The organism is Bacteroidota bacterium, from assembly GCA_018698135.1.
In the GTDB taxonomy this organism is placed as follows: domain Bacteria; phylum Bacteroidota; class Bacteroidia; order CAILMK01; family JAAYUY01; genus JABINZ01.
Map to the genome: position 1 here is coordinate 1 of JABINZ010000010.1, position 96562 is coordinate 96562.

68 protein-coding genes, 1 tRNA gene and 1 other RNA gene are annotated in these 96562 nt (G+C 34.5%); 28 read left to right on the forward strand and 42 right to left on the reverse strand.

Going from position 1 to position 96562, the window contains the following annotated elements:
* Window positions 1-21: 21 nt before the first annotated feature.
* The 4 genes from truB to HOG71_00635 are packed head-to-tail and all read right to left on the reverse strand — an operon-like array spanning window position 22 to window position 2710.
* Window positions 22-714, reverse strand: a complete 693-nt coding sequence (gene truB, locus HOG71_00620; GenBank protein MBT5989334.1) for a tRNA pseudouridine(55) synthase TruB — start codon at window positions 712-714, stop codon at window positions 22-24.
* Window positions 715-748: 34 nt separating this feature from the next.
* Window positions 749-1537 (reverse strand): undecaprenyl-diphosphate phosphatase, encoded by a 789-nt coding sequence (locus tag HOG71_00625; protein ID MBT5989335.1) that lies wholly within the window; start codon window positions 1535-1537, stop codon window positions 749-751.
* Between the two features lie 19 nt (window positions 1538-1556).
* Entirely contained in the window at window positions 1557-1832 is a 276-nt protein-coding gene (locus HOG71_00630) for a DUF3098 domain-containing protein (protein ID MBT5989336.1), read from the reverse strand.
* 17 nt (window positions 1833-1849) lie between these two features.
* A complete protein-coding gene (locus HOG71_00635; GenBank protein ID MBT5989337.1) occupies window positions 1850-2710 on the reverse strand; it encodes a cell division protein FtsX in 861 nt (286 codons plus the stop codon).
* A 174-nt stretch (window positions 2711-2884) separates the two neighbouring features.
* Between HOG71_00635 and HOG71_00640 the strand changes: the two genes are divergently transcribed.
* The 4 genes from HOG71_00640 to lptC are packed head-to-tail and all read left to right on the forward strand — an operon-like array spanning window position 2885 to window position 6870.
* On the forward strand, window positions 2885-3610 hold the full coding sequence (locus HOG71_00640; protein MBT5989338.1) for a type III pantothenate kinase: 726 nt from the start codon (window positions 2885-2887) through the stop codon (window positions 3608-3610).
* On the forward strand, window positions 3603-4901 hold the full coding sequence (locus HOG71_00645) for a hypothetical protein (protein MBT5989339.1): 1299 nt from the start codon (window positions 3603-3605) through the stop codon (window positions 4899-4901). The genes HOG71_00640 and HOG71_00645 overlap by 8 nt, the downstream gene beginning before the upstream one ends.
* Window positions 4902-4903: 2 nt before the next feature.
* Window positions 4904-6322 (forward strand): tetratricopeptide repeat protein, encoded by a 1419-nt coding sequence (locus HOG71_00650; protein ID MBT5989340.1) that lies wholly within the window; start codon window positions 4904-4906, stop codon window positions 6320-6322.
* The gene (gene lptC, locus HOG71_00655) at window positions 6322-6870 is read left to right on the forward strand and encodes an LPS export ABC transporter periplasmic protein LptC (protein MBT5989341.1); all 549 of its coding nucleotides are present in this window, start codon (window positions 6322-6324) and stop codon (window positions 6868-6870) included. Before HOG71_00650 ends, lptC begins: the two co-directional genes overlap by 1 nt.
* 1 nt (window position 6871) lies before the next feature.
* Here lptC and fsa read toward each other — a convergent pair whose 3' ends face one another.
* The 8 genes from fsa to HOG71_00695 all read right to left on the reverse strand — a co-directional run bounded on the left by fsa (window position 6872) and on the right by HOG71_00695 (window position 15629).
* Window positions 6872-7528, reverse strand: a complete 657-nt coding sequence (gene fsa, locus HOG71_00660; GenBank protein ID MBT5989342.1) for a fructose-6-phosphate aldolase — start codon at window positions 7526-7528, stop codon at window positions 6872-6874.
* Between the two features lie 23 nt (window positions 7529-7551).
* An RNA gene (gene ffs / locus HOG71_00665) (signal recognition particle sRNA small type) lies at window positions 7552-7650 on the reverse strand.
* Between the two features lie 46 nt (window positions 7651-7696).
* Window positions 7697-8935, reverse strand: a complete 1239-nt coding sequence (locus HOG71_00670; protein MBT5989343.1) for an OmpA family protein — start codon at window positions 8933-8935, stop codon at window positions 7697-7699.
* Window positions 8936-8938: 3 nt separating this feature from the next.
* Complete coding sequence (locus HOG71_00675) at window positions 8939-9907, reverse strand: PorP/SprF family type IX secretion system membrane protein (GenBank protein MBT5989344.1); 969 nt, start codon at window positions 9905-9907, stop codon at window positions 8939-8941.
* A complete protein-coding gene (locus HOG71_00680; protein MBT5989345.1) occupies window positions 9904-12732 on the reverse strand; it encodes an HYR domain-containing protein in 2829 nt (942 codons plus the stop codon). The genes HOG71_00675 and HOG71_00680 overlap by 4 nt, the downstream gene beginning before the upstream one ends.
* 103 nt (window positions 12733-12835) lie before the next feature.
* Complete coding sequence (locus HOG71_00685; GenBank protein MBT5989346.1) at window positions 12836-14092, reverse strand: ABC transporter permease; 1257 nt, start codon at window positions 14090-14092, stop codon at window positions 12836-12838.
* Window positions 14085-15014: an ABC transporter ATP-binding protein gene (locus HOG71_00690; protein MBT5989347.1), complete on the reverse strand. Its 930-nt coding sequence runs from the start codon at window positions 15012-15014 to the stop codon at window positions 14085-14087. The genes HOG71_00685 and HOG71_00690 overlap by 8 nt, the downstream gene beginning before the upstream one ends.
* Before the next feature lie 24 nt (window positions 15015-15038).
* Window positions 15039-15629 carry a thymidine kinase gene (locus HOG71_00695; protein MBT5989348.1) on the reverse strand — a complete coding sequence of 197 codons (591 nt, stop codon included), beginning with the start codon at window positions 15627-15629 and terminating at the stop codon, window positions 15039-15041.
* Window positions 15630-15847: 218 nt separating this feature from the next.
* Here HOG71_00695 and HOG71_00700 point away from each other — a divergent pair, with 218 nt between their 5' ends.
* Window positions 15848-16741: a hypothetical protein gene (locus HOG71_00700; protein ID MBT5989349.1), complete on the forward strand. Its 894-nt coding sequence runs from the start codon at window positions 15848-15850 to the stop codon at window positions 16739-16741.
* Here the strand turns inward: HOG71_00700 and rodA are convergent.
* From rodA to purH, 6 genes are read right to left on the reverse strand one after another with little or no spacing between them, the layout of a single operon-like run.
* On the reverse strand, window positions 16738-17997 hold the full coding sequence (gene rodA, locus HOG71_00705; GenBank protein ID MBT5989350.1) for a rod shape-determining protein RodA: 1260 nt from the start codon (window positions 17995-17997) through the stop codon (window positions 16738-16740). The two genes, HOG71_00700 and rodA, sit on opposite strands and share 4 nt — an antisense overlap.
* Window positions 17984-19915: a penicillin-binding protein 2 gene (gene mrdA / locus HOG71_00710; protein ID MBT5989351.1), complete on the reverse strand. Its 1932-nt coding sequence runs from the start codon at window positions 19913-19915 to the stop codon at window positions 17984-17986. Before mrdA ends, rodA begins: the two co-directional genes overlap by 14 nt.
* Window positions 19912-20433 carry a rod shape-determining protein MreD gene (mreD, locus tag HOG71_00715; protein MBT5989352.1) on the reverse strand — a complete coding sequence of 174 codons (522 nt, stop codon included), beginning with the start codon at window positions 20431-20433 and terminating at the stop codon, window positions 19912-19914. The genes mrdA and mreD overlap by 4 nt, the downstream gene beginning before the upstream one ends.
* Window positions 20430-21251 carry a rod shape-determining protein MreC gene (gene mreC, locus HOG71_00720; GenBank protein MBT5989353.1) on the reverse strand — a complete coding sequence of 274 codons (822 nt, stop codon included), beginning with the start codon at window positions 21249-21251 and terminating at the stop codon, window positions 20430-20432. Before mreC ends, mreD begins: the two co-directional genes overlap by 4 nt.
* A 46-nt stretch (window positions 21252-21297) precedes the next feature.
* Window positions 21298-22320, reverse strand: coding sequence for a rod shape-determining protein (locus HOG71_00725; protein ID MBT5989354.1), 1023 nt, complete (start codon window positions 22318-22320; stop codon window positions 21298-21300).
* A 5-nt stretch (window positions 22321-22325) separates the two neighbouring features.
* The gene (purH, locus tag HOG71_00730) at window positions 22326-23840 is read right to left on the reverse strand and encodes a bifunctional phosphoribosylaminoimidazolecarboxamide formyltransferase/IMP cyclohydrolase (GenBank protein MBT5989355.1); all 1515 of its coding nucleotides are present in this window, start codon (window positions 23838-23840) and stop codon (window positions 22326-22328) included.
* A gap of 282 nt (window positions 23841-24122) precedes the next feature.
* Here purH and HOG71_00735 point away from each other — a divergent pair, with 282 nt between their 5' ends.
* The gene (locus HOG71_00735) at window positions 24123-29693 is read left to right on the forward strand and encodes a T9SS type B sorting domain-containing protein (protein ID MBT5989356.1); all 5571 of its coding nucleotides are present in this window, start codon (window positions 24123-24125) and stop codon (window positions 29691-29693) included.
* A gap of 121 nt (window positions 29694-29814) precedes the next feature.
* Here HOG71_00735 and HOG71_00740 read toward each other — a convergent pair whose 3' ends face one another.
* The 3 genes from HOG71_00740 to HOG71_00750 all read right to left on the reverse strand — a co-directional run bounded on the left by HOG71_00740 (window position 29815) and on the right by HOG71_00750 (window position 33404).
* Window positions 29815-32280 (reverse strand): N-6 DNA methylase, encoded by a 2466-nt coding sequence (locus HOG71_00740; GenBank protein MBT5989357.1) that lies wholly within the window; start codon window positions 32278-32280, stop codon window positions 29815-29817.
* Window position 32281: 1 nt separating this feature from the next.
* The gene (locus HOG71_00745; GenBank protein MBT5989358.1) at window positions 32282-32605 is read right to left on the reverse strand and encodes a helix-turn-helix transcriptional regulator; all 324 of its coding nucleotides are present in this window, start codon (window positions 32603-32605) and stop codon (window positions 32282-32284) included.
* Window positions 32606-32900: 295 nt separating this feature from the next.
* The gene (locus HOG71_00750) at window positions 32901-33404 is read right to left on the reverse strand and encodes an energy transducer TonB (protein MBT5989359.1); all 504 of its coding nucleotides are present in this window, start codon (window positions 33402-33404) and stop codon (window positions 32901-32903) included.
* 111 nt (window positions 33405-33515) lie between these two features.
* Between HOG71_00750 and HOG71_00755 the strand changes: the two genes are divergently transcribed.
* Window positions 33516-33860 carry a TfoX/Sxy family protein gene (locus HOG71_00755; protein ID MBT5989360.1) on the forward strand — a complete coding sequence of 115 codons (345 nt, stop codon included), beginning with the start codon at window positions 33516-33518 and terminating at the stop codon, window positions 33858-33860.
* A gap of 53 nt (window positions 33861-33913) precedes the next feature.
* Window positions 33914-34264, forward strand: coding sequence for a hypothetical protein (locus HOG71_00760; GenBank protein ID MBT5989361.1), 351 nt, complete (start codon window positions 33914-33916; stop codon window positions 34262-34264).
* A 29-nt stretch (window positions 34265-34293) separates the two neighbouring features.
* On the opposite strand, the gene HOG71_00765 is transcribed toward HOG71_00760, so the two are convergent.
* The 5 genes from HOG71_00765 to HOG71_00785 all read right to left on the reverse strand — a co-directional run bounded on the left by HOG71_00765 (window position 34294) and on the right by HOG71_00785 (window position 41650).
* A complete protein-coding gene (locus HOG71_00765; protein MBT5989362.1) occupies window positions 34294-35124 on the reverse strand; it encodes an energy transducer TonB in 831 nt (276 codons plus the stop codon).
* Between the two features lie 42 nt (window positions 35125-35166).
* Complete coding sequence (locus HOG71_00770; GenBank protein MBT5989363.1) at window positions 35167-35583, reverse strand: biopolymer transporter ExbD; 417 nt, start codon at window positions 35581-35583, stop codon at window positions 35167-35169.
* Between the two features lie 2 nt (window positions 35584-35585).
* The gene (locus tag HOG71_00775) at window positions 35586-36278 is read right to left on the reverse strand and encodes a MotA/TolQ/ExbB proton channel family protein (protein MBT5989364.1); all 693 of its coding nucleotides are present in this window, start codon (window positions 36276-36278) and stop codon (window positions 35586-35588) included.
* Window position 36279: 1 nt separating this feature from the next.
* A complete protein-coding gene (locus tag HOG71_00780) occupies window positions 36280-37272 on the reverse strand; it encodes an HU-CCDC81 and SPOR domain-containing protein (protein ID MBT5989365.1) in 993 nt (330 codons plus the stop codon).
* A gap of 136 nt (window positions 37273-37408) precedes the next feature.
* Window positions 37409-41650 carry a PKD domain-containing protein gene (locus tag HOG71_00785; protein ID MBT5989366.1) on the reverse strand — a complete coding sequence of 1414 codons (4242 nt, stop codon included), beginning with the start codon at window positions 41648-41650 and terminating at the stop codon, window positions 37409-37411.
* 204 nt (window positions 41651-41854) lie between these two features.
* Between HOG71_00785 and serS the strand changes: the two genes are divergently transcribed.
* From serS to HOG71_00805, 4 genes are all read left to right on the forward strand, one after another.
* Complete coding sequence (serS, locus tag HOG71_00790; GenBank protein MBT5989367.1) at window positions 41855-43123, forward strand: serine--tRNA ligase; 1269 nt, start codon at window positions 41855-41857, stop codon at window positions 43121-43123.
* An 83-nt stretch (window positions 43124-43206) separates the two neighbouring features.
* The gene (locus HOG71_00795; protein MBT5989368.1) at window positions 43207-45117 is read left to right on the forward strand and encodes a RecQ family ATP-dependent DNA helicase; all 1911 of its coding nucleotides are present in this window, start codon (window positions 43207-43209) and stop codon (window positions 45115-45117) included.
* A complete protein-coding gene (locus HOG71_00800) occupies window positions 45114-46196 on the forward strand; it encodes a glycosyltransferase (protein ID MBT5989369.1) in 1083 nt (360 codons plus the stop codon). The genes HOG71_00795 and HOG71_00800 overlap by 4 nt, the downstream gene beginning before the upstream one ends.
* Window positions 46177-47301 (forward strand): glycosyltransferase family 1 protein, encoded by a 1125-nt coding sequence (locus HOG71_00805; GenBank protein ID MBT5989370.1) that lies wholly within the window; start codon window positions 46177-46179, stop codon window positions 47299-47301. The genes HOG71_00800 and HOG71_00805 overlap by 20 nt, the downstream gene beginning before the upstream one ends.
* Here the strand turns inward: HOG71_00805 and HOG71_00810 are convergent.
* Window positions 47298-47975 (reverse strand): ATP-binding cassette domain-containing protein, encoded by a 678-nt coding sequence (locus tag HOG71_00810; GenBank protein MBT5989371.1) that lies wholly within the window; start codon window positions 47973-47975, stop codon window positions 47298-47300. The genes HOG71_00805 and HOG71_00810 overlap by 4 nt on opposite strands.
* 286 nt (window positions 47976-48261) lie before the next feature.
* Here HOG71_00810 and HOG71_00815 point away from each other — a divergent pair, with 286 nt between their 5' ends.
* The 8 genes from HOG71_00815 (at window position 48262) to HOG71_00850 (ending at window position 57858) form a co-directional block, all read left to right on the forward strand.
* On the forward strand, window positions 48262-50043 hold the full coding sequence (locus tag HOG71_00815) for a tetratricopeptide repeat protein (protein ID MBT5989372.1): 1782 nt from the start codon (window positions 48262-48264) through the stop codon (window positions 50041-50043).
* 30 nt (window positions 50044-50073) lie between these two features.
* Window positions 50074-51030 (forward strand): hypothetical protein, encoded by a 957-nt coding sequence (locus HOG71_00820; protein MBT5989373.1) that lies wholly within the window; start codon window positions 50074-50076, stop codon window positions 51028-51030.
* Window positions 51031-51106: 76 nt separating this feature from the next.
* Entirely contained in the window at window positions 51107-53134 is a 2028-nt protein-coding gene (locus HOG71_00825) for a hypothetical protein (protein MBT5989374.1), read from the forward strand.
* Window positions 53135-53228: 94 nt separating this feature from the next.
* Window positions 53229-53768 carry a DUF4199 domain-containing protein gene (locus tag HOG71_00830; protein MBT5989375.1) on the forward strand — a complete coding sequence of 180 codons (540 nt, stop codon included), beginning with the start codon at window positions 53229-53231 and terminating at the stop codon, window positions 53766-53768.
* Between the two features lie 7 nt (window positions 53769-53775).
* The gene (locus HOG71_00835) at window positions 53776-54735 is read left to right on the forward strand and encodes a glycosyltransferase family 2 protein (GenBank protein MBT5989376.1); all 960 of its coding nucleotides are present in this window, start codon (window positions 53776-53778) and stop codon (window positions 54733-54735) included.
* A gap of 1 nt (window position 54736) precedes the next feature.
* Window positions 54737-55213, forward strand: coding sequence for a hypothetical protein (locus HOG71_00840; protein ID MBT5989377.1), 477 nt, complete (start codon window positions 54737-54739; stop codon window positions 55211-55213).
* Window positions 55214-55288: 75 nt separating this feature from the next.
* Window positions 55289-55360: transfer RNA gene (locus HOG71_00845), tRNA-Thr, on the forward strand.
* Window positions 55361-55404: 44 nt separating this feature from the next.
* Complete coding sequence (locus HOG71_00850) at window positions 55405-57858, forward strand: DUF3380 domain-containing protein (protein MBT5989378.1); 2454 nt, start codon at window positions 55405-55407, stop codon at window positions 57856-57858.
* A gap of 9 nt (window positions 57859-57867) precedes the next feature.
* On the opposite strand, the gene HOG71_00855 is transcribed toward HOG71_00850, so the two are convergent.
* From HOG71_00855 to HOG71_00920, 14 genes are all read right to left on the reverse strand, one after another.
* A complete protein-coding gene (locus HOG71_00855; GenBank protein ID MBT5989379.1) occupies window positions 57868-59469 on the reverse strand; it encodes a T9SS type A sorting domain-containing protein in 1602 nt (533 codons plus the stop codon).
* Between the two features lie 74 nt (window positions 59470-59543).
* Window positions 59544-70628: a PKD domain-containing protein gene (locus HOG71_00860; GenBank protein ID MBT5989380.1), complete on the reverse strand. Its 11085-nt coding sequence runs from the start codon at window positions 70626-70628 to the stop codon at window positions 59544-59546.
* A gap of 228 nt (window positions 70629-70856) precedes the next feature.
* A complete protein-coding gene (locus tag HOG71_00865; GenBank protein MBT5989381.1) occupies window positions 70857-71420 on the reverse strand; it encodes an SIS domain-containing protein in 564 nt (187 codons plus the stop codon).
* 4 nt (window positions 71421-71424) lie between these two features.
* A complete protein-coding gene (locus HOG71_00870; protein MBT5989382.1) occupies window positions 71425-72954 on the reverse strand; it encodes an adenylyltransferase/cytidyltransferase family protein in 1530 nt (509 codons plus the stop codon).
* Entirely contained in the window at window positions 72935-73798 is an 864-nt protein-coding gene (locus HOG71_00875) for an FkbM family methyltransferase (protein ID MBT5989383.1), read from the reverse strand. The genes HOG71_00870 and HOG71_00875 overlap by 20 nt, the downstream gene beginning before the upstream one ends.
* Window positions 73799-73802: 4 nt before the next feature.
* Window positions 73803-74789, reverse strand: coding sequence for an SDR family oxidoreductase (locus HOG71_00880; GenBank protein MBT5989384.1), 987 nt, complete (start codon window positions 74787-74789; stop codon window positions 73803-73805).
* Complete coding sequence (locus HOG71_00885) at window positions 74786-75889, reverse strand: DegT/DnrJ/EryC1/StrS family aminotransferase (GenBank protein MBT5989385.1); 1104 nt, start codon at window positions 75887-75889, stop codon at window positions 74786-74788. Before HOG71_00885 ends, HOG71_00880 begins: the two co-directional genes overlap by 4 nt.
* A gap of 9 nt (window positions 75890-75898) precedes the next feature.
* Entirely contained in the window at window positions 75899-76678 is a 780-nt protein-coding gene (locus tag HOG71_00890) for a class I SAM-dependent methyltransferase (protein ID MBT5989386.1), read from the reverse strand.
* Window positions 76679-76685: 7 nt separating this feature from the next.
* Window positions 76686-77675, reverse strand: coding sequence for an SDR family oxidoreductase (locus HOG71_00895; GenBank protein MBT5989387.1), 990 nt, complete (start codon window positions 77673-77675; stop codon window positions 76686-76688).
* A 58-nt stretch (window positions 77676-77733) separates the two neighbouring features.
* Window positions 77734-78447: a WbqC family protein gene (locus tag HOG71_00900; GenBank protein MBT5989388.1), complete on the reverse strand. Its 714-nt coding sequence runs from the start codon at window positions 78445-78447 to the stop codon at window positions 77734-77736.
* A gap of 1 nt (window position 78448) precedes the next feature.
* Window positions 78449-79438 (reverse strand): sulfotransferase, encoded by a 990-nt coding sequence (locus tag HOG71_00905; protein MBT5989389.1) that lies wholly within the window; start codon window positions 79436-79438, stop codon window positions 78449-78451.
* Window positions 79435-80688 (reverse strand): hypothetical protein, encoded by a 1254-nt coding sequence (locus HOG71_00910; protein ID MBT5989390.1) that lies wholly within the window; start codon window positions 80686-80688, stop codon window positions 79435-79437. The genes HOG71_00905 and HOG71_00910 overlap by 4 nt, the downstream gene beginning before the upstream one ends.
* A gap of 3 nt (window positions 80689-80691) precedes the next feature.
* Window positions 80692-81669 (reverse strand): sulfotransferase, encoded by a 978-nt coding sequence (locus HOG71_00915; GenBank protein ID MBT5989391.1) that lies wholly within the window; start codon window positions 81667-81669, stop codon window positions 80692-80694.
* A complete protein-coding gene (locus HOG71_00920; GenBank protein ID MBT5989392.1) occupies window positions 81654-83168 on the reverse strand; it encodes a hypothetical protein in 1515 nt (504 codons plus the stop codon). The genes HOG71_00915 and HOG71_00920 overlap by 16 nt, the downstream gene beginning before the upstream one ends.
* A gap of 385 nt (window positions 83169-83553) precedes the next feature.
* Here HOG71_00920 and HOG71_00925 point away from each other — a divergent pair, with 385 nt between their 5' ends.
* The 6 genes from HOG71_00925 (at window position 83554) to HOG71_00950 (ending at window position 91466) form a co-directional block, all read left to right on the forward strand.
* Complete coding sequence (locus HOG71_00925; protein MBT5989393.1) at window positions 83554-86727, forward strand: SusC/RagA family TonB-linked outer membrane protein; 3174 nt, start codon at window positions 83554-83556, stop codon at window positions 86725-86727.
* Between the two features lie 27 nt (window positions 86728-86754).
* On the forward strand, window positions 86755-88206 hold the full coding sequence (locus HOG71_00930; GenBank protein ID MBT5989394.1) for a SusD/RagB family nutrient-binding outer membrane lipoprotein: 1452 nt from the start codon (window positions 86755-86757) through the stop codon (window positions 88204-88206).
* A 26-nt stretch (window positions 88207-88232) separates the two neighbouring features.
* Entirely contained in the window at window positions 88233-88970 is a 738-nt protein-coding gene (locus HOG71_00935; GenBank protein MBT5989395.1) for a DUF5012 domain-containing protein, read from the forward strand.
* A gap of 11 nt (window positions 88971-88981) precedes the next feature.
* Entirely contained in the window at window positions 88982-89437 is a 456-nt protein-coding gene (locus HOG71_00940) for a hypothetical protein (GenBank protein MBT5989396.1), read from the forward strand.
* Between the two features lie 303 nt (window positions 89438-89740).
* The gene (locus HOG71_00945; protein ID MBT5989397.1) at window positions 89741-90082 is read left to right on the forward strand and encodes a hypothetical protein; all 342 of its coding nucleotides are present in this window, start codon (window positions 89741-89743) and stop codon (window positions 90080-90082) included.
* 160 nt (window positions 90083-90242) lie between these two features.
* A complete protein-coding gene (locus HOG71_00950; GenBank protein MBT5989398.1) occupies window positions 90243-91466 on the forward strand; it encodes a pyridoxal phosphate-dependent aminotransferase in 1224 nt (407 codons plus the stop codon).
* Window positions 91467-91495: 29 nt separating this feature from the next.
* Here the strand turns inward: HOG71_00950 and HOG71_00955 are convergent, their stop codons facing one another.
* Complete coding sequence (locus tag HOG71_00955; GenBank protein MBT5989399.1) at window positions 91496-92764, reverse strand: FtsX-like permease family protein; 1269 nt, start codon at window positions 92762-92764, stop codon at window positions 91496-91498.
* Window positions 92765-92917: 153 nt separating this feature from the next.
* Here HOG71_00955 and queA point away from each other — a divergent pair, with 153 nt between their 5' ends.
* Together queA and rpsA are read left to right on the forward strand one after the other, a co-directional pair.
* Window positions 92918-93979, forward strand: coding sequence for a tRNA preQ1(34) S-adenosylmethionine ribosyltransferase-isomerase QueA (queA, locus tag HOG71_00960; protein MBT5989400.1), 1062 nt, complete (start codon window positions 92918-92920; stop codon window positions 93977-93979).
* 123 nt (window positions 93980-94102) lie between these two features.
* A complete protein-coding gene (gene rpsA / locus HOG71_00965) occupies window positions 94103-96403 on the forward strand; it encodes a 30S ribosomal protein S1 (GenBank protein ID MBT5989401.1) in 2301 nt (766 codons plus the stop codon).
* The last annotated feature ends 159 nt before the right edge of the window (window positions 96404-96562 follow it).

Below are 96562 nucleotides of genomic sequence, written 5' to 3' on the forward strand. Positions count from 1 at the left end.
ATATTTTTCTAAATACTCTCATTATAATATCACCTCTTGAGCAGCTGCAATTTTTACCTCAAATTCTTGAATCGAAAGTGCATCGCTTACAGCATAATCTCCTATAAAAGTACGCCTTAATTCTGTTAAATAAGCCCCATTTTGTAGAGCTCGTCCAAAATCATAAGCAAGCGAACGAATATAAGTTCCCTTACTACATTTTACCCTAAATCTTACTTTAGGCAAACTAACATCCAATATATCAAAAGAATAAATCTCTACCTTTCGTGATTTAATCTCCACCTTTTCACCTTTTCTAGCTTTTTTATATAGGCGTTCGCCACCAACTTTCAATGCTGAATAAATTGGAGGAATTTGTTCAATTTCGCCAATAAAACTCTTTCGGGCAGTTTCTATATCCTCTATTTTTATTTTGCTATAATCAAAGGATTCTGACACCTCTGTTTCAGCATCATAAGAAGGTGTTATTCCACCAAGCGTAATTACTCCTTCGTATGTTTTTTCTTGTCCTTGATATTGTTCAATTTGCTTGGTCATTTTCCCCGTACACAGTATCACCAAACCAGTGGCCATAGGATCTAAAGTTCCGGCATGTCCTATCTTTTTTATACGTACAATGCGTTTAAGCATGCGTATAATGGTAAAACTACTAATACCTTGTTGTTTATCAATTAGAATGACTTCTCCAGCTGAAAAGTCAATAAGGTTGGATATGCTGTTTTTAGCTAACAAATTCTTGAGGCGAAATTTAGATTAACCCAAATAGGATTGCGATAAGTCCAATGACCAAACAGTAAGCGGCAAAATAAATAAGTTTACCCTTTTTGACAATGCCAATCATCAATTTGCAGGCAACTAGTCCTGATGCAAATGCCGCAATAAAACCTACTAATAGTGCCATTGGATCGATACCAGCACCAGAAGTTAATTCCCCACTAAACATTTCCAAAAGGTTTTTACCAATGATAGGTATCAAAACCATGAGAAAAGAAAACTTAGTAATTTTCTCCTTATCGATGCCTGCTAATAAACCAGTTGCAATGGTAGCTCCTGATCTTGATATTCCAGGAATTACAGCCGCTGCTTGAGCCAGTCCAATTAAAAGGGCTTTAGGATAATTAATATCTTTCGTTGTTTTGGGTGCATAATATGTAATAGCCAACAGACCAGCAGTTACTAACAAGAAAATACCAACCAAAAGGACATTCCCTTCAAAAAATGGTTTTAACTGATCTTCTAAAAATAGGCCTACCAATATAGCAGGAATCATGGAAAGAATAATCTTAGTGGTATAATCAGTTTCTGAATTCCATTTGAATTTGAATAATCCTTTAAAAATATCGATAAGATCTTTACGAAATACAACAATAGTACTTAAAACAGTAGCTCCATGTACAACTATTGTGAACGTCAAACTTCTTTCAGCATCAACACCCATTAATGCTTTACCCAATTCTATATGTCCACTACTACTAACGGGGAGAAATTCAGTAAGTCCTTGAACGAGACCTAAAATAAGAGCTTGTATCCAATCCACGATAATCCTTTAAGGCCAACTACTCTTGCTCTGAGTTGCTTTTGGGTTTCTTTAAAATTGCATAGAATTCAAAAACAAATCCTGATATCACGATGATTACCGGCAAACTCGTATTTCCAAAACTAAAAATATCATCTTTACCAGCCATTAGTATGTATCCAATCACCATTATCAGAACTCCAATTGCCATTAAAATATAGTTTTCTTTTCCTAACGCAAAAGTCTCTTTAGCTTGTTTAGGTGCTGCTTCCTGCTGAGGAACTTTTTCAACTTTTTTACCTTTAGCCTTAGCCATTTTATTTATTTTATTGTTTAATATAAATCGTCCAATTTCGTTCGCAAATATTTGCGAACAGAATAATAACTGCTGATGAATGTAAGAAATACTCCCAATACCAATAATGAGCCAGAAAGGATCAAATTATTAATCAGATTCCCCATTATTGTAAATGGAAGCCAATTCGAAAATGCATAAATAAATCCTGCCAACATTAAATTGGCAATAACACCTCCTATAAAGCCATAAGTAACAGCTTTGTATATAAATGGTTTACGAATAAAACCTTTAGTGCCACCAACAAGCTGCATGCTTTTGATTAAAAATCGTTTTGAATACAGTGTTAATCTGATCGTATTATTTATCAGAATTAATGCTATAAGAAAAAATATGGTTGTAAAACCCAATATAGCCAATCCGCCAATTCGAACATATTTGTCAATATTTTCAAGAATTACTTTCTGATAGGACACTTCCTTGACAAATGGAAAAATCTCGATATTTTCTTTAAAAATGCTCAGGCTATCTACCTGTGCATAATTTGCATGAACATGAACATCAAGTGAAGCTGGAAAAGGATTAAAACCCAAAACTTCGTGTGCATCTTCACCCAATTCTTCAGTCATTAATATTTTAGCTGCCTCTTTATCAACATAATTTGTGGCTTTAACGAAGGTTTCATTATCCAACATATTTTGTAATCGAAGAATGTCTGCTTCCTTGGCATCATCAATAAAAAAAACATTAACCTGTAAGTTCTCTTTCAAATAATCTTTCAGTTGGTCGGCATAAAAAACCAACATGCCAAACAATCCAATTAGAAACAAAACAAGAGTAATGCTCACCAGAGGTGAAAAGTAGGATGCTCTTTTCCTTTTTACTTTCTTTTCTGCCACAAATTGCTTTTTATTATTTATAAATAGATGACCCTTTGATAATATGCTTCAAATTTAACACTTAATTTATATTAACGTTGAAAAGCTCAGGCATAAACATTGGGTATAAAAAATTGGCAAAGTATTTTCATGTTCATTATGCTTTATTTAATATTGTGTATTGATTAATAGCCAATGAACCTTATTTTAGATTTTGGGAATACATTTTTGAAAGTAGCTCTTTTCGAAGACGATCAAATTCAATTCTTTGAACGTATCTCAATAACTGAAACAGAAATTATTATTAATAGACTAAAATCGAAGGAATTTGAAAACTGTATCATCTCGACTGTGGTTCAACTTGATACAGAAATCCTGGATTTTCTGCTTAAAAAATCAATAAACTTAATTGAATTTAGCTCCAAAACGCCTGTCCCTATTACTAATCTATACCAAACACCAAACACACTTGGAAAAGATCGATTAGGCTTAGCTGTTGCTGCTTACACAAAATACACTAATGAAAATGTTTTGGTTATTGATGCAGGTAGTTGCATAACTGTTGACCTTGTAAGTGAAAATGGAGAATACTTAGGTGGATCAATTCACCCTGGTTTGGAAATGCGATATAAAGCCTTGAATCAATTTACAGATCAGCTTCCAAAAATTGAATTTGAAGAGAACTACTTTGCATTAATTGGCACCAATACAGAAACTTCCATCAGAAGTGGTGTTCAAACTGCAATTATTCATGAAATAGAAGGCACAATTAATGCCTATAAAAAAGATTATAAGTCATTGAAAATTATTGTATGTGGGGGGAACGCTAATTATTTGGCTACTAATCTTAAAAACAGCATTTTTGCGGATGAAAAATTTTTGCTCCATGGGCTCAATCAAATACTATTATTTAATGTATAGAAAAACAGTTTTACTTTTCAGCATGCTTGTAGCAATCGCTTTTGCTGTTGAAGCCCAAAATTTCAAACACCCCTATTCTCATTACGGAATAGGAATTCTTGAAGATAATTATTTTGCAGAAAACGCTGGGATGGCAGGTTTTTCACTCACTCAGAAAAGTAATAAATCCTTTTCTCCTTCGAATCCGGCATCATACTCCCATTTGATTCTAACAACTTTTGATGTAGCAATGAAGGGTCGCATATATGATCTTGCCCAAGGTGATGTAGGTTATAAAGGAAATTTAATTTCTTTTGGATATTTTGCTTTGGGTTTCCCTATTAATTATAAACAAGGTTGGGGTGCAAGTTTTGGACTTCTTCCTGTTAGCCGAATAGGTTACAACACTGTTATTGATGAATTGATTATGCCCGATTCATTGCAAAAATCTGAGGTTTTTGATAAAAGCGGTGGTTTTAACAAGGCCTATATTGGTTCTTCTATTACTTTATTCAAAAAACTTAGTTTAGGAGCTAACTTCTACTATTTATTTGGAAATACACAACTTTATCATTCCTTGTTTTTTGTAGAAAACAGCGATTACTTTGGAATAACCACAGAGCACAACACCTTTTATGGTGCTGCAGGATTTGATTTTGGCGCACAATTTCATACAAATTTATTCAATGAAGTAAAGCTTGGCTTGGGAGTAACGTACTCTCTTCCTGTTTCGTTGAAAGTTGTTCAGGAAAATAGTTTCGTAACTTTCCTCAATAACATCAGTTCTGTCACTTATAAAGACACTTTATTTCAAACGAGTAATGACTTAGCTAATAAAGAAATACCTCAAAAATTTGCAGCAGGATTTTCACTTTATAAAGAGAATAAATGGCAGGCAGGTTTGGAATACCAATACGAAGAATGGTCTAAATTCTTGCACAATGACGCCACTATAACATTATCAAATTACCAACAATTTACCTTAGGTGCAGAGTATATACCAGGCAAATCAGATGATCCTTTATACTATAAACGAATCAGTTACCGATTTGGCATTAAATATGCGTTTTCATATATGAATGTTCCACAAAATTTAGATATAAGCCCTGTAAGTTATTACAATCCAGTTAAATCGGGGATTGCATTCGGAGCTGAATTTCCTGTAAGCAGAAGCAGTTCAGCTATCAATACAGGAATTGAAATTGGAAAAATTGGAATTTTAGAAGATGACATAATTAGAGAACTATACGTCAATATGTACCTTGGATTTAGGTTAAATGACAGATGGTTTAATAAAAGAAAAATAGATTAAAAATGAAAATCAACATGAATTTAGCAGGTTTATTAATGTCAATAGTATTGGCAGGAGGAATAATGGGCTGCAGTGCTAAAACAACACCAACCGTCTCAGAATTACCAGAAGTTGTAGAAACAAGAATGCAAGAAGTTGTGAAGGATCTCGAAAAAGAAGAAGGTTCTTTGTTATCTGGAGATGAAGAATTAGCATGTAAATACGGCTCAGATAGTGCTAAAACTATTGAAAAGCAATCTTTGTATTATGAATATTATAAGCAAGATAATTTCAAAGATGCTTACCCTCATTGGCAGTATCTTCCAGCAAATGCACCATGCTATAGCAAAGGTATTTATGTGAATGGAGCTGACATGTTGAGTCAATTCATTAAGGACGAAAAAAACAAAGAACGTAAAGAAATACTAATTGACTCTTTATTAGCACTTCATGATCAACGCATAGTATATTATAATGAAGAAGCATTTGTTTTAGGCAAAAAAGGTAGCGATCTTTTTAAATTCAGAACAAAAGCATATGATGAAGCATTTTCTATTTTAAAGAAATCGGTTGAAATTGGAAAAGATCAATCCGAAAAAACAGTATTGTATTATTGGGCATATTCGGCTTCTTTTATGATGAAAAATGCAAAAATAACTGAGGACGAATTAATCAAAGTCTTTTTAACAATTATTGAAATTATCAATGTTAATGATCCAAGTGGTACTGACAAAGGGTGGCAGTCAATCTATTCCAATACCATTTCGCTTTTAGGTGATTATCTTAAATGTGGAACTCTGGTAAATAATTTCAAAAATCAGTTTATAAATAATAAGGATAATCTTGTTATGCTCAAGCAATTCCAAAGCACTTTGGAGGCGAGAAAATGTATTGACAATGACACCTATGTTGCAATTTCTGAATCAATTTACAGCATGGAACCCATTGCAAAAGCTGCTAATAATCTGGGCATTATTTTTAATAATAAGCAGCAATATGATAAAGCTATTCATTATTTTGAAGAAGCAATGAATAAGGAGAAAGATAATGTTTTGAAGGCTAAATATGCATTATCTGTAGCAGATGTTTATGGAGTGAAAGGGAATTACCCCAGTGCTCGCTCGTTTGCTCAAAAATCAGCAGCCTTTAATCCAAACGATGGAACACCCTACATGTTTATTGGTAATTTATACACTAAAAGTGCTAAAAACTGTGGAAATTCTACTTTTGAGGTAAAAGCTGTTTATTGGGCCGCAGTCGACCAATATATAATTGCAAAATCAAAAGGTACTGAAAATGCAGGATCTCAGATCATAAGTTTAACTGCAAGATTTCCTACCAAAGAAGACGCATTTTATCAGGATCCACCCGTTAAAGAAGGTAATACATATACAATTGGTTGCTGGATAAACGTATCCACAACAGCACGATTTGTTCAATAATGCAAGTTTATAAAGCGATTTTAATAAGTTTAATTGCTAGCACACTCATTTTTCAAGCTTGTCAGGAAAAAAGCATGGAAGATGTTGATATTATTACCAAGGAGCGAAATATCCCAAATGAGACCGCCATTGATATTGAATTTATCTTCAGTGATTCCGGCATAGTAAAAGCAAAAATAGTATCTCCATTATTAGAACAATTCAGGGGCGAAAAACCTTACTCAGAAATGAGAAACGGGCTTGAAGCTACTTTTTATGACCCATCTGGCAGAGCAAATGCATTTCTTACTTCAAAATATGGTAAGCGAATAACCAATGAAAAGCTGATCGAGTTAAAAGACAGTGTTGTTGTCGTTAATATTAATGGAGACACACTTAATACCGAGGAATTATTTTGGGATGAACGAAAAGATATCGTTTATTCTAACCGATCGGTTAGAGTAAAAACTGAAGATGAAATTATATACAGCAATGGTTTCGAATCAGATCCGACCTTTAGCTATTATAAGTTTTATCAAATAACCGGTACAATAAGTTTGGCTGAATAATTTATTCCTGAGATTTGTTGTAATCTTTCAGGAAGTTCTCTAATCCAATATCAGTTAAAGGGTGGTTTAATAGTTTTAAAATACTATCTGGAGGACATGTAACTACATCAGCACCCAGTTCAGCACATTGAACAATATGCATCGGGCTTCGGATGGAAGCAGCTAAAATCTCCGTTTTGTAGGCTTGAATATTAAAAATATGCACCAACTGGTCAATTAATTGGATTCCGTCACGACTAATATCATCTAAACGACCAAGGAAAGGTGAAATATAAGTAGCTCCTGCCTTTGCAGCAAGTATAGCCTGACCAGCTGAGAATACCAGTGTACAGTTTGTTTTGATACCTTTGGATGCAAGAATTTTGATAACCTTCAATCCTTCTTTAATCATCGGCACTTTAACGACAATGTTGGGAGCAATATTTGCCAAAACTTCAGCCTCCTTCAACATTGTTTCCATATCAGTAGCAATTACCTCAGCACTAACATCGCCTTCGACTATTTCGCAAATTGCTTTATAATGATTTAAAATATTATCCTGTCCTTTAATCCCCTCCTTCGCCATCAGACTAGGATTAGTAGTTACTCCATCCAGAATTCCAAGATCGTTGACTTCTCGAATAGCGTCCAAGTTTGCTGTATCTACAAAAAATTTCATATTGTTAATTTAGGGGATATAAAAAATGGTAAGCAACCTGTATCGCACCGCTCAACCTATTCAAGCTTGCTGCCTTCCGACCCTGGGCATGTAAGAGGGAGCTGGTCGTACAGGGCTTACCACTGCAAAGGTAGATAAATATCTTTTTGGAATGAAGTATTTTGTGGATTACATATACTTAAAATTGATAATGACTTTTCGAAAACTTTTTTGGATATTTTCGTCATCATCAAACTTCATGGCTTCTTTATTACCCAGCGTTTGTTGCTTAATTCTATCATCGTCAATCCCATAGATTTGCAGATAATCACTTACTGAATTTGCTCTCATTTCAGCTAAATTTAAATTATCCAACTCATTACCAATTTTACAGGTATAACCCGACAAATCAACATGTAAGTTTTCATTTTCACTCATCAACTTCACAATTTGATCAAGAATGGTTTTTGAACTACCACTAATCATATAAGAATTTAATCCAAAATAAACTGTTTGCGGTTGAGGAAGTAGAGATTCCAACTCTTCTTTTGTAATAATATGCGTATAAAAAATATCACTGTGATCAGCATCTCTATTTGATGAAAAATAAGCGTCTCCATTTCTAATCATAAAATAGGCATCAAAGCCTTTGGAATTAATAGGTTTGCCCAAATTCTTTGCGGGGCGCCAACTATTCCATTTTTTGCCTCTTTTTGTAGACATGAAAATATCAGCTCCGCCTTTACCCCCTCGGCCTGAGGACGTAAAATAAATTGTTTGTAAATCATCTGTAATAAAAGGCGATATTTCAAATCCAGAGCTATTAATAGCACCACCAACATTAATAGGTTTTTGCCATTTTCCATTCGTGTCTTTAATGGCAATGTAAATATCTTCCTGACCTTTGCTACGTTCCAATTCGGCTGAGATCAAGAGAACTTCTCCATCCGGATGCATATAAAAGCCATAATATTTTCCGCTAATAAATAAGTTGGGTATTTCCATCTTAACAGGTTGTTCGTCACTATCAATTTGCCAAGAAGAAATCCCATATTCCATAAAATTACCTGAAGTGTAAACATTTAATAGGTATAAGGTTTTACCATCTCTGCTTTGCCCAACAATAGCATTGTTGTTTTTATTGTTTAACAAAGGGAAATCATTTATTGACGCTGTCCAGTTATCAGTTCCTATTCCTTGACTAAACCAGATATCTTGTCCAGCCAATTTCCCACCTACATTCAAAGGATGGAAAGTCCTGGTATAATACAAACTTTTCCCATCCATACTTAGAAAGGGGAAGCCTTCTTCAGCCTCTGAATTAATATGACTATTGAGCTTTTCGGGTTCTGAGAATTGAATTTGCTTTTGCCCCTTTGAACCAAAGAAACAAAAAATCAAGATATAGATGATAGCAATCTTCTTCATAATTTAAAAAACCAATCCCATTAAAATTTCATGACTACCGGAATTATAATTTATCAATGCATTTGTATTCAAATCAAATGAATAAGCAAACCGCATATTTCGATAATTCATTCCTCCAAATAAAGCAATAGCACTATTAAAGCGGTAAATAATACCTCCCCAATATTTATTATTATAATCCACTGATGTCGATAAATCAAATGAAAGAGGGACGTCAGCAGTATATCGCATCAAAAATCCAGGCTTAAAACTATAAGGTCCATTACTCAAAATATGGTATTGAGCATGCAAAATATGATGGGTTTTTAATTCAATTGCAGAACTGTTGGAAACAAACCAAATTTGGTTTTTATAAATCTGATTAGCGGAATAACCTATGTAAAAATTATCAGCATAAAACAATAAGCCTGCATTAATATTCAAAAAACTATTTGATAAGTTTTGCCCTACAAAATCTTGAAATGTTTGATCATTGGCTTCAATTAAAGTCAAATTATCTGAAGAAAAATTATAGGTTAATAAACCTGCGGTTATTCCACCCGATAAGTTATATTTTTTTCCGATTTGCATATGTAAAGCATATGATATCCCTGTTGAGAAACGCCTTATTTGACCAAAGTTTTCATTTTGAATATTGGCGCCAATTCCTTGTCGTATTTTTTTTGATTTACGCTTATAAAGGCTTTCGTATTTTGAAGGATCAGCTATCCTTATAGACATAGGTTCATAGGATTTAGGGGGCTTTTCTCCTAGTAACGAATGCGCATTCAAATAATAAACCGCTGGTGCATTTGTAAAACCTGCCCATTGTTTTCTGTAATTTAAATTGACATATACCTGATTGGTTTGTCCGGCAAAGGCTGGATTGATACTAAATGGATCGACCTGATACTGATTAAGCAACATAACTTGCTGACTATATGACGAATAGCCCATAGCAAGAAATAATAATATAATAATTCGCTTTATCATCTGATTATTGTCACTGTTCCACTCAATGGCTTTTGACCATCATTTAAATCTACAATATAAAAATAGCTTCCCGTAGGAAGATCGCGATCGTTCAATGTTCCATTCCATGCTTTAGTGTAGCCAACAGAACTAAATATTTTATCACCCCAGGAATTGAAAATACTTACCTCACAGGTAGGATACATCCTGATACCTTTCAGTTCCCAATTTTCATTTTTCAGCATTCCGTCTGAATTTCCAGGAGTAAATGCTGTCGGGATTAAAACTTCAAATAATACTTGAATAAAAATTGAATCTGCTGCAATACATCCATTCTTAGAAGTAGCATTCACAATAAATGTTGTACTCGCTGATGGTGATGCAAATGGTGCATGTGAATAAGGATCATCTAGAAAACTAATAGGTGTCCAATCAAAATCCAATGAATCATTTGTATGCACATACAGATAAATACCATCTCCATAATAGATAGTTGTATCTGCACTCAATGCTATTTTAGGTTTTGGATGAACCTGAATTTCTAAGGAACAAACTGCTGAATTTCCAGCTAAATCGGTTGCTTGAAAAATATTATAGGTTGACCCAACTGGAAATATCGAGCCTGTGGAGAAACCACTCAATTGTGTCAAAGTTGAAGATGAACAATTATCACTATACACAGGCAGATTAAAATCAACAATGCTATCGCACGATTCGATTTTTGCAGGACATTGGATAATCGGTTTTTCATCATCTTTTACAGTTACCTTAAATGAACATGAAGACTTATTTCCTGAAGGATCAGCAACTTCATAACGAACAATTGTTTCACCAATTGGAAATGGATTGCCAGTTGGCAAGCCTGCTGTCAAAGTGAGCGTTAAATTATTGCAATTATCTTCAACTAGTGGCAGATCATACTCAAATACAGCTTCACATAATCCACTATCTGCTGTGATTATGGTATCAGCTCGACAATCTATTTGCGGAATCTCTATATCGTTTACAGTAATATTAAAACGACAGCTATCTGTATTTCCTGACACATCTGACACAACATATACCTCCTCAGTAGTACCAACCGGAAACAGTGATCCTGGACTCAATCCTTTAACCAATTTTATTGTAGCTCCCAAACAATTATCAGTTCCTATCGGTGGAATAAAAGTGATGGTATCTCCACAAAGATTTGATTTATTTACTGTAGTAATATCCGATAAACAAGAAATAACAGGATTAATTGAATCTTTAACAATAACATTGAATGAACAGCTTGTTGATTCAGCGGCATCATCTATTGCCGTATAGGTGACCACATTCGTTCCTATGGAAAAAGTATCTCCTGAATGGAAATTACTATAAAATGTATCGACATGACAGTTGTCGGTTGCAAAAGGTTCTGCCCAATTTACAATTGCTTCACAAGCAGAAAGTCCTGAATAGGTTGTTATTGATGTTGGACAATTAGAAATGACAGGCTTTGTATTGTCATGAAAACTAACAATTACAGTATCGTAACCGGCACAACCAGCAAGGCTAATTACCTCTCCAACTATCGAGTCTTTCACTCCTGTAATGTGTGTGTAGCTTTTGCTATTTGCTAATAAGAGTGTTTGGTCAGTTTTAAGCCAATTTACTGAATCGGATGCGCGACCTGCAATGTACAGAATTACTACCCCCATGCAAGTATCTACATCTGGCCCTAAGTTAAAAAAGGGAATATATAAATCCTCCTGACTTTCAAAAGAGCCAATGTCTGCAATTCCATTGAAGTTACGTGACAATAATCTTTGATCGGTGCTTAAACTGCTGAAAGGATCACCATTATCCAAGGCTGGACTTCCACATAATAATTTATGTGTCATGGTTGAACCTCCATAATAGCCAAGATTTCCCACTAATGGATTAATACGGCTAGTGGAGTTTCCAACAATATCACCTGTAGATCCTTGCAATCCAGAACTATCGCTATTCCCAATTAAATTATACCCATTGCTATTCATATAGCAACGAGATGATAGTCCTCGATAAATATCATTTCCATAAAACTTTGAACAGTTATTGAGCGCAATTATTGAGCTTGAGAAAACTGTAATGACCGTATCCTGATAATTAAGGAAAGTGTTTGCAAAACCACCTCCTTTATCCGAAGCATAATTAAATACAATGGTGCTACTGATAATTTCGGCAATAGGAACAACTGATGAAATGGATTTATTATTGATTCCACCACCAATAGAAGCACTGTTATAGGAGATTGTTGAATTTTGAATTTTTATCAATCCACCGGAATTGAATATTGCCCCACCTGCCGAATCGGCTGAATTGTAAGAAAAAGTGCTTTCATTAATAAAAACAGTACCTGTATTAAATATTGCTCCACCTTCGGCAAGTGCATGATTATTTGCAAAGTAACATCTATTCACTGTTAAGGTACCTGCATTTCGTATTGCACCTCCCTGATTAGATCCAGTCGATTTTCCATCTCGAATGGTCAAATCTTCCAACTGAAGATTGAAACCAGATGAAACAACAAAAATGCTTTGAGAATAACGACCACTTATACTTAATTTATCTGCACCAAGTCCTTGGATTGATAAATGTTTATTTCCAATGTTAATAAAACCACTTGTTAGCACAATACTATCATTGGCTAGCGAATTGTGAAAATTAATGACATCGCCACTGCTTGCCGCTGAAATTGCTGCTCGTAAAGAACCTGATCCTGAATCAGAATTTGAAGTAACGGTGATAGTAGTTGCAAAGGAATTCAATACAACACACCACATAAAAAAGAGGAGACTAAATAGTCTGTATTTATATAATGAGCTAGTAGAGAGTTCCATATTCAGACTAAATCAAACGCCTTTCATTTAAGTTATTTGGAAATATTGTGATAATAAGATCAAAAATAGGGATAATCAACTGATACTAGATTAAAGTTAATTACTATTTATAAAACATCCATTTCCACAAATCCTTATAGGTAATTTTACTTCCATGCAATAAAATACCCACTCGATATATCTTACCGGCAATCCATACTGTGAAAATAAAGGTGGCTATTAACAAGGCTATTGAAATCACTATTTGATAGGGCGGAACCTGGAATGGAATCCTTGCAATCATTATTATTGGTGATGTAAAAGGTATAATTGACATCCATACTGCTACAGGACTATGAGGAGCACGAATAACTGCCTGCATGGCAACAATGGCAATAATCAAAGGAATGGTAATTGGCAACATAAATTGTTGCATATCAGATTGATTATCAACAGCTGCTGCTATGGCACCCAATAAAGAACTGTATAATAGATATCCACCAATAAAATACACCAGAAACATGGAGAGAATTAATGGAAAATTTAAAGTGGCTATTCCACTAATAAAACTATCCATTCCGGCTTGTGCATTTTGAACACCTAAATCTGGCAACTTCATTCCAATAAATGTAATTCCTATTATGAGTAAAACCCATAAAAAGAATTGTGTTAAACCTACTAAGGCCACCCCAATTATTTTACCCATCATTAATTCAAAGGGCTTAACAGATGAAACTATTATTTCTACTATTCTGTTTTGCTTTTCTTCGTGAATACCTCGCATAACCAGGCTACCATAGATAAATACGAACATATAAATTAGAAATCCAGCGATAGTTGATACAGCCATCGATTGATCGGTATTATCTCTTTCGCTACCAGCCGGACCAACCTTTTCATGATTTATGCTGATGTTTGGATCGAGTTGCATTATTACTTCCTTTTCCAAACCCAGTTTAACAATACGTTCATCTTTTATTCGTGTCGCCAAATCATGTTTCAACTTCCCTTCAACAAAATTTGCACTGTTTTTACTTGACGACAATTTAAAAGTGGCCGGACTATTAATATCAAATTCAGGAATTACCAACAAATGGAAATCCTTCTGCTCCTTCATAAGCTCTAAAATTTGATCTTCTGCCCCACTTTCAGCATATGAGAATTTAATGTCATCACCATCCTGAAAATAATTATCAAATAAACCCGAATAATCAATAATTGTGACTTGCTGTTTTTCATATCCCGGATTCATTGACATATAAACCGAAAAACCAATTAGCCCTGCATATAAAACAGGTAACAAAAAGGTTAAAATCCAAAATGTTCTTTTTCTTACTCGAATGGAATACTCCCTGTTAATTATATATTTAAACTTATTCATCGATTTTTCTATTGACGAGTGAAATAAAAATATCATTCATGGATGGTATGATTTCATTTACTGAATATATTTGTCCATATTCCATCCATAGGGGCATCACATCATTAACATGAACATTTTCAAGCAGTTTAAATCGAATTTTTGATTTACCCCATTCATCAACTTCATTGGTTTCAATTGACTTCCAATACTGATTTTCTCGAATAATATCATTGGAAAAATTTCCGTCATAAATCAGTTCAAAAATATTTTGGCTATAATTTTCTCTAATTTCCCGTTTATTGCCATCAAGCACTTTATTGGCCTGATCGATCATACTAACAGAATCACAAAGTTCTTCAACAGATTCCATGCGATGAGTTGACAGCATGAATGTTGTCCCCTGATCTCTTAATTCTCTGATCTTTGACTTTACCAATTCAACATTTACAGGGTCAAAACCCGTAAAGGGTTCATCGAGAATAACGAAATCAGGATCATGCATAATGGCAATGATAAACTGTAATTTCTGTTGCATTCCTTTGGACAACTGCTCCACTTTTTTATTCCACCAATTGTAGATATCAAATTCTTTTAAATAGGCTTTGATTTTATCTTTAGCAGCCGCACCTGTCATTCCTTTAAGTGCTGCTAAATAAATCATATGCTCTCCAACTTTCATTTTGGCATAAAGCCCTCTTTCTTCAGGTAAATAGCCAATTCTTTCAACAAAATCTCTCCTCATTTTTTGTCCGTTAAAAATGATTTCACCTTTATCGAGAGAGATGATTTGATTAATTATTCGAATGAGGGTTGTTTTTCCCGCACCATTGGGCCCTAATAAACCATATATTTTGTTTTTAGGAATTTCTAATGAAATGTCGTTTAAAACCAAATGACTTCCATAGGATTTAGAAACTGACTTAACTTCAAGTACATTCATGAAAAAATTGTATTTATTTATTCTTTATTCCGTTTCTTCAGCTATTGTTTTCTTATGAAAACAATGCCTGCAAAGAGGTTCATAGTTATCCTTCTCACCAATCAAAATCCGCGATTTATCTTTTGACAAACGATAAGAATGCGTTGCCAAACTACCACAATCCATACAAATTGCATGCAGCTTAGTTACATATTCAGACACGGTTAAAAGTGCCGGCATAGGGCCAAATGGTTTTCCATTTGAATCCATATCTAAACCAGCCACAATCACTCTTTTCCCTTTAAGTGCTAAGTATTGCAAAACATCTACAATCGCTTCGTTGAAAAATTGTACTTCATCAACACCAATTACATCTGCATCATCATAATATTCTACAATTTCAATAGGACGATCAACAATAATAGAGGCTATGGCATTGGCATCATGTGAAACAACTTCATTCGCACTGTAGCGGTTATCAACTTTGGGTTTGAAAATAGAAACTTTGAAATTTGCAATTTTAGCCCTCTTCAACCTGCGAATTAATTCCTCAGTTTTGCCACTGAACATGGGTCCGGCAATTACTTCTATCCATCCTTTATTAAGGTGCCTATTTAGCAAGGGTTCGATGAACATTTTTTATAAATGAATTAAACAGGATTTTTTTCGTGTGCTAAATTTAGTAAGAGAAAACTTATGTTAGGTGATTAATGTAAAATAAACTGCTGCTACTAATTCTTTCCTTATCTGTTATTTTGCTTTTAACGCAATATCCTTAATTATCAACAGTTAGTTAAGAAAAGCTTTAAGCACAAGGGTATTATATTTCTATTTTTGAATAAAATTTTACAGACGTGAATATCATAGAACAAATTCAAATCACTCTTGATGAGATCAATACATTGTTTGAACAAATCAAGAAGCAGCCTGATCAGGTAAAATCTATTGAAATAGATTTGCTTAAATATAAAATTGTTCAACTATATGATACTGCTATTAGCTTACCAGCTCATTTAGATACACTTCAGAATCAGAAAGTTGATGTTCCTGCAATTTCATTCGTAAAGGAACAACAAGCTTCTGAAAAAGATGATAATAAAGAAGAAATTCAGACAAAAGAAATAGAAGTTGAAGTTAACAAAGTTCAAGAGAATGCTCAAGCAATAGAACCTGAAGTAAAGGCACGTGAGATTCAGATTGAAGATAAATTGGAAGAAGCTGAAATTACCATAGATAAAACCGAAGAAATACCAGCGGTTACTGAAAAGCACACAGAGAAAACAAATGAAGTAGTTGAGGACACAAAACAAGAAGAAGTAGAAGAATTAATCGTTGAAAAGAAAGAATTAAAACAAGAATTCAAAGCTGATCTTTTTGAAGATGCTCAAGAGCAGATTAAGAAAAAAACTGTACATGAAAAGTTCGCTACTAAAGAAACTTCCATTAATGAGCAAATTGCGAATTCAAAATCAACTGGTTCGGTTGGTGAAAACATGCAAAAAGGAAAAATCACAGATATCAAATCAGCTATCTCACTTAATTTGAAGCTAAGTATTATTAAAGATCTGTATTTGGGTGATCAGAAAGAGTATAAGAAAATGATCGATTTTTTCGGTAAATGCAAAAACTATTCTGAAGCAAAAATGTTTTTAACAAACGAAAAAGACAACCGGAAACATTGGGCTAATAAGCCAGAACTAGTCGATACGCTTATGGACTTGATAAATAGAAGATTTCGTTTAGACTAATTGAAGTAATGCCGGTATTCTAATTCCAGCTTCAGAAATACACCTATCATCAATGTAAATCCCAAAAGGGATGAACCTCCGTAACTAATAAAAGGAAGCGGAATGCCAATCACAGGAAATAAACCCAAAGTCATTCCTATATTCACCGCAAAGTGAAGAAAAATTATGGATAGAACGCCATAACCAAAAATGCGGGTATACCTGAACTTTTGTTTTTCCGAGATATATAATATCCTTAATATCAACCCAATAAACAATACTAATAAGCCAACACTTCCAAAAAATCCATATTCTTCACCGATGGTGCAAAAAATAAAATCCGTTTTTTGTTCAGGAATAAAGTTAAACTTTGTTTGCGTTCCATTTAAAAACCCCTTCCCCGTTACACCACCAGAACCTATGGCAATAAGGGATTGGTGGACATTGTATCCCGATCCCTGCAAATCAACCTCTTTGTGCAATAAAACATTTATTCTTGACTGCTGATGAGGTTGCAATACTTTTTCGAAAATATGATCGACACTAAACATAAATGCAGAAACAATTACTATAGCAGCTAAGCTGATAAAAACTGCTCGCAGACGATTAGTAGTAAAATAAATGAATATAATAGCAACCAGAACCAATACCCCTATGATGAAGAGAAAATTAACAAGCAATACCAACACAAATAATATGGCAAAAAGAATGGGGGTAAACAGGAATAAACTGGGTAATCCTTGTCGGTATAAAACTAAAAATAGGGAAGAAAAAACAATGGCTGATCCAAAATCATTTTGCAGAACAATAAGCCCCATTGGAAGACCAATTATTAAAAATGCTATAGCAAAATGCTTGAATTTTGCCACATTAATATCAGTCGTATCAATAAATCGGGCAAGTGCCAATACGGTTCCAAATTTGGCCAACTCAGAAGGTTGCAAGCTAAATCCCCCAAAAATTATCCAGGATTTTGAACCAGCAACCTCTTTCCCAATAATTAATGTAGCCAATAATAACAATAGGGTAAAAGCATAAATGGGATAAGAAAAATTGATGAAAAAACGAATATCCAATATCAAGATGATAATGAACATGAGAATACTAATTCCAAACCATATGATTTGTTTTCCAACACTCGAGCTAAAATCAATTACTTTTTCCTGGCCATCACTATATTCAGCAGAATAAATATTGAAAATTCCAATTATTATTAAAGCCAATACCAGTGTTGAAATTAGCCATTCAAAGTTTTTACTATAGCTATTCTCCTGCATCTTTATTGGTTTCAGTTATTGTTGTTTCTGTTTCTATATCACCATTTATAATTTCTTCAATATCTTCTTCATCTAAATCTTTATTTTTAATAATAATTGGATGATAGACACCTTTAACCATAATATCCTGTATCCATTTAGTTTTTTCGTTTTGTTTTCCCTGACTTAAATAATGCTCGGTTACCAAAAAACAGATTGGAGCAGCCCAATGTGCACCCTGTCCAGCATTTTCAATGACCACAGCTATAGCAATCTTTGGATTATTCTTTGGAGCAAAAGAAATAAAAACGGAATGGTCATCTCCGTGTGGATTTTGAGCTGTACCAGTTTTGCCACATATTTGATACTCTTTGAAATAGGGGCCATAACGTATGGCTGTACCAATATTCGGAACATCAGCCATAGCATCTATTATTGTTTTATAGTTTGCCGAATCAATATCAATAAGATGTTTGTCATAAATTTTTCGATAATACTTTCCATTATCGACATATGTTTTAACAATATGAGGAGTGTAATAATAACCCCTATTTGCTACCGCAGCACTAAAATTAGCCAATTGCAATGGCGTTAAACTTATTTCTGCCTGACCAATAGCAAGAGACAAAATATTGGTAGACTTCCAACGGTTTTCTCCATAAATATTATCATAACGTTTTGTTGAAGGAAGTATTCCTTTTGCCTCATTAAACAAGTCGATGCCGAGCTTTTTCCCCATACCAAATTCCAACACATCTGTTTTCCAGTTATCATAGCCTTCATAAATAGTAGCAAATTTGTTTAAGTCGATAACATTTCTGAAAACATGGCAATAATAGGCATTACACGATTGGGTTAATGATTGCTGTAAATTTAATGGAGATGAGTGATTGTGGCATCCTATACGCAAATTGCCAATAATATAACCTCCGGGACATCCATAAGCAGTAGATGGTGAAATCACACCTTCTTTCAAACCAATTAAGGCCATTGCTACTTTAAATGTTGAACCTGGCGGATACATGGCCGTAATTGCTCTATTGAATAATGGTTTATCAGGATCAGATACCAAAGAATTGTAGTTTGCAGATCTTTCACGACCATACAACATGGAAGGATCATAGGCTGGACTGCTGACAATGGCCAATATTTCTCCAGTTTCAGGTTCAATGGCCACTACACTTCCCTTCTTTCCTTTTAACAATAATTCTGCATAGAGTTGTAGTTCAAGATTTAAACTACTTATTAGATTCTTTCCAATCACAGCAGGACGATCTAATTCACCATTCAAATAACTGCCCTGTTCTGTATTGTATACATCCATCAAGACATATTTCTCGCCATATACACCTCTCAGATCTTTTTCATAAACCTTTTCTAAACCACTTTTCCCAATGTTATGTCCTTGTTTGTAATAGTTTTCAGAGGCGTCAATATCTTCACGATTAACCTCACCGATATAACCTAAAACATGGGCAGCTGTATTATGTGGATATTTTCTAATCGACTGTGGTTGAACAAAAAAACCCTTGAATTCGTAAAATCGTTCCTGTAACACACCATAAGTCTTTAGCGGAATATTGCTTATAAAAACAGTTGGTTTATGGTAAAATTGTTTTGCTTTTACTAGTCTTTCTTGGTAATCCTTTTTCGTAATTTCTAATATCCTGCACAATTCAGTTTCATCATCTAATTTAAGTTGGGCTGGTACTATCATTAAATCATAAATGGCTTCATTTGAAACTAGAATCTTACCATTTCTATCATAAATTAAACCTCGCGGTGGCTTAATAATCTTACGTGAAAGAACATTATTCTCAGCAAACTGTTTATACTTTTCGGTAAATACTTGCAAAATGATCAAGCGTGAAAAAAATACAACACCTACAAAAACTATAAAAAAAATGATTACCCGATGTCTTGATTTATGTACGTTCATTGTTCATCGCTTGATTTAAGAAAAAACAGCAATTCATATATCAAAACAAAAACGATGGAGATGAGTATGGTGAGTAAAATTTTAAGCAAAGTAAATCCAAAATCCCTGAAACTAAAAATCTCTAACATATACAAGGCAAGATGATGAATGGATATCATTGTTAATGAATAGATGATATACGGTCTTACACCAAACCCTCTGATATGAGGCTCGATAATGGCATCAGGATCAGAATCAGAAACAAATTGCCCAACAAGCAATGGTCGTAAAAATCCAACTAAAGTTGAAGCTGCAGCATGTATCCCATATGTATTTGAAAAAACATCAATAACTAATCCCAGCAAAAAAGCCAGTATGATCAGTGATGTTTTGGGAATACTTACTGGTAGGAGCAATATGAAATAAATGTAAATGTATGGATGAACAATTTCGAATAAGTGTATATTATTCAATACAAAAATCTGTAGAACAACCAGAAAAAGGAAATGAACAATATATATGATTATTTTTCTGATCATTTTTCAAGATCCTCCAAGTCTTGTTGTTCTACTACATTTACTTTTTCCACAACATAAACCATTCGTAAATTCTTAATATTTGTATTCAGTTTTAGATAAATGTTATAAAAACTACCTCCACTTTCCAACTCATAGCTCAGCACTGTTCCTATGGGTGTGTTTTCAGGGAAAAAATTAGAATAGGGCCCTACAACTACTTTTTGACCAACTTCAATAGCAATATGACTGGGAATATCTTTTAATACTAATCGATCAACAAATCTTCCATCCCAGGTAACTGAACCTATTTCTCCATTTTCAACTATTCGGGCATTTACTCTGAAATCACTCGATAAAACCGATATGGCTAAAGAATAATTAGGTGAAACATGCTTGATTATTCCTGCAATTCCCTCATCACTTACAACCCCCATCCGCGTGTTTGCACCTTTATTTTCACCAATATCTATAGTTAGATAATTATTTCTATTGTCGATAGAATTATTAACAACATACGCAGGTACCAAATTATAACTCAAATGCTTAATTGAGTCTTGATAAATGCTGTCCGATTTTACTTTTCTATAGGTTGTATAAAGCTCAGCTTTAATTCGGGCATTTTCAAGAAGCAAACTATCATTCATACTTTTCAGATGAAAATACTTTGTTGTTGATTCGACCTTTGAATAGGCGATACCATTAAGTTCCTGAAGAGAATTAAAAAAAACTGATTTATGATACTGCAGATTGGATATAATCAGAGATAAGGCTATTGCTTCAAGCAATATAAATAGTAATGGATATTGAAATCGTTTTAGAAAAAGGAATAATCTAAGCATTTAAAATAATGGTATTGCTGCGTAAGTTTTAAATTCAATTCCAAAATTAAGAAATAAGAAACTTAAACTTATTTATATTTTTCAACGCAATACCGGTGCCTCTTGCTACAGCCCTAAGAGGATCTTCTGCAACATGAACAGGGAGTTTATTCTTTTCTGATATTCGCTTTGCCAAGCCTCGTAATAGAGCACCACCACCAGTTAAATATAAACCTGTTTGATAAATATCACCTGATAATTCAGGTGGTGTCATTTCCAAAACTCTGAGTATGGCTTCTTCCACTTTTGTGATTGATTTATCGAGTGTTTGCGCTATCTCGCTGTAACCAATAGAAACCTGCTTTGGAATTCCTGTCATCAAGTCACGACCATTGACTAAATAGTTTTCTGGCGGATTATCTAACTCAGTTAAGGCTGCACCAACTTCAATTTTAATTCTTTCAGCGGAGCGTTCACCAATCAACACATTGTGTTCGCGTCTCATATATTCAATGATGTCTGAATTAAACTCATCACCAGCAATACGAATAGATTGGTCACAAACAATTCCTCCCAAAGCAATCACGGCAATTTCAGTAGTACCACCTCCAATATCAATAATCATATTGCCAATTGGCTCTTCCACATCTATTCCAATTCCTATGGCTGCAGCCATGGGCTCATGAATAAGCTTAACCTCTTTACAACCAGCTTTTTCTGCAGAATCTTTAACTGCTCTTTTTTCCACTTCTGTTATTCCAGATGGGATGCAAATAACCATTCTTAAGTGTGGAGAAAACAACGTACGCTTGCGTTTTACCATAAGGATTAATCCTCTAAGCATTTGCTCAGCAGCATGAAAATCGGCAATTACTCCATCTTTTAGCGGACGAATTGTCTTTACATTTTCGTGTGTTTTTCCATGCATTTGCATGGCTTGAGTTCCTATGGCAATTACTTTTTTCGTTTGATTATCTATGGCAATAATCGAAGGCTCTTCAACAGCTATTTCATCATTGTAAATAATGATGGTGTTTGCAGTACCAAGGTCAATGGCTAAATCTTGGACAAATAAGTTCATTACTCCCATAAAAATCAATGTTTAAAATGTCTTATACCTGTAAATACCATGGCCAATCCATGTTCATTACAATAATCGATGGAGTCTTGATCGCGAACCGATCCTCCGGGTTGAATAACAGCTGTTATACCTGCTTCATGAGCAGTTTGCACAGAATCTGAAAATGGGAAAAAAGCATCAGAGGCCAACACGGCTCCTTCAAGATTAAAACCATATCTCATTGCTTTTTCAATTGCCTGCTTCAATCCATCAATACGAGATGGTTGTCCCATGCCTGCCCCAATTAATTGTTTGTTTTTAACGATTGCCAGCGCATTCGATTTCAAATGCTTGACAATTTTATTTGCGAATAATAAATCTTCAACTTGCTCTTTTGTTGGCTTAACATTAGTTGCAGTCTTTAATTCTTCCGCTTTTTCGATATGATCATCTCTATCCTGTGTCAATAACCCAAACAAAGATGTTTTAATTTCTTCTTTTGGAAAATCACAACTATTCAATTGCAGGATAATTCTGTTTTTCTTCGACTTGAGTAAATCTAAAGCATCTGCTTGATAACCTGGCGCTAAGACAACTTCAAAGAAAATTTTATTCATTTCTTCTGCTACCTCCTTGGTAATAATTCCCTTGGTAACAATAATGCCCCCAAAAGCAGATACCGAGTCACCAGCAAGTGCATCCTTCCAGGCATCCACCAAATTGCTCCGACTAGCTAATCCACAAGGATTCAGATGTTTGAAAATAGCAATAGTTTTATCGTCAAAATCATTGATCAAGCGCATCGCACTATCGATGTCTAATAAGTTATTATAGGATAATTGCTTGCCATGGTGCTGAAAAATTGCATCTTCCAAATCGCCATAAAAGTGTGCAGTTTGATGTGGATTTTCTCCATATCTCAATTTATTAGCACTTCCAAAACTTTTCTTTAACGACTCATTCGTATCATTTGAGAAATAATTAAAGATGTCGGTATCGTATCCCGAACTCACACTAAATGCCTGACTGGCCAATAATTTCCTGTCATCTAAATCTGAATACCCTTTCTTTTTCGACAGAATATCCAATATAAATGAATACTGCTCTTTTGAAGGAACAATCAATACATCATTGAAATTCTTTGCAGCAGCTCGGATCAAGGAAATGCCACCAATATCAATTTTTTCAATTACGTCCTTTTCAGCTGCACCTGATTGAACTGTTTCCGAAAAGGGATATAAATCAACAATCACTAAATCAATGGTGTCAATTCCATACGATTCTCTTTCCTTCTGATCATTTCCATCCTCTTTTCTGGATAATATTCCTCCAAAAATCACAGGATGCAATGTTTTAACTCGACCTCCAAAAATGGATGGATAGTTCGTTAAATCCTCTACCTGAATTGCATCAAAGCCTTTATCTGTTATATATTTGAAAGTACCTCCTGTCGATATTATTTTGACATTCAACTTCTTAAGCTCTTCCAATATGGGTAATAATCCATCTTTATTGAAAACGCTGATAAGTGCAGTTTTGATTAATTTCACGAGTTGATGTTATTTTCATTGTTATTCAGAGGAGCAAAGGTATTAAAAAATACAAGGTAATTAACTGATATATTATTAATTAAACATGCTTTTTAGCAGTATGAAAGCATCATTTTAGTCAGACCTAAAAAGCAAAATTCATTGAAAATAAAAATATCAATTTCGCGCTGTTTTTTCAATGAATATAACATTTTTAAATATTAAGGAAATGATTATATCAACTTTTACGTAAATTTACATGTTAAAATTAAATAAGATAATATATCGAAAAAAAAATTACACATGTTGCTGATTAAAAAATTTGTGTTTTTGAGTGTTCTCAGTCTATTAGTATGCACTTTAGCAGCACAAAAGCACACAAACCAATGGTATTTTGGATACCAGGCATCCTTAAATTTTAATAGCGGTACTCCCCAACCTCAAACCAATAGTGCTATGAATGCATGGGGAGGTTGTTCCAGTATAGCCGATTCGAATGGAGAATTATTGTTTTACACCAATGGCTCTACTGTTTATGATCATTCGCATAATGTGATGTTAAACGGAAATGGCTTAATGGGTACATCTACCTATTATAATTATGGACAATCAGTCATTATTGTTCCCCGACCCGGAAACCCTAATGTTTATTATATTTTTTCTATTAGTCGCAATAATTCTAATTACAATGATGCAATAAGATATTCAACTATAAATACCACACTGAACAGTGGAAAAGGAAGCGTTATTTATAGAAACTCATTATTGTTGGAAAAAACATTGGATGCTAAAATAACGGCAACTCAACATGCAAATGGTATTGATTATTGGGTCATAGTACATGAAACAAATTCAAATAAATTTTATTCTTTCTTGGTTTCCAGTGCAGGGGTTAATTCATCTCCAATAACTTCATTTACAGGACGATCAGTTTTTTTTCCATACAACTACAATTGGTGGAACGGGAATTTAAAAGCTTCACCTGATGGAACAAAAATAGCATCAACTTATCATCATTATTACATGTATAGTAGTGATTCTACAGCTTGTGAATTGTATGATTTCAATAATTCAACCGGAAAATTATCCAATGCAAAAGAACTCTATCTCGACAATTTCAACTATTATTGGTACACAAGCTCTGCAGCTATTGAATTTTCACCCGATGGATCAAAAATTTATTTAACAGATCATCCTAGTTATTGGGTTGCCTATCAATTTGATATTTACCAATTTGAAGTGAATGCAGGAACAGCGCAAGACATTAACAATACGAAAGAAAAGGTTGCAACTTCTTACAAAGGCAATTATTGGTATTGGTATTCTGGAGCCATGCAGCTGGCATCGGATGGAAAAATATACATCAACAGATATAACAGCTCCTATGTGGCTGCTATAAATGCACCCAATCAAAAAGGCATCGGATGCTGTTTTGAAGATTCTGCAGTGGGACTTGCAGGCAAAAATTCTTACAATGGTTTACCTCTATTTGTAACTTCTTGGCTCTACAAACGAGTTTTTGAATTTGACGATGTATGTGTCAATGATTCAGCTCATTTTACCATAGTGAATGAGAGTTGTCTTGATTCAGTTTATTGGAATTTTGATGATCCTAATTCAGGTGTTGATAGTATTTCAACTGATTTTGCACCAGCTCATTTGTTTAGTAGTTCAGGTATTTATGATGTTAGTCTGACTACCTATAGAATGGGCACTGAGAACACAACACCTTATGAAATAAATGTCTTTGATAATCCAGAAGTGAGTTTATTTGTGGACGACACAACACAATGTTATACTGATAATCATTTTGTTTTCTCAGACAGTTCAACAATTGCCTCTGGCACAATCATCAATAAATATTGGGATTTTGGAGATGGTGTCAGTTTTAATGAATTGATTTCCGATACCAACCATAGTTATGCCTTCACTGATACATTTGATGTGAAATTAGTGGCAACAAGCAATAAGGGTTGTAAAGATTCGATGATACAAGCGGTATTTGTCAATCCTGAACCCAATCCTGGTTTTAGCATTGACGACTCAGTGCATTGTTTGCATGGGAATATGTTTGAATTCACGAACACAAGCACTATTGCCTATGGAAATTTATTTTACAACTGGACATATGGAGATACTGGAAGTTCTCAGTTAATTGACACCAGTTATCGATATTATAGTCATGATACATTTTTGGTTACACTGATTGTTAATTCAGAAATGAATTGTGCCGATACTTTCTCAAAATACACTTATGTGCATCCGTCTCCGGTTGCTTTTTTCTATGCAAACGATAGCTCACAATGTTTAGCTCAAAATGAGTTTATTTTTGATGATAGTTCAACTATTTACAACGATACACTAACCTATTTTTGGGATTTTGATGATGGCACCTTTGCTAATAAAGCCGACACATCTCATATTTATATTCAAGATGGGAGTTTTGATGTAAAACTGGTCGTTGGATCAAGCTTGGGTTGTGCTGATTCTATGATACAAAAAATGCACGTTAGGCCTGATCCTCAACCTGATTTTGTTATCAATGATTCTGCTCAATGTTATCTAGGGAATTTGTTTGCTTTTAGCAATACCTCAAGTATCAATACAGGAAGTATGACTTATTATTGGGACTTTGGTGATAATAGCACTTCCACACAAAAAGATCCTTCACATTATTATTCCACACATGACACATTTACTGTAAAGTTGATTTGTATTTCTGATTATGGATGCAGCGATTCCATTTCAAAAACAATAATTGTGCATCCCATGCCAATTAGTAACTTTAGTATCAATGACAGCATTCAATGCCTGAATGAAAATAATTTCAACTTTAGCAATAATTCATCTATTAGCTCGGGCTCACTAAACTTTTATTGGTCTTTAGGAAATGGATATACGACCACAACTACATCTATTAGTAATTATAGCTATTTGGCTGAAAACAGCTATACAGTTCAATTAATTGCTACTTCAGCAAACAACTGTGTGGATACTATAGAAAAACACCTTGATGTTTATCCCTCTCCAAAATCAGCCTATAGCATCGACAATAATAAGCAATGTGAACGTTGGAATCGTTTTAATTTCACCAATCAATCCAGCATCAACTCTGGAAGTAATTCCTACATTTGGGATTTTGGCGATCTTACAAATTCATTTGTCATAAATCCAACTAAAGTATATAGCACTGACGACACTTTTTCGATTATGCTTCTGGCTATTTCCAATCTGGGATGTCGAGATTCTGTTTACCAATCAGCAGTAGTTTTTCCAAATCCAATTGCCAAATTTCAAATTAATGATAGCACACAGTGCTTTGATGGAAACAACTTCATTTTCTACAACAATTCGAACATCAATTCAGGAAGTATGACCTACTTTTGGGATTTTGGCGATAGTATTACATCTACCTTGACAACTCCAAGTCATACTTACTTAACAGCAGATACATTCAATGTAGTATTAGTGGCCAATTCAGATCAGAACTGTTTTGATACCATCAGCAAACAAACACTGATTCATGTTCATCCAATGCCGGAAGCATCTTTTAATGTTGCTGACAGCATGCAATGTTTGAGTGGGAATAATTTCATATTTACCAATTCATCTACGCTCAGTAGTGGTATTTTAAGTTATATGTGGTTATTTGATGATAACGATAGCTCAATGATCGAAAATCCAATCCATTCTTATGCAGCTCATGATAGTTTCTTTGTTAAAATGTATGCTATAAGCGATTGGGATTGCAGGGATTCTGCTTATCAAATGGTCATTACACATCCTCAACCAGAAGTTAATTTCAATACTAATGATAGCTCACAGTGTTTAAGCGGCAACTTATTTACATTCAATGATCAATCTACAATTGCTTCAGGAAGCTTGACCTCGCTGAATTTTTACGCTTCGAATGGAATTTCTCATAGTGGAAGCTCATTTAGTCAATCCTTCAAAATAGCCGACACATTCCAAATTAAACTTCTTGCCACTTCATCCTTAGGATGTATTGATTCCATCATAAAAGAAGTTTACGTGAGACCAATGCCTATTACTGACTTTTCCATCAATGATAGTTCTCAATGCCTTACAGGAAACCTGCTTGATTTTAAGGATTTAACTAGCATTTCATCAGGAAGCATTACCAATTGGTATTGGGAAACAGGCGATACACACACATATTCGATTCAAAACCCTAGTCATTCATACACTTACTACGACACATTTAGTGCATTTTTAAAAGCAACATCAGGGTTTAATTGTAGCGATTCCTCAATTGAAATAGTTTATATTCATCCTATGCCCGTTGCCAAATTTGGCGTTTTGGATGAGGCTCAATGTTTAAATGAAAATCAATTTGAGTTTATTGATAGTTCTGAGCTCGTGTACGGTTCAATTGATAAATATACTTGGTATACTGGTGATAGCAATCTATTTAGCAGTCAGGATTTGAGCCATACGTATAGCTATCACGACACTTTCGAAGTCTGGCATTATATTGAAACCGCCTTTGGATGTATGGATTCTATTTCTTCATTTGTTTATGTACATCCAGTTCCAGAAGCTTTATTTGCTGTTAATGATAGTCTTCAGTGTTTGGATGGAAATACATTTGAAATAATAAACCAAAGCCAAATTGATTGGGGTCAATCCACTTATTTCTGGACATTTGGAGATAATGAAACGGACACCCTATTTGAACCAGTTCATACTTATCTGGATCACAGTAGTTATATCATTAAACTTTTAGTTACTTCTTCCTTGAATTGTAAAGATTCATCTGCTTATCCTATTGTTGTGCATCCAATGCCTGTTGCCGATTTCCATTTCTCACAAATTTGTCTTGAACAAAATACTTTTTTCACGGATACATCAAGGATAGAAAATCCAGATGTGCTTAGTCAATGGGCTTGGGATTTTGGAACAGGCGACAATTCAAGTAGTCAACATCCAACTTATATGTTCACTACATCCGGAACAAAAAGTGTTACACTATTAATTACAACAGACAAAGGCTGTGTTGATGACACCAGCAGAAATGTTATCGTTGAAGAACATGTCAACAATAACTATGTTATACGTGCTACAGTAACAGAAGATGAAACTATTTTAGTTGAATGGACGCAAGTATCAGTTGGAGTTCCCATGAGCTATATTTTGCAGCGATCAATTGATGGAGTAAATTTCAGCAATCTAATTACGGTTGATAATCAAACTTTCAGTTATGAAGATGATCAGGTTGATGTTCATCAACTCAACTATTTCTATCGAATCATTGTTGAAGACAGTTGTCATTATCAAAGTGCATATTCCAATTATGGACGAAACATATTATTAACTGTTAACGATGATGAAGAGTTCCCCATTCTCACTTGGAATGCATATGAACAATGGCCTATGGGCGTATCAGAATATGTTGCAGAAATATATGATGATCCCAGCCTTGAATTTGAAGAGCTTGGTCGGGTATCAGAACCGAATCTTGAATTTGAGGATAGCGAAACAGAGAAAGATCAGGAAAATTATTGTTATCGTATTACCGCACATAGTGCCTCGAATATTGATCTAATCAGCCAATCGAATATTGTATGTATTCCCACAACACTTTATGCTTTTATGCCTAATGCGTTTAGCCCAAATGGAGATGGAGTAAATGATGTTTTTAAAGTGAAAGCCAAAAATGTGATGGAATACCAAATCAGTATTTTCGATCGATGGGGTGAGCTTGTTTTCACATCCGATGATTTCCATAAATCATGGAATGGTGAATTCAAAGGACAATTATGTCCTATTGGCACCTATGTGTTTATCATGCAAGCAAATGGCAGCAACGGACAGAATAAGAGCGTGAAAGGCACATTGCAATTGATACGATAAATGCGATTCAGATGATCTCTTCTAATTTTAAAAAGATAAATGATAATTTTCAAAGTTCAAATGGAAATTTGGGCTATAGTGGGACTTTCTATAGTATATGGATGCAAAGAAATGGCATGTTTTATAATGAAGCTGAATAAGGTAAAGATTTAATAAAACTCTCCATATATTCCCAATCAGGGTTACCATTTTTGTCAGCAGGCAAAGAGATTTTCTCTTTCTTTAGTCTTGAATCGCTTATTTCTCGAGCAAAATTGTATTTTGGCTTTAGTGATTCTATAATAGGTTTAAGAAATGTTGCTAAATACTGATTTAATTTAATCTTTTTGTCATTTGGATAAATAACAGTGCAATGGTCTGAAATTACGAAGTCATAAGTATGATAAAAAACATAGCCAACACTTCCACTATTGTTAAGTGTTAAACAATTATTATATACAGTCATCTTCTCAGGAGGTGTTATATAATTGTCAATCCCATTATTCAATTTAGTAGATGATACATAAGCAACATCACCAGATATTTGGTCTAAAGTCGTAAGACGTTTTCCTCGATTAAATTTAAATACTTCAGGAAAAGAATATTCTTTCCATTTAGTTATATCTAAATCAAAATTTGATGTTTTAGAAACAGGTTCTTTATTAATGCTATCAACTAAAATTTCTAGTAATGATATTTCATCTATTTCTTTATTTAATAGGTCAAATTTAAATTTCAAAGAAAAAATCAAGTGTTGTTTAATGCTTATAATAAATGAGTTTTTCGAGACATGAGAGTAATCTGTTTTAGAATGAGCTTGTATTATCCACTCATCTTTTGATGAAATTTTAGTTTTTAATAATTTATAATTGTCCTGGTATTTGACTGGATTTTGTAATTTTTTCAATAAATCTTTTTTGATAGCATTCCACTTATTTAGAACATCTGTCCTGCCTCTATTTTTAGATAAAACAAAGCCATCATCATCCATATTGAAAAATACAACTTCTTTATTATTATGTGGAGAATTAGTTTCAAAAATCGCAATTGCAGTATGTGTTGAAGCATTAGGCTGAAAAAGTTCACTAGGAGTATTTATTACATATTTTAAGGAATGCTTTGATAAAATTCTTTTTCTAATTACATCCTCCTTGAAATAAGTTGACAGCGGAGCAATTATTATCCCATATCTACTAACATTATCTAATAAACTTTCTAGGAATTGTATTTCCTTTTTTGTTGGATTTTCTTTGGTGTCTCTTCCTCCGTATGGGGGATTTATGAATCCAATTGATGGGAAAATACCCTCTTTTTTCAACTCAGAAAGCACTGTTTTTGCATATCCAGTGAAGGAATCTATATTGTAAATTCGTGATTTCCCATCACCTCTGAAAAGCATATTCGAAATTGCAAGAGAATACATTGTAGTACTTTTCTCAAAGCCAATCAACTGGTTTTCTTTCAGAGTTTTAATTTTCGCTTGCTTATTTGCAATATTAGAATCTTCGATTTCAGATATTAGTTTATTCATCCCTGAAATTAAAAATGTCCCAGTACCACAACAACTATCAAAAACCACATCATTGGTTTTTATATCAATAAGCTCAGTAAATAGTTTTGTGATATGACTTGGTGTTAAAACTATGCCTTTTTTAACATTGGCGATACCTGCATAGCGTAAAAATTCCTCATAGAATTTTCCAATTATATCGTAATTTGTTTTTTTATTAAATAATGGGATTACATTATCTTCTAATTCTTTCAGAATATCCTTTAAAATATCAGAAGATAACAAATCATGGTCTGTATTTATAAATGCCAATTCGTTGATTAGCACACTGATTTTATCATTGTCAATTCCTTCAGCAGTTAAAATATCAAGAATAATATTAGGTATGTTTCGTATTATCGTTTGAGCAGCCCAATTGCTATAACTCCTTTTAAAATCATTTACAACATTATCTCTATCGTATAAACAAATCATCAGAGCACTCAAAAGAATTGGTCTTTTCTGAGAATCCAATGTTCTTAGCATTCTGTTTATCTCTCCTGATGAAATAGATATGTTTTTTGAAATACTTTCAATATCAATATTCTCGAAGAAGGCTAGATAATCATCTTCATTGAGTAACTCATTAGTTTCAATATTTTTAATTTCATCATCAAAAATTATGTAAGTGCTTATCAGATGATTATATTCATCATTAATATCGCCAGATGTAGCAATGCCAACAATTGACCAATTTGCAAAATAATCTTTAAGAGTAGCTTTTTTATTCAATAAACTTGAAGACAAGAAAAATGATAAATAATGCTTAACCCCATCAACAGCATACCCAATAGGGTTGTCTCCCCTCTTCGAAGCATGGTCTTTAATTGAATCCTTATTTTCAACTAGTATTAAAATCCTTTTTGCTTCACTTATGTAAATTAAATCAGGCTCTCCCCTCTGTCCCGTATTTTTCTTGCTTGATGTATCAAGAACTTCCTGAACATAATTATTTTCACTTTTCTTTGTAGTCCACTTCTTACTAAAAGTTTTATTTGAAGCTATATAATTAAATAATTCAATATCTAATTGTGCTTCATTTTTTCTAATCTTTGCCATACTATAAATCTAATTTACCTTGTTTGGCATTAACACCTTGTAAATATTTGACAGTATTCTCTGCAACAATAAAAGTCTTTTCAGAACATCCATTTATGTAAGCTTCTTTCGCAAATTTATCTCCGAAAAACAATTCTTTCATCAGAGTTATGTCAGTATCAAATAATTCTGCAAGTTTCTCCAATTTAGACCGAGTAAAAAGGTCTTTATTATTCTCAATCCGACTAATTTTAGTCATATTAATTCCTAACTTTGCTCCTAAATCTGTTTGAGTCCATCCTCTTTTTTCTCTTTCTTTTTTTATAAAATATCCAAAACTTGTCATTTTTCAGCTTTATGAATTTTTGCTTGACCTCAAAACATCAAAAATACACAATTGTGTTGTCAAACTAAAATTTTTTATCAACTTTTCATCTGTTGGCAAAAAAACTCTTTTGAAAATTTTCGATGCCTATCTGCTCGTAGTATTTTAAGATATGTTTTTTGTGAGTGAGCTTGCAAGCTTCAATCAGCAAAAACATGACTTGTAGTATAAAGCATGATTCGAGTTACTACCCTTAATAACATTTTATGATTATTGTCCTCTTGAAAGACATTGACAGAAAATGTGTGACTATAAATTAATCTAGTGAAAATCGAATCGGATAATTTATAAAAACTCGTTGTGTAACACCTCTTTGTTTTCCGGGCTTCCAAGCAGGCATCAATTTCACTAATCTGAGCACTTCAGCATCAAAACCAGGGGTTAAACTTTTAATAATTTTGGCATTTGAAATGCTTCCATCTTTCTCGACAATAAAATTCACTACGACTAAGCCTTGAATTCCATTCTCTTTTTCAAGTTGAGGATAGATTAGATTTTTACTAATGAAACTTTGTATTGAATCCATCCCACCAACAAACTCAGGCTGATCTTCAACTACATAATATATAGCATCATCTCTGTTCAATTCATCTTCAGGAATAGGGATATTTATGACTTCGATATCAAAGTCTTCGATGATATTGGTTTCTATATCAGGAACTTCTTTTTTGGTTTTGCTGCTGTCAATTGTTTGGGAAAAAGTTAACTGCACCAGAAAAAGCAAAAGTAAAATGGTCAGAAAATACAGTTTTGAATGCATAGTTTTTTCTGCAATTTATAAATTTTTTAGAATTATAGTTATACTGATTTGTCCAATGCAACTTTTTACGTTTTTTGGATATTGATTATCTTTGAACAAATACGAATAAGTATGGCATATGATGAACTATTGGCTGGAAGACTAAAACTGGCTCTCGATAAAAAAGGAACTGATTACACAGAAAAGAAAATGTTTGGAGGTGTGGCTTACATGGTTGATGACAAAATGTGTGTTGGCATTGTTAACAACAATATTATGGCACGTATTGATCCTGAAATACAAGAGCAAGCATTAAAAAAGCCAGGATGTAAGGTGATGGATTTTACGAATCGTCCGATGAAAGGTTTTGTCTATATTGATGAGAATGGATATGAAAAAGACAATGACTTGGACTACTGGGTTGGGTTAGCACTTGAATTTAATCCGAAAGCAAAGGTAGGCAAGAAAAAGAAGTGATTTCAAGGTATGTTTCTTGCTTTCAAATGGCTTCAAAAAAAAAGATACTTTTAATGAAGCAGGAAAAACAAAACCGCAAAGCATTCTTCAAACAATTAGGTTTAGTAGCCGGTGGTGCTATTACCTCCTCTTTCACAACTGATTCAAAAAAAACAATTAGTTTTTCAGAATTTACGCAAGAACAAAAAGATTTTCTGAAGGAATATGCCCTTTGGCTGGATGACTTTAATGGTTTTGTGGAAACTCAAAAAACGGATGTAAATAATTTGGCAAACAACAAAAAATTGATGGAATTAGCTGAGCAAGCTGAAAGGAATAGAATAGAGTTGGAAGGTTATATGAAAAATGAACGCTTTGCTATTTATTACCAGACCATTAGCATGAAGGTGAAAAAAGCTATCTAAATTTAACTCAGCTTTTGAAAACTACTAAACTATTTCAATTTAAAGTCAAAAGTGATGGTTCCATACTGCTCTTCAGCTCCTTCAGGATCAGCCGTAAAGCGAGCTTGCTTGGCTGATGCAATGGCTTTCTGAACCAATGGTCCAACTGTGATTCCTCCTCCTTTACTTAAAGCTTTTGCACCGATCACATATCCTTTTTTATTGACTGTAATCTCAATAATAACGCGAGCTACTTTTTGTGTATTGTCCTCAATAGCAGGAGGTGGTTTAACAACTCCTCTGCCAGTTAGAAGAATATTACCATAACCTTTTTCAGATCCACCCACTCCTAAATTTGTCGAATTAGGACTTCCATTTGGGTTTCCCTGATTCCCTTCCTTTTCGCCATTACCTTTTCCTGATTTTTTATCACTCTTTGAAAACTCATACTTAGGATTGGATTTTCTTTCTGGCTCTTTTTCCTCCACTTTTGTTTCTTCCGTGGCTTTTTCTGTCTTGGTTTCTGTTTTTGTTTCAACAGGATTTTCTTTTTTTTCTTCCTTTTTTTCAGGTATAACCACTTCGCTTTCAGTTTCTGTCGCAACTTCAGTTTCTGAAGCTTCTGGAACTGCTTCACTACTTGAAGGTGTGGGCGTTGATGGTTGAATTATAGGTTGTTCGGGTAGAGATGCACCGGGGGAACCATATTCCAGTTCGCCAAGCATAACTTCTATTCCACCTTCTTCAGGTAAAGGCAGTATTGTTTTAAATCCAAATAACATAAAAATAGCAAACAAAATCGAAAAGAAAACGGTGGTTCCAATTGTAGCACTTACTCTATCTTTCTTTTTAGTGCCATCATCTTCATATGATCTTTTCATGGCTTTGTTCTTTATTTAGTTAATAACTCCAAAAGAGCTAATTTATTTTGGATCAGTGGCTAAAATCACTTTTGCCCCTAATTGTTTTCCTAATATCATTACTTTCACAACCTCTTGAGTTGCCACACTTCCATCGACATTAATAACAACCGAACCTCTCGAATCTTCGGTTACTGTTGCATCAGCTGGAGGCAATAGCCTATCAATTTCAGCATTCAGCTGATCATATGAATATTGAGTACTTCCAATGTAATATTCAAGGTTGGTTGTGATACTTACACTTACCGGATCAACTTGCTTTTCAACCACATTTTTTGCTTTTGGTAAATGCAGATTTAAAGCATTTAATGTCACAAAGCTGGATGTAAGCATAAAAAAGATAAGCAACAGAAAAATAATGTCGGTTAATGACGACATGCTAAATTCCGCTTTAATTTCTGTATTTCTTTTAATGGCCATGACTATATGGGTTCGTGTAACACATCAATAAATTCAACGGCAGTAGCTTCCATTTTAAACACCACTTTCTTGATCATAGAAGATAGGATGTTATACCCAATGAAGGCTAAAATCCCAACTGCTAAACCAGAAGCAGTTGTAACCATTGCTTCGTAAATACCACCGGATAATGCTTGAGGATCAATATTATTGCCTCCTGCCTTTGACAGTTTGTAAAAAGCCTCTATCATTCCAGTAACAGTTCCTAAAAATCCAATCATAGGGGCTGCACCAGATATAGTTCCCAAGGTAGCTAAACGTTTTTCTAATTTAAATACCTCCAGATTTGCCACGTTTTCAACAGAAGTAGAAATATCCTTTAATGGATTCCCAATCCTTGAAATACCTTTTTCCATCATACGAGCCACAGGACTATCTTTGGTCATACAAATAGATCGCGCTCCTTCGATATTTCCGCCTATCACCAAATCTCTGATTTTGTTCATGAAATTATCATCAATTTTTGTAGAACGCTGAATAACCAAGTAGCGTTCAATAAAAATATAGATACCAATGATACCTAACAAAATAATCGGAATCATGATCCATCCACCTTTAATCAGGAGTTCAATGACACGAAGTTTATCAACAGTTTGTTCTGCTGCAGCCACTGCTTCTGTAGCTACTAAATCGGTTTGCAAAAGAATTGTTCTCATTTTACTGTTTTAAAATCCAGGCTGCTGAATTTTCGTTTTGATTTATAGTTTGTAAATATTTTAATGCTTCATTTGATACTTCAAAGCGATCATAACTCACTCTGATGTAACCGTTATTACCTTCAAGCACTTCACTTCGTGGATAATTCTTATTGATTAATACATCCTGAAATGATTCTGCATTCTGAGAATCTTTGAATGATCCTCCAATAATATAATATAACGGACCAAGTACTACTTCTGGTATAATGGCTTCTTCAGCTACTTCATTTACTATTTCTTCCGTAGTTTCAATTTCTGCAATTACTTCATTTGTTTTAATATCTTCTATTGTTTTTGTATCAAACTTCTCAATTACTTCTGACTTTTTAAAAATATTGAATCCACTTTCTTGTCCCGTAAATGGCTCTTTCAATAAAAACAATGCCCATAAAGCTACCAGAATCGGCAAATAAGCAGTAACCGCATAAAAAACAATTTTCCGATTCTTCTTATTTGAATTTCCGTTAATCCTCTCTAATTTCTTTTCTGGAGATAAATCCTGAAGAAGATCTGTCTGTAAAACAATTCTTCTGCGATTTACAGCTTCTATTGGAATGGCTTGTAAACCAAATGATTCTTTTAGAAAATTGATTGAATTGTAAGGTTTGAATATTATTTTTTGATCGCTATTCAAGGTCAATTCCCCAATTTTGTTTAAGCGAATACTTTGGCCTTGCTGTAACTTATCATTCCATGATTTTACAATCAATTCAATGTTTTCATTCGCCTGATCAAAACTTATTCCTTCAATATTGGCAACATGATGCGATAGCAATGCATCATTACTAACCAGGCTGGAATTAAAAGCAATTTGTTTTGTAGGTGGACTGATGATTTGCTTTTGTTCATCTAATTCTGCTGAAACGAAATTGGCAATAAATGCTCCGAATGATGGAACGATCACACAATTGTGATCATATAATAGGTTGGCTATGTAATTATCGAGTACCAATGTAGCTAATTCTCCTTTTCTAAAAACTGATTTGCAAATTTCTGAAATATCCCTAACTAATAAGCGAACTTAAGCTTTTTTTTTCAACAAAAATGAATTAAAAGTTAGATGCAAAACAGGCATATTTTCCATAGATTTATTTCCTGAGGAGGGTAATGGTTCCTGCCAAATCTATATAATTGCTTTTTAGAATAAAATAATACGTTCCATCAGCAACTTCAACTCCGTCAACAGTTCCATCCCAATAAATATCTTCGTTTTCCGCATAGAATAATAACTGCCCCCAACGGTTATAAATAAAGACTTCATAATAATCACAATTGAAATTCAACCCTTCAATTATAAACTTATCGTTCAGATTATCATGATTGGGTGTCATGATATTTGGCCAGATAATTTCATTGGGTTGATAGCGGTTTACTGATATTTTCTGCACAATAGAATCTGTACAAATTTCATTTTGATTGATGATAAATGTAACTTGATAATCTCCTGCCTCAGCATATTCATGCACTATATTTTCATTAGTCGAAGAATCACCATCCCCAAAACTCCAATGATAATTCTTAGCACCTTGCGAATAGCTGGTAAATTTGGCCAGAGGAGAACAGCTATCATAATCTACCAAAAAATCGATTTTTGGCGGAACATGAATAACAATTTGTTGGTATGCTGTATCTGAACATGGAGGATCATTCACGATCAGTTGAACCATATATTGCCTGGAAGTATCCAAATAAATTCCGACTGTATCAAATTGGTGTGAGAAAAACCAGTTCGTATCTGAACCTGAATTTCCATCGCCATAATCCCATAAATAATTTCCGCTTTTCGATGAGAAATTACGGATATCCACTTTGTTTGTACATGTATCCCAATGTAAATCAAATTTGGCTTTTGCCAAATGTAAAATATCAAGTGTATCCAATAAAGTGTCACGACAGTTTTGAGGTGATATTGCAATTAACTGAATAAAATATTTTCCAGAACTATCATATTTTATGAGGGTAGAATCAACCGCATTTCCTGTTTTTCCATTTCCAAAATCCCAATTATAGGTTTGAGCAAAGTCACTCTGATTGTAAAAATTAACTTCAGGAGAGCACTGCTCATGTTTAAAATTAAAATTGGCTTTCGGCAATTCAGGTAAAATGAAAGTTTTATAAACAGTATCTAAGCACAATGTTCCTAAATTGGCAATTAGCATAATACGATAAGTGTCAGCAACCGAATATGCATGATTGTATACTGTATCAACAAATGACAGATCACTTCCATCACCAAAATCCCAATAGCTTGCTTTGTAAGCATATTGAGATGGATTGAAAAAGTTTACCAGAAAACGACAACTATCAATTTCCAGAATAGCATCTGCTGCTGGTGTAATAATTTTAAAGGATTTGATTAGTGTGTCGGCACAAACTGTATTGGGCATGGCAATTAAATAAACAGCATAGGAATCGACACTGCCGTAAATATGATTATGCAATGAATCTGCATTGTAGGACGAATCCTGATCTCCATAAACCCATAAATAATGTGCACTGTACATAGAATTATTCACAAATTTAGCTTCACCCTGGCAGGTATCTATCTCAAAATCAAAATCAACTTTGGGAAGTGCAGAAACATGAATCATTTTCTGTGTGATATGTTGACAAACAGTTCCTGAATCTACATATAGCGTGACATTATAATAGCCCGTATCTGAAAACACATGTTGAGGTGTTTGCAGTTTACTGGAATTAATCAAACTTGATGTGTCCCCAAAATCCCAGGAGTAAAATTGTCCATATTGACTTATTCCCTGAAACTCGAATTCATTTACACAATCCAATGTTTTGGACTTAAAATCTGAATTTGACTGATTGTAAACATAAATTTCTTTAGAAAATGTATCATGCAAATCACATGAATTTATGTTGGCTGCATATAGAGTAACAAGGTAGGTACCTGTATCACTATACTGAAATTTAGGCTGAAATAAAGATGATGTATCATCAGTTCGGCCTGCTATACCAAAATCCCAAAAGTAGGTTCTGCCTCCTTGGGTCAAATTTATTATTGAGGTAGAGTCTGCCAAACAGAATATAGTATCCAAATCAAATTCAGCTTCCAAATCAGGAATATCCAAATCAATTTTGAAAATGGCATTATTACAATTGGTACTATTATTTGTTGATGAATGAGCATTACTTGGAAAGGTTGGGAAATCATTTGAATGGCCACCACAACTAGCACAAACAGATTGATATACGATCCCATTTTTGTCAAAACGACTCGTACCTCCATCTACATGATCAGTACTGGCATAGCCACCAAAATACGTAGCATAAAGCAAACTTTGGATATCTCGTGAAAATACGATTAGGTAAAAATCAGATCCATCCGTAGTTTTTTGAAATGCATCCTGGGTATGTGTGAGTCTATACATATTAGTACTCAATACCCGACTGCTAATATTTGTATTCCCTCCCCAACCTGAAAAATATACTCGCTCACAATAATCCACCAGAAATGCAGATGGAGACAGATCAGGATAAACACCACCTGTACCAAACACTGTGGAATAGATCAGGGAATCTAATCCTGGATTCAACTTTGAGATAAACTGTTTTCCTTTTGGTTCTGAATAAGTCACATTTTTAACCGGAAAGAAATCACTCTTTGTTTGCCCTGTTACATACACATTATCATTCAGATCAGTTTGCACAAAATAAACCTGATCGTATTTATTGGTTCCAAAATAAGTGGCTGCTTTTTTTTGCTTTAAATCTCCACTCATATGATAAATAAATCCATCAGCAGTACCGCCCTGAAAAGATGTCTGATACTTTCCTGTTGAAACTGGCAAGTTATTACTTTCTGTTCCACCACATACATAAACATCTCCAACACTATTTAAAGCAATTCCATAACCAGCATCATCTAATGTTCCTCCTAAAAATGTACTGGCAAGAACAGTATTTATCTTACTATTAAACTTAACCACACACGCATCTTGTCCTCCCCCACCAAATGTAGTTTGCATAGCTCCTGATGTGTAAGGAAAATCCGCAGACTTGGTTGTTGTAATTATATAAATATTATTGCTTGAATCTACAATCACCTCTCCCCTATAGCTATCTCCATAATTAAAACCAAGATTACTCTCATTATCCTTATTGGTTATGGGTAATATATAATATCCATTTAAGGCATCTGAGCTTGATCCACCGTGATAGGATGAAGCCAGCAGGGTGTCACCATTAATAGACAACTTAGCGACAAAAATATCGAAACTGTCGTTGTAAGTATCATCTGCATATGTATTTCCAATTGGAAAATCAGAAGATGATGTATTGCCAAAAACCACTAGGTTGTAATTGTGATCAACCACTAAACTATGAGGATCTTCATTTCCTTTACCGCCTAAATAAGTAGCATAAACAAGGCCTGTTCCATCAGGAAGATATTTTAAAATTCCAATATCTCTGGCAACACCAGACCCTGCAACTGTGCTTGCATGCCCTCCTTTAAAGCTTGTTTGATAGGCACCCAGCGTATAAGGAAAGTTCGGACCAAATACAGTTCCAGCAGAATAGGCATATCCTGAGTCATCGTATGTAGCTGTATAGCCAAAATTATCAGAATAAGAACCACTATAGGAAGCAAAAATAATTTTAGGATCAATAACTATTGGCAAATTAATATCAAATCCTTCTGGAAAGGAAAAACCAAGTACATTACTATTTAAGTCAAACTTACATGCAATAGGAATTTTCTGATCTGAATTCAATTGATAGACTTCTGGAATCGTTTCCATTATTTCAACAATGGATGTTTTTATTCTTAATTGATCCTTAATGATCTTAATTTTATCCTGACCTGTATATTTTATCCTTATTTCATCGGGATCACCAATATCTGAAACGAAGAAAGTATATTTAATATGATCAGCTTCTCCCTGAATTTCAAGATCTATTCCTTCGTAAATATCTTTAATTCGAATCCTGCAAAAGCCGTTTACATTGGAGGCCCATTTACTTTTATCATTTCCCAAATAATAATTATAGTGATAGGAAATTGGCTGAGATTGAATAATTTCAGGATTGGGATTTGCGCCTAGAAATTTCATTTCAACAGCATGAAAGTGTAATTCATCCAGGTTATGATGGTGATGTTGTTCATCTACTTCATCCGAATTGTAAAACAAATAGGTTAGACTGCTATTCCCAACATAGATTTTTCCACCTGAAATATCAGCTCTGTAAAGAATATGTTCGTCCCATTGATTCTTGTTTTCAATAAAATGAATGGCATCCTGCGCCAGTGCTTGTGCAGAAGTTATTGTCAGGAGCAAAACAACAAAGAGATATAGACGAATTTTCTCAGACATTTATTGATTAAACATGATTAACAAACTTACAAAAATCAAAACAGAAGAAAGTATTAAATATACACCACTATCATTGATTTTATTGACATCGCTACATTTTCATTAGTGTCGTTCAAGGAGATGATGTAACCTTTTAATCAATGCTAAATTGCTAATTTATTTCTGAATGAATAATTATAACTTTGCATTTCAAAAAAATATGCCATGCTGACTATTTCACAACTTGAGGAAAACACATCTGAGGTCATTCGACTTTTAGCTATTAAAAACATTGATGCAGAATCAAAAATTAAAGAAATACTTGCCTTAGATCAAGCAAGAAAATCTACCCAAAAAGAAAACAATGAGGTGCAGTCGGAATTAAATTCCTTGGCTAAAGAAATTGGTGTTTTGTTCAGAAACAAAGAAGTGGAAAAAGCAAATGAACTGAAACTTAAAACCTCCAGTTTAAAAGAAACTGCAAAAAAACTGCAAGATGACCAGTTGGCTATTCAAGATAAAATTCACAGTCTTATTATAGAATTACCAAATATCCCACATAATTCAGTGAAAGCAGGTTTGAATGAGGATGACAATGAATTATTAGAACAGCATGGTGAAGTTTTCGAGACAGATGCACTTCCACATTGGGAGATTGCCACAAAAGCCGGTATTATTGATTTTGAAACAGGGAACAAATTAACTGGTGCTGGTTTTCCAGTTTACATTGGAAAAGGAGCAAAATTGCAAAGAGCGCTGATTAGTTATTTCTTAGACAAAGCATCTGAACAAGGATTTACTGAAATTCAGGCTCCCATAATGGTGAATGAGGAATCTGCATATGGAACCGGCCAGTTGCCCGATAAAGATGGGCAGATGTATTTTGTAAATGAAGACAAATTGTATTTAATTCCAACCGCAGAAGTTCCTCTGACAAATATTTACCGTGATTCAATAGTAGCTCAAGATGATTTACCCATCAAACTAACGGGTTACACACCTTGTTTTCGGAGAGAAGCTGGTTCGTATGGTAAAAATGTAAGAGGACTTAATCGTTTACACCAATTTGATAAAGTAGAAATTGTTCAAATCACAAAACCTGAACTTTCCTATCAAACATTAGATGAAATGGTTAGTTATGTTGGAAGTCTGATTAAAGAACTGGAATTGCCCTACCGGATAATGAGACTTTGTGGTAAGGATTTAAGCTTTACAGCTGCCCTGACTTTTGATTTTGAGGTTTATTCTGCCGCTCAAAAAAGATGGCTGGAAGTAAGTTCAGTATCAAACTTTGAAAGTTTTCAGGCTTCCCGATTGAAACTCAGATATAAAGATGAGAATAATAAAAACCAATTGGCACATACCCTTAACGGAAGTGCACTTGCTTTACCACGAATACTCGCTGCCATTTTAGAAAATAATCAGGAAGGAAATCACATCAATATTCCTAAAGTATTGGTTAAATACACAGGTTTCGATAAAATCGAATTGTAGGAATTAATTCTTTTTCTTTTAAATGGCCTTAAATTAGACGTTTGATTCAATTAAACGAATGCCATTATTAAGCTACAATCAGCATGATTGAACAGCTTCATCAGCTATTGAAAAAATACTGGGGTTTTGATAAATTTCGAGACCTTCAGCAGGAAATTATAGTTTCTGCAATCACCAATAACGATACCTTGGCATTGTTACCTACAGGTGGTGGAAAATCTATTTGCTATCAGCTGCCAGCAATTTATATGAATAAACTTTGTTTGGTCATATCCCCTTTAATTGCATTGATGAAAGATCAGGTTCAAAATCTGGAAAAAAGAGGAATTCCAGCAGCAGCAATATATTCGGGGATGAGTTTCAATGAAGTTGACAGGATACTTGATCATGCAGTTTTTGGCAAATACCGATTGTTGTATGTTTCACCAGAACGATTGGAAACAGACATTTTTAAAGCACGTTTGGAGAAACTCCCATTAAGCATGATAGCCGTTGATGAAGCTCATTGTATTTCTGAATGGGGTTATGATTTCAGACCATCCTATTTAAAAATTGCCAAATTAAAGCCTTGGTTTCCAAACATCCCCTTTCTGGCATTAACAGCTACAGCTACTAAAGAGGTTCAGCTTGATATCATAGAAAAATTAGAATTTAAAAATCCACAGCATTTTCAAAAAAGTTTTGAAAGGGAAAATCTAATTTATGCCTGTGTATATGATGAGGCAAAACTTAAAAAAATTGCCGACATCTTAAACAATGTGAAAGGATCAGGTATCGTTTATGTACGAACCCGGAAGCATGCAAAAGAAATTGCTGATTTTTTAGTCATGCAGAAAATAAGTGCCGATTATTATCATGCTGGACTTGATCCAAAGTCGCGCAATCAAAAGCAGGAAGATTGGATGAAAAACACATTCCGCATTATGGTAGCAACCAATGCCTTTGGAATGGGAATCGACAAAGCAAATGTTCGAGTGGTTATTCACGTAGATTTACCTGACAGTTTAGAAGCTTATTATCAGGAAGCTGGACGAGCAGGACGAGATTTGAAGAAATCTTTTGCTATTGCCATTGTTGATTCAAATGATAAAACAGCATTAGCTCAGCGCATTGAAAAAAAATTTCCTGAGAAGAAAGATATTCAAAAAGTCTATGATATTTTATGCAATTACTACCAAATACCAATTGGTAATGGTGAATTCATGGAATTTGACTTTGATATGAATGTGTTTTGTAAAACATACAATCTTGATTTACTAAAAACCTATAATGCCATAAAAAGCTTGCAACAAGAAGGCATTATTCAGTTGTCAGAGAATAGTGTGCTCATTTCAAAATTCATGTTTATTCCATCACATACTGAGCTATATGATTTTCAATTGAGAAATCCAAAGTTTGAGCCAATAATCAAAACGCTGCTCAGGTCCTATAGTGGTTTATACGACAACTATACTCGTATTAGTGAAGGTGAATTGGCATCAAGGCTAAATTCCAGTAAAGAAACGATCATTAAATACCTCAGTTATTTTAAAAAACTGGGAATTGCAGATTATATCCCTGCACGAAATAAACCGCAATTAGTATTTCTTATTGATAGAACAGACAAAAATAATTTTCCATTTGATTATACAAATTGGCAAAAAAGGAAGAAAATTGCTGAGAAGAAAATTGAAGCTATTCAGGAATATGGATATGAGTCTGGCAGGTGTAGAAGTAAAATGTTGTTGAATTATTTTGGTGAGAAAATTAAGAATAATTGCGGCCATTGCGATTATTGTTTGAAAGTAAAAGACTCAGGCTTAACTGCTGCTGAATTTGATAAAATATATTCCAGTCTGTTAGCGTTAATTAAAAATAAAAAAATAAAATCAACAGAAATTTCAGCTGAATTTCCTACTATTCAAAAAGAAAAAGTTATTTATGCAGTACGCTGGTTAATTGATCAGGGTAAAATTACAGAAGATTCTAACTTTTATTTGCAAATCAAAGAATGAAAAGAATTATTCTCACCGTTAGCAACGATATTTCTTATGATCAGCGCATGCATAGAATTTGTGAATCGCTTGCAAATAATGGATTTTCTGTATTATTAGTAGGTCGAAAACGAAAACATTCCATTCCATTACAAACTGATTCTTTTAGCAAAAAACGATTAAGATGTTTGTTTAATTCAGGGCCACTATTTTATGCTGAATATAATGTGCGCTTGTTTATTTTTCTATTGTTCCAGCCTTTTGACATTTTGTGTGCTATAGATCTCGACACCCTCCTTCCGAATCTATTTACTGCCAAATTAAAACGAAAGAAATGCCTCTATGATGCCCATGAATTCTATACAGAAGTTCCTGAACTAATTGGACGGAGTTTTACCAAAAAGATTTGGGAAAAAATTGCTGGTTATGGCATTCCTAAAATGACTGCTAGCTACACAGTAAATGATTCACTGGCTGCAATTTTATCAAATCAATACCATCAGGAGTTTAAGGTCGTTAGAAATGTTCCTATTTTAGTTCATCATGAAAAATCGAAAGTGAGGAAAGAGAAATTTGTTCTTTATCAAGGAGCAATCAATAAAGGGCGAGGTCTGGAAGAACTAGTTCTGGCAATGAAAAATTTAAGCATTAATCTTGTGCTTATTGGGGAAGGTGATTTAACAAAAAAAATAAAGCAGTTAATTGCTGATCACAATCTAGAAAATCAAGTAAGTATGAAAGGTTTTGTAGAAGCAAAGAAACTAAGAGAATATACCAGCAATGCATATATTGGATACAATCTGCTCGATCAACATAGTAAAAGCTATTACTATTCTTTGTCCAATAAATTTTTTGATTACATCCATGCAGGCATACCTTCCCTCTCAAATAATTTTCCAGAGTACAAGCGCGTAAACGAAAAATTTAAAGTTACTTTGCTATGCGATTTAAAAGTTGAAGATATCGTCAAATCCATAAATCTTCTTCTGAGCAATCAAAAGCTTTATGATGAACTTGAAAGCAATTGTTTGAAAGCGCAAATAGAATTTAATTGGCAAAACGAAGAAAAAAGACTCCTTGATGTCTACCAAAACATCTAATTTACATTTAAATATAGTTTCATTCGACATACCATTTCCAGCTAATTATGGAGGTGTAATTGATGTATACTATAAAATGAAGGCACTTAAGGAAAAAGGTGTTAAAATCCATTTGCATGCTTTTCAATATGGGAGAGAAAGTTGTCGAGAGCTAGAAAGTATTTGTGAAGAAGTTTCTTATTATTCCAGAAAAAGATTCGGAAACCTTTTCAATTTAAAACTACCCTATATCGTTAAAACAAGGAAATCGGCTCAACTCTTGAAAAATCTTCAGAAAAACGATTTTCCAATTTTATTTGAAGGGCTTCATTGTGCCTATTATGCAAATCATGATAGTCTCAAGCACAGGAATAGAATGGTTAGAATGCATAATATTGAATACTTATATTATATGCATTTAGCAAAGGTTGAAAAAAACATTTTCAAGCAATTGTATTTTAAAATTGAAGCAATCCGGCTTAAAAATTTTCAACAAATACTAAGCAACGTAAATCATATAGCTGCCATTTCTCCATCCGATCAAATTATTCTGAACCTAAAACATCAAAACAGTTTTTATCTACCTGTTTTTCATCCCAACGAAAAACTAAGCTCTACTATAGGCAAGGGAGAATATATATTGTATCACGGTAATTTAGGAGTGGGAGAAAATAATGAGGCAGCCATTTATTTGATTGAAAATGTATTTGACAAAATCGAATATCCTTGTATAATTGCAGGTTCAAATCCATCCAGAAAGCTCATTGATTTAGTAAAAGATCAGTCACATATAAAATTGATCAATCCTGAATTGGATGAGATTTATGACCTTATTAAAAATGCCCAGATAAACATACTTCCTACCTTTCAAGATACAGGTATAAAACTAAAACTGCTAAATGCCTTATATTTAGGAAGATATTGCTTGGTTAACAGCAAGATGGTTAAAGATACTGGTCTGGATCATTTATGTATTATTGCCTCTGATGATAGTGAATTTGTTGCACAGATTCATGATTATTTTAATCTGGATTTCACGATTAGTCAGCAAGAAACAAGACAGCAGCATTTGCAAACTTTGTTTTCAAACAATCACAATATCGATAAGCTTATTGATAAAATTTAGGTGATTGTTGTTTCCTGTATCTGCCCATCTTCAAGTTTTAATATTTTAGATGGAAAGCGCTCCATTAATTTATAATTGTGGGTAGCCATAAATACAGTTGATCCACTTTTAACTATATCAAATAATAAAGCCAATATTTCATTTGATGTATCAGGATCCAGATTTCCTGTAGGTTCATCCGCCAAAATAATTTTAGGATCATTCAATAGTGCACGAGCAATGGCCACACGCTGCTGCTCTCCCCCTGATAGTTCAAAAGGCATTTTAAAATCTTTTGTATTTAAACCCACTTGTCTCAATACCTCTTTGATTCTCTTGGCAATCAAATCATCTGATTTCCAGCCAGTGGCTTTTAAAACAAACTTTAAATTATCAAAAACACTTCTATCCATTAATAACTGGAAGTCCTGAAAAACAATACCCAGTTTTCGTCTTAAAAAAGGTACATCTTTCTTTTTTAATTTATTAAGATCGAAACCTGCTACTGTACCTTCTCCTTTCGACAAAAACAAATCTCCATATAGAGCTCGCATCAGTGTACTTTTACCACTTCCGGTTTTACCAATCAGATAGACAAATTCGTGTGGTAAAAGCGATAAATTAATATCATGTAATATCAGGGTATCTTGTTGAAAGATATGTGCATTTTTAAGGTCAACAATTGGATTACTCATTATTTATTTAGTTTAAATGTTTTTTTTCTTAATTTTTGTATATTTATCCTCTAAATATTTAAGTTTTAAACGCAAGTATAACAAGAAATAGACAGTTTTACAAATGCCCAAATTGGTATAATCCGTGTTAAACAATCGCACATCATGGTTTTGCCGTTTTTGGTTAATTAAATTTCTTCTAAAAAAATAAGATAATTAATTGTTTGTATCTCAAAATTTCTTAGTTTTGCAAATGCGTATGAATACGTTTAAAATTCATCACAAAAATAACCTAAAACCGTTGAATATGAAAAACCTTGCTAATTACAGGAAGCAGTTATTTTTTATTGGGATGAGTATCTTATTTGTTTCGTTTTATGGATGTAATCCATTGAAAAAAATGCAGAAAGATCTCGACAAGGTAAAGATTAAAGTTGTTGACGATGTTCTTGAAGTACATGCCGATAGCATCAACGTTTATTTCGACACCTATATTCCTGAAAATTATTTCCACAAGAAAGCAATTATGAAACTTGATCCTTTCTTGTCCTACAAAACAGACAGTATTTTTATGACACCTTTATTGCTTGCTGGCGAAAAGGTTGATTTGCAATCGAATAAAATTCCATCTTCGAATGTAGTACCCTTTAAAGCTGGAGCAACAGTGCCTTATCGTGAAAAATTAAGGTATGAGCCAGGCATGAAGAATTCTACTATTTACTTAGTTGGATCTTACAAGATTGATTCAGATTATGATGAACTTGACAACTGTATCTGTGATGTAAAAAAATATATGATCTCTGAAGGTGTGATAGCTACATCCCAAACAGTTCAGCCAACTGAAACTATTGGCATAGCTGGAAGCTTCACTCCAACCAGAATTGTTGCGAATGGTGTTATTTATTATGAAAACGATAAATATATCATTAAAAAAGGTCAAACTGAAAGTAAAGACTTTAAACTACCCTTCGTACTTGATCCAGTATTCGATTTAGTTATCAAAGAAGGATACCAAATAGAAGGTGTTACTATGCACTCACAAGCTTCTCCTGACGGAGCATTTGATAGAAACGAATTTCTAGCAAAAAGCAGAAAGTCAGTTTCTTATGCTTATATGGTCAAGCGACTGAAAGCTATTGGATTTGAGCAAGTTTATGATTCTGGCTTTTACAAAAGAGACCAGACTTACGAAGATTGGGAAGGTTTAAAACAACTTATTTCAAAAAGTGATCTGAGCATTAAAGAAGATATTCTTAAAATTATTGCCTCCGATCTTCCATTGGATGAGAAAGAAGCAAACATCAGAAAACTTGGTCAGTGGGAAGTTCTTGCAAAAACCATTCTTCCTAAGTTGAGGAAAACAGAAATTGCAATGACAGCTAAAACAATCATTCGTGAGCTGAGCGTTCTGAATGCATTGTACAAAGAGAACAAATTGGATGAATTTTATAACAAACAAGAAGTTCTTTATTTAGCATATAATACCAAGAGTTTAGATGATCAAGCTAAATTATATACTTATTATAATGAGAAATATCCTGATGAGTATGTTGGTTTAAACAACTTAGCTGGTGTTCATATTCTTAAGGGACAATATGATGATGCCCTTGATATTTTAACCAAATTGAATAAGAAACATCCAAATACAAAAGAAGTTCTTCAAAATGCTGGTATTTGCTATAGAATTAAAGGTGAGTATGATACCGCTTTATATATTTATGAGAAAGCTGCTGCTGCAGGTGCTGATGTTAGAAATAACAAAGGAATTTTGTACATCAAAACAGCCGATTATGAATTAGCTATCCAATCTTTTGAAGGAGACAGATATGACTACAACAGAGCTTTAGCTTATACCTTGAAGAAAGATTTAACCGGAGCTAAAAACGTATTGGATAAAATAGACGACAAATCTGCAGAAGATTTTTATCTGAGAGCAATTGTTGGAGCAAGATCAAAAGATGTTGATTTGCTTACAACAAGCTTAACACGTGCAATCAAATTAGATGGTAGCATCAGACAAAGAGCAAAGGAAGATTTGGAATTCAGAAATTACTGGGTAAAACCTGAATTCGAAAATGCTATTAGATAATAATTGGTAAATAAAGAAATAATTACAACTATGAAGAATGCTAAATTGATATTATCTTTTGGGATATTGGCAATGATTGCTTTAGGAATTTGGTCATGCGGTGAGCCAATTATTCCAGACGATCCTAAAGCAAAATTACCAACCTTGTCTGTTAACCCTCCGCAAAGTTTAGCATTTGACGTGGCTAAAGGAGAAGTTATCACATTCCATATTGAAGCAAATGCAAATGCTGATTCAAAAGCTGACTTAAAAATTGTCAAATTTGAGGTTAACTACAGTGCTGGTGGCGATACATCTATATCTTGGAATGTAGATCCTGTTGATGCTCAGTATAAAGTTATCAATTACGATTACACTGTTCCTGCTACTGTAAATGAGGACGATGTGATTACTGTTAGTGTTTCTGCTGAAGATAAAGATGGCTTAATCGGAACTAAAGCGTTTGTTTTAACCGTGAAAGATTTATCTGGTTTAAGTACTGTTGAAGGCATCATTCTTGGAGCACAAAACAATCCTGATATTGGAAGTTTTTATGCTACATCAACTAAAACAATTTTCAAAGTTGCTGATGCACAAACAAGTGGACAATCAACCATCGATTTAATTTATTTCTATGGTACTTCCAACACAGCAACAATTGCTTCACCAGATAATGACAATGTTTTTGGTAATGCCGCTGGTAAAATTTCATCTCTTTTAGTTCAGGACTGGAGTACTAGAAATGCAACAAGATTCAGAAAAGTTGCTTCTATGCCAACTACAGAATGGGATGTTTTAACTTCAACTCGTATCGCACAGATATATGCTACTGCTGCCCAACCTGTTGAAGCATTGGCAAATTTCTTATTTGATGGTACTGGTGGAACACAATCTTCACATGTAGTTTTCAAAACATCAAAAAATAAATATGGTATTTTCAGAGTAAAGGATATTAGTTCTTATGATAATACCGGTGCAATTACAATTGATGTACGTGTACAGAAATAATGATATTAAATAGTAAAAAAAAGCTTCCTGAATTCAGGGAGCTTTTTTTTTGTCTGAAATTTGCTGAAAGATAAACATGAATTTTCTCTACCCTCAATTTCTCTGGGCACTAAGCTTGTTAAGTATACCTATTATTATTCATCTCTTTCATTTCCGCAGATTTAAAACCATCTTTTTTAGCAATATTAAATTCATTCAATCACTGAAAAATGAAAAACAGACAAAAACAAAAATCAAGCATATCCTAATACTTATTTGCCGATTATTAGCTATCACATTTTTAGTTTTTGCTTTCGCACAACCCTATTTTAAAAACAATATCCAAACGCTGGGAAGCGGTAAAAAATCAATTAGCATTTATATTGATAATTCACCCAGTATGGAAAATACTGGAAAATCAAATACGCTTTTTGAACAGGCCAGAAATACGGCAATCGACATTGTTCATAATTTTCAAGTAAATGATGAGTTTCAACTCCTGACTAATGATTTATCACCAAAAGAAGAAAAATACTATAATCAGGAAAGAGCAATATCTATTTTAGAAGAAATGCAGCTGAATTCCCGATCTGTTCAGTTGGAAACCATAACAGATAAAATCGAAGCCACATCTGATAATATTGGTTCTCATATAGTTTATTTGATTTCAGACTTCCAAAAAAGCACATCAAATCTCGCAAAAATCAACTTTGATAGTAGTTCAAACTATTATCTTGTACAGGAAGAAGCACTAAGTATCAACAATATATACATTGATTCTGTTTGGTTCGCCAGCCCAATTTTAAGTTTAAATCACCAGGCATCTTTACAGGTTCGAATAATTAATTCGTCTGATGAGAAAATGGATCAAAATACCTTACGACTTAATTTGAATGGAAAAGAAATAGTAACTAATTGTAGTCTTCCTGCCCAATCAAGTGATGTGTTTTCAATTGAATTTAAGCTGTATCAAGCTGGTTGGAATACGGGCACTCTTAGCATTGACGATTATCCGCTAACTTTTGATGACACATACTTTATCAGCTTTTTCATCAAAAGCCAGAGCAACATATTGCTCGTATCAAATAACGAAAATCCTGTAATGAATTCTGTTTTTAAGACTGATCCATTTTTCAAAACAGAAAATATAAGCTCATCAAACTATTCCCATGAAAATAGTACGAATAAAGACTTAATTATTCTTAACGAATTAGCAGACATTCCGGATGAATTAAGAGCTGATTTAACAGATTATTTAATCAATGGAGGAAATGTGTTTATTATTCCTTCATCAAATAAATTGTTCAATACTGAGGAATACAAGCAATTATTTAATGATTTATTGATTAGCCCTTTTGAAAAAATCGTTGCGAACAAACAAAAAATTGATAAGATTGACTATAGCCACGATTTCTTGAAAAATGTTTTTGAAGGAATTGAAAAGAACATTGACCTCCCTCTTGTTCAAAAATATTATTCCCGAAGTAAAGACAGGTATTATGCTGAAAAAAACTTATTGACTTTAAAAAATGGAGATCCTTTTTTAACACTAAGTCAAGTAGGAAATGGATATGTGTTTGTGCTAAGCTCCCCTACTCATCCTGAATGGAGTAATTTTTATAATCAATGGTTGTTTTTACCCATAATTTATTCCTCAGCATTGTATCAGAATGCATCCAATACAATTTCCTACCAAATAGGTAAAGATCGATCTTTTACTATCCCAGACAGTAAAATGGACATGAAGTCAATCAAATTCAGACGAGGAAATAAAGACTTCATTCCAAGTTACAAACTAATAAATGGTCGTTTGTATTTTTACTTAACAGATGAATTTTCATCCACAGGCTTTTACACCCTATTGGCAGATGATACTACATCAAATAATTCTGCAAAAGTGGCCATAAATACCAACAGAATTGAGTCTGTAACAAAGGTCTATTCCCAAGATGAACTTAGTGAATTCGCAAAAGATAATCGAATTGAATATGTAAATACTTCAGTTGAAAAGATTAGTTCACGTATAGCGGAGATCAATAATCAAAAGGTATTTTGGAAAATTCTAATCCTTTTAACTTTGTTTTTCCTTCTTTGTGAAATTCTCATTATTCGATTATTCAGATAATAGTTCTTAAACTTTTATTCTTCATTTAAAATTAACTAATTTTGACCAAGCCCTAATATAAGTGGAACATCACCTAAACTATTAAAATAAAAACATGATAAAAATCGCAGCAAAATATGGATTGATGTGTGGATTAATTTCTGTACTCTCAGGAACTATATTCTATACGTTGGGTTTGGCATTCAAAAGCCAATGGTGGATTAGTTCAGTTGCTAACATCCTTATCTTTGTCTTAATTATTTTCCTTGTTATTGTTGCTGTAAAGGAATTTAGAAAACAATTAGAAGGAATAATAACTTTTACAGAAGCTTTTACTACAGCAATTTCAGCTTTCATTATTGTTGCATTACTTTCTTCAGTTTTTAACATTTTACTTTATACAGTTATTGATTCTGAATATCCTGAAAAAGTAAAAATTACAGCTATTGAGCGGATGGAAAAACAGCTCGATAAATCTCCAATGGAGGACACTAAAAAGGATGAGATGATTGAAATGCTCGATTCAAAGGATTTCACCTATACCGGTCCTAAAGCAGTTAAATCTTTTGGTTTTACAATTTTGTTCTATAGTATTATCTCCTTAATAATTGCTGCTGCTATTAAAAAAGACATCAACGAAGTTCCCTTAAATTAAGTTGCATATGGATATTAGTCTTGTTATCCCACTATTAAATGAAGAAGAATCCTTAACAGAACTTACTGAATGGATTGAAAGGGTCATGACTGAGCACAAGTTCAGCTATGAAGTTATATTTATTGACGATGGAAGCACCGATCAGTCTTTGTCAATTATCAAAACACTGTCAAAAAATAACGCTGCCATCAAAGGTCTTAGCTTCAGAAGGAATTATGGTAAGTCGGCTGCTTTAAACGAAGGATTCAGATTATCAAAAGGTGATGTGGTGATAACCATGGATTCTGATTTACAAGATAGTCCAGAAGAAATACCCGAGTTATTCAAGATGATCAAAACTGATGGCTATGATATTGTTTCTGGCTGGAAGAAAAAACGTTTTGATCCGATTAGTAAAACCATACCCACAAAGCTTTATAATTGGGCAACCCGAAGGTTAACAGGCATTAAACTCCATGATTTTAATTGCGGATTAAAAGCGTATAAATCGGAGGTCGTAAAGAGCATCAATGTGTATGGTGAAATGCATCGCTATATTCCTGTATTAGCTAAATGGCAAGGCTTTTCGAAAATCGGAGAAAAAGTTGTTTTACATCAGGCCAGAAAATATGGCGAAACAAAGTTTGGCTTAGAACGATTCATAAGAGGTCCTCTCGATTTACTTTCCATTATGTTTGTCTCAAAATTCAGCAAACGGCCCATGCATTTTTTTGGGAGTCTGGGAATACTCTCATTTTTAGCTGGTTTTATCATTACTGTTTGGCTTATTAGTGAAAAGTTTTATGCTCGTTTTGTAGACTCCTATGAAGGTCGCGACATTATTGAGAAACCACTTTTTTTTATTGCACTCCTGATGTTGATGATTGGAGTTGTGTTATTCCTTGCAGGATTTATTGGAGAACTGATTTCTAAAATTACAGATAGTAAAAGCACGTCTGTTATCAAAGAAAGGATTAATATCAATTAACATGAGCTTTGTTTTTTCAACGAAAAGAATAGGCTTTTTTCTGATTATTTTCAGCCTCATTTTCACGCAGTATTCATGCAACATCAATAATAATTTAGATGCAGAAGGCTATCTTTTCTATTACATTGATGAATATGGATATCAAGTGAAACAATCTGATGCAGTTTTTCAGAAGAGCCAGACGATTATTGTGTATCTACTGAATGTCGGACCTTTTGAAGCTGATTCAGACTCCCTTGTCAAATTGAATATGGATGTTGAAATTCTATATGGTAAAAAGAAAAGTGTTTTCGAAAAAGAAAACTATTTGGGCGATGAAGATTTCACAGAAAGTAAGGATACTATTCCCTTTTTATACGCAGTTTGGCAAGCCAGTGAACTAAATGAAACCGGACAATATACTTTCAAATTGAGAGTAAAAGACGAAGTGAGTGGACACAAAAGCATTTTTAAACCCTCATTCACAATTGTAGATTAAGAATATATTAAACCCTCATTTAATTAAAACCTCAAAGAATTTAATATTCGTAAATTTGCACCGAATTACAGCATTGCCTCTCTAGCTCAGTGGTAGAGCAACTGATTCGTAATTAGTAGGTCGCCAGTTCAACTCTGGTGAGAGGCTCACATTTTTTAAAAATATAATAATTCCATATAAAACAACTTCACATGAAGATTAAAGCCATTATAATAACACTAATAATTAGTCTGTTTCTGTTCGAATCATACGCCAACAAACAGTATTTTAATTTAAAAAGTCCTCATAATACAATCTATACGCACATCGAAAGTCTCAATGATGCACATTTCAATTTAGATAGAGCAGCATCTACATTAAATTTCAATGGGGAAATTAAAGAGGCACGTAATCTGGCCATAAAACTGAAACAGATTTTTGATAGCAAGGGCTTATTGGTTAAATATGGCAAATTACCTACTAATCCTAACTATGGTGATAGCATTGCCACTAAGTCCGTTTACACACCTTTTTCCGAACTACCTGAAGTATATCTCGAAAAAGCAAACGGGAAGTGGCTGTATTCTGCAGAAACAATAGAAGCAATCCCCAGTATTCATAAAAGTATTTTCCGTTTTGGAACCGATAAATTCTTAACTCTGCTTCCTAAAGCAGGATCAGATAAATTTCTGGGTATACAAATCTGGCAATGGATTGGGATTCTAATCATTATTGTCTTTTTAGCCATCTTATACTTCTTATTCAGATGGATATTCGGTTTTTTTATTTATCGAATAGTTCAGGTTTTTATAAGCCCAAATTTGGCAAAAACATTTATCAAGCCTCTAACTAAACCATTAAGTGGTTTATTAATAAGTTTATTGCTTCTTATTTTCATCCCTGTTCTGCAGTTTGGAGCAAAAGCTAACAACACCTTAATCATTATTGATACGGTATTTATTTCCCTATTTATCATCATTATGTTGTATCGATTAGTTGATGTTTTAGGTGCCTATTTGTTTAAAGCTGCTTTGAAATCAGAAAGTACAATGGATGACCAATTGGTTCCTTTAGTAACCAAATCGATGAAAGTTTTTGTGGTGATCATTGGTGTTTTATTTGTTCTGCAAAACCTTGATTTCAATATCATGGCTTTGTTAGCAGGTATCTCAATTGGAGGTATTGCTTTTGCATTGGCAGCACAAGATACCATCAAAAACCTCTTCGGATCGTTGATGATATTCCTTGACAAACCCTTTCAAATTGGAGATTGGATTGTGAGCGATGGCGTTGATGGCACAGTTGAAGAAGTTGGTTTTCGTTCAACCCGGATTCGTACATTCCAAAATTCATTGATTACCATTCCAAATGGTAAACTAGCTGACTTTTCCATTGACAATATGGGATTAAGAACTTATAGAAGATTAAGTACACAATTAGCAATAACGTATGATACGCCTCCTGTAAAAGTAGAAAGCTTTGTTGAAGGAATTCGAGCTATCATAAAAGCACATCCGCATACTCGTAAAGATTATTATATTGTTCAACTAAACAACCTTGGAAGCCACTCCCTCAACGTTATGCTTTATGTATTTTTCGTAGCTGATAATTGGCAATTGGAATTAAGATATCGCCACGAATTGCTTTTACTTGTTATGAAGCTGGCTGAGGAGTTAGACATCAGATGGGCCTTCCCAACCCAAACTTTATTTGTGGAAGAAGTTCCTGGAAAACCTTCACTTACTCCTGAACACAAAACTGACAGGGAAGAAAATAGAAAAAAAATACACAATTTAGTTGCTAATATGAAGCGGAGCCCACAATATTCGGCTAAATCAACCCAAAGTAAACCTATTCACCAAACTGTACAGGCAAAAACAGTTGCTGATGATACCAGCTCAACTCCAAAATTACAGCAATTTAAAGACAAGCTTAAAAAGGTAACCGAAAAAAACAAACCTGTAGAAGAGCAACATAAGAAAGAATTACAAAAAAAGGATCAGCAAAGAATTGAGCAGCAAAAAATTGAACAACAAAAAATTGAGCAAAAGATAACCGAAAAGACAATTAAAAAAGGCAAAGAACTTACTGACAATGAGATTATTGATGCAGCGAACAAATATAAAATTGATATTGCTGCATTAAAATCAGTTATTGAAGTTGAAGCAAAGGCCAAAGGTTTTTATGCTGACGGTAAACCAAGTATTGCTTTTCACGGACAAAAATTCTGGAAAGAACTGATTAAAAGAGATATTGATCCAAAAAGCTTAGTCGAGAAACATCCAAACATTGTTTATGAGCGATGGTCAAGAAAATATATCAGACAAAATGAAAAAGAATACGAGCGTTTGGAAGTAGCAAAATCTATTGAAAAAGAATCGGCTTATCTGTCAACCAATTGGGGTATGTTTCAGATTTCAGGTCAAGATTTTAAGAAATGCGGATTCAATAGCATTAGTGAGTTGGTTTACAATGTTTATAAAACTGAAAAAGAACAATTGGAAGCATTTTGTCAATACCTGGTATCGCGTAAACTAGTTGAGGATATACAAGAAAAGAACTGGAAAGAATTTGCTACAAAATACAATGGTCCTGCAAACGCAAAAGGAAATTTTGATCAGAAATTAGAAAAAGCTTATCAAAAGTTTTCGACTGAGTCGAAATAGGCATTCGTTTTATTGCTTCAATACTTTAATGCTGTTTACAAGCTGGTCTGTATGCAATTCCACAATGTAAACTCCATTTTCCCATGTTTCAGTTTGAATATGGAATGAGTTTATTGATGATGAATAATTCTTCACAAAAACTTCTTTGCCTAATATATCGCGAATGATTATTGTCGCACTATTATCAAAAGATTCGTCCAACTGAATTTTCAAGAAATTAGTAAAAGGATTGTTCAATACAATCCTATTCTCTGTTTTTTCATTTTCAGAAATACCTGTAAAACACAGTGAATATGATTCCAAACCTGCCTCCAAATCATCTCCAAGAATGGATGTTTTAAAACTTGCTGACATAACTCCTATTGTAGTAGTAATATCACTAATTGACAAATTTGCGTTTGACTCGCTAGGGTAATAATCACTTTCGTAACAACCAGAATTACCCGAATAATCTGCTTTAATCAAATAGCCATCCCATTCTGTTGCTCTGAATGTAGAGGAGCTAAATGATTTGGTATTTGCTCCAATTACTATTTTCTCATTGACAATAAATGACGATTTTGTTGGAACTACCTCATCCTCACCACCACCATAGGCTTTCAGCCAGTTTAGTTTTCCATCGGTGCTGAAATTGGACAGGAAAACATCTCGTTCTCCTGCCGAATAGGAGTATGTCCATCCATTTACGAAATAACCATTTTCTACCGTAGTAAGTATATTCATAATTACTTCTTCACCATTTCCACCAAAATATTTTTGCCAGACCAAATTCGCATTATTGTCCAGTTTAACAAATATATTTTCCTGATTGTTAGCGGGAGAACTTGTTTTACCACCTATTAAATAGTTTCCTAAACCATCCTGATTAGCACAATAAGCATAATCTTCAGAGGCTCCTCCAACAATAGTACAGAAATCAATGATTCCATTTTCATCAACTTTCATGAGCAACATATCGTGCTTACCCGATCCATACGTAAAAGTAGCACCTGCCAATAGGTATTTCCCATCATTTGTTTTACGCATATTATAGCACCATTCGTTTTGTACTCCTCCATAGGATTTTGCCCATTCAAAACCACCAGTGGATGTAATCTTCATTAAACAGATATCCATTAAACCATGAGAATAAGACTGTGTTTGACACAATAAAAGATACTTCTGATTACTTAACTCAACAACATCCCAAGCCAGTTCTTTTAAGGATCCGCCAAAAGTTTTGTTCCACATCATTTGCCCGTTTGCATTGGTTTTAACAACATAAATATCGTTTTCACCGAACGTATTGGTCCAGGTATACCCTACAATTAAATAACCACCATCGGAATTTTCTATCAAGGAAATTCCTTCATCGTGTCCTTCTGCTCCATATGTCATAGACCACATCATATTTCCTTCAAAGCTGAATTTAGCCAAATACATATCCTTATCGCCTTTACCAAAGCTTGTGGTATAACCCGTGCTTGCATAGCCCCCATCACTTGTCGGAATGATTTTCCTAACATAATCACTTCCTATTTGTGTACCATAATGTTTCTGGAAAATATGCTGCGCAAAAGTGCATGAACAAAAGAATAAACCTAGAATTAAGACGATCCAAAACTTTTTCATAGTAAGAGTAATTAATAGATTAAAGTAAGAGAACTAACTCAAAATTAAGTAATTAATTCATTTAATGAATCAAGTTAACGCAACAAAGTAATTGTTCCTTTTATGAATTTCTTTTGAGTTTGTGTACCCCTTGCGCTAATATGATAATAATAATCGCCTAGCTGACAGGCTTTCTCTTTAAACCTCCCATCCCATTGATTCTCTATATTATCCGACTCGAACATTTTTTCTCCCCACCGATTATAGATCACTATATAAAAATCAGTAATAAAAATTCCTTTGACCTCAAAGTAATCATTTAAACCATCTCCATTTGGCGTAAATGAATTGGGTACAAACAACCTGAAAGGAGTTGGAATACAAACTTCATTGGAAACAGAAACCTGATTATCAAGATTTCTTTGTGCTATGATGGAATAGCAATACTTGCTCTGATTCCTATTTGTTTCCTGTTCTGTGTATGAGAGAGGACTATCGATAACACTATTCAAATAGGTATATGTTCCAGACACACTCTCACTTAGCATGACTTGATATTCCTGCACGCCTTGTGACCAATATTCATAGGCTGACCAAAACAAAACAGGGAACTGATCGGTGGTATCCACTTTCAACAATATTGATTTCCCAATATTACTGAGAGGACTCAAATGCTGGCAACTATCAATAATATACAGTCGATAGGTATAGGACAAATCATCTACACTAACTGCTAGGTCGTTGTATTCTACTTCATCGGGTAGAAAGTCCTTCAGATGACTGAAATTAAAATTATCTGGTGACTTCTCCATCACATAGGTTTCGGGGCGGCCTTGAGTAGCTGGTAACCATTCGATCTTAACATATTCATCTTCTTCTACTGTTGCACGGTCAATAAGCGGAGCATCCGGATCAGGATAAATAACAATCTTTTCTGTTGTGCTATCAAAACAACCTTTATCTGTTTCAACAATCAACTGAGTCAAATAAGTTCCTGATGCATAATAGGTATGAAGTGGATGTTGCAAAATGGATGAGCCACCATCTTTGAAGTCCCAACTCCAGGCAACAACTGTATCGGGATTTTTTACTGTCGACAGATCTGTAAAAATAATGCTGTCGGCTATGCAGGCGTAGGAGAAACTGAAGTCAGCCTCTGGCATGGGATGAACAACAATTTTTTTGCTTAATGTATCCAAACAATTGTAATTGGATTTAGAAATCAACCGAATTGAATAGGAACTATCCATTTGATAAGAATAATCAGGATTTGCCAGTGTTGAAAAAGCTCCATTCTCAAATAACCAATTATATGTCAATGAACCATAGCCAATTAAACTTTTATTTGTAAAAACAAATTGATTATCAGTCAGACATTGGGTGCTGTCATTGATTGCAAAATCAGTAAGCGGCATAGGTCTCACATACAACGTTTTTTCTGTGGAATCCTTGCAGGCAAGAGCAGATTCAATTATCAACTTCACTAGATAATTATCATAATCCTGATACATATGATTGGTGTCTTTTGCAAAAGAAAAAGTTGAGTCACGGAAATTCCAGAGGTAGCTCAATTGTCCATAAGGAATGACAGACAAATTCGTAAAGTTGAAGTTATTACTCCTGAGACATTGACTACTATCATCAACTGAAAAATCTGCCACAGGCATTGGATTAACAATCATCAATTTAGATATAGAATCTTTACAATTGAAATTCGAAGTGAGCAGGAGCTTCACTGAAAATGTATCGTAATTTTTATAGACATGATCAGGACTGATTTGAATTGATGTAATACCATCCTGAAAGTCCCATAAATAGCTTAATGATCCATAATAAATACTTGATTGATTGGTGAAAATGAAATCATTGCCAAACAAACACTGACTGCTATCATTAACTGAGAAATCACTCTCAGGCATAGGCCTCACATACATCTCTTGTTCAATTGAATCTTTACATCCGAATTGTGTTGTTGCTAATAGCTTGACCGAAAGAGTGTCGTGATTAGCGAAAGCATGTGTTGGACTTTGAGCTGTATCTATATGACTGTCCCTGAAATCCCACAGATAACTCATGCTGCCATAAGGAACAGTTGAAGTATTGAAAAAGGCAAATGAATTGGCAAATAAACATTGAGATGAATCGTTGACATAAAACTCAGCCACTGGCATAGGCCTCACCACCACTTGATTGCTCACTGAATCGCGACAATTCATGGCAGAGTTTATTTTTAACTCAACCGTTAAAGTGTCCCAATTTAAATAGCTGTGATTAGCATGTTCAAGTGATGATTGATCGCCATCTCCATAATCCCAGAAGGAAGAAAAACTACCTGATAAGATGTTTGACAGATTGGTGAAACTAAAATTATTGGCATACAAACATTGATCATTATCATCAATAATGAAATCCGCATTTGGCATGGGATGAACATAAACAGGATATGAAATTGAATCCAGACAAGATTGATTGGAAGTCAGGATTAACTTGACTTCAAAAGTATCAGGATTACTATAGATGTGTGAAGGATTATTCACAAAAGAATAAGTTGAATCTCCAAAATCCCAATAGGGTGAATAAAATCCATATGGAATGCTAGATGTATCTGTGAACTCGAACAGGTTGTTTTCCAGACAAAGGGAATTGGAATCAATTACAAAATCAGGTTCCGGTAATGGAAAGATGATTACTTTTTTAAAGGTGGAATCCTTGCAGCCCCAATCAGAAATATTCAATAAAATAACATTCAGTGTGTCGTAGTTCAGATACGTATGGTTTACATGAGTTTGATTCGAAGAATCAGTATCTCCAAAATACCAGATGTAATCAACACTCCCTGAACTTATGGTTGAACTGTTTGTAAACTCAAATAAATTGTTACTCAAACATTGGGTAGAGTCGTTGATACTGAAAGCAGCAAGGGGTTCAGGATGCACATGAATGTAAATAAAACCAAAAGTGGAATCAGTACAACCATTTCCTGATGTTGCCAAAAGGTGAACATCAAATGTGTCAGGATACATATATGAATGAACGGGATCTTTTAAAGAAGCTATCCCTCCATCCCCAAATCGCCAGTAATAAGTCATCGTGCCATAGGGAATGCTGGATGTATTGGTAAAACCAAAAGCATTTCGTTCGAAACACTGTGAGGTATCCCAAATAAAATAATCGGCAATTGGCATCGGATGAACAACCAATAAGCGGCTTGTTGTATCTGAACACACCTCCCCTGATGTGGTAATCAGGATGACTGTGATGGTATCGAAAATGGAATAGCTATGTTGCGGATTTTCCAGATGGGATGTATCATTATCCCCAAAGTCCCATCGATAAGTCAGGTTTCCTGAAGGAATGTTAGAATTATTTGTGAAGGCAAACTGGTTTCCTTCCAGGCATTGGCTGCTGTCATCAATGGCAAAAGCTGAAACAGGCATGGGGAAAACGATAATGTTTTTATCCAGTGAATCTGAACAATCCAAATTGGATGTGGCAATCAGGTTTACTGTGAAAGTATCTGGATTATCATAGCAGTGTTGGGCATTTTGAGTAAATGCACTGTCTCCGTCACCAAAACTCCATTGATAACTTTGTGTCCCGGATGCAATTGTGGAGCTATTTGTAAAAACATAATCGTGGTCGAAAAAGCATTGGTCACTGTCGTTGATGGAGAAAGATATTTGCGGATTCGGGAAAACATAAGTTGTTTTAAACGCTGAATCCATACAATTCTGATCAGAAGTAGCCAGCAAGCTGACTGTGAAGGTATCATCTGAACTATAAGAATGACTAGTTGAACTAAGCGTAGTCGAAGTGTTGTCCCCAAAATCCCAAACATAGCTTAGGCTGCCATGCGGAATTGATGAACTATTGCTAAAGGAAAATACATTGTTGTTGAAACATTGTGCTGAATCGTTTAGGAAGAAATCTGCATCAGGCATTGGAAATACAATCGTTGTTTTATAAGCTGAATCTTTGCAGTCCATAGCAGAAGTCACGAGCAATTTGACAAGGAATGTATCAAAAAAAGTATAGGAATAAGATGGACTGGTCGCAGATGAAACTCCTGAATAATCACCAAAATCCCAATTGTAACTCACTGTTCCAGAATTAATGGAGGATGAGTTGTTGAAGCTGAACTGGTTATTGATTAAACACTGAGCAGAATCATTGATGGAAAAAACTGCCTGAGGCATGGGATGTATGTAGGTCTTTTTATAAGCCGAATCCAAACAACCTTTGTCTGAAGTCACTTTCAATTCTACGGTGAATGTATCGTCTGAATTATAGTAATGAGTTGGAGCACTGAGCGTAGTCGAAGTGCTATCTCCAAACTGCCATTGATAGGCTAAACTACCATAGGCAATTGTGCTGCTGTTTGTAAAGTTGAATACATTGTTGTAGAAGCATTGGGAACTGTCGTTTACATCAAAGCCTGCAATTGGGTTTGGATAAGCAATGACATCTGTATTGGCAGAATCCCAACAATTGTGACCAGAAACCACCATGAGTTTGACGGTAAATGTATCAAAGTTCAAATAAGAATGTGTTGCATTTTGACTGTTTGACGTATCATTATCTCCGAAATACCAGATATAATTTATGGAACCTGAAGAAATTGAAGACAAATCAGTAAAATAAAAACTGTTGTCGCTTAAGCATTGATCCATGTCATTGACAGAAAAATCAGCATCCGGCATAGGGAAAACAATGACCTCTTTGGTCAGAGTATCCTTACAACTATTATTAGAAGTCGCAATTAATTGAACTGTAAATGTATCATCTGCATTATATGAATGAGTTGGAGCACTAAGCGTAGTCGAACTGCTATCCCCAAATTGCCACTGATAAGCCAGTGAACCATAGCCAATTGTAGAGGAATTGTTCAAAACAAAAAGGTTGTTGGATAAGCATTGGTCGCTATCGTTAAAGGAGAAAGCAGGAATGGGAGATGGCCAAACAATTACGCCTTTCTCCAAAGAATCTGCACAACCAAAATCGGTATAAGCCAATAGTTTTACTTGCAGGCTATCATAAGCAGAATAACTATGACTAGTGTTCTTAACGCTATCTATCGAATTATCGCCAAAGCTCCACAAATAAAAGATGCTGTCGTTTTGATTGATGGAAGTGCTGTTGGTGAATTGGAAATAATTTTCATTGAGGCATTGCTCATTGTCATTTATGCTAAAAGAAACAGTTGGTGTTGCATGGATAATGACCTGAATTTGATTTAATGTGTCTTTACCGCACATATTGTTGGCTACACAGAAATACCACCCACTATCACTTAAGGATGTTTGAGGAATAATATATTCAGTTGATGTAGCTCCATTGATTGCATTTCCATTTTTAAACCATTGATAGTAGATAGGTTCTGTCCCTGAAGAAGAAACTTTTAAAATAAGGGAGTCGCGTTCACAAATTTCAGCATAAATAGTTTCTGAGAGCTTAACAACCCAGCCATCATAATTTCCATTATTATTACTAACATCTCCATTTGTTGATCCGGTCTCTCCTGAAAAAATTATATTGCCATTCTTGTCTTTTGTAAGACATAAAGCTGGATCATTATAAGTTCCACCATAACAGTGTTCCCATACTAAATTGAGATTCTTGTCCAATTTAGCAATATACGAATCAGTATTCCCTTTATATCCTTCTACACCTGTGCCTGTATTAATTCCTGCTATATAGTAATTCCTAAACTGATCAATCAAAATGCTATGTGCTTGACCATTAAAAAAAGGACTATTACAAATCCAAGTTCCGGAAGTATCCAAAAGGGCCAAATAATTAATCCCACCTATTGCAATTTTATTGTTATCCGTTAAACAAATTGGAAAAATCCAGGAATTATAAAACTGATTATTTGGATTTGTTTTTTTCCAGATTACATTTCCATGCTTATCTGTTTTGATTAAATCAAGATATATGTTTTTCGGAAAGATTATTTCAGTGGCTATTGAAATATATAAAAATGAATCGTTATCCTGTACAACTGAATAAGCTATATTATTCCGGTTGTCTCCTATGACTTTGGACCATTCTAAATTTCCGGATGCAGATAATTTCAGTACCCAGACATCGGAATATCCATTATTATTAGCTACATCATAATCATCTGAATTAGAATAGCCTACAACTAAATACCCCCCATCTAATGTCTGAATAACAGATTCTGCTTCCTCATTATCACTTCCACCATATGATTTCTGCCATATCAGGGTCCCAACAGAATCAATTTTAAATATCCAAAAGTCCTTGTCTCCATTGTTTTTTGTCAAGTCACCATTTGAGGAACTTGAATAACCAGCAATTACATAAGCTTCTTCATTTCTTGCTTTTATTATGGACCAAGCCCAATCATCATATAATCCTCCAAAACATTTCTTCCATACAATATTACTTGCTGTATCAAGCTTAACTATCCAAATATCAGTACCCCCATGATTACCAGTTACTTGCCCATTTGTTGAATTAGCTGTATTGGCAATAATGTAACCATCATCAACAGCCACCATAGAATATGCAGCATCTGTACTTGTACCGCCAAGGCATTTTTGCCAAATGAGTTTTGGTTTCTCAGTAGTTGTACTTTGTGTTGGAATAATATGTAATGCTGGACTTTGATAAACACTTAGATTTATTATTATGGATGTATCGGTTCCGCAGATATTTTGAACTTCACAGGAATAATCACCAGAATTCGCAGCTTCAGAATTTGAAATACAATAAAAACTATCGCTTGCCCCACTTATATTTTGTCCATTCTTCTTCCATTGGAAAGTAAAAGGCTTTGTTCCGGTGCAAGTCACATGGAAACAAATGCTTTCCCCTTCACAAAGTGTATCACCTTGAGATTGGGCTACAATCGTTGGTTTTTCAACAATCACTATTTGTTTGAAAGTGGAATCTTTACAACCATAGGCACTTTCCACATTCAGTTTTATGGTAAAGGTGTCTGGGCTTGAATAATGCACACCGAAACTATCGGTTCCGCTTGTATCGCAAATGGCATAATCCCAGCCATAACTTAAACTTCCTGAGCCAATAAAGGAACTGTCTTCAAACACAAAAAGATTTGAGGGTAAACATTGGTTGGTATCATTAATCGTAAAATCAGCCACAGGACTTGGGCGGATAATGACATTCTTCTCTATTGAATCTGCACAGCCAAATTCAGTATAAGCCAGCAATTTTACCTGCAGGCTGTCATAAGTGGAATAGCTATGACTGGTATTTTTAATGCTGTCTGTTGAATTATCTCCAAAGCTCCACAAATAATAGATGCTGTCGTTTTGGTTGATTGAAGTGCTATTTGTGAATTGAAAGACATTTCCATGAAGGCATTGTTCAGCATCGTCTATACTAAATCTTGCAACAGGGGTCGGATGAACGTAAATAAAAATATCCTCCAGTGTGTCGGATGAGCACATATTACTGGCCACACAATGGTAAATTCCGCTATCCCATAAATTTACATGAGCAATGCTGTAGACATCACTATTTGCACCAATTATAAGGCTGTCGTTTTTAAACCATTGGTAATTGACATTTCCCGGAATGTCTGCAGTCACATTAATAAACAAGCTGTCGTTTACACAAAGTTCTTTCTCATAGGTTTCTTCCAATTTCACTATCCAAACATCATTGCCACCGTGGTTTCCGCTAACATCTATATTGTTTGACATAGAACGTCCAACAACCAAATATTCTTTTTTCTTGGTTTCAACAATTTCATCCGATTGGTCATTTGATGTACCTCCAAGGTTTATTTCCCATTCCAGCTTTCCCAAGCTATTCGTTTTAATAACCCAGTAATCAATAGTCCCATAATTCGTTGAAACATCCTTATCAGATGATGCTGACGCACCCGAAAAAACAAAACCATTGTCTTGTGTTTGTTTTATTGACCATCCCTCATCGTTGCCACTTCCTCCATAACGATTTTTCCAAAGTATATTTCCCTGTGTATCTATTTCTATAATAAAATAATCATAAGCTCCTTTTGCATTGTTAATAAAGGTATTATTTGAACTTGTACGCCCTGCCAATGCCAATCCATCATGGGTAACGCATATTCCCTGACCCCAGTCATAGCCTGATCCCCCATAGGTTTTAGCCCAAACGAGGTTTCCATTGGTATCTAATTTCGAAAGCAGAATATCCATACCCCCATAACTTGTTGTTATATTACCGTTCGAAGAATTTGTATAGCCAATAGCATAAATATAATTATCTTTTACAATGATATCATAACAAGCTTCAGCAACACTTCCTCCAATACAAGTCGACCATTTTAAACTGCCTGATTTATCGAGTTTGAAAACCCACATATCACTACTGCCATGATTTCCGGATATATCCCCATTGTTTGAATAAGTGACACCACCGATAACGATGGAGTATTCATTTATTTTTTCCGCACAATTGGCCTGATCTGTTGAAGAACCACCCACACATTTTTGCCATTTGAGTGTCCCGTTTCCATCAAACAAAACGCTATATGCATCATGGCTACCGTGATTTCCACTTATACTACCATATTCCGAAAAACCAGTAACGAAATAATGATTTTCGTATAATTCAAGGATATCTTTTGATTCTTCATTGCCAGATCCCCCAAAGCATTTTTGCCACAATGTATCCCCTAAGTCATTAATTTTAACTGCCCAATAGTCTTTCATCCCGTTATTTCCTGAGACATCATAATCATTGGAGGAAGTAAAACCCGTAAACAGAAAAAAGTTATCCGTTGTTCTGTTTAAGCCAAAACAATAATCATGAGCAGAACCACCATAACACTTTTGCCATTTGATATAGGGCTTGTGGGATTTGAAATCATTTTCATTAACCAATGACAATTCTGGTTTTTGAACTATGTTCAAATATATATTCGAGCTGGAGTCATTGCCACAGGAATTCTCTACCACATATTTATATATTCCAGAGTCAGAAGCAATGAGAGGCGACAGGCAAAATGTATTGCTTGTTGCTCCATTAATTACTTGACCATTTTTCTTCCATTGATAACTAAAAGGTGTCGTTCCAGAGACAGAGTCTGTCAGACAAAAACTCAAACCTTCACATAGCGTATTACTATAGCTTGAAAGTAAAACTTCCGGTTTCTCGATAATAACTATTTGTCTAAATGTCGAATCCTTGCAACCATAAGCACTTTCAACATTCAGTTTAATGGCAAAAGTGTCAGGGCTTGAAAAGTGAACTCCAAAACTATCCGTTCCGCTTGTATCACCAATAGCATAGTCCCAACTGTAACTTAAACTTCCTGAACTGATTACAGAGCTATCCTGAAAGACAAAGAGGTTGGAAGCAAGACACTGGCTGGTATCGTTGATGGAAATATTAGCTTCTGGTAAAGGATGGATTTTCACTTTGACCGTATCCTTCACTTCACAATTTGTTGTGTCAATTAGCGTAACACCGTAGTTATTAGGTGTTGATTCGGTGCAAGTAAGGCTATAGGAACTTGAATTATTGTACCAGTTTACTGAGTTATAACAATTCGTATTTGTGATTGTAAAGGTAGTTGAATTCCCCGGACACACTGTATCAACATCAGCAGGAGAAAACACAGGACTAATTCCATACTTTGGCGAAATAAGGATGGTATCATAACCTTTGCATTCAGCAATTTGCGCCCTGACATGATATGTTCCGGGAGAACTAATAGTAATGCTTTGAGTTGTTGCATTCGTATTCCATAAATAGGATGCTGTTAGGTAATAGGCATTAAGTTGCATTGTTTTATTTAAACACATGGATGTATCTGTTCCTAAATTGATATGAGGTTCAATGTCTAAGAATACAATACTTCGTGAAGTGGATGAAATATAGATGGTATTGATGCTTGGACTGTGTGATAATTCACTCAAACTATAGGATGCTGGAGTCAAACTTAAACTTGTTGTTCCTAGGCTGATTGTCCTAAAATTACAATTAATGAGGCCGTTAGCATCAGTACGAATAAGATAAATATCCTCATCTGCTGAGTTTCCATTTCCAATATTAAAACTTTTTGAATGAGAAGGAATAGTCATGCTGTTATCACTGTTAACGAAAGCATTATTGGTTCTATGCTTTTCGATACTATTTCCACCAAATTCTCTGGACCACTGAATATTACCATTATTGGAAAGCTTCAAGAATAATAAATCAGATTGGCCTAAACCATAGCTTTCCGTTCTCCCAACTAAATAAATCTGTTTGGATGAGATTTCCTGAATGAAAGATGCTTCATCATAACTACTTCCGCCATACGCTTTAGCCCACTTAACTATACCAAATGAGTCTGTCTTAAGAGCTATCACATCTGAATTACCACTTCCATAACTCGTTGTGCGTCCAGTAAGTAAAAAGCTGTCTCCAGTAATAACATTTCCAGAATAACCAAATTCTTCAGCTGTTCCTCCATATTTTTTTGCCCAAACTAACGATCCATTCTTAGCCGCTTTTAAAATTATAATATCATGTTGGGTGCCATTAAAATAAGTTCCACCAATTAGTAAACTACCAGAACTCAATTCTGACACCATATGAGCCCAATCGTTATTCGTAGTCCCGTAGGTCTTAAGCCATAACAAGGAACCTGTTGGACTTATTTTTAGCAGCATCACATCTCGCCCTCCCTTCCCGTAACTATAAGTATACCCGGCAATTAAGAAATTATTGTCTTGGGTTGCAATTATCTGATGAATATTCTCTTCACCACTACCACCGTATGTTTTAGTCCAGAGAATACTCCCTGAACCATTAATTTTACTGACTATAACATCCTTATTTCCAGCGCCATAACTTAATGTGGTGCCAAGTACAAGATAGCCACCGCTGCATTTAACAATAGACACTCCATCATCATGTTGTGTTCCACCAATGGTTTTCGCCCATATTAATGAGCCCTGCTTAGTCACTTTACAAACTAAAATATCTCTGCCACCATTCGTATAGCTTTCGGTATTACCCACAACAATGTAATTGCTATCGTGAGATTGAATTATATCTTGTGGTACATCATTACTATAACCTCCTAATAATCGTTGAAAAGATTGAGCGTGTATGTGAAAAGAAAAAAATTGTAAAAGAAATAGCGTAAGGATGAAAATTCCCTTGTGTTTTTTCAAGTCCCTAAGTTTCAAGATGTCAGTAATAATCTTCATTCAGATTAAATTTATCTTATACACCGTGTGAAACACCTATCTGCTTTTACCAAAAAAAATGCAAAAGAATAGAATATCAAAGAGAAAGCATCCATTATTTGATCATTATATCATAAATAATAAAAGTTTAATTTAGTTATTTTAATTGATATAATAGAATTGAATATGTAGGATGACTATATCCGAAGAGGGTTGTTATGAATTGATGGATAATTGAATGCAACAAATTTATACATCCACTTTCAGCATATCCGTAAGCAAATGCAATAGCAATGCATGTCCTATTTCAACCACTCCATAGTCATTGGAGTTTAACCAAAAGTTATAATGGCCTAATTTCCTGAGTGGATTATCAGCTAAAAACCCTGAGAAGGTGATTACACCCGCATTTTTCTGCAAGGCTACTTGCACTGCATTCACAATATTTAATGAAGAACCCGAGCTGCTTACAGCAATTAAAACATCCTTTTCGCTAATCAATGTTTCCAGTGGCTTGCTAAATACCTGCTCATAGCCATAATCGTTGGCAAAACAAGTAATTTGGCTATTATCAGTAAGCGGAACAGCTTTAATTTTACACGCATTGACAAAATCTACTGAGGAGTGAGAAATAATTCCGCTACTCCCGCCATTTCCAACTAAATATACAGTTCCTCCAACATTTTTACAACTCTTAATCAATTCAGTTGCCTGATTATATGCACTCGTTATTTCGCAAGAAACAAAATTCTCTTTGCTTGCTTCTGCCAAGCTAACTGCTTCACTAAAATGATCAATGTATTGCTTAAACATATTTTCAGGTTAAAAGTGTTTTCAGATATTTCATTAAAGGTACTTTCTCAATATAGGATTTATTACCCAAAATTTTAACGGCCATTGCCCCTACAGCATTGCCAATAAAGACAATTTCTTCAGCGGGAACACCTATTTTAGCCAGCAAAGCTGTAACCGAAAGAAAAGCATCTCCAGCACCAACCGTATCGATAATTTCATTCGACAAAACTGGTGATTTTATAGATTTTTCATCCTCCAGCGTTCCAATAATCGCTCCTTCAATACCCAATGTTACAACCCCATATTTTGCCTTCACTTGTTGGATCAAATGCTTAACCGACTTCTCAATATCGGCATGTTTATCATGCATAGCCAGTCGGGCTTCTTCTCTATCAATTGAAAAATAATCACAAGAAGGATACTTGCTTAGTAAATTATAGCCCATATTGGCACTGTTAGTTTGTGCATTAACCACTGTAAACAATTTCAGGTTTGCAATATGCGATACAATTTCACTATCAATGAGGCCATGTCCAAAATCAGCAACAACTATCAAATCATAATTTTCCTCGCAACTTTTCAATTCATCGATAACTTTTTGTTTATCAGCTGCATTGAAAGGAGAGTCATTTATTTCAATTAATTCGAACAGCTTGTGTTTGAAAACTTTGTCGACAAAACGTCTCTTCACAACTGTAGGTCGATCAGCTGTAAAAATTGCTTTCCACGAGACTTTCGGATTAAGTTTTTCCTTTATAAAGTCAAGGTAGTTTAGCTGCTCATTTTGACCATAATTTGCAATCAACCTGACCTCTTTTGCAAATCCAGCCATGTGGTTGGCAATGGCTAATACGCCTCCTCCATATAGCTCGGATTGAAGTTTACGTGCAGTTATTGTTGCAGATTTTGATGCCTTTCCCAAGGGATTAACGAATTGATATTCATCAATAATAATATCACCAATAACCAAAACTTTTAAGTCCGAAATTTTATCAAAATAGCCGCTTATCTTTTCATACGACACCCGGCTTCTTAAATCCGTTAAATAGTTTTTAATTTCTTCCGATGAATCTTCTAAGTGCCTATTAATTAAATTGGATGAGCTAAATTGGATTTCTTCAGTAAAAACCAGTTTGCCTCCAAATTCTTCTACCTTCTCTTTTTCTTCAATAATTCCTCCGGTAATATCATCCACTGCATTTTTATAGTCTTGCCCCTTTACATAAAAATCAGGTTTAATGGCCTCAATAGCAGTAATCGCAGTTGGGAATCGATTTATAGCTACAAAATCAACATATTGCAAGGCAGCAATATTTTCTGCTCTCAACGATTCCGTAAATATTGGTCTGTCTGGCCCCTTGTTCACATGCTTATCTTCAGTGATAGTGACTACTAAAATATCCCCGAATTTTTTAGCTGCTTCAAAATGTTTGATATGGCCTGGGTGAATTAAATCAAAAACACCATGACAATGAACAATTCTCTTCTTTTGTCCTTTTAGATCAGCAATCTTTTCAGAAAGCTCTTGCAGACTATAAATCTTTCCTAACATCAGCAGATTTTTTATTATCGTTCTTATTTTTCACATAGGTTGTGAAAGGAGTTGATCCATTTGTCATATGAGTGATGTATTTACAATTATGTTGTGCTAGTATTTTTTCGCACTCTGTATAGGCTCTTTCTCCCTCTCCTATTCGATGATAGGTAGCTATGGCCATATTACGTATAACACCATCTTTTATGGTCTTTTCAGCACCCAATAAAAACTCAATTTCAGCAGATTCAATATCCGATTTAATAAAATCAATTTTTTTCAGTTTTCGTTCTTCAACAAACGAATCGAATTCAACAACATCAAACTCAAACTTCACATCCTTATCGTAAATATTATTAAAACTACCAGAACTACCAGTTCCATAAAACGTTAATGTCGAATTTTCATTGTAAACGCCCTTTTTTATCAGGGTTATATTTTTCAGATTGTTCAATTCAATTAAATCTCTAATGAACTCATTATTGGCAGTATTGGGTTCAAATACATACACATGACCAGAATCTTTGACCAAATGTGCCATATAAAAACTTACCGCTCCTAAAAAACCTCCCAAATCAACAACAACATCACCTCTTTTGGGAATGTAATATTTAAAATAGTTCGAGAATTCTTCGTTAACAAAATAAAACAGAAAGCTTAAATACTGTTTATGTTTTCGATTGGGATTTAGCTTTATAGTAAAACGTTCACCTAAAAAAGAAAAGGACACTTGATCTTTTCCATTGTAATCGATATGCAGCTCTTTCAATCCCTCATAGAGTTTTCTGTCTTGTCTTTTTACCTTCCAAAGTCTGATTTTGTGAAGGAATTTACTCTCCGGAAGAAAACTTGTTATAGCCATATTCTTATCCTAAATATTTGATCCAATCTTTTGTTGCCTCATTAATACTTGCCGGATCCCACAGAGGTGCCTCTCGCCAATATTCAATAACTTCCAGCATTCTACCAACACCATTTTCCAAACTCACTTTAGGTTCCCAATGCAATAATCTTCTGATTTTTGCAATGTCTGCAAAGGTGCAATCAGGTTCTCCGGGTCGTTTTGGAATATAGGTTACTTCGCCTTCCAATAACTCAACAAGCCGATTAACACTATAGGTATTTCCACTACCAACATTCATAATTTCACCAGCCACTTCAGGATGTTCTGCTGCGGTAATACATGCATTCGCAATATCCGAAACAAAGGTAAAGTCGCGGGTTTGTGTTCCATCTCCGACAACCGTATAAGGTTTGTTGTTTAGTTTTTGTGCCAGAAAAACGCCAAATACTGCACCATAGGTTCCTGAAGTTCTTGATCGTGGACCATACACATTAAAAAAACGCATACTTGTTACAGGCAAATTATAAATATGATGCCAGTTCATTACATATTGTTCAGCCAGATATTTGGTTGTGGCATATGGATATTGTGGTCTTATTTCAGCAGTTTCAGTAGTTGGGTATTTATCAGGTATCCCATAACAAGATGACGAAGCGGCATAAATTAAACGCTTTACGTTGTGCTTTCTGGCAGCTTCCAAAACCGATACCGTTCCATTTACATTGGAATTATGATATAACATGGGCATTTGAATCGAAGGTACAATATCGGCTAATGCAGCAATATGAAATACCCAATCGACTCCTTTAAAAAAAGGCTCTATCTTTTCATGATTGGAAATATCGGCTTCAACAAATGTCAGGTTTGCATGATGTTCTAAATGTGAAATATTCAATAATCGTCCGGTACTCAGATTATCGATTACGATCACCTCATCCCCTCTACTTAATAATTCTTCAACGATATGACTGCCAATAAATCCGCAGCCACCTGTTACTAAGGTTCTCATATTTTATTCTTAAAAAATTCAATAATAGTATCGCATACATAATGCACTTGCTCATCGCTAAGTTCCGGATAAACAGGTAAACTCAATATTTTTCCCACTTGTGCTTCGGTAACCGGAAAATCTCCTTTTTGATAAGCTAACTGTTTTGCAGCTTCTTGAAAATGAATTGGAATCGGATAATGAACTTTACTTTCGATATCCTTGGCAAGCAAATATTCTTGCAGCTCATCTCGAAATTCAGTTTGAATAATGAAAGTATGATATACTGCTTTTTCTTTGTTTGAGTCCATGGGGACTTTCACTAAATCTTTAATACGATCCTGATAAATAGCTGCAAGGTTTCTTCTTCTATCTGTCCAATTTGCCAGATATTTCAGCTTTACATTTAATAAGGCAGCCTGCATTGCATCTAGTCGGCTATTTAAACTCCAATAAACGCATTCATCCCTATTTTTCAAACCATGATTGCGCATGATCATCAGTTTATCATAATAAAGCTTATTATTGGTTGTAATAACGCCTCCATCACCGGCAGCCGATAAGTTTTTTAATGGGTGTAGACTAAAACATGCTAGATGTCCGATACTCCCCACTTTTTTGTTTCCATAACTGGCACCAACTGCTTGTGCAGCATCTTCAATTACAATTAAATTATGTGCATTTGCAATGTCCATTATGGCATCCATATCAGCTGGTCGCCCCGTCAGATGAACAGGCATTATTGCCTTGGTTTTTGGACCTATTAATTTCTTGATTTGCTCTGGATCAATATTAAAATCATCTCTTACATCGGCAAATACAGGAATTGCTCCTGCCAGTGCAATAGAAGAAGCCGAGGCCAAAAAAGAATTGGGTGCGGTAATTACTTCATCACCAGCTTTTATCCCTGCAACTTTCAAAGCTAAAACCAGTGCATCTGTTCCATTGGCAACACCTATTGCATAGTTTGCCCCACATATCTCGGCAAATTTCTTTTCAAAATCTGCAACAGTTTTTCCCAATATAAATTGACCGGTTTTTAAAACACTTTCAACCTCAGCCAATAATTCAGACATAATTGGAATATGCTGTGCTGCTAAATTTATATATGGAACTTTCATGAATATCGATTAATCAACTTTTGTCAGTACTAATATATTATTTTGAGGCGTTTGAATAAGTTTGCTAATATTCTGCTTGACAATTTCTTTAATTTTCAGATTATTCTCCTTTGCACATTTTTCCCAATCGGCAATTGACCTCAATCGCTTATTCACAAAAACCGACTCATCTTCAGTGTTATGAAATTCATCCCATGCTTTTTGACGTTCATCCCACGTATCAAAATCATTTGTTTTGTTGAACTGAGCATTATAGGTTTTATCTCCAAATTCACCACCAACAATAATAACTCCACCTTTATTTAACAATTTCATCAAATTATTCATGGCAACATACCAGGCAGCATCATCAACAATATGAAATATGACACCAATAGCATTAATGATATCGAATTTTTTATCAAGCTTAAAATCGGTACTGGAAACATCACCTAGCATAAAATCAACAGATTCATCCTGTTCAAATTTTTTCACGAGCATATCATAACAAGGCTCAGAGATTTCAACCCCCAAGCTGTATGCTGAATTGAAATAAGTTTTATAAAACTCTATCCAATGTCCAGCCCCGGATCCTATATCAAATACATGTGGATTATCGACTACTTCAGTATCATAAAAATACTCTATCAGTAGATTTTCGACAGCATTGTAATGGTATTTTGTGCCAAGTTCACTAAAGGTTGGTGATATGGTAACTCTATCTGAAAATTCTTTATTTATAACAGACCGATGCCATGATTCAAAATACTTTTTTCCATCATAAGCAAGCGTTTTACTTTTGATCTTCATATCTACTTTATTTTAACTCAATATTTTGCATGCGCTTAACATTAAAATAGCGATCATTTTCGAGCGAATCAGGAATTAGTCCTTTCGCAAAAGCATTCTTCAAATCATTCACTGCATCTTCTAAACTATGTTTCGGTTCAAATCCTAATTCTTGCTTTATCTTTTCGGAAGAAATATGATAGGAACGATGATCATCTGATGGAGTTGTAATGATGTCAACTTGATCTCCTACCACATTTTTAACCATATCGGCAATTTCAGCTACTGTATGGTTTTCGTATCCTGCATTATAAATTTTCTGAGCAATTTGATTTTTAGGCAAGCCAAGTAATTGAATATACAAATCAGTAATGTCTTCAATATGAATATTTGGACGTTTCTGATCTCCACCAAATACAGTGATCTGTCCTTTATTTACGGCCAAATTTGTCAGAATATTCACGGTTAAATCAAGGCGTAATCTGCGTGAATAGCCGCATACAGTAGCAGGCCTGATGGTTACAACCGTAAAATCGTCTGAATTATAAGCGTGCAATATCTTTTCGCAGGCTGCCTTGAATTTAGAATAATCGGTTAATGGATCCAGCTCTACATCTTCATTTACATTAGGTACATCCTTAATACCATAAACACTGGATGATGAAGCATAGATAAACCTATTGACGCCAACTTCTTTCGAAATTTGCACCAATGGCTCAAATGAATCAAGATTGATGGATTTCCCTAAATCAGGATTTAATTCAAAACTGGGATCATTTGAAATACACGCTAAATGGATGACCGCATCATGTCCCTTAATGGTTGAACGTAATAGTTGTTGATCTCGGATATCTCCTTTAATTTTAGTTAGTTTAGGATGATCTTCCAATACATCTTCACCATAAATCATCAAGTCAATAACACTTACTTCATAGCCTTGTGAAAGCAGTTTAGGCACTAAACGAGCGCCAACATATCCAGCACCACCTGTAATATAAATTTTTTTCATTTGATTAATACTCACAAATATCTGTTTTAGCAATGATTCAAAACAATTTTTAGAAATGCAAAAATACTTAATTTACTTTAACCCAATTCCTTCCTTTTCGAATGACTTCAAGAGAATTTTCTCCCATATTAAACAGGAGGTCAAGTATACTCAAATAGGGGCTAAATTCAGGATCAGCCTGTGTATAAACAGGATGCTGATAGTTTTGTTTAAATAATTGGATTTGATGCTTTGCAAAGTTTTCTCCGCTATATAATCCAATATCAATTCCTTTCTCAAAGTTATAAAACTCAGTAGGTTTTAAAATTTCGCATAAGGACATAATTTTATCTTCAGGATTACCTTCTAACAATGGAATCAAGGAAGAGGCAGTTTTGATTTCAACCGAAATTCCTATTAATTGCGCCAAGTCCATTACTGTTCGTTGGTTGTAAACCGATAATAATTTCTCCTTAGGACTTAGTATTTCTTCAACTACAGAAATATACTTCTTATAAAAAGGAGCTGTTGAGTAGTAGGATTTAATTTTATTAATCGCATCAATATGCCAGTCTTTTTCGTCTAATTCTGTCTGATTGATAAGTATTGATTGATTTGCTTTTTTAAGAGAAACAGTCAGCCATTTTGGATCAGAACCTACAGCTTTTATTTTATTTCTGACAATAAATGATCTTTTCACCATCTGCACATTATCCAAGCTAATCCAAAGATCAATGGAGTCGAGCAGGTCGAAATACCCCAGCCAGGGGATAAAATTAGGTTGTGTAATTGCAATCTTCAAATTATCTGTTTTTAATTAATTCATTTAGCTCAGCAAACAATTCATCATTTAATCGTTGCTTGTTGGTTTGCTTATTCAAACCTGAAAAGTCTTGTTCTTTATCTATTGCCTGTATGCCAATTATCTTAGCAAGTGATTGAATATGTTCCTTTGGCTTGGCTACTAAATCTTCATATTGGATTGTAATTTTTCGATTATTCTCCAACTTTGCTAGGGACGATTCAATATGGCGACTAACATCCTGATATTGATAAGCGATTTGTTCCAGTGGACTTTTTCCAGTTTGTTTCATCCAATTCCGAGGCCTGATACTCCACCAAATATCCGGACTACCATAACGTTTAATCCTAGATTCATAAATGGATTGAAATACGTAAACCGGATCTCGTTTGATATATAAGAATTTCGAATTGGGGAATTCCTTCGCCAGTCGTTCTATATAATAATTTGTATAAACAAGACTTTTAATCATCAATGGTTTTTGCTGATGAGCCGAAATTCCATATAATTCTTTTCTGAGCATTTCCCAATCGACCAAGTCAAGCTCTTCATCTGACAAATGATCGTGTTGGCTGTGATTCAGATAATATTGCCAGAAATATCCAAATTCATGAGGTGCATGGTCTCCTTTCGTATTTCCTAAATCAGATTGATAGCTTTGCAAGTCTTTTTGGCCTTTCCTTTCAAATTTTATTAAAGCATAAAGTGGAGCCAAAAAATACTTCGACATATAGTTATTGATAAAAGCAATATCGAAATTATCTGCAATAAACTGAGACAAGAATGTAGTTCCTGACCGAGGTACGCTCAAGACAAATACAATAGGAAAATCCCGATTATGATAGCGCTCTAGTAGTTTTTTTTCTTTGGAAATCAAACTCTTGTTACGATAAAACAAGCCGATATCCTTAAGCAGATTTCTTTTGCCTTTAACCCGTAATTTGTTATCCCGATAGATTTCTTTTAAGAATGTTGAGCAACTGCGTTTCATTTATCTACTGTTTTAGTGGATGAAACATTTTCATAAAATTGCAGTAATCTATTCATATTTGCGTCAAGCGACAATATTTCTCTGGATTTCAAAACCCGCTCTTGCATTTGCTGGTAAGTGTTCAAATCAATGTTTGACCTCAGATCAGCAAACTTAGCTCTGCTTAATTTCAAACCAACTCTATACCTGTTAATTAACCAAATTTGAAACAACGGACCCGTGCCAATAATTATTGGCAATGCTGCTTCTAAGTAATTAAATAGTTTTTGATTCATTGCTCCTGATCTTTTGTCATTCAGCTCAGGGAGTTCATCTGTAAAAAATGGAATCAGACCAAAATGATATTGTGATATTTCTGAAGCAATTTCAGCAGGTTTAATGGATTCATGCCAATGAAAGTATTCCAGTTCTTCAGCTTTCTTTTTATAATCACTGAATACATGCCAATTTCTATTTTGTCCGGGATAAATATGAAAATGTATTTTTTGCCTGTTTAATTCATTAATAATGGGCAAAAAACTCTCTGGCAAATTTGCAGACATATCTTTCACTCCACCAATATAAACCAGATGAATATCATCAGGATCGACTATTTTCTTTTTTTGCGGAACAAATAAGCTATTATCACAATATTCCAAGAAAAACAAATTACTTGGTTTTTTCTCAATCTGATATCTACGAATGGCAATATGAGGTTCATAACTGCGTGCAATTATTCCATCTGCATGCGTCATGGCATATTTCTCATGAGGGATATCTTTCCGCAAATATTTGAACGGAGGATTGAAGCCATAGTAATTTAACGAAACATCTTTCCAGTCGACTATGGTTTTATACTTCGCATACTTCACAATTTTAGAAGCAAACACCGATAAAGGATGAAAGAAATGAACGATATAAATAGATGGAATTCGCTTCAACAGCAGTTTTAAATGCCAAATATTACGAAAATAAAGAACCGAATAATCCAAAGCAGATTTATCGGCAAAATAGATTGCTTTTTCAGAAGTCAGGACTTTAACCTGATAGCCTTCTATTTTACTAATTCTATCGGCTAATCTAAAAATATGAGGCTGTGCCTTATCCATCACATAAACTATACTACGAATAGCTGATTCTTTAGTTTTAGCGAAAAACAAATTGGAAATCATAAAGCCGAATGCATCAAACCCAATAGAAAAGAAAAAGGCAACTTTTTTCTTTAATTCCTTTAAATAAACATGTTTTATTTTTTGAAACAAGGATGCCATTGATTATGGATTAATGGTTTTTTGAATCAAATTATATTTTTCTGATTGACTTTCAATAAGCTTTGCTATTTGCATTTGCTCATCTTCACTCAATTTCGTTTTCCAATCGTTAATTGGATCTTTTGTGTGTGTATTAAATGCCTTTCGCTGCCTGCTTGTCATTTTAACAACTTTTTGCTGATGTTTCTGATCTAATCTTAAAAAGTCAACAATATCTGGTAGAATTTCCTCTGGTTTTGCAATCAAATCTTCATAGCTATAAATACGATAATATTCTTTTCCTATTTTGTCAAAATCCTTAATAGCTTGATAATTTAATTTCAACCAAGCTTCAGGTATCAATTTAAAATTCCCTGGATATAAGCGATCTGATTTTGCATTTTCCAACTCCTTTGCAGGCAAACGTGTCCAACACGAACCGTCATCTTCGGGTAAAAAGTTTAACATGTTTCTGGATTTAAAATCCTTGTTAAAATGCAACTTCATACTTAAACTATGACTTTGTATGGATCGCACGATATGTATAAATCGTGCTTCTGGAAACATTTCATGAAGATAAAGCGATTTATTGGTCAAGTGTGGAGATTTGTTTACAGGAATTATTTGATCCCAATCTTTAAGAATTCCACCTGAGCCAAATTTTTGTGAAAAAAGAACCCGTTTTATTAGCTGTCTTTTACTTTTATAAGCCTCAATATTGTCATTGAAATAATTAGTCATATTGATTCCAAACTCTGGCTTAAAATCAGCAGCTGTTTTGTAATGGCATTCACCCATGCAGGAAGCCCCTCCAATCGTAGTCCAGATGGAGTTTAATTCAACACCAATTTTTAGTAATTGTGGGTGTTCTGTTAGAATATTAAGCAAAAGTGTTGTACCGCTTCGCATCAGTCCCAAAATAAAAACAGGATGATTGAAACTGCGGGGCATTAACTCGCTTGGATTATAATTGATATACTTATTTTCTATTGGTTGAACCATGACCTAATTCTCAAAATCAACTTATTATACATATCATTAACATCTTCAGACACCTTAAAACTCAAGGTTAATACTGAGAATACTGCAAAGATAGCAATAGAATTTACAGCTATATCAAAGAATGAATTGATGTCTTGGTTTTCAATTCCAAGTCTAAATGTTGGTAATTTAAACGCAAAAAATGAAACAAGTATGAAAATGCCCAATGCTTTCAAATAATGGATAGAAAAAGGTAAAAGCTTTAATTTCCACCAGATTAAGGACAATTTCAAAACATTAAAAAATACGATAGCTATACATGTTGCCCAGGCAGCACCAATAATTCCATGAATTGGTATAAGTATTAAATTGGCACTAACGGCAATAATTAATGAAACTACATTCAGTAAAAGCATGTAACGATAATATTTCGACAAATTAATAATACCACCATTAATGCCTGTGCCCATGTCAAATAATTTCATTGATATCAATATGAGAATAACATACTTCCCATTTTTATAATCATCAGGCATAAAACTTAATACCGCATCAACATTAAACCAAATAAGCATAAATATTAAGCTCCCAATAATCAATTGATTGAGAGAAGTTTTTTTATAGAGCTCATTTACCTTACGTAAATCATTATCCTTAAAAGCCTGTGCTATTATTGAACCACTAATATTTGAAATAGCTTGTTGCGGGAGGTTAAGAACGGTACTAAAAAGTGCCACAATACCATATATCCCAGTTGAGTGCAAGCTAAGCATTGCAGCAATCATGAGTTTATCAACTTCAATAATTGATGTTTGTACAATTTCAGATAAGTATCCATAAGATGCATAATTTGCCATCTTTTTCACAATCTTTTTGTCGACAAACGCTCTGTTTATTTTCCAATGAAATTCCCCAATTGATATCACATAAATCAATAAAAGAAGACTGGAAAGTGCATAAGCACCTGCAAATGTGACCAGGAAACCATCAAAATCAATAATTTCAAAATAGTATAACAAAACACTAATCAAGGTAAAAACCTTGATATAAATATCTTTTACAATAGCTGCATAAACTAACTTAAACAAAGAGCGTAAATAAGAACTAAGTAAACTCATCAAACTAATACCAATGATCACTGGAAATACGATATTAAAATGTTGAGTGAACAATAGTGATCGCTCCACATACATATTTAGTATTTGTGTTCTGAAAGCAATGGTGAGAATAAAGAATATAATAAATCCGAAAGTAGCCAATATCATTACAAAAGGTAAATAACCATTGTGTCCATTATTTTTGTTTCGGAAATAAGGGAAAAAACGCAGGGTAGAACCTGGTAAATTAAACAGTGAAAAGTGAGAAAACAGATTTGCGAAAGACTGAATAACTTTTATCAAACCAATTATCGATGGAAGCAAGAGGTTTGTAAAAACAAAAACCTGGCTCAAAAAGCCAATTGCGACACCTATCGCTGAAAAAAACGTTGTTTTAATACTTTCTTGCCTAACGATCCCCATGTAATAATAAATGCATTATCTGTTATCAAAGTGCTTGAAAAACGAATTTCACATTTTATTATTTTATAACCACACGTTTTTCGTTGGAGTTTTCAACTTAATTGAAGTTTAATATTTTAGTTTATTGTTTTCTAATACAAAACCAAAATCATTCTATCGCCTTTTATATATTATTCCCTCTAAAATTAATATTATTAAATTGTTAATTTTTCTCACCATTTCTGTCAAATTTTCATTATACTTGTGTAACTAACTAACCTATCACAACAATGAAAGCAGGAAATATTTTCGACAGAGAATATAGTGCCCTTTATTTTGGTAATTTTTGTTTTGCATATAATATTACAACTAACCTTAACTTTTTTTAAAACTTAAAATTTAACGTATGAGGAAATTTACAATTTTGCTCGCATTCATGATGTTTCTTGGATTGCAAGCAACACATGCGCAGAAGAAGGTTATTTCTGGTAAAGTTACCAGTGCCGAAGATGGTACTGCTTTGCCTGGGGTGACCGTCATTGTGAAAGGAACTACCCTCGGTACTAGTACGGACGTTGAAGGTAATTATCAGATGTCCATTCCCGAGAAGTCGACTTTTCTGTCTTTCTCCTTTATTGGAAAGAAAACAGTTGAGTCTGAAATTGGATCAAGAACGGTAATAAATGTCACCATGGAGGATGACGTTATGAATCTGGATGAAGTAGTGGTTACGGCTATTGGTATTACTAAAACAGAAAAAAGCTTAGGATACTCAGCCACACAAATTGGTGCAGAAGAAATTACGAAAGCAAATGTACCTAGTGTACTTAATTCGTTACAAGGAAAAGTTGCTGGAGTTAATATTTCATCAGCATCTAGTAATCCAGGTGCCTCTACAAGAGTAATCTCACGTGGTTTCTCTTCATTAGCTGGTTCAAACCAAGTATTGTATGTAATTGATGGTGTACCTATCGATAATACAAGTCTTGGATCTTCCAGTTTAAATGGTGGAACTGACTTTGGAAACAGAGGTAATGACATTAACCCTGAAGATATTGAGTCTGTGACTTTCTTGAAAGGATCTGCAGGAACCGCTCTTTATGGTTCTCGTGCAGCGAATGGTGTTATTGTTATCACCACCAAGAAAGGAAGACTTGCACCTGCAGGTAGTGGCAAAAAAGCTGCTCAGATTACATTCGCCACCTCAGCCATGTTTGATTCTCCTTTAAAGCTTCCTACATTCCAAAATGAATATGGTGAAGGATTTTTTGGCGAAACTGATTTATTGGAAAACACTAGTTGGGGACCAAAATTTGATGGAAAAGACAGATTGTGGGGACATGTTGTCGATAATTCTCAAAAACTAAAACCTTATGTAGCACTTCCAAATAACGTGAGAGATTTCTTTGATGTTGGACAAACATTAACCAACTCTTTAAGCATTACTAATGCTACGGAAAATTCAAGTTATTATTTTTCTTATTCAAATGTAAATGCTGATGGTATTTTCCCAACAGATGTTGACCAGTATAAGAGAAATACGATTGCTTTAAGAGGATTTTCAAAACTAGCTAATAACTTTACTAGTTCTGCATCAATTAACTATGTAAAGAAACAAAGTAGTTTTGTTCCAACAGGACAGGATCAATCTGTATACAATAATATCATGCAAACACCTCGTGATATTAGCCTTTTGGAATTAAGAGATTATCAAGACAAATTTAATAATCTGGACAACTATTATTCACTTTACACAGCCAATCCATGGTATACGCTTAGCGAACATGGAAACAGGTTAAATGAGGATCGTGTATTTGGAAGTATTGGACTTGATTATGCTATAAATGATTGGATTACATCTACATTAAGAGTAGGTTCTGACATTGCCAATGCTCAAATTGATCAATGGAGAGCAATTACTTCCATGGAAGGAAATAATGCATCCAACTCAAACTCTGATGTTGGAAGAGTTAGTAATCAATCTTTCTTTAGTCGTGAATTCAATACCGACCTGCTTGTTAATTTCATAAGAGATATCAATGAAGATATCGAATTCAAAGGATTAGTTGGATGGAACGTGAATCAGCGTAATTCCAAGTCATTATTTGCTCAGGTAATTGGTTTAGATATTCCTTATTTCTACCATATTTCAAATAGTTCTGCAACACCTGTTGTTGACGAAACTACTAGCAAAAGACGCTTAATGGGTCTTTTTGCAAGTGTTGATTTGGGTTATAAAGATTATTTATACTTAACATTAACAGGTAGAAATGATTGGTCTTCTACATTACCAAAAGAAAACAATACATTTTTCTATCCTGGTGCAAACTTGAGTTTCATCTTTACAGAATTAGTTGATCTTGATTTCCTTCCGTTTGGTAAATTAAGAGCTGGATGGGCACAAACTGGTAACGATGCTGATCCTTATGATATTTATTCAGTATTTGTAAGTGCAGGCCAAGCTGATGGTTTTAGAAACTTAAATTATCCATTAGCTGGAAATATCAATGCATTTGAGGTTTCTAATCAAATCGGAAATCCAAATCTTCAACCTGAAATTACAACAGAGTTTGAAATTGGAACTGACTTAAGATTCTTCAATAATAGAATTGGTGTTGACTTTACTTATTATAATAAGAACATTACCAATCTTATTTGGCCCGTTAGTTTAGCATATTCAACTGGATTTTCTACTCAGGTATTAAATCTGGGTAATATTACTAATAAAGGAGTTGAATTATTACTTACTGCAACACCTGTGAAATCAAAAGATTTCCGTTGGGATATTACCTTCAACTTTACCAAAAACAACAACGAATTGGTTGAGTTAGCAGAAGGTTTAGATCAGGTTTCTTTAGGTGGTTTAAGTACGATTACTTTTGTTGCTAAGCCCGGTCATCCAATCGGTTTAATTGAAGGAATTGTTCCTTTAACTGATGACGATGGAAATATTGTAGTTGACAACAATGGTATTCCTGTAGCTGATGAAGAAAAAGAGATTTATGGTGATGCTCAGTATGACTATATGTTTGGAGTTACAAACAACCTGAAATATAAAAACGTTACATTCAGTTTCTTAATTGATGTTCGTCAGGGAGGTTTAATGTACTCAAGAACTGCTGATATCCAGTATTTTGCAGGTACAGCACCACAGACACTCTATAACGACCGTCAGCCTTTTATTGTTCCTAATTCAGTTGTACAAACTGGTACAGATGCGAATGGTGATCCTGTTTATGAGGAAAACACCAATGCCATAACCAATGATGTTCTTTACACCTATTGGGGTAATGGTGGAACAATGCTTGACAGAGCTTTTGTTATTGACAAGTCATTTGTAAAATTAAGAGAAGTAGTACTTTCTTATAACTTACCTAATAAATGGTTTGCAAAAACACCATTCAGCAATGCACAGTTATCAATTGTTGGAAGGAATCTATTGCTCTGGACTCCACAGGATCAAACATTCATCGATCCTGAGTTAACCACATTTGGAAATGACCTGAATGCTGATTATGGCGAATTCAGTGCTGCACCAACCACTCGTTCTATTGGTGGTAGCTTAAAATTTTCATTCTAATTTTTTATCATGACTAAATTTAGAGATATGAAAAAGTTTTTAATTTATAAATCGCTGGTTTTCGTCATGCTGGTGTTTTTCACAACTTCTTGTGAAGATTTCTTTGATGTAAATGACGATCCAAACAACCCATCTTCATCAACAGTTGAGTTGGTATTTCCTGCTGGAGCAGGATCAGCCGCTTATGTTATTGGTGGATGGTATCAAATACTTGGAGGCCTTTGGTCACAGCACTGGGCACAATCAACCGGTGCACAACAATATCGTGATTTTGATCAGTATGATATCCAAACAACACATTTGGATGACAGACAGTATGGTGAATTATACGCAGGTTGTTTAAATGACCTAAAGTATGTTAAAACGCTTGCTGAACAAAATGAAAACTGGAGTTATTATTTAATGGCTTCTGTTATTCAAGCGTATGTATTTCATGTATTGGTTGACCTTTATGAAAGTGTTCCTTTTACAGATGCATTAAAAGGCGCAGACGAGACTGCCGTTCTTTTACCTGCATTTGACAATGGAGAAGATATTTACAAAGGACTGATTGCCATGTTAGATGATGGTCTTTCCAAAGACTTGACACTTAGCACGGTAAAAACACCTGGCATAGATGATATTATTTTCCAGGGAGATCTTGATATGTGGGCAAAATTTGCGAATACACTGAAACTCAAAATCTATATGCGTGTTGTAGAAACAACTGCTATGGGAGCTTGGGCTAGTTCAGGTATTCAAACTATGTATGCAGCAAATGCAGAATTTCTTTCTGCTGATGTTACCATGACAGCATTTGCCAATGAGCAAGACAGAAGAAATCCTGTTTTTGAAACAGAATTCGATCGTTTTGGTGGTGTAAATATTGTTGCTAGTAACACCCTTATGAATTTCTTATTGAACTCAAGTGATCCTCGTGTGGATGGTATTTTTAATACACCACAAAACGGAGGAACACATGTAGGCAATGATCAGGGTGATTTCTTTAATCCTGCTTTCACCAGCGCAGCTGACCTTTCACAACCTGCTGTAACTGGCCTTGATCCTGTTTACTTTATGTCGACAGCTGAGAGCTATTTCTTACAAGCAGAAGCTGCAGTAAGAGGTTTTGGAACTGGTAACGCAAAGGCATTATATGAAATGGGTATTGATGCATCCTTTGCACACTTTGGTGTTGGAGGAGCAAGTGCATTCTACGGAAGTGGAGGCGATTATGAATTCCCAACAACTGATGATGCTAAAATTGAAGCTATCATTGTTCAAAAATGGGTTTCCATGGCTAATTCTCAAGGACTTGAATCGTTCTTTGAGCAAAACAGAACTGGTTATCCTGATTTCTACACTATTTCAGTAAACTCTAGCTGGGGTCCTACTCAGTTCCCTAGAAGGCTTTTATTCCCTGATTCAGAATATCAAACTAACAAAGCCAATGTGCCTGCACTTAAGAGAGTTTATGAAAAAATGTGGTGGCATAAATAATTTTGTTAAACCATAAATAGATAAATATGAAAAAAATAAATAAATTAATAGCAATACTTGGAGTTGCGGTCATATTCTTGGTAGGATGTGAAAAAACAACTGACAACTTATCCAGGGTTACTAATTTCCCAGATTTCACTATGCTTGGAGATGCTGTTATTTTCCATAGTCTTGGAGACGCCTTCACAGATCCTGGATGTACAGCAACCGAAGCAGGTGTAGACTTAACCGTTGCAGTTGATGTATCTGGAAGACATTCTCAATACAGTGGAGCTACTGTTGATGTTGCCAATGCTGATGAATATCATATTACGTATTCAGCGGTCAATGCCGATGGTTTTCCAGGATCTGTAGGAAGAACTGTTCATGTTGCAAAAGTTGGCGATTTAACTACGAGTATCGAAGGTATTTATACTGCAGATATCATTAGAAATGGTACAACCAGCGCACAGTATCAAGGACTCGCTTATGTTTATATCTGGAAGAACACAGATGGAACATTTGGCATTTCTGATGGTATTGGAGGCTATTATGCAATGGGAAGAGGTTATGGTGACAACTATAAAGCCACTGGCTGTATAATCACTGCAAATGATATCCCTACCAATGATTTCACATTCGGAACATTTTCTGTGAAAACATTTGGTGGCGTTTGTGAAATGACCTCTATGACTGTTGACGCAGCTAACAAAACCATTGAATTTGTTACTGACTGGGATGCAGGTTATACGTTTGAAGTAACATTATCTCAAGTTCAATTTTAAATTATACGACTATGAAAAAAATAAAAATTATATTTTTTAGCTTAGCAACAATTCTTATCATTGGACTTATGGGTTGTGAAAAAGACATTGTTGTAGACCATGCTGATGCATATCCTGTTTCAGGCACTTGGTGGGTTACCTACCAGTTTGATGATGGAGCAGGTAACATCGGTGACTGGTATGGTGTAGGCTATACCAAGCTGTTTATTTACAATACATCTTTCGATAACGATTCCATTTGGATTGATGATCATGATAATTTCTGGCAATACAAAGTCAAATCACATTATACTGGATCAACATTTAGTATTGATCAGGGAAATGATGTTCGCTGGGGTGATGCGACTACTGTTACTAAAGGTCAAGTGATCGATAATGACAGTATTTACATGGAAATTGAATGGGCTTCTGACCCAGGTACCATCTACATCTGTTCAGGTGTTAGATACGATGGTTTTGGCGAATAAGTTGTTGAATTAAATCACAAAAAGGGTTGCATATTGCAGCCCTTTTTTTTTGAATATTGCTGTAGGTTTTTGTACATAGGTGTTCAATTATTATACAGACGATTATTGGTCACACACAAATGTCTCTTCCTATCTACCTGTTCTACTTTCACTTACGCATTTTGGCATATCGCTTGATCTTTTTTCAATCAACAAATAAATTATTAGTTTGTAACATTTTTAAGGCCTTGTTCGTCCTTAAATCAAAACACAACAAAATAAATTCGTTAAACCGAAGGCTAAACCTTCAAAAAGAATAAAAAGATGAAAAAAAGTATCCTGGTTATTTTAATTTGCACATTAGTCAGTATTAATTTTGCCTTTGCAGTAAATGATACTGAAGAAAGTAAAGAATCAAGCGTAAAACAAGCAATCAAGCTTGAAATCGATTATCCTGAATTTGCCATTGAAAACAAGATTGAAGGCGAAGTTCTTGTCAGTTTTGAAGTAAATAAAGATGGCAAAATTGATGTACTTCGTACGAACTCTGTTTATAAGGAGTTAGAAGGATATGTAATCGAAAAAATGAAATCAATTACTGTTCATGCTGATGATGCTGAAATCGGTAAAGTATACAATATGAAAATCTCCTTTAAGTTACTATAAATACTGCGCTCAGTTAAGGTTAGTTTTTAGCGCTATCCCTGGTTACACTGAACCCCATCAGTTGGAGCCAGGGATTTTTTTTATCCCATTGAAAAGCATCCTTATTTATTAATTTCAATATCTTCGTCCTGTTTATTTATTAACGATTAATTGATAAAACATGCCACAATTATCAAAGAAAGCAGACCTAATGCCTGCATCTCCAATTCGCAAATTGGTTCCATTTGCTGAAGAAGCGCAAAAAAGAGGTGTTAAAATTTATCATTTAAATATCGGGCAGCCTGATATTGAAACACCAGATGAGTATTGGACTGCTGTGAAAAACTTTGATAATAAAGTTTTAGAGTATTCACATTCTGCAGGCAATGAAAGTTATCGTAGAAAGTTGGCTACATATTATCAACGATATGATATTGATGTTGACTATTCAGATATAATTGTGACTACTGGTGGTAGCGAAGCATTGTTATTTGGTTTATACTCATGCCTAAACCCTGGAGATGAAATAATAATTCCGGAGCCTTTTTATACCAATTATAATGCTTTTGCCGTTACTGCTGGAATCCATATTAAACCCATAACATCCACTATAGAAAATGGATTTGCATTGCCTTCCATTGATGAGTTTGAAAAGCTTATTACTCCAAAAACGAAAGCCATCATGATCTGTAATCCAAATAATCCAACAGGTTATTTGTATTCCAAAGAAGAGCTTGAGCAATTACGCTTATTGGTATTAAAGTATGATATTTTCCTTTTTGCGGATGAAGTTTATCGTGAAATGGTTTATGATGGTCAAAAGCATTATTCCATTTTAACTCTTGAAGGACTTGAGCAGCATGCCGTAGTTCTGGACTCTATTTCCAAAAGATACAGTGCATGTGGAGCTCGAATTGGGGCTATTGTTTCTAAAAACAAGCAGTTAATCGACTCTGCTTTACGTTTTGGACAATCTCGTTTGTGTCCTCCAACATTAGATCAAGCTGGTGCTGAAGCAGCCATTGAAGTTTCATCTTCATATTTTGAAAACGTTTTAGAAGAATATGTTTCTCGCAGAGACTTATTAGTGGAAGCTTTAAATAAAATGGATGGTGTTAGTTGTCCCATGCCTGGTGGAGCTTTCTACACAACCGTTAAACTTCCTATTGATGATGCTGATATTTTTTGCCAGTGGATTTTAGAATCGTTTGAGTACAAAAAGCAAACAGTTATGATGGCACCTGCTCCAGGATTTTATGCCACTAAAGGATTGGGTAAAAAAGAAGTGCGCATTGCCTACGTTTTGAAAAAAGAAGATCTCATGAATGCAATGGAATGTCTTGAAGTTGCATTGAAAGAATACCCGGGAAGAAGCCTTTTACAAGATTTCAAAGCCTTTAATTAGGCTTTTTTTTATCAGGCATTCAGAAAAAATTAGAATGTATTCCGTATGGCATTAATTGGATCTAAGCGTGAAGCACGGTATGCTGGAATAAAACCAGCTACAATCCCAATTATTGATGATAAGCCAATTCCGATTAATACATTTTTAAATGTGAGAACCAGTTGCAAATCACTTTGAATATTATTGGCCAGCAGCATTAATAGAAATACCATTAATAATCCAATCAAGCCGCCTATTAAACAAAGAAAAATGGCCTCACCTAAAAATTGCGCAAGGATAAAGAAGCGAGGAGAACCTAGTGCTTTTTCGATACCAATTAAAAATGTTCGTTCCTTAACTGAAACAAACATAATGTTGGCGGTACCAAAACCCCCAACCAGGATGGAGAAAGCTGCAATTATCCAGCCCATCAAACTTAAACTTCTAAAAATGTCGTTTAATTTATCACTGATAAAGCTTGCCCTGTTGAGCGCGAAACTATCATCATCACCAGGTTTTAATTTCCGAATGGATCGAAGCACACCCCTTATTTCATCTTCCAACTCATCAATACTCGCGCCTTTTTGTCCTTTAACCTTTATAGTAATGTCGAGGTTTCTCATGTATGAGCCATATAAATATCTGACAAAATTGAATGAAATAAATGCCATATTATCTGAATCCTCAATTTCAACTGCTCCCTCTCCTTTCTTTTCGAGCACACCTATTACATCAAATTTCTTATCCAAAATTTTCACCTTCTGTCCTATTGGATTTTTTTCTTTAAACAGACTATGAGCTAAAGCGCTTCCGATAATTATTTTTGGCGCACCGATGCGCATTTCATATTCTGTAAAATACCGTCCTTTTTCAAGTTGAAAATCATATACCTTTTCATAATCATATGAAATGGCATTAATGACAGCATTTCGTATGTGCTCCTTTTTATTTGATAAAGTGCGGCCATATATGCCTGCCACTATGCTAACTGCCTCTGCATTCTTCAATTTTTTCTGCAGTAATTGCATTTCTTCATAACTTACTTGAGGTCTGTTAACAAACTTCCACCAAGGATAATCATTTTCAAATATCCAAGGCCATTTCTGAACAAAAATCACATCACCACCTAAGGAAGCTACTGAAGTTCTGACACTTCTGTCTAAAGACGAAATGAAAGTTAAGATGGATATAATTGTAAATATGCCAATAATAATAGCAAGAGTAGATAGTAGTGTTCGTAATAAGTTTGTCCGCAAACTATTAATTGCAAAATAGAAGCTTTCCTTAAGAATGGCTATAAGTTGCGACCAGCGTGGCATAAATGCTTTATAATGGTTCTGAGAAATATTATTATTACTTCAAAAATAGTTTAAAAGGACAACCATCAGTCATATTTTTTTGAAAAAAAATGACTAAATTCTACCATTTAGGTAAATCTTAGCTTAAATTTGCACCTACATAAAAATTGATATATGGCAAAGTTAGGGCAGTTTTCATTTACAGTACCAGAACATCTTATTTCTAACAAACCAGCTATCTATCGCGATGAATCCAGATTAATGGTTGTTCATAAAGATAGCGGAGAAATAGAGCATAAAAAATTCAAAGACATTATCAATTATTTTGGAGAAGGCGATGTAACAATCGTAAACAACTCAAAAGTTTTTCCTGCTCGCCTACATGGTACAAAAGAAAAAACAGGTGCAAAAATCGAAGTATTCCTTTTAAGAGAGCTCAACAAAGAGAATCTTTTATGGGATGTTGTAGTAGATCCTGCACGGAAAGTTAGAATAGGTAATAAACTTATTTTCAATAATGAACTGAATGGAGAAATGTTGGTTGCAGAAGTGATCGACAACACAACCTCAAAAGGACGCACCATTCGATTTTATTTTGACGGTAGTTATGAAGAATTTCAGAGAGTTCTTCATGCAATGGGTTCAACACCTCTTCCACGTTATATGGAAAGAGAACCCGATTCAGATGACGAAGAGTCTTATCAAACAATATTTGCCAAACAAAAAGGTTCTATTGCTGCTCCTGCTGCTGGAATGCATTTTAGCAAAGAAATATTAAAATGGTTCGAAATAAAAGGAGTTGATCTCACTGAGGTTACGCTACATATTGGTTTAGCATCTTTCAGAGGCATTGAAGTAGAAGATCTTTCAAAGCATAAAATGGAATCTGAGAATTTTTATGTTTCTCCTGAAGCAGCTAAAATTGTGAATCAAGGAATCCAAAATAAGAAAAGAATTTGCGCCATTGGCACATCTACCTTGCGAGCTATCGAATCATCTGTTTCAACCTTAAGCGAATTGCTTCCAATTGAGGGCTGGACTGAAAAATTCATTTATCCGCAATACGACTTTAAGATTGCTAATGCATTGGTTACTAACTTCCACGCCCCAAAAACTCCATTTTACATTGCAACCACTGCATTTGGAGGACTTGAACTAATCAAAAAAGCGTATCAAGTTGCCATCAAGGAAAACTACAAATTCCTTGACTACGGAGATGTGATGTTGATTATTTAGAGCGATACACGCACACTTTCAATATTTTACAAGTTTTTCTTTCTTTTTTAATGGCATAATTAAAATAAAACTTAAATTTGCCGTTCCTAAAAAATTTAGGAGAAAGGAGGATTATTAAAAATAATGGAAGAAAAACAAACAGATTTAGATCAGAATTTAGAAAACCAGGAGGCCGCTGAAACGAATCAGGAGGTCCCTGAAACTAAAGAAAACACCCCAGAAATTAAAGAAGAAATTGCCCCAGTTGAATCAACTGAAGAAATTAAACCTGAAGAAGAGGTTGTCGTTGAGGAAACTAAAAGCACAGAGGAAGTTGTCGAAGCAGCACCTGTAGCCGAAGAAGTAATTTCAGAGCCCAAAGTAACCGAAGAAGTTGTTACTGAAGTGGAAGAAAGCAGTCCAGAAGTTGTAGCCGAAACAATTGTAGAGAGCACACCAGAAGTTGTTGAAACAGAAGCCATCAAGGAAGATGCTGTTGTTGAAGACAAAGAAGAAGTTGTTGCAGAAACTACAGAAGTTGAAGAAGCTGTTGAAGAATTGGAAGATGAAGATGCTCTTGAAGATGAAGAACCATTGGATTTGAAAAAACCATTCGACTGGGCAAGTTTCGAAGAAGAGGAAGAAGAGTATGGTAAAGAAGAGAAAGCAGAGCTTAAAGGTCTTTATACCAAAACTCTTAATTTCATTGAGGACATGCAGCTTGTAAATGCTGTAGTCGAAAACATCACTGACAAAGAAGTTGTACTTAACATTGGTTTTAAATCTGATGGCTTAGTTGCCTTATCAGAATTTAAACACATGGAAGATCTCAAAATTGGAGACGAAGTGGAAGTAATTGTTGAATCAACTGAAGGCCGTGATGGACAATTAATACTTTCTCACAGAAAAGCCAGGGCTGAATCAGCTTGGGCAAAGATTGTGAGTTCGCATGAAACTGGTGAGATCGTAACAGGATTTATCAAAGACAGAACGAAAGGTGGTATGGTTGTCGATTTATTTGGACTCGATGCCTTTTTACCTGGTTCGCAGCTTGATATTAAACCAGTTCAAGATTATGATGCATTTGTAGGAATCAACATGGAATTAAAGGTTGTTAAATTAAACCCTAATTTCAGAAATATTGTGGTTTCTCACAAAGCTATCATCGAACAAGATATCGAACAACAAAGACACAAAATCTTGTCGAAACTTGAGAAAGGACAAGTATTGGAAGGTCTTGTTAAAAACCTTACTTCATTCGGAGTCTTCATTGACTTGGGTGGTGTAGATGGTTTGATCCATATTACTGATGTTTCATGGGGACGTATTAATCATCCAAATGAATTATTGGAAATTGGCGAGAAATTAAATGTTGTTGTTCTCGATTACGATGAAGAAAAGAATAGAATTTCGCTTGGTATGAAGCAATTGACACAGCATCCTTGGGAAACATTACCAGAAGACATTGTTGAAGGTAGTGTGATGAAAGGAAAAGTTGTTAATATTGAAGATTACGGTGCATTTGTTGAAATTTACCCAGGCGTTGAAGGTTTAGTTCACGTTTCAGAAATGACTTGGTCACAACATCTCAAATCTCCAGCAGATTACATTGTATTAAATGATGAGGTTGAGGTAAAAGTATTGAGTATTGTTCGTGAAGAAAGAAAACTTTCTTTGGGTATAAAACAACTTACACCAGATCCATGGGCGAAAGTTCCATTAATTTATACAAAAGATTCACAGCACAAATCTGTTATTAAGAACATCACCAATTTCGGTTTATTTGTTGAACTCGAAGAAGGTATTGATGGCTTGATTCATATTTCTGACCTTTCATGGACTAAAAAATTCAACCACCCTTCAGAATTTGCCAAAGCCGGTGATGATATTGAGGTAGTTGTTTTAGAAATCGATGAAGAGAACAGAAGACTTAGCTTAGGTCATAAGCAACTTGAAGAAGATCCATGGGAAACCTTTAAGGATATTTTCTCTAACGGATCGGTTCATGAAGGAAACGTTATTAAAGTAGACGATAAAGGAGCTGTAGTAACATTACCTTATGGTGTTGAAGGATTCTGCCCAATTAAACAATTGGTTAAAGAAGACGAAAGCAAAGTGAATGTGGAAGATGTTCTTGAGTTTAAAGTGATTGAATTTGACAAATCAAACAGACGGATTGTAGTTTCACATATTTCTGTTTGGAAAGAAGCACTTAAGGTTCAAGATGAAGAGGTAAAAGCGGATAGAAGGAAACAATCCGACAAGACTAGAAAAGCAATTAGTCAGGTACGCTCTAAAGTTCAGAAAACCACATTAGGTAGCGAGCAAGATGTTCTTCAGGCATTGAAAGATAGAATGACTGCAGACGAAAATGCTGCTAAAGCCGAAGCCAAACCTAAGAAAGCTGACCCTAAAAAGAAAGCTGACGAAGAAGAAGCTGAATAATTAGCTGTTTTCAGATAATAAAAAAGGTACTGTTTAAATAACCAAGTAAAAGACGAAAAAAGTATCTTTACATAAGAAGAAGATCTTTCTATGAAAGACTATCTTGCGTAGCCTTGGCAGCATTTGGCAAGGCTACTTTTTTGTATCCTGGAACAAATA

Coding starts and splice junctions, on each gene's coding strand:
- HOG71_00630 (MBT5989336.1), bottom strand. CDS start 1,832: ATGGCTAAGGCTAAAGGTAAAAAAGTTGAAAAAGTTCCTCAGCAGGAA.
- HOG71_00640 (MBT5989338.1), top strand. CDS start 2,885: ATGAACCTTATTTTAGATTTTGGGAATACATTTTTGAAAGTAGCTCTT.
- HOG71_00645 (MBT5989339.1), top strand. CDS start 3,603: ATGTATAGAAAAACAGTTTTACTTTTCAGCATGCTTGTAGCAATCGCT.
- HOG71_00650 (MBT5989340.1), top strand. CDS start 4,904: ATGAAAATCAACATGAATTTAGCAGGTTTATTAATGTCAATAGTATTG.
- lptC (MBT5989341.1), top strand. CDS start 6,322: ATGCAAGTTTATAAAGCGATTTTAATAAGTTTAATTGCTAGCACACTC.
- fsa (MBT5989342.1), bottom strand. CDS start 7,528: ATGAAATTTTTTGTAGATACAGCAAACTTGGACGCTATTCGAGAAGTC.
- HOG71_00670 (MBT5989343.1), bottom strand. CDS start 8,935: ATGAAGAAGATTGCTATCATCTATATCTTGATTTTTTGTTTCTTTGGT.
- HOG71_00675 (MBT5989344.1), bottom strand. CDS start 9,907: ATGATAAAGCGAATTATTATATTATTATTTCTTGCTATGGGCTATTCG.
- HOG71_00680 (MBT5989345.1), bottom strand. CDS start 12,732: ATGGAACTCTCTACTAGCTCATTATATAAATACAGACTATTTAGTCTC.
- HOG71_00685 (MBT5989346.1), bottom strand. CDS start 14,092: ATGAATAAGTTTAAATATATAATTAACAGGGAGTATTCCATTCGAGTA.
- HOG71_00690 (MBT5989347.1), bottom strand. CDS start 15,014: ATGAATGTACTTGAAGTTAAGTCAGTTTCTAAATCCTATGGAAGTCAT.
- HOG71_00695 (MBT5989348.1), bottom strand. CDS start 15,629: ATGTTCATCGAACCCTTGCTAAATAGGCACCTTAATAAAGGATGGATA.
- rodA (MBT5989350.1), bottom strand. CDS start 17,997: ATGCAGGAGAATAGCTATAGTAAAAACTTTGAATGGCTAATTTCAACA.
- mrdA (MBT5989351.1), bottom strand. CDS start 19,915: ATGAACGTACATAAATCAAGACATCGGGTAATCATTTTTTTTATAGTT.
- mreD (MBT5989352.1), bottom strand. CDS start 20,433: ATGATCAGAAAAATAATCATATATATTGTTCATTTCCTTTTTCTGGTT.
- mreC (MBT5989353.1), bottom strand. CDS start 21,251: ATGCTTAGATTATTCCTTTTTCTAAAACGATTTCAATATCCATTACTA.
- HOG71_00725 (MBT5989354.1), bottom strand. CDS start 22,320: ATGGGAGTAATGAACTTATTTGTCCAAGATTTAGCCATTGACCTTGGT.
- HOG71_00735 (MBT5989356.1), top strand. CDS start 24,123: ATGTTGCTGATTAAAAAATTTGTGTTTTTGAGTGTTCTCAGTCTATTA.
- HOG71_00740 (MBT5989357.1), bottom strand. CDS start 32,280: ATGGCAAAGATTAGAAAAAATGAAGCACAATTAGATATTGAATTATTT.
- HOG71_00745 (MBT5989358.1), bottom strand. CDS start 32,605: ATGACAAGTTTTGGATATTTTATAAAAAAAGAAAGAGAAAAAAGAGGA.
- HOG71_00750 (MBT5989359.1), bottom strand. CDS start 33,404: ATGCATTCAAAACTGTATTTTCTGACCATTTTACTTTTGCTTTTTCTG.
- HOG71_00755 (MBT5989360.1), top strand. CDS start 33,516: ATGGCATATGATGAACTATTGGCTGGAAGACTAAAACTGGCTCTCGAT.
- HOG71_00760 (MBT5989361.1), top strand. CDS start 33,914: ATGAAGCAGGAAAAACAAAACCGCAAAGCATTCTTCAAACAATTAGGT.
- HOG71_00765 (MBT5989362.1), bottom strand. CDS start 35,124: ATGAAAAGATCATATGAAGATGATGGCACTAAAAAGAAAGATAGAGTA.
- HOG71_00770 (MBT5989363.1), bottom strand. CDS start 35,583: ATGGCCATTAAAAGAAATACAGAAATTAAAGCGGAATTTAGCATGTCG.
- HOG71_00775 (MBT5989364.1), bottom strand. CDS start 36,278: ATGAGAACAATTCTTTTGCAAACCGATTTAGTAGCTACAGAAGCAGTG.
- HOG71_00785 (MBT5989366.1), bottom strand. CDS start 41,650: ATGTCTGAGAAAATTCGTCTATATCTCTTTGTTGTTTTGCTCCTGACA.
- serS (MBT5989367.1), top strand. CDS start 41,855: ATGCTGACTATTTCACAACTTGAGGAAAACACATCTGAGGTCATTCGA.
- HOG71_00795 (MBT5989368.1), top strand. CDS start 43,207: ATGATTGAACAGCTTCATCAGCTATTGAAAAAATACTGGGGTTTTGAT.
- HOG71_00800 (MBT5989369.1), top strand. CDS start 45,114: ATGAAAAGAATTATTCTCACCGTTAGCAACGATATTTCTTATGATCAG.
- HOG71_00805 (MBT5989370.1), top strand. CDS start 46,177: ATGTCTACCAAAACATCTAATTTACATTTAAATATAGTTTCATTCGAC.
- HOG71_00810 (MBT5989371.1), bottom strand. CDS start 47,975: ATGAGTAATCCAATTGTTGACCTTAAAAATGCACATATCTTTCAACAA.
- HOG71_00815 (MBT5989372.1), top strand. CDS start 48,262: ATGAAAAACCTTGCTAATTACAGGAAGCAGTTATTTTTTATTGGGATG.
- HOG71_00820 (MBT5989373.1), top strand. CDS start 50,074: ATGAAGAATGCTAAATTGATATTATCTTTTGGGATATTGGCAATGATT.
- HOG71_00825 (MBT5989374.1), top strand. CDS start 51,107: ATGAATTTTCTCTACCCTCAATTTCTCTGGGCACTAAGCTTGTTAAGT.
- HOG71_00830 (MBT5989375.1), top strand. CDS start 53,229: ATGATAAAAATCGCAGCAAAATATGGATTGATGTGTGGATTAATTTCT.
- HOG71_00835 (MBT5989376.1), top strand. CDS start 53,776: ATGGATATTAGTCTTGTTATCCCACTATTAAATGAAGAAGAATCCTTA.
- HOG71_00840 (MBT5989377.1), top strand. CDS start 54,737: ATGAGCTTTGTTTTTTCAACGAAAAGAATAGGCTTTTTTCTGATTATT.
- HOG71_00850 (MBT5989378.1), top strand. CDS start 55,405: ATGAAGATTAAAGCCATTATAATAACACTAATAATTAGTCTGTTTCTG.
- HOG71_00855 (MBT5989379.1), bottom strand. CDS start 59,469: ATGAAAAAGTTTTGGATCGTCTTAATTCTAGGTTTATTCTTTTGTTCA.
- HOG71_00860 (MBT5989380.1), bottom strand. CDS start 70,628: ATGAAGATTATTACTGACATCTTGAAACTTAGGGACTTGAAAAAACAC.
- HOG71_00865 (MBT5989381.1), bottom strand. CDS start 71,420: ATGTTTAAGCAATACATTGATCATTTTAGTGAAGCAGTTAGCTTGGCA.
- HOG71_00870 (MBT5989382.1), bottom strand. CDS start 72,954: ATGTTAGGAAAGATTTATAGTCTGCAAGAGCTTTCTGAAAAGATTGCT.
- HOG71_00875 (MBT5989383.1), bottom strand. CDS start 73,798: ATGGCTATAACAAGTTTTCTTCCGGAGAGTAAATTCCTTCACAAAATC.
- HOG71_00880 (MBT5989384.1), bottom strand. CDS start 74,789: ATGAGAACCTTAGTAACAGGTGGCTGCGGATTTATTGGCAGTCATATC.
- HOG71_00885 (MBT5989385.1), bottom strand. CDS start 75,889: ATGAAAGTTCCATATATAAATTTAGCAGCACAGCATATTCCAATTATG.
- HOG71_00890 (MBT5989386.1), bottom strand. CDS start 76,678: ATGAAGATCAAAAGTAAAACGCTTGCTTATGATGGAAAAAAGTATTTT.
- HOG71_00905 (MBT5989389.1), bottom strand. CDS start 79,438: ATGAAACGCAGTTGCTCAACATTCTTAAAAGAAATCTATCGGGATAAC.
- HOG71_00910 (MBT5989390.1), bottom strand. CDS start 80,688: ATGGCATCCTTGTTTCAAAAAATAAAACATGTTTATTTAAAGGAATTA.
- HOG71_00915 (MBT5989391.1), bottom strand. CDS start 81,669: ATGGTTCAACCAATAGAAAATAAGTATATCAATTATAATCCAAGCGAG.
- HOG71_00920 (MBT5989392.1), bottom strand. CDS start 83,168: ATGGGGATCGTTAGGCAAGAAAGTATTAAAACAACGTTTTTTTCAGCG.
- HOG71_00925 (MBT5989393.1), top strand. CDS start 83,554: ATGAGGAAATTTACAATTTTGCTCGCATTCATGATGTTTCTTGGATTG.
- HOG71_00930 (MBT5989394.1), top strand. CDS start 86,755: ATGAAAAAGTTTTTAATTTATAAATCGCTGGTTTTCGTCATGCTGGTG.
- HOG71_00935 (MBT5989395.1), top strand. CDS start 88,233: ATGAAAAAAATAAATAAATTAATAGCAATACTTGGAGTTGCGGTCATA.
- HOG71_00940 (MBT5989396.1), top strand. CDS start 88,982: ATGAAAAAAATAAAAATTATATTTTTTAGCTTAGCAACAATTCTTATC.
- HOG71_00945 (MBT5989397.1), top strand. CDS start 89,741: ATGAAAAAAAGTATCCTGGTTATTTTAATTTGCACATTAGTCAGTATT.
- HOG71_00950 (MBT5989398.1), top strand. CDS start 90,243: ATGCCACAATTATCAAAGAAAGCAGACCTAATGCCTGCATCTCCAATT.
- HOG71_00955 (MBT5989399.1), bottom strand. CDS start 92,764: ATGCCACGCTGGTCGCAACTTATAGCCATTCTTAAGGAAAGCTTCTAT.
- queA (MBT5989400.1), top strand. CDS start 92,918: ATGGCAAAGTTAGGGCAGTTTTCATTTACAGTACCAGAACATCTTATT.
- rpsA (MBT5989401.1), top strand. CDS start 94,103: ATGGAAGAAAAACAAACAGATTTAGATCAGAATTTAGAAAACCAGGAG.